The organism is Pantoea sp. UBA5923, from assembly GCF_002431095.1.
Classification (GTDB): domain Bacteria; phylum Pseudomonadota; class Gammaproteobacteria; order Enterobacterales; family Enterobacteriaceae; genus Pantoea; species Pantoea piersonii.
On sequence record NZ_DJDN01000056.1, the window covers coordinates 342 to 98156 of the forward strand.

General features: G+C 57.6%; 89 protein-coding genes, 1 other RNA gene and 3 pseudogenes. 33 read left to right on the top strand and 60 right to left on the bottom strand.

The annotated features are described in order from the left end of the window. A partial coding sequence (upp, locus tag B3797_RS13235) for a uracil phosphoribosyltransferase (protein WP_311791319.1) occupies positions 1-394 on the bottom strand: 394 nt, incomplete at its 3' end. Between the two features lie 239 nt (positions 395-633). Here upp and purM point away from each other — a divergent pair. Both purM and purN read left to right on the top strand, forming a co-directional pair. Then, positions 634-1674, top strand: coding sequence for a phosphoribosylformylglycinamidine cyclo-ligase (gene purM, locus B3797_RS13240; protein ID WP_126689532.1), 1041 nt, complete (start codon positions 634-636; stop codon positions 1672-1674). Further along, a complete protein-coding gene (purN, locus tag B3797_RS13245) occupies positions 1671-2309 on the top strand; it encodes a phosphoribosylglycinamide formyltransferase (protein ID WP_311782910.1) in 639 nt (212 codons plus the stop codon). Before purM ends, purN begins: the two co-directional genes overlap by 4 nt. 102 nt (positions 2310-2411) lie before the next feature. Here the strand turns inward: purN and pstB are convergent, their stop codons facing one another. From pstB to B3797_RS13260, 3 genes are read right to left on the bottom strand one after another with little or no spacing between them, the layout of a single operon-like run. Further along, entirely contained in the window at positions 2412-3179 is a 768-nt protein-coding gene (gene pstB, locus B3797_RS13250; protein WP_311782911.1) for a phosphate ABC transporter ATP-binding protein PstB, read from the bottom strand. Positions 3180-3191: 12 nt separating this feature from the next. Further along, positions 3192-4832 (bottom strand): phosphate ABC transporter permease PstA, encoded by a 1641-nt coding sequence (gene pstA / locus B3797_RS13255; RefSeq protein WP_311791320.1) that lies wholly within the window; start codon positions 4830-4832, stop codon positions 3192-3194. Beyond that, the gene (locus tag B3797_RS13260; protein ID WP_311791321.1) at positions 4829-6913 is read right to left on the bottom strand and encodes an ABC transporter permease subunit; all 2085 of its coding nucleotides are present in this window, start codon (positions 6911-6913) and stop codon (positions 4829-4831) included. Before B3797_RS13260 ends, pstA begins: the two co-directional genes overlap by 4 nt. A 151-nt stretch (positions 6914-7064) precedes the next feature. Between B3797_RS13260 and ppk1 the strand changes: the two genes are divergently transcribed. The 5 genes from ppk1 to mgtE all read left to right on the top strand — a co-directional run bounded on the left by ppk1 (position 7065) and on the right by mgtE (position 13163). Further along, complete coding sequence (ppk1, locus tag B3797_RS13265; protein WP_311782914.1) at positions 7065-9125, top strand: polyphosphate kinase 1; 2061 nt, start codon at positions 7065-7067, stop codon at positions 9123-9125. Positions 9126-9128: 3 nt separating this feature from the next. Continuing rightward, positions 9129-10655 (top strand): exopolyphosphatase, encoded by a 1527-nt coding sequence (ppx, locus tag B3797_RS13270; protein WP_311791322.1) that lies wholly within the window; start codon positions 9129-9131, stop codon positions 10653-10655. Positions 10656-10693: 38 nt separating this feature from the next. Continuing rightward, positions 10694-11290 carry a tellurite resistance methyltransferase TehB gene (tehB, locus tag B3797_RS13275; RefSeq protein WP_311782916.1) on the top strand — a complete coding sequence of 199 codons (597 nt, stop codon included), beginning with the start codon at positions 10694-10696 and terminating at the stop codon, positions 11288-11290. Positions 11291-11414: 124 nt separating this feature from the next. Further along, positions 11415-11606, top strand: coding sequence for a YfgG family protein (locus B3797_RS13280; RefSeq protein WP_311782917.1), 192 nt, complete (start codon positions 11415-11417; stop codon positions 11604-11606). A gap of 123 nt (positions 11607-11729) precedes the next feature. Continuing rightward, positions 11730-13163 carry a magnesium transporter gene (mgtE, locus tag B3797_RS13285; RefSeq protein ID WP_311791323.1) on the top strand — a complete coding sequence of 478 codons (1434 nt, stop codon included), beginning with the start codon at positions 11730-11732 and terminating at the stop codon, positions 13161-13163. On the opposite strand, the gene B3797_RS13290 is transcribed toward mgtE, so the two are convergent. Then, entirely contained in the window at positions 13157-13681 is a 525-nt protein-coding gene (locus B3797_RS13290; protein ID WP_311791324.1) for a DNA-binding protein, read from the bottom strand. The two genes, mgtE and B3797_RS13290, sit on opposite strands and share 7 nt — an antisense overlap. A 9-nt stretch (positions 13682-13690) precedes the next feature. Next, a complete protein-coding gene (locus B3797_RS13295) occupies positions 13691-13942 on the bottom strand; it encodes a hypothetical protein (RefSeq protein WP_311791325.1) in 252 nt (83 codons plus the stop codon). A gap of 197 nt (positions 13943-14139) precedes the next feature. On the opposite strand from B3797_RS13295, the gene B3797_RS13300 reads away from it, so the two are divergent. After that, positions 14140-14319 (top strand): DUF2158 domain-containing protein, encoded by a 180-nt coding sequence (locus B3797_RS13300; RefSeq protein WP_120457567.1) that lies wholly within the window; start codon positions 14140-14142, stop codon positions 14317-14319. Between the two features lie 16 nt (positions 14320-14335). Here the strand turns inward: B3797_RS13300 and B3797_RS13305 are convergent, their stop codons facing one another. From B3797_RS13305 to guaB, 3 genes are all read right to left on the bottom strand, one after another. After that, the gene (locus B3797_RS13305) at positions 14336-15118 is read right to left on the bottom strand and encodes a DUF3750 domain-containing protein (RefSeq protein ID WP_311791326.1); all 783 of its coding nucleotides are present in this window, start codon (positions 15116-15118) and stop codon (positions 14336-14338) included. A gap of 99 nt (positions 15119-15217) precedes the next feature. Beyond that, positions 15218-16798 (bottom strand): glutamine-hydrolyzing GMP synthase, encoded by a 1581-nt coding sequence (gene guaA / locus B3797_RS13310; protein WP_311791327.1) that lies wholly within the window; start codon positions 16796-16798, stop codon positions 15218-15220. 72 nt (positions 16799-16870) lie between these two features. Next, a complete protein-coding gene (gene guaB / locus B3797_RS13315; protein WP_120457561.1) occupies positions 16871-18337 on the bottom strand; it encodes an IMP dehydrogenase in 1467 nt (488 codons plus the stop codon). A gap of 169 nt (positions 18338-18506) precedes the next feature. Between guaB and xseA the strand changes: the two genes are divergently transcribed. Genes xseA through B3797_RS13330 form a run of 3 tightly spaced genes read left to right on the top strand, consistent with a single transcriptional unit; the run spans position 18507 to position 21279 of the window. After that, complete coding sequence (gene xseA / locus B3797_RS13320; RefSeq protein WP_311782924.1) at positions 18507-19880, top strand: exodeoxyribonuclease VII large subunit; 1374 nt, start codon at positions 18507-18509, stop codon at positions 19878-19880. A gap of 47 nt (positions 19881-19927) precedes the next feature. Then, entirely contained in the window at positions 19928-20941 is a 1014-nt protein-coding gene (locus tag B3797_RS13325; RefSeq protein WP_311791328.1) for a M4 family metallopeptidase, read from the top strand. Beyond that, the gene (locus tag B3797_RS13330; protein WP_311791329.1) at positions 20938-21279 is read left to right on the top strand and encodes a protealysin inhibitor emfourin; all 342 of its coding nucleotides are present in this window, start codon (positions 20938-20940) and stop codon (positions 21277-21279) included. The genes B3797_RS13325 and B3797_RS13330 overlap by 4 nt, the downstream gene beginning before the upstream one ends. Positions 21280-21377: 98 nt before the next feature. On the opposite strand, the gene B3797_RS13335 is transcribed toward B3797_RS13330, so the two are convergent. The 13 genes from B3797_RS13335 to B3797_RS13395 form a co-directional block, all read right to left on the bottom strand. Further along, entirely contained in the window at positions 21378-21536 is a 159-nt protein-coding gene (locus B3797_RS13335; protein ID WP_081141507.1) for a type I toxin-antitoxin system Hok family toxin, read from the bottom strand. A 321-nt stretch (positions 21537-21857) separates the two neighbouring features. Continuing rightward, positions 21858-24290, bottom strand: coding sequence for a glucose/quinate/shikimate family membrane-bound PQQ-dependent dehydrogenase (locus B3797_RS13340; RefSeq protein ID WP_311791330.1), 2433 nt, complete (start codon positions 24288-24290; stop codon positions 21858-21860). A gap of 391 nt (positions 24291-24681) precedes the next feature. Next, positions 24682-26172 (bottom strand): ribosome biogenesis GTPase Der, encoded by a 1491-nt coding sequence (der, locus tag B3797_RS13345; RefSeq protein ID WP_311782928.1) that lies wholly within the window; start codon positions 26170-26172, stop codon positions 24682-24684. A gap of 164 nt (positions 26173-26336) precedes the next feature. Further along, on the bottom strand, positions 26337-27518 hold the full coding sequence (gene bamB / locus B3797_RS13350) for an outer membrane protein assembly factor BamB (protein ID WP_311782929.1): 1182 nt from the start codon (positions 27516-27518) through the stop codon (positions 26337-26339). A gap of 19 nt (positions 27519-27537) precedes the next feature. Further along, complete coding sequence (locus tag B3797_RS13355; RefSeq protein WP_120457548.1) at positions 27538-28155, bottom strand: YfgM family protein; 618 nt, start codon at positions 28153-28155, stop codon at positions 27538-27540. A gap of 39 nt (positions 28156-28194) precedes the next feature. After that, complete coding sequence (hisS, locus tag B3797_RS13360) at positions 28195-29469, bottom strand: histidine--tRNA ligase (RefSeq protein WP_269949959.1); 1275 nt, start codon at positions 29467-29469, stop codon at positions 28195-28197. A gap of 101 nt (positions 29470-29570) precedes the next feature. Beyond that, entirely contained in the window at positions 29571-30692 is a 1122-nt protein-coding gene (ispG, locus tag B3797_RS13365; protein WP_120457544.1) for a flavodoxin-dependent (E)-4-hydroxy-3-methylbut-2-enyl-diphosphate synthase, read from the bottom strand. Positions 30693-30729: 37 nt separating this feature from the next. Beyond that, positions 30730-31740 carry a cytoskeleton protein RodZ gene (gene rodZ / locus B3797_RS13370; protein WP_311791331.1) on the bottom strand — a complete coding sequence of 337 codons (1011 nt, stop codon included), beginning with the start codon at positions 31738-31740 and terminating at the stop codon, positions 30730-30732. Further along, a complete protein-coding gene (gene pilW / locus B3797_RS13375; protein WP_311782931.1) occupies positions 31730-32461 on the bottom strand; it encodes a type IV pilus biogenesis/stability protein PilW in 732 nt (243 codons plus the stop codon). The genes rodZ and pilW overlap by 11 nt, the downstream gene beginning before the upstream one ends. Positions 32462-32543: 82 nt before the next feature. Further along, positions 32544-33713, bottom strand: coding sequence for a bifunctional tRNA (adenosine(37)-C2)-methyltransferase TrmG/ribosomal RNA large subunit methyltransferase RlmN (locus B3797_RS13380; protein WP_311782932.1), 1170 nt, complete (start codon positions 33711-33713; stop codon positions 32544-32546). 185 nt (positions 33714-33898) lie between these two features. Then, entirely contained in the window at positions 33899-34330 is a 432-nt protein-coding gene (ndk, locus tag B3797_RS13385; RefSeq protein ID WP_003848684.1) for a nucleoside-diphosphate kinase, read from the bottom strand. Positions 34331-34501: 171 nt separating this feature from the next. Further along, positions 34502-36826: a peptidoglycan glycosyltransferase PbpC gene (gene pbpC / locus B3797_RS13390; RefSeq protein ID WP_311791332.1), complete on the bottom strand. Its 2325-nt coding sequence runs from the start codon at positions 36824-36826 to the stop codon at positions 34502-34504. Positions 36827-36829: 3 nt separating this feature from the next. Next, on the bottom strand, positions 36830-41716 hold the full coding sequence (locus B3797_RS13395) for an alpha-2-macroglobulin (RefSeq protein WP_311791333.1): 4887 nt from the start codon (positions 41714-41716) through the stop codon (positions 36830-36832). A 141-nt stretch (positions 41717-41857) separates the two neighbouring features. Between B3797_RS13395 and sseA the strand changes: the two genes are divergently transcribed. After that, the gene (sseA, locus tag B3797_RS13400; protein ID WP_311791334.1) at positions 41858-42697 is read left to right on the top strand and encodes a 3-mercaptopyruvate sulfurtransferase; all 840 of its coding nucleotides are present in this window, start codon (positions 41858-41860) and stop codon (positions 42695-42697) included. A gap of 31 nt (positions 42698-42728) precedes the next feature. Here sseA and sseB read toward each other — a convergent pair whose 3' ends face one another. From sseB to trmJ, 5 genes are all read right to left on the bottom strand, one after another. Beyond that, entirely contained in the window at positions 42729-43493 is a 765-nt protein-coding gene (sseB, locus tag B3797_RS13405; RefSeq protein ID WP_311782936.1) for an enhanced serine sensitivity protein SseB, read from the bottom strand. 47 nt (positions 43494-43540) lie between these two features. Further along, positions 43541-44827, bottom strand: a complete 1287-nt coding sequence (pepB, locus tag B3797_RS13410) for an aminopeptidase PepB (RefSeq protein ID WP_311791335.1) — start codon at positions 44825-44827, stop codon at positions 43541-43543. Between the two features lie 155 nt (positions 44828-44982). Next, positions 44983-46149, bottom strand: coding sequence for an IscS subfamily cysteine desulfurase (locus tag B3797_RS13415; protein ID WP_311782938.1), 1167 nt, complete (start codon positions 46147-46149; stop codon positions 44983-44985). Positions 46150-46237: 88 nt separating this feature from the next. Then, positions 46238-46735, bottom strand: a complete 498-nt coding sequence (iscR, locus tag B3797_RS13420; protein ID WP_120457525.1) for a Fe-S cluster assembly transcriptional regulator IscR — start codon at positions 46733-46735, stop codon at positions 46238-46240. Between the two features lie 108 nt (positions 46736-46843). Next, positions 46844-47581: a tRNA (cytosine(32)/uridine(32)-2'-O)-methyltransferase TrmJ gene (gene trmJ / locus B3797_RS13425; protein ID WP_120457523.1), complete on the bottom strand. Its 738-nt coding sequence runs from the start codon at positions 47579-47581 to the stop codon at positions 46844-46846. Positions 47582-47702: 121 nt separating this feature from the next. Between trmJ and suhB the strand changes: the two genes are divergently transcribed. Next, positions 47703-48506, top strand: coding sequence for an inositol-1-monophosphatase (gene suhB, locus B3797_RS13430; protein WP_120457521.1), 804 nt, complete (start codon positions 47703-47705; stop codon positions 48504-48506). 228 nt (positions 48507-48734) lie between these two features. Here suhB and B3797_RS13435 read toward each other — a convergent pair whose 3' ends face one another. The 3 genes from B3797_RS13435 to B3797_RS13445 all read right to left on the bottom strand — a co-directional run bounded on the left by B3797_RS13435 (position 48735) and on the right by B3797_RS13445 (position 51563). Beyond that, positions 48735-49748, bottom strand: coding sequence for a hypothetical protein (locus B3797_RS13435; protein ID WP_311782940.1), 1014 nt, complete (start codon positions 49746-49748; stop codon positions 48735-48737). A gap of 214 nt (positions 49749-49962) precedes the next feature. Then, positions 49963-50946, bottom strand: a complete 984-nt coding sequence (locus B3797_RS13440) for a nickel/cobalt transporter (protein WP_311791336.1) — start codon at positions 50944-50946, stop codon at positions 49963-49965. Beyond that, entirely contained in the window at positions 50937-51563 is a 627-nt protein-coding gene (locus tag B3797_RS13445) for a DUF1007 family protein (protein ID WP_311791337.1), read from the bottom strand. The genes B3797_RS13440 and B3797_RS13445 overlap by 10 nt, the downstream gene beginning before the upstream one ends. A gap of 156 nt (positions 51564-51719) precedes the next feature. On the opposite strand from B3797_RS13445, the gene csiE reads away from it, so the two are divergent. Further along, positions 51720-52988 (top strand): stationary phase inducible protein CsiE, encoded by a 1269-nt coding sequence (csiE, locus tag B3797_RS13450; RefSeq protein WP_311782943.1) that lies wholly within the window; start codon positions 51720-51722, stop codon positions 52986-52988. Here csiE and B3797_RS13455 read toward each other — a convergent pair. Together B3797_RS13455 and glyA are read right to left on the bottom strand one after the other, a co-directional pair. After that, on the bottom strand, positions 52985-54124 hold the full coding sequence (locus B3797_RS13455; RefSeq protein WP_311782944.1) for a 3-phenylpropionate MFS transporter: 1140 nt from the start codon (positions 54122-54124) through the stop codon (positions 52985-52987). The genes csiE and B3797_RS13455 overlap by 4 nt on opposite strands. 116 nt (positions 54125-54240) lie before the next feature. After that, the gene (gene glyA, locus B3797_RS13460) at positions 54241-55494 is read right to left on the bottom strand and encodes a serine hydroxymethyltransferase (protein WP_311782945.1); all 1254 of its coding nucleotides are present in this window, start codon (positions 55492-55494) and stop codon (positions 54241-54243) included. Between the two features lie 330 nt (positions 55495-55824). Here glyA and hmpA point away from each other — a divergent pair, with 330 nt between their 5' ends. Further along, positions 55825-57009, top strand: a complete 1185-nt coding sequence (gene hmpA / locus B3797_RS13465; RefSeq protein WP_311791338.1) for an NO-inducible flavohemoprotein — start codon at positions 55825-55827, stop codon at positions 57007-57009. A 208-nt stretch (positions 57010-57217) separates the two neighbouring features. On the opposite strand, the gene glnB is transcribed toward hmpA, so the two are convergent. The 5 genes from glnB to purL form a co-directional block, all read right to left on the bottom strand. Continuing rightward, positions 57218-57556 carry a nitrogen regulatory protein P-II gene (gene glnB, locus B3797_RS13470; RefSeq protein ID WP_033753971.1) on the bottom strand — a complete coding sequence of 113 codons (339 nt, stop codon included), beginning with the start codon at positions 57554-57556 and terminating at the stop codon, positions 57218-57220. A 148-nt stretch (positions 57557-57704) separates the two neighbouring features. After that, positions 57705-59039, bottom strand: coding sequence for a two-component system response regulator GlrR (gene glrR, locus B3797_RS13475; protein WP_311782947.1), 1335 nt, complete (start codon positions 59037-59039; stop codon positions 57705-57707). Continuing rightward, complete coding sequence (gene qseG / locus B3797_RS13480; RefSeq protein ID WP_311782948.1) at positions 59039-59707, bottom strand: two-component system QseEF-associated lipoprotein QseG; 669 nt, start codon at positions 59705-59707, stop codon at positions 59039-59041. The genes glrR and qseG overlap by 1 nt, the downstream gene beginning before the upstream one ends. Before the next feature lie 3 nt (positions 59708-59710). After that, positions 59711-61138, bottom strand: a complete 1428-nt coding sequence (locus B3797_RS13485) for a HAMP domain-containing sensor histidine kinase (protein ID WP_311791339.1) — start codon at positions 61136-61138, stop codon at positions 59711-59713. A 557-nt stretch (positions 61139-61695) separates the two neighbouring features. After that, positions 61696-65586, bottom strand: coding sequence for a phosphoribosylformylglycinamidine synthase (purL, locus tag B3797_RS13490; protein ID WP_311791340.1), 3891 nt, complete (start codon positions 65584-65586; stop codon positions 61696-61698). A 265-nt stretch (positions 65587-65851) separates the two neighbouring features. Here purL and mltF point away from each other — a divergent pair, with 265 nt between their 5' ends. Then, positions 65852-67309, top strand: coding sequence for a membrane-bound lytic murein transglycosylase MltF (gene mltF, locus B3797_RS13495; RefSeq protein WP_311782951.1), 1458 nt, complete (start codon positions 65852-65854; stop codon positions 67307-67309). 34 nt (positions 67310-67343) lie between these two features. Here mltF and tadA read toward each other — a convergent pair whose 3' ends face one another. Together tadA and yfhb are read right to left on the bottom strand one after the other, a co-directional pair. Next, positions 67344-67841 carry a tRNA adenosine(34) deaminase TadA gene (tadA, locus tag B3797_RS13500; RefSeq protein ID WP_311791341.1) on the bottom strand — a complete coding sequence of 166 codons (498 nt, stop codon included), beginning with the start codon at positions 67839-67841 and terminating at the stop codon, positions 67344-67346. Between the two features lie 71 nt (positions 67842-67912). After that, the gene (gene yfhb / locus B3797_RS13505; protein ID WP_311782953.1) at positions 67913-68551 is read right to left on the bottom strand and encodes a phosphatidylglycerophosphatase C; all 639 of its coding nucleotides are present in this window, start codon (positions 68549-68551) and stop codon (positions 67913-67915) included. Positions 68552-68721: 170 nt separating this feature from the next. Here yfhb and B3797_RS13510 point away from each other — a divergent pair, with 170 nt between their 5' ends. Further along, positions 68722-69561, top strand: a complete 840-nt coding sequence (locus B3797_RS13510) for a MurR/RpiR family transcriptional regulator (protein WP_311782954.1) — start codon at positions 68722-68724, stop codon at positions 69559-69561. 50 nt (positions 69562-69611) lie between these two features. Then, the gene (locus B3797_RS13515; protein WP_311782955.1) at positions 69612-69860 is read left to right on the top strand and encodes a YfhL family 4Fe-4S dicluster ferredoxin; all 249 of its coding nucleotides are present in this window, start codon (positions 69612-69614) and stop codon (positions 69858-69860) included. Here B3797_RS13515 and acpS read toward each other — a convergent pair. The 11 genes from acpS to rpoE all read right to left on the bottom strand — a co-directional run bounded on the left by acpS (position 69857) and on the right by rpoE (position 79211). Continuing rightward, the gene (gene acpS, locus B3797_RS13520) at positions 69857-70237 is read right to left on the bottom strand and encodes a holo-ACP synthase (protein WP_120457492.1); all 381 of its coding nucleotides are present in this window, start codon (positions 70235-70237) and stop codon (positions 69857-69859) included. The genes B3797_RS13515 and acpS overlap by 4 nt on opposite strands. Beyond that, positions 70237-70968 (bottom strand): pyridoxine 5'-phosphate synthase, encoded by a 732-nt coding sequence (pdxJ, locus tag B3797_RS13525; protein WP_120457490.1) that lies wholly within the window; start codon positions 70966-70968, stop codon positions 70237-70239. The genes acpS and pdxJ overlap by 1 nt, the downstream gene beginning before the upstream one ends. A 66-nt stretch (positions 70969-71034) precedes the next feature. Then, a complete protein-coding gene (recO, locus tag B3797_RS13530; protein ID WP_311782957.1) occupies positions 71035-71763 on the bottom strand; it encodes a DNA repair protein RecO in 729 nt (242 codons plus the stop codon). A 4-nt stretch (positions 71764-71767) separates the two neighbouring features. Next, entirely contained in the window at positions 71768-72673 is a 906-nt protein-coding gene (gene era, locus B3797_RS13535; protein WP_311782958.1) for a GTPase Era, read from the bottom strand. A 45-nt stretch (positions 72674-72718) separates the two neighbouring features. Continuing rightward, complete coding sequence (gene rnc / locus B3797_RS13540) at positions 72719-73399, bottom strand: ribonuclease III (RefSeq protein ID WP_081142359.1); 681 nt, start codon at positions 73397-73399, stop codon at positions 72719-72721. A gap of 133 nt (positions 73400-73532) precedes the next feature. Beyond that, positions 73533-74507 carry a signal peptidase I gene (gene lepB / locus B3797_RS13545; protein WP_311782959.1) on the bottom strand — a complete coding sequence of 325 codons (975 nt, stop codon included), beginning with the start codon at positions 74505-74507 and terminating at the stop codon, positions 73533-73535. Positions 74508-74516: 9 nt separating this feature from the next. Beyond that, entirely contained in the window at positions 74517-76316 is a 1800-nt protein-coding gene (gene lepA / locus B3797_RS13550) for a translation elongation factor 4 (protein WP_311782960.1), read from the bottom strand. Between the two features lie 218 nt (positions 76317-76534). Beyond that, entirely contained in the window at positions 76535-76999 is a 465-nt protein-coding gene (gene rseC, locus B3797_RS13555; RefSeq protein ID WP_120457480.1) for a SoxR-reducing system protein RseC, read from the bottom strand. Beyond that, on the bottom strand, positions 76996-77952 hold the full coding sequence (gene rseB, locus B3797_RS13560; RefSeq protein WP_311782961.1) for a sigma-E factor regulatory protein RseB: 957 nt from the start codon (positions 77950-77952) through the stop codon (positions 76996-76998). Before rseB ends, rseC begins: the two co-directional genes overlap by 4 nt. After that, a complete protein-coding gene (gene rseA, locus B3797_RS13565) occupies positions 77952-78605 on the bottom strand; it encodes an anti-sigma-E factor RseA (protein WP_311791342.1) in 654 nt (217 codons plus the stop codon). The genes rseB and rseA overlap by 1 nt, the downstream gene beginning before the upstream one ends. 27 nt (positions 78606-78632) lie before the next feature. Continuing rightward, complete coding sequence (gene rpoE, locus B3797_RS13570; protein WP_010617748.1) at positions 78633-79211, bottom strand: RNA polymerase sigma factor RpoE; 579 nt, start codon at positions 79209-79211, stop codon at positions 78633-78635. A gap of 431 nt (positions 79212-79642) precedes the next feature. Between rpoE and nadB the strand changes: the two genes are divergently transcribed. Next, positions 79643-81265, top strand: a complete 1623-nt coding sequence (gene nadB / locus B3797_RS13575) for an L-aspartate oxidase (protein ID WP_311791343.1) — start codon at positions 79643-79645, stop codon at positions 81263-81265. On the opposite strand, the gene trmN is transcribed toward nadB, so the two are convergent. Next, a complete protein-coding gene (gene trmN, locus B3797_RS13580; protein WP_311782964.1) occupies positions 81250-81999 on the bottom strand; it encodes a tRNA(1)(Val) (adenine(37)-N(6))-methyltransferase TrmN in 750 nt (249 codons plus the stop codon). The genes nadB and trmN overlap by 16 nt on opposite strands. A 155-nt stretch (positions 82000-82154) precedes the next feature. On the opposite strand from trmN, the gene srmB reads away from it, so the two are divergent. After that, a complete protein-coding gene (gene srmB / locus B3797_RS13585) occupies positions 82155-83483 on the top strand; it encodes an ATP-dependent RNA helicase SrmB (RefSeq protein WP_311791344.1) in 1329 nt (442 codons plus the stop codon). A 217-nt stretch (positions 83484-83700) separates the two neighbouring features. On the opposite strand, the gene grcA is transcribed toward srmB, so the two are convergent. Beyond that, positions 83701-84084, bottom strand: coding sequence for an autonomous glycyl radical cofactor GrcA (gene grcA, locus B3797_RS13590; protein WP_311782966.1), 384 nt, complete (start codon positions 84082-84084; stop codon positions 83701-83703). A 254-nt stretch (positions 84085-84338) separates the two neighbouring features. Here grcA and ung point away from each other — a divergent pair, with 254 nt between their 5' ends. Further along, on the top strand, positions 84339-85022 hold the full coding sequence (gene ung / locus B3797_RS13595; protein WP_120457467.1) for a uracil-DNA glycosylase: 684 nt from the start codon (positions 84339-84341) through the stop codon (positions 85020-85022). A 59-nt stretch (positions 85023-85081) separates the two neighbouring features. On the opposite strand, the gene grpE is transcribed toward ung, so the two are convergent. Then, complete coding sequence (grpE, locus tag B3797_RS13600) at positions 85082-85663, bottom strand: nucleotide exchange factor GrpE (protein ID WP_120457655.1); 582 nt, start codon at positions 85661-85663, stop codon at positions 85082-85084. Positions 85664-85786: 123 nt separating this feature from the next. On the opposite strand from grpE, the gene nadK reads away from it, so the two are divergent. The 3 genes from nadK (at position 85787) to bamE (ending at position 88953) form a co-directional block, all read left to right on the top strand. Further along, positions 85787-86665, top strand: coding sequence for an NAD(+) kinase (gene nadK / locus B3797_RS13605; RefSeq protein ID WP_311782967.1), 879 nt, complete (start codon positions 85787-85789; stop codon positions 86663-86665). Between the two features lie 83 nt (positions 86666-86748). After that, positions 86749-88410: a DNA repair protein RecN gene (recN, locus tag B3797_RS13610; RefSeq protein ID WP_120457463.1), complete on the top strand. Its 1662-nt coding sequence runs from the start codon at positions 86749-86751 to the stop codon at positions 88408-88410. 195 nt (positions 88411-88605) lie between these two features. Further along, entirely contained in the window at positions 88606-88953 is a 348-nt protein-coding gene (bamE, locus tag B3797_RS13615; RefSeq protein ID WP_311791345.1) for an outer membrane protein assembly factor BamE, read from the top strand. A 68-nt stretch (positions 88954-89021) separates the two neighbouring features. On the opposite strand, the gene B3797_RS13620 is transcribed toward bamE, so the two are convergent. Both B3797_RS13620 and B3797_RS13625 read right to left on the bottom strand, forming a co-directional pair. Next, positions 89022-89315 carry an RnfH family protein gene (locus tag B3797_RS13620; RefSeq protein ID WP_120457459.1) on the bottom strand — a complete coding sequence of 98 codons (294 nt, stop codon included), beginning with the start codon at positions 89313-89315 and terminating at the stop codon, positions 89022-89024. Continuing rightward, complete coding sequence (locus B3797_RS13625; RefSeq protein ID WP_120457458.1) at positions 89308-89742, bottom strand: type II toxin-antitoxin system RatA family toxin; 435 nt, start codon at positions 89740-89742, stop codon at positions 89308-89310. The genes B3797_RS13620 and B3797_RS13625 overlap by 8 nt, the downstream gene beginning before the upstream one ends. Positions 89743-89901: 159 nt before the next feature. Here B3797_RS13625 and smpB point away from each other — a divergent pair, with 159 nt between their 5' ends. The 9 genes and pseudogenes from smpB to B3797_RS13670 all read left to right on the top strand — a co-directional run. After that, on the top strand, positions 89902-90384 hold the full coding sequence (gene smpB, locus B3797_RS13630) for an SsrA-binding protein SmpB (protein WP_033754058.1): 483 nt from the start codon (positions 89902-89904) through the stop codon (positions 90382-90384). A gap of 44 nt (positions 90385-90428) precedes the next feature. Continuing rightward, positions 90429-90792, top strand: a transfer-messenger RNA (tmRNA) gene (ssrA, locus tag B3797_RS13635). Positions 90793-90972: 180 nt separating this feature from the next. Then, positions 90973-91128 (top strand): annotated as a pseudogene (locus tag B3797_RS13640) (integrase arm-type DNA-binding domain-containing protein); the annotation flags it as partial. Next, positions 91118-91285: pseudogene (locus B3797_RS13645) on the top strand (primase-like DNA-binding domain-containing protein); the annotation flags it as partial. The pseudogenes B3797_RS13640 and B3797_RS13645, both read left to right, overlap by 11 nt. 254 nt (positions 91286-91539) lie before the next feature. After that, positions 91540-92361, top strand: coding sequence for an RNase A-like domain-containing protein (locus tag B3797_RS13650; RefSeq protein ID WP_311791346.1), 822 nt, complete (start codon positions 91540-91542; stop codon positions 92359-92361). Between the two features lie 7 nt (positions 92362-92368). Further along, on the top strand, positions 92369-92665 hold the full coding sequence (locus tag B3797_RS13655) for a contact-dependent growth inhibition system immunity protein (RefSeq protein ID WP_311791347.1): 297 nt from the start codon (positions 92369-92371) through the stop codon (positions 92663-92665). 302 nt (positions 92666-92967) lie between these two features. After that, the gene (locus B3797_RS13660) at positions 92968-93228 is read left to right on the top strand and encodes a hypothetical protein (protein WP_311791348.1); all 261 of its coding nucleotides are present in this window, start codon (positions 92968-92970) and stop codon (positions 93226-93228) included. Between the two features lie 2 nt (positions 93229-93230). Next, entirely contained in the window at positions 93231-93704 is a 474-nt protein-coding gene (locus B3797_RS13665; RefSeq protein WP_311782971.1) for a hypothetical protein, read from the top strand. A 320-nt stretch (positions 93705-94024) separates the two neighbouring features. Continuing rightward, positions 94025-94249: pseudogene (locus B3797_RS13670) on the top strand (RNA 2'-phosphotransferase); the annotation flags it as partial. Positions 94250-94255: 6 nt separating this feature from the next. Here the strand turns inward: B3797_RS13670 and B3797_RS13675 are convergent. From B3797_RS13675 to B3797_RS13695, 5 genes are all read right to left on the bottom strand, one after another. Next, positions 94256-94648 (bottom strand): SMI1/KNR4 family protein, encoded by a 393-nt coding sequence (locus tag B3797_RS13675; RefSeq protein WP_311782972.1) that lies wholly within the window; start codon positions 94646-94648, stop codon positions 94256-94258. Positions 94649-94775: 127 nt separating this feature from the next. Next, positions 94776-95039: a hypothetical protein gene (locus B3797_RS13680; RefSeq protein ID WP_311791349.1), complete on the bottom strand. Its 264-nt coding sequence runs from the start codon at positions 95037-95039 to the stop codon at positions 94776-94778. Next, on the bottom strand, positions 95023-96336 hold the full coding sequence (locus B3797_RS13685; protein WP_311791350.1) for a VENN motif pre-toxin domain-containing protein: 1314 nt from the start codon (positions 96334-96336) through the stop codon (positions 95023-95025). Before B3797_RS13685 ends, B3797_RS13680 begins: the two co-directional genes overlap by 17 nt. A 109-nt stretch (positions 96337-96445) precedes the next feature. Next, positions 96446-96829 (bottom strand): DUF6911 family protein, encoded by a 384-nt coding sequence (locus tag B3797_RS13690; RefSeq protein WP_311791351.1) that lies wholly within the window; start codon positions 96827-96829, stop codon positions 96446-96448. A gap of 1 nt (position 96830) precedes the next feature. Beyond that, the coding region (locus B3797_RS13695; RefSeq protein WP_311791352.1) for a cytidine deaminase-like fold-containing protein at positions 96831-97815 on the bottom strand (985 nt) is incomplete at its 5' end.

Sequence of the window (97815 nt, forward strand, 5' to 3'; positions counted from 1 at the left end):
TCGGATCGACCACCAGCGCCAGGCGCTCTTCGATATTGGAAACCAGCTTCTGGAAGTAAGGCACCGGCTCCAGCGTCTCTTCATCGCGGTAGACCCCGACCACGCTGATACGCGCGCTCGGCACATGCTCAAGCACCCCTTCCATCATCCCCAGACCGGCGCGCAGAATCGGCACTACGGTGATTTTTTTACCTTTGATTTGATCGATTTCCACCGGGCCGTTCCAGCCTTCGATGGTGACGCGCTCGGTTTCCAGATCGGCGGTGGCTTCGTAGGTCAGCAGACTGCCGACTTCCGACGCCAGCTCGCGGAAGCGCTTTGTACTGATATCGTGCTCACGCATCAAGCCCAGTTTATGTTTGACCAGCGGGTGTTTAACTTCCACGATCTTCATTGGTGTTCTCCCGGAATGAGTTGAGCTAAAAAAAAATCGCGGGATTATACCGCCTTTTCGCAAGCGCGCCATATGTCGTTGCGCAAAGAGGGAAACATTAGTTCCTGTATTCAAGGATTGATGAAAATCGTCCGGCGCGCAATTTGACCAGGCAATGGGGCTCGCAAACGTTTGCCTGCGCTGTTAGAATTGCCGCGCTTTTTGTTAACCACCAACCGCAATCGCGTGGGGATTCCGCAGTGACCGACAAGACCTCTCTCAGCTACAAAGACGCCGGCGTTGATATCGATGCTGGTAATGCTCTGGTTGACCGTATTAAAGGCGTAGTGAAAAAGACTCGCCGCCCGGAAGTGATGGGTGGGCTGGGCGGTTTCGGCGCACTTTGCGCGCTGCCGCAGAAATATCGCGAGCCGGTGCTGGTCTCCGGAACCGACGGCGTCGGCACCAAGCTGCGTCTGGCGATGGATCTGAAGCGCCATGACGCTATCGGCATCGATCTGGTCGCCATGTGCGTGAACGATCTGGTGGTTCAGGGCGCGGAACCGCTGTTTTTCCTCGACTATTACGCCACTGGCAAGCTGGATGTCGAGACCGCTTCTTCTGTTATCACCGGCATCGCCGAGGGCTGCCTGCAGTCCGGCTGCGCGCTGGTCGGCGGCGAAACCGCAGAAATGCCGGGCATGTACCACGGCGAAGATTATGACGTGGCCGGTTTTTGCGTCGGCGTGGTCGAAAAATCGGAAATTATCGACGGGTCAAAAGTGCAGGACGGCGACGTGCTGATCGCGCTGGGCTCCAGCGGCCCGCACTCCAACGGTTATTCGCTGGTGCGCAAAATTCTTGAAGTAAGCCAGACCGATCCGCAGACCAAACAGCTGGACGGCAAACCGCTGGCGGATCATCTGCTGGAGCCGACCCGCATCTATGTGAAAAACATTCTGAGCCTGATCGAGCAGGTCGATGTGCATGCGATTGCTCACCTGACCGGCGGCGGCTTCTGGGAAAATATTCCGCGCGTACTGCCAGATAATACCCAGGCGATTATCGACGAGAAGAGCTGGGAATGGCCTGCCGTCTTTAACTGGCTGCAGCAGGCGGGCAACGTCAGCCGTCACGAGATGTACCGCACCTTTAACTGCGGCGTAGGCATGGTGATTGCGCTAAGCGCTGCCGAAGCGGATAAAGCGGTCGAGCTGATGCGCGCCGCAGGCGAGAAAGCCTGGAAAATCGGCGTGATTAAAGCCTCAGACTCGGAAGAGCGCGTGGTTATTAACGCATGAAAAAGCTGGTTGTGCTGATTTCCGGCAACGGAAGCAATCTTCAGTCCATCCTCGACGCCTGCACCAGCGGGCGTATTAACGGCAGCGTCGCTGCCGTTTTCAGTAATAAATCGACCGCTTTCGGCCTGACGCGCGCGCGCGAGGCGGGCGTGCCGACCCATACGCTGGCGGCCAGCGATTTTCCTGACCGCGAGGCGTTTGATCGCCAGCTGATGCAGGAGATTGACGCCTACGCGCCCGATCTGGTGGTGCTGGCGGGTTATATGCGCATTCTGAGCAGCGCCTTTGTCGCTCACTATCAGGATCGCCTGCTGAATATCCATCCTTCGCTGCTGCCGAAATACCCCGGCCTGCATACCCATCGTCAGGCGCTGGAGAACGGTGACGCTGAACACGGCACCTCCGTACACTTCGTCACCGACGAACTGGACGGCGGCCCCGTCGTGCTGCAGGCCCGCGTACCGGTCTTCCCCGGCGACGACGAAGATGAGATCACCGCGCGCGTGCAGCATCAGGAGCATGCGATCTATCCGCTGGTGGTTAGCTGGTTTGTCGAGGGACGTTTAGCGATGCGCGAAGGCAAGGCCTGGCTGGATAATCAGCCACTGCCGCCGCAGGGCTATGCGTACGATTAACAGCTACCGGGCCGTTGCCAACTGACGGCTCGCAAAGTCACACGCAGGCGTCCCGCAACAGGGACGCCTTAACCCTTTTGCAATGGGTTGTATCACCCTCCGCTAGCCGTAGCGTCCGGTAATGTAATCCTCGGTGCGCCGGTTGCGCGGCGAGGTAAAAATGCGATCCGTTTCATCAAACTCCACCACCGCGCCCTGATGCATAAAGGCGGTGTAGTCGGAGACGCGCGACGCCTGCTGCATATTGTGGGTGACCAGCACCAGCGTAAAATGCTGTTTCAGCGTGGTCATCAGCTCTTCGATCACCAGCGTAGAGATGGGATCGAGCGCCGAGGTCGGCTCATCCAGCAGCAACACCTCTGGTTCGATAGCAATGGCGCGGGCGATCACCAGACGCTGCTGCTGACCGCTGGAAAGCGTCAGGGCGTTCTGCCCTAGCTGATCTTTTACTTCGCTCCACAGCGCCGCCGCGCGCAGCGCGCGTTCGCACGCCTCGTTCAGCACCCGCCGGTCGCGCACGCCCTGCAGCCGCAGGCCATAAACCACATTTTCATAAATCGATTTGGGGAACGGATTGGGCCGCTGAAACACCATGCCGATACGACGCCGCAGCGCCGACAGATCCTGCGACGGCTGCATAATGGCGTGGTCGCCCAGCAGAATTTCGCCCTCAATACGGCAGCTATCCACCACGTCGTTCATGCGATTAAAGCAGCGCAGCAGCGTCGATTTGCCGCAGCCAGACGGCCCAATCAGCGCGGTAATGCGCTTCTCAGGAATACGCAGCGAAATATCATGCAGCGCCTGACGCTCGCCATACCACAACGAAAGGTGGTTTAGCGTCAGCGCCGTTTCGGTATCGGGCATCATAGTCATCATCTTTTATTGGGTCATCAGGCGATAGCGTTCGCGCAGCCGATGGCGCAGCGCCATCGCCAGCAGGTTGAGCGACAGAATAATCAACACCAGCAACAGCGCCGTAGCGTACACCAGCGGGCGATCGGCCTCGACATTGGGGCTCTGAAAGGCGAGATCGTAAATCTGGAAGCCGAGGTGCATAAATTTGCGGTCGAGATGCAGATAAGGAAATACCGCATCGACCGGCAGCTCCGGCACCATTTTTACCACGCCCACCAGCATCAGCGGCGCGGTCTCTCCCGCCGCGCGCGCCACTGCTAAAATCAGGCCGGTCAGCATCGCGGGAAGCGCCATTGGCAGCACGACGTGCCACAGCGTTTCCGCCTGGGTCGCGCCCAGCGCCAGCGAGCCCTGACGCAGCGAGTCAGGTATACGCGACAATCCCTCTTCAGTGGCGACAATCACCACTGGCAGCGTCAGCAGCGCCAGCGTCAGCGACGCCCACAGCAGCCCAGGCGTGCCGAACGTGGGATTAGGCAACGAACGGGAAAAGAAGAGCTGATCGAGCGTGCCGCCTGCCAGCCAGACAAAAAAGCCCAGCCCAAAAACGCCATACACAATCGACGGCACGCCCGCCAGATTTACCACCGCGATGCGCACCAGCCGCGTCAATGCGTTGCGACCAGCATATTCATGCAGCCAGATGGCGGAGATGACGCCAAACGGCATGACGACCAGCGACATCAGCAGCACCATCAGTACGGTGCCGAAAATCGCTGGAAAGGCGCCGCTTTCGCTTTCGCCATCCGCGGGCGAATCGCTGACGAAATGCCAGATCTGACGCAGCGTGTGCGTTAGCTTTTGCTGCGCGTTCATGGTGTTAGGACGCCATGCCTCAACCACCTGTGCCAGCGGAATGGCATGTTCGCGATCCTGCGCGTCGCGCAGAATCAGCACGTCGCGCTGGCTCTCGCGCTGCAAGTCAGCCAGCTGGCTGCTGAGCCGGGCGAAACGGCGCTGCAACGCCGCCTGGTTGGCCTCGAACTCCGACAGCGCGCGCGTATCGAATTGCTGCTGCTGCCGTAGCCGATCGGCGCGCACGTCCAGCGCCGCCAGCTGGTCGTTGAGGCGCGTCAGATCGACATGGCGAATGCGGTTGATTTTATGCAGTAGCGCGCGCACCTGATCCAGCCGCTGGTTCAGCAGCGCATCGGGATCGCGCGCCGTCAGCGCCTCGTTATCTTCGCGCAGGCCGGCAAACCAGCCGTAGGCGTTGCCGCCGCTGCGCCGCTGCAGCACCATCACCTCTTTCGGCTGGCTGACATTCAGCGCCTCACGCGCATAGATCACGCGGAAATCGGGCGCGTCCCAGTCGCGGTTGCCGGTTTTAATCAGGTAGCGATGGACCTGGCTTACCGGCGGCAATGAATCATTCTCCGCTGCTGGCGCGGGGAAATGGGGTTGATGCTCAAGGGTTTCGCCCAGCAGCGCCGTCGGCTGGCCGCCGGGCTGCGTCATCTGGTAGAGATCGACGCGCTGCGGCCAGAAGGCGCGCACTCCCTGCCACGCCAGCAGCGCAATCATCAGGGTAAAAGCCAGCAGACAGACGCCGACCGCGCCTGCGGTCAGCCAGCGCCAGCGGTCATTTTGTCGCATCGCCTTCATGCCTGGCCCTCGTGCTGGCTGTATCGCTGGCGCAAGCGCTGACGGATCAGCTCGGCCAGCGTGTTAATAATCAGGGTAAAGACCAGCAGCATCAGCGCGCTGAGAAACAGGATTCTGTAGTGCGCGCTGCCTGCCGCCGCCTCCGGCATCTCAATGGCGATGTTAGCGGAAAGCGCGCGCAGCCCGGAAAAAAGACCGCCCTGGCTCTGCGGCGTGTTGCCGGTCGCCATCAGCACAATCATGGTTTCCCCTACTGCGCGGCCAAAGCCAATCATCAGCGCGGCGAAAATGCCAGCCGACGCGCCCGGCAGCACCACTCGCGTCAGGGTCTGCCAGGGCGTTGCGCCCAGCGCCAGCGACCCCTGCCCCAGCGCCGCAGGCACGCTGAACAGCGCATCCTCCGAGAGGGTAAAAATCAGCGGCACCAGCGCGAAGCCCATCGCCAGACCGGCAACCAGCAGGTTGCGCTGTTCATAGTGCGGCAGCCATTCCGCAGCGTCGCGCATCAGGAAGGTGGGGATAATCAGCGTAGCCAGCGTCACAATCAGCAGTAACGGCAGCAGCAGCATCACTTCGCGCCCCGGCTGACGCCAGCGCGGCGGCAGATGCCGACTGAGCGCGCCGCAGATAAGCAGCGTCGCCGCCAGCGTCAGCGGCAGCAGCAATACGCCGAGCAGCGCCTGGCTGATATGCGGCGCCAGCCACAGCCCGGTGATAAGCCCAATAACCACGCTGGGCAGCGCGCCCATCATCTCGATTGCCGGTTTAACCCAGCGTCGCAGGCCCGGCGCCATAAACCAGGCGGTATACATGGCGGCCGCCAGCGCCAGCGGCGTGGCGAACAGCAGCGACAGCGCCGCCGCTTTCAGCGTACCGGCAACCATCGGCATAAAGCTGAACTTAGCCTGATAGCTGTCTGCGGCGTTAGTAGACTGCCAGACCCAGTCCGGCGCGGGGTAATTTTCATACCAGATTTTTTGCCAGAAGCTGCGCCAGCTAACGTCTGGCCAGGGGTTGTCGAGACGCAAGACCTGCCAGCTGCCAGCGCGCTCCAGCAGCAGCGCGTCGCCGCGCGGCGAGAAGGCGGCGCTTTCTATCCCAGGCGCAAGCTGGCGTTGCAGGACGGGGCCAGGCTGCTTGCTGGCGAACAGTTTCAGCGCGCCGCCGGGCTCCAGCGTGGCGAAGACGCGGCGCTGCGTTTCTGTGACGATCTCTGCGGTCGGGCTGCTCCCGGCGAAAGTGCGAATTTCATGCAGGCGCGGCCCTTCCGCTCCGGCGATAGCGAACCACTGCGTGACGCCGCGGCCATCCTGAATCAACAGGCTTCGCCCGCCTGCCAGCAGATGCAGGCTACGCGGCGGCTGCGCCAGCGACACCGTTTCGCGCAGCGTCGCCCGGTCGTCGTCGAGCTGCCAGACGCGCAGCACGTTGCCCTCACTGGCATAGAGCAGATCGCCCTGCGGCGACAAAAGCAGATGATCAGCATGCGCCTGCGGCAGCTCGACGATGCGCGGTGCCTGCTGAGGTGCCAGCGTCAATACGCGCAGGCCCGAGTCGGTCAACACGCTGACACGCCATTTGGTTTCGTTTAGCGTCGCCAGCGCCATCGCTTTTACTGCGCCCTCCGGCAGCCGCAAAGGCGTATCGCCGAGCGGATAGTGCCATGCGCCGTCTACCGGCTGCAGCAGCGTCAGCGCGCCCTGCGCGTTAAGCAGCAGCGTGCGCTGGTCAGCGCTGCTGACCACCTGTTGCGGCGCCGGACGCAGCATCAGCGGCGTTTCCGCGGGCTGACCGTTAAGCGGAATAAAGCGCGCCGCGCCATCCTGTCCGATCCGCCAGCCCCGATCGCCCTGATTTCCCACCATCAGCGCGGGCTCGCTATCCCACAGCCGCTGCGCGGCCTGGGGATGAACGCCCGGCGCGGCGAACAGCGGCAGTACCACCCAAATCAACCAGAAAAAGAGCAGCAGCATCAGCAGTAAAATAGCGATGCCGCAGGATGTGACCAGACGCCGCGTGAAGCGGTCGATAGCGCGGCGACGGCGGTCGCTGAAGTTGACGGGAATATGCTTTAGGCTCATGCGGCTCTGAATGAGATCGGTAGTAAGCCGCTATGTTGCCCGTAGCTGGTTGATAAGACAACTATTGACGTTGGACAAGGTTGCCATACTCTCGCCATAATGATGTTGGACACTGGTTCTTTAAGTCCTGCGAACGCGATATGGAGTCAGAATGGGTCAGGAAAAGCTGTATATAGAAAAAGAATTGAGCTGGTTGTCCTTCAACGAGCGCGTTTTACAAGAAGCGGCGGACAAAACCAACCCGTTAATTGAGCGCATGCGTTTTTTGGGGATCTATTCCAATAACCTTGATGAGTTTTACAAAGTACGCTTTGCCGATCTTAAGCGGCGCATCCTGATTGGCGAGGAGCAGGGATCGCCCGGCCTGCCGCGCCATCTGCTGAAGAAAATTCAGCAGCGCGTCATGAAGTCGGAACAGGAATTCGACGGTCTCTATAACGAGCTGCTGCTGGAGCTGGCGCGCAACCAAATCTTTTTGATTAACGAGCGCCAGCTTTCGCCCAATCAGCAGGTATGGCTGCGCCACTACTTCAAACACGATTTGCGTCAGCACATCACGCCGATCCTTATTAATCACGACACCGATCTCACCGAGTTCTTAAAAGATGACTATACCTACCTGGCGGTAGAGATCATCCGCGGCGAGGAGATTCGCTATGCGCTGCTGGAGATCCCTTCCGATAAGGTTCCACGCTTCGTTAATCTGCCCGCTGAATCGCCGCGCCGCCGCAAGCCGATGATCCTGCTGGATAACATCCTGCGCTACTGTCTCGATGACATCTTTAAAGGCTTCTTTGATTACGACGCGCTGAACGCCTATTCAATGAAGATGACGCGCGATGCGGAATACGATCTGGTTACTGAGATGGAGTCGAGCCTGCTGGAGCTGATGTCCTCCAGCCTCAAGCAGCGTCTGACCGCCGAGCCGGTGCGTTTTGTTTATCAGCGCGATATGCCTGACGCCATGGTGGAGCTGCTGTGTAATAAGCTGACCATCTCCAACTACGATTCAATCGTGCCGGGCGGCCGCTACCATAACTTTAAAGATTTCATCGGCTTTCCGGACGTTGGCAAAAGCAATCTGGTCAACCGCCCGCTGCCGCAGATCCGCCATATCGGCTTCGACGGCTTCCGTAACGGCTTCGACGCCATTCGCGATCGCGACATTCTGCTCTACTATCCCTACCACACCTTTGAGCATGTGCTGGAGCTGCTGCGTCAGGCCTCCTTTGACCCGAGCGTGCTGGCGATCAAAATCAACATCTATCGCGTCGCGAAGCATTCGCGCATTATGGATGCGATGATGCACGCCGCCTATAACGGCAAAAAGGTGACCGTTGTGGTGGAGCTGCAGGCGCGTTTCGACGAAGAGGCCAATATTCTGTGGGCCAAACGCTTAACCGAAGCGGGCGTGCACGTTATTTTCTCTGCGCCGGGCCTGAAGATTCACGCCAAGCTGTTCCTGATCTCACGTAAAGAAGGCGACGAAGTGGTGCGCTACGCCCATATCGGTACCGGCAACTTTAACGAGAAAACCGCGCGTATCTATACCGACTATTCGCTGCTGACCGCCGATGCGCGCATCACCAACGAAGTGCGCCGGGTATTTAACTTTATTGAAAACCCTTATCGCCCGGTGAGCTTTGAGCACCTGATGGTGTCGCCGCAGAACTCGCGTCAGATGCTCTACCAGCTGATCGATGCGGAAATCGCCAACGCGCAGCAGGGTCGCCCCTGTGGCATTACGCTGAAAATTAATAACCTGGTGGATAACGGTCTGGTCGATCGTCTCTATGCGGCATCCGGCGCAGGCGTGAAGGTCAATCTGCTGGTGCGCGGCATGTGTTCGCTCATTCCCGATTTGCCTGGGATCAGTGAAAATATTCGCGTGATCAGTATCGTTGATCGCTATCTTGAGCACGATCGCGTCTATATTTTCGAAAACGGCGGCGACAAAAAAGTCTTTCTCTCTTCCGCTGACTGGATGACGCGTAATATCGATCATCGCATTGAGGTCGCAGTCGCGATCCTCGATCCGCGCGTGAAACAACGCATTCTGGACATTATCGCTATTCTGTTTAGTGATACGGTGAAAGCGCGTATCGTTGATAAAGAGTTGGGGAACCGCTATGTTCCGCGCGGCAATCGTCGTAAGGTCCGCTCTCAACTGGCGATTTATGATTACATCAAGAAACTGGAACAGCCTGAATAATCTATGCCCATTTCTCATAAAAGTACGCCAAGACCGCAAGAATTTGCGGCAATCGATCTTGGCTCAAACAGCTTTCATATGGTCATCGCGCGCGTGGTCGACGGCGCTATGCAGGTGCTTGGTCGTCTGAAGCAGCGCGTGCATCTGGCTGACGGTCTGGACAGCAAAAATCGCCTGAGCGAAGAGGCGATGGAGCGCGGGCTGAGCTGCCTGGCGCTGTTCGCTGAACGTTTGCAGGGTTTCAGCGCGAGCAACGTCACCATTGTTGGCACCCATACCCTGCGTCAGGCGGTAAACGCGGAAGAGTTTCTGCAGCGCGCGGCGGAGGTCATCCCCTACCCTATCGAGGTCATTTCCGGTCATGAAGAGGCGCGCCTGATTTTTATGGGCGTCGAACATACGCAGCCGGAGAAAGGACGCAAGCTGGTGATCGACATCGGCGGCGGCTCGACCGAACTGGTGATCGGCGAAAACTTCGAGCCGCAGCTGGTTGAAAGCCGCCGCATGGGCTGCGTCAGTTTCGCTCAGCTCTATTTCCCCAACGGTGAAATCAGCCGCGAAAACTTCCGCCGCGCGCGCCTTGCGGCGACGCAAAAGCTGGAGACGCTGGCGTGGCAGTATCGCCTGCATGGCTGGCAGTACGCGCTCGGCGCGTCGGGCACCATCAAGGCGGCGTGCGAAGTGCTGCAGGCGATGGGTGAAAAAGAGAAGATGATTACGCCAGAGCGGCTGGACATGCTTTATGACGAGGTTATGAAGCATAAATCATTCAACGCGCTGAGCCTGCCGGGCCTTTCTGAAGAGCGTAAATCGGTGTTCGTGCCGGGGCTGGCGATTATTTGCGGCGTGTTCGACGCGCTGGCGATTCGCGAGCTGCGCCTCTCTGACGGCGCGCTGCGCGAAGGCGTCCTCTACGAGATGGAGGGCCGTTTCCGCCATCAGGATATCCGCAGCCGTACGGCGCAGAGCCTGGCGAACCATTACGCCATCGACAACGATCAGGCGCGTCGCGTGCTGGATACCACCGATCAGCTCTATCTGCAGTGGCGCGATCAGAATCCTAAGCTGGCGAACCCGCAGCTGGCGGCGCTGTTGAAGTGGGCAGCGATGCTGCATGAAGTCGGACTGACCATTAACCACAGCGGTATGCAGCGCCACTCCGCCTATATTCTGCAAAACACTAACCTGCCCGGTTTTAACCAGGATCAGCAAACGCTGCTGGCGGCGCTGGTACGCTTCCATCGCAAAGCCGTCAAGGTCGAAGATCTGCCGCGCGTCACGCTGTTCAAGAAAAAACAGTTCCTGCCGCTGCTGTTTCTGCTGCGCCTTGGCACCTTACTCAATAATCAGCGTCAGGCGACTACGCGACCCGACTCGCTCAAGCTGACCACCGATGAGGGGCACTGGACGCTGACGTTCCCGGCGGGCTATTTCAGCCAGAACAATCTGGTGCAGCTCGATCTGGAGCGTGAACAGACCTACTGGACTGAGGTCACCGGCTGGAAACTGACGCTGGAAGAAGAAGCCTGAGGAGGTGGGCGCCTGCGCCCACGTAATAAAAGCGAACCATGATTAAAACTGAAAACTATTTTGCCGAGACTTATGGGCTGACGCCGACCCACTCTGAAGTGCTGGCGGCGCTGCCTTATCTCAATCCAGGCAAAGCGCTGGATCTTGGCTGCGGCAATGGCCGCAACAGCCTGTTTCTGAGCCAGAATGGCTTCGACGTCACCGCCTGGGATCATAATCCCGCCAGCCTGGCGCGCCTTGAGCAGATCGTCGCGCAGGAAGGGATAACCAATATTCATACCGAGCAGCGCGACCTGAATCAGACGCGCTTCAATGGCGGCTACACCTTTGTGCTCTCCACGGTAGTGATGATGTTCCTGCAGCCGGAAACCATTCCGCAGCTGATTGCCGATATGCAGGCGAGTACGGTGAGAGACGGGCATAACCTGATTGTCGCGGCAATGAGTACCGATGATTACCCCTGCCCGCTTGCTTTCCCCTTTACTTTTAAGTCGGGCGAGCTGAGCCACTACTACCGCAACTGGCATATCCTGAAATACAACGAGCACGTTGGTCAGCTACACAAGCGCGATGAACAAGGCAACCGCATCAGCTGCCGCTTCGCCACCCTGCTGGCGCAAAAAGCCAGCCTGTAAACCGGGGCTGCGCAACGCGGCCCACTCCAGCCCTGCTCTTTTTTTAATCGGCGGTTGATTTCAACGCAGCATTATGACTAAATGTTGCCATCGCCCGACAGGGTAATTACAGGAAACACCTCGCGTGAACAGCGCCATCCCTTCCCGAAGACGTCCCAAATCCGGTTCCTTTACCCGGATCGTTTTACTGATTAGCTTTATTATTCTTGTTAGCCGCCTGATCTTTATCCTGCCTGCCGCTTTTGAACATCATCAGCAGAAAAAAGCCGCGCCGCAATCTGCCCCTTTGAGCACCGCTATCCGCGACAACACTTAACCGTCTTGACCCTTTGCCGCTTGCGGCTAAACGCAGTCTGAATAACCGCGTCTTTTTTTGCGTCCTTTTGCGAGGCGAACCGCTACACTTCGTGCTGTAACTTTCAGACACAAGGGACTCGTTATGTCTGCCTCGCATACTCAACGTTTAAGTGAAATTCGTCATCGCATTCTGACGCTGCTGCTCAGTGAGCCAGATCTGGTGGACGCACTGCTGGAGAAATCCGGTGAGCGCAGCCCTGAACAGCAACGTGAAAATGCGGCTCACCAGGCTGCGCTGGAGCAGGATATCGCTCAGCTGCACGCAGCGGATTTAGCCGATATCCTTGAAGCGCTGCCGGAAGAGGAGCGCCAGGCGCTGTGGCGTCTGGTTCCTACCGCACAGCGCGGCCATGTGCTGGTCGAGGCTTCTGAAACCGTCTGGGCCAGCCTGACGGAAGAGATGAGCGACCGCGATATCCTGCGCGCCATTGAGCCGCTCGATATTGACGATCAGGTCTGGCTGGCGCGCTACCTGCCGCGCGATCTGACCGGTCGCCTGCTGGCGACGCTGGAGCCGGGTCAGCGCGCACGCGTGCTCAGCGTGGTCGATTTTGATCGCGATCGCGTCGGGCGCATTATGGATTTCAATATTCTGACGGTGCGCGCCGATGTCACGCTGGCAACGGTGCAGCGCTATCTGCGCCACAGAAAAAGCATGCCGAACGGCACAGACAAAATTTTCATTACCGATGAAAACAACCTGCTGCTGGGCGAGCTGTCGCTGACCGATATTCTGCTGAACAAACCGAAAAAACGCGTCGAGGAGGTGATGAACACCTCGCCCACCACCTTTCAGCTTAATGATAAAGCCGAGGACGCGGCAGGCGCGTTTGAACGCTATAACCTTATCTCCGCAGCGGTAATCGACGCGAAAGGCAAGCTGATTGGGCGCGTCACCATTGAGGACGTGGTCGATCTGGTTAACGAAGAGAATGAAAGCAATATTCGCCGTATGGGCGGCATCAGCCAGGAAGAGGATGTGTTCGCGCCGGTGCGCAAAGCCGTGCGCCGACGCTGGGCCTGGCTGGCGGTCAATCTCTGTACCGCCTTTATCGCGTCGCGCGTTATCGGCCTGTTTGAAGACACCATCTCCCAGTTGGTGGCGCTGGCGACGCTGATGCCAATTGTAGCCGGTATCGGCGGCAATACCGGCAACCAGACCATTACTATGATTGTGCGCGCGCTGGCGCTGCATCAGGTCGAACCGGGCAACTTCTCGTTTTTGATTGCGCGCGAACTGGGCGTCGCATTGCTTAACGGCCTGTTCTGGGGCGGCGCAATGGGGCTGATTACCTGGCTGATGTACGACAATCTCGAACTGGGCGGCGTAATGATGCTGGCGATGATGCTTAATTTGCTGCTGGCGGCGCTAATGGGCGTGTTGATCCCGCTGATCATGACCAGACTGAAACGCGACCCGGCGGTAGGCTCCAGCGTGCTGATTACGGCGATTACCGATACCGGCGGCTTCTTTATTTTCCTCGGTCTGGCGACGCTGTTTTTGCTGCATCATTGATTGTTGACGTCAGCGGCGGATGCCATACAGTGCGCGTAGCGTTGCATCGTCTGCTGCAGGTTGAGCCGCAGCGTTACCTGTGCCAGCTCGCGCACCGCGGCGGGAATAACGTAGCTGCCGCGCTGTTCCAGCCACTCCAGCACATCTGCCAGATGCCAGAGCGCGGTTTTGCCGTCATGCACCGGCAGTGGAAACTGCGGGCTATGGCTGAGCATCAGCTTACGCATATTCTGCCGGGAAACGCCGATAATGTCGGCGACATCCGTCAGGCCGACAAGGTCGGGCGCAGCCTCGGTGAGCTGCGCCCCAGGCACCGCGCTCTGCACATTCCTGATGGCGCTGAGTACCGCTCGCTGTGCACGGGATGCCTCACGGGTAAACTCAAGCGCCACTTTTCCCGGCACGCCCAGCCCCACCAGCGCATCGTCACAACCCGCCTCGATCAGCCGCTTTAACAGCTCTTCTTCCGGTAAAAAAGGTTTCGGCAGCTGAAAACGCAGCGTAAAAATATATTCCATGTTTGCTCCTTAATGCAGTTTGCGCACCGCAATACATTTATCAACCACCCGCCGCAGCGCTCGCGCGTGGTTAAAAGCGTTCCGCGGCGTACTCCAGATAACGCTGATGCAAAACTCTCCGCAGCGGCATGCCGCCAAGTGCATGGGACAATACATTTTGCCCCAGCCATGATGCCCCATTGTTACTATCTGCCACCCGTACGCTTCGGCATGACGCAGCGCCGCTTCAATCTCTTTAGCTGGATGCCGTCTTCTTTCCATCGTGATGCACCTTATCCTGAACCCCTATGGTTGTCAACTGACAACCTGGTATCGGTTTTTTTTGTCTGCTCCGCAGCATGCCCTAAGTTGCCTGGCTCAGGGGATTTCATGAAAAATCATGGAAGAGCCGCCGCAAAAAATTTTATGCAGGGGGGCGCTGTGCGCCCTACACTTCCTTAAAACCAAAGGAGAAAAGCATGTTTAAACCTGATGATTTTGTGCAGTCGAAAACCGGTGGGCCAAAAATGCTGGTGCTGCGCGTGGAAGGCGAAACGCTGTGGTGCGCGCGCGTTGATGACGCGACAAAAAAAGAGATTGAGGTGAAGGCAGACAGCGTAAACCTCTACCATGAAGACGGGGATTTCGGCGTCTGCTGACGCCTGCGCCGGGCCTTTAGCCCGGCGGATTATCCTGTTGAACGTTCTGGCTGCCGATCCCGCCGATAAAGGGCAGACGCAGACGCAGCGGGGTAAAATCCACGCCCATATTCAGACCCAGAACGTTAAGCTCAAATCCCTCTTCCGCCCCCAGCGTCACACCAGCGACGCCCAGAACGGAAATCTGAATTCCTCGGCCCGACGGCGGCAAACCAACTGGACGCCACAGCGGCCGGTAATCTTTGCCGAGCGCGTTGGCTGGCATGTCGAGCTTTAATGCCGGCACTTCGCGTCCGATATGCGCAAGAAAGGTATTGCTGTTCGGTCCTGGCCAGGCGTGGTAAGTATGTGGCCAGGGGTAAGATTTAATCGCCGCCTCAATACGCGGGATCATCGCCTCAGCCTCCGCGCCGCGGTGCTCTACCAGCAGTCGCGGCTTTGCGCCATACCAGTAGCCGTCCGACAAATTGCTGTTGCGGCGTACTTTGTCGCCACTGCCCCAGCTAATCACTTCATAACGGTTGTAATGCGTCTCGCCCGCACGCTTGAAGATAATCCAGGGGTGCACCGCTACCGCCCCTTTCCAGCCGTAGGTCGGCGCGGCATAGACCTGCACAATAGCCTGATCCGCATAGCGTTGCGGATCGGGGGCCAGACCCGCGGAGTCGCGCCGGGCTGACCACCAGCCTCCCTGACTGCCGGAAAGTTCTCCATGGCGCGTCGCCTGTGCCAGACTGGCACCCAGCGACAGCAGGATCACCAGCAGAATGCAGAGGCTAAACGCTTTAAGTGGCAGCATAGGGGTATCCTGGAGTAAGGGGCGGAAAGAAAATCGCCAGCCTGTCGGGCGACAGGCTGGCGATGGATTAATCAACGCGCTTCAGTGTAAGCGGAAAGGTTATTCCCACTCAATGGTCGCTGGCGGCTTGCCGCTGATATCGTATACCACGCGGGAGATGCCGTTGACTTCGTTGATAATGCGGTTAGAGACGCGGCCGAGGAAATCGTACGGCAGATGCGCCCAGTGCGCGGTCATAAAGTCGATGGTCTCTACCGCGCGCAGCGAAACGACCCAGTCATATTTACGACCGTCGCCCATCACGCCCACGGAACGCACCGGCAGGAACACGGTAAACGCCTGGCTCACTTTGTTATAGAGATCTGCTTTACGCAGCTCTTCAATAAAGATCGCATCGGCGCGACGCAGCAGATCGCAATACTCTTTTTTCACTGCGCCCAGTACGCGCACGCCGAGACCCGGACCCGGGAACGGATGGCGATAGAGCATATCGTAAGGCAGGCCCAGCTCCAGACCTATCTTGCGCACTTCATCTTTGAACAGCTCTTTCAGCGGCTCAACCAGGCCCAGCTTCATCTCTTTCGGCAGGCCGCCCACGTTATGGTGCGATTTAATGACGTGCGCTTTGCCGGTGGCGGAGGCGGCGGACTCGATCACGTCCGGATAGATGGTGCCCTGCGCCAGCCATTTCACGTCGGTCAGCTTGCTCGCCTCTTCGTCGAACACTTCAACGAAGACGCGGCCAATGATTTTACGCTTGGCTTCCGGATCGTTTTCGCCCGCCAGCGCGTCAAGGAAGCGCGCTTCAGCCGGTACGTGAACGATATTGAGGCCAAAGTGGTCGCCGAACATATCCATGACCTGCTCCGCCTCATTCAGACGCAGCAGACCGTTGTCAACGAATACGCAGGTCAGACGATCGCCAATAGCGCGGTGCAGCAGCATCGCGGTTACGGAGGAATCCACGCCGCCTGACAGGCCGAGGATCACTTTGTCGTTGCCGACCTGCGCACGAAGGCGCTCAACCGCGTCTTCAATGATTTTCGCCGGGGTCCACAGTGCCTCGCATTCGCAGATGTCGAGCACGAAACGCTCCAGCATGCGCAGTCCCTGACGGGTGTGCGTAACTTCCGGGTGGAACTGCACGCCGTAAAAACGCTTCTCTTCGTTGGCCATGATGGCGAACGGACAGGTTTCGGTGCTGGCGACGGTCACAAAATCGGACGGAATGGCGGTTACTTTATCGCCGTGGCTCATCCAGACGTCGAGCAGCGGCTTGCCTGCTGCGCTGATAGCGTCTTCGATGTCGCGGATCAATGCGCTTGGGGTGAGGACTTCTACCTGCGCATAGCCGAATTCACGTTCGTTAGAGCCTTCAACTTTGCCGCCCAGCTGCATCGCCATGGTCTGCATGCCGTAGCAGACGCCAAGCACCGGAACGCCTGCGTTGAAAACGTACTCCGGCGCGCGCGGGCTGTTGAGTTCGGTGGTGCTTTCCGGACCGCCGGAAAGGATGATGCCGTTCGGGTTGAACTGGCGGATCTGCTCTTCGGTGACATCCCATGCCCAGAGTTCGCAGTACACGCCCAGCTCACGGACGCGGCGCGCGACCAGTTGCGTGTATTGAGAACCAAAATCGAGAATCAGAATGCGATGCTTATGAATATTTTCCGTCGTCATTGAGGCGTTTCCAGAGCGGGTAACTTGATAATGAAAGCGCCCGGCTTATGCCGGGCGGTAAATCTTAAGGGATCAGGATCCCATACGGTAGTTCGGTGACTCTTTGGTGATGGTCACATCGTGCACGTGGCTTTCGTTGATGCCCGCGCCGCTGATGCGTACAAACTCCGCTTTGGTGCGCAGGTCGTCAATGGTCTGGCAACCGGTCAGGCCCATACAGGAGCGCAGGCCGCCCATCTGCTGGTGAACAATCTCTTTCAGGCGGCCTTTATAGGCGACGCGGCCTTCAATGCCTTCCGGCACCAGTTTATCGGCGGCGTTATCGCTCTGGAAGTAACGGTCAGAGGAGCCTTTTGACATCGCGCCCAGCGAGCCCATGCCGCGATAGGATTTAAAAGAGCGGCCCTGATAAAGTTCGATCTCGCCAGGGGACTCTTCGGTGCCAGCCAGCATAGAGCCGACCATAACGGCTGCCGCGCCGGCGGCAATAGCTTTAGCGATATCGCCAGAGAAGCGGATACCGCCGTCAGCGATAACCGGAATGCCGGTGCCTTCCAGCGCTTCAACAGCGTCAGAAACGGCAGTGATCTGCGGAACGCCTACGCCGGTCACGATACGGGTAGTACAGATAGAGCCAGGGCCGATGCCGACTTTTACCGCGCTTACGCCCGCCTTCGCCAGCGCCAGTGCGCCTGCGCCGGTCGCGACGTTGCCGCCGATAATGTCTAAATCAGGATATTTTGCGCGCGTTTCGCGGATACGCTGCAGCACGCCTTCTGAATGGCCATGGGAGGAGTCGATCAGCAGCACATCGACGCCAGCAGCGACCAGCGCATCGACGCGCTCTTCGTTGCCCGCGCCCGCGCCAACTGCCGCGCCAACGCGCAGACGTCCCTGCGCATCTTTACAGGCGTTCGGTTTACGTTCTGCTTTCTGGAAATCTTTAACGGTGATCATGCCGAGCAGATGGAAGCTGTCGTCCACCACCAGCGCTTTCTCAACGCGTTTTTCGTGCATTCTCTGCAGCACGACGTCACGCGCCTCACCCTCTTTTACCGTTACCAGACGCGCTTTCGGCGTCATCACCGCGGTAACCGGCTGAGTCAGATCGGTGACGAAGCGCACGTCGCGGCCGGTGATGATGCCGACCAGTTCGTTGCTTTCGTTCACCACAGGATAGCCGGCAAAGCCGTTGCGCTCGGTCAGCGCTTTCACTTCCGCCAGCGTCGTGGTTGGCAGTACGGTTTGCGGTTCGGTAACCACGCCGCTTTCATGTTTCTTCACCTTGCGAACTTCTTCCGCCTGGCGCTCAATCGACATATTTTTATGGATAAAGCCCAGACCGCCTTCCTGCGCCAGCGCAATAGCCAGGCCCGCTTCGGTCACAGTGTCCATAGCGGCGGAGAGCATTGGGATGTTCAGACGAATATTTTTCGTCAGTTGAGTGCTGAGATCGGCCGTGTTAGGCAGAACGGTGGAGTGAGCAGGAACGAGCAGAACGTCGTCGAAAGTAAGGGCTTCTTTAGCGATTCTTAGCATGGCAATATCTCAACCTGGGGTGAATGAGAACAGATAAAATATTGCCGCGGCATTATACAGGCCGTAATCGTTTGCCTCCAGCATTATTTTAGAAAAACTCTTGATCCTCTCTATCAGCCATGTAGTATCGGTTAATTAACCCTCTGATTTACTATTTGATCTCCATCACATGTCGCTACCGCCGATCGCTAATGTTTTTACCGTCAGCCGCCTGAACACGACGGTGCGTCAGCTCCTGGAACAGGAGATGGGATCGGTGTGGCTGAGCGCGGAGATCTCTAATTTTTCTCAGCCCGCTTCAGGCCACTGGTATTTCACGCTGAAGGATGACGGCGCGCAGGTGCGCTGCGCCATGTTCCGCAACAGCAACCGTCGCGTCACCTTCCGTCCTCAGCATGGCCAGCAGATTCTGGTACGCGCTACCATTACGCTTTATGAGCCGCGCGGCGACTACCAGTTGATCATCGAAAGTATGCATCCGGCGGGCGAAGGCGCGTTGCAGCAGCAGTTTGAATTGCTGAAAGCGAAACTGGCGAGCGAAGGCCTGTTCGACCAGCAGCACAAACAGCCCCTGCCCGAGCCAGCGAAACAGGTCGGCGTGATTACCTCGGCAACCGGCGCGGCGCTGCATGATGTGCTGCGCGTGCTGCATCGTCGCGATCCTTCACTGCCGGTCGTTATCTATCCTACGCCGGTTCAGGGCGCGGATGCGCCAGCCGCTATCGTGCGCGCAATTGAACTGGCGAACCAGCGTGCAGAGTGCGACGTGCTGATTGTCGGGCGCGGCGGCGGCTCGCTGGAAGATCTCTGGAGCTTTAATGAAGAGCGCGTGGCGCGCGCCATTTTTGCCAGCCGTATTCCTGTCGTCAGCGCGGTCGGCCATGAAACCGATGTGACTATCGCCGATTTTGTCGCCGACCTGCGCGCGCCTACCCCGTCCGCCGCTGCTGAAATAGTGAGCAGAAATCAGACGGAACTGCTGCGACAGTTGCTCTCACAGCAACAACGGCTGGAAATGGCCATGGATTATTATCTGGCGCAGCAACAACGCCGCTTTTCCCGCCTCGATCATCGCCTGCAGCAGCAGCATCCTCAGCTTCGCCTGGCACGACAGCAGACCGCCCTGTTCCGCCTGCAACAGCGGCTGAACGAGGCGATGGAAAACAAGTTGCGTCAGACGATGCGTCAGCAGGATCGCCTTGCGCAGCGTCTCGCCGCCCATCAGCCGCAGCCGCGTCTGTTTCAGGCGCAGCGCCAGCTGGAACAGATGCGCTATCGTCTGCAACAGGGCATGGAAAAGATGCTTAACCGCGACAGGCAGCGCTTTGCAACGCTTGCCGCGCAGCTGGAAGGCGTCAGTCCGCTGGCGACGCTGGCGCGCGGCTTCAGCGTAACCACCGATCTTACTGGTCAGGTGGTGAAAAAAACGGCCCAGCTACAGAGCGGCGATATGCTGCGCACTCGCCTCGATGACGGCTGGGTGGAAAGCCAGGTAACCAGTCTGCTGCCAGAAAAAAAACGACGCCGTAAGACCACTTCCTGAGCAAAGACTATACTTTTTGACACATTAATTGTGCCAAGGAGTCGGGTATGTCCTACAGCGTTATTCCTCCCTATATCTTGCGTAACATCGTGACCCACGGTTCCACCCATCAGCAGGATTATGCGCGCCGCACGCTGCTGCACGTTCAACATCTGATGGCGGAGAACTGGCAGAAGCCGGTCGCGCCGAAGACGGCGGCGGGCGGTCATGTTGAGCGTGAAATCTACGATGCGAAAAACACCCAGAACCTGCCAGGCGATCTGATACGCACCGAAGGTCAGTCAGATACGGGCGACGTCGCCGCCAGAGAAGCCTGGGATTATCTCGGCGTCACCTACGATTTTTTCTGGCAGGCCTATCAACGTAACTCGCTCGATAATCAGGGGCTGAAGCTGCTCGGCACCGTTCACTATGGTAAGGCGTATCAAAACGCCTTCTGGAACGGGCAGCAGATGGTGTTCGGCGACGGCGATGGCGAAATATTCAATCGTTTCACCATCGCTATCGACGTGGTCGCACATGAGCTGACGCATGGTGTGACCGAAACTGAAGCCGGGCTGATCTATTTCGAGCAGGCCGGCGCGCTGAATGAATCGCTTTCCGACGTATTTGGCTCGCTGGTGAAGCAGTATCACCTGAAGCAGAGCGCCGATAACGCCGACTGGATTATCGGCGAAGGGCTGCTGGCAAGCGGCATTAAAGGACGTGGGCTGCGCTCAATGGCGGAGCCGGGTACGGCCTATGACGATCCGATGCTGGGTAAAGATCCCCAGCCTGCGCATATGGATCACTATGTGCAGACCCGTGAAGATAACGGCGGCGTTCATCTTAATTCCGGCATACCTAACCGAGCCTTTTACCTGGCAGCAAAAGCGCTGGGCGGCTATGCCTGGGAGCTGGCGGGCTGGGCCTGGTACGATACGGTGTGTGACAAATCACTGCCGCAGGATGCCGATTTCAGCACCTTTGCGCGCCTGACCATTCAACATGGCGAACGTCGCTTTAACCGTTCGGTGGCGCAGTCGATTGAACAGGCATGGAAGGAGGTTGGCGTGCTATGAGTTCCTTGCCTGAACTGAGCGACGATGCGGTCATTGAGGTCGAACGCGAAGGCGGACTGGCCTTTATCCCAGGCCTGCGCGGCGCGCGGCGCTTCGCGCTGGCTCAACTGCCGCAACCGCAAAAGCAGCGCGTCTGTCAGGTTCTGGAACAGGCACTGCCGCTGGGCGAGCCTGAAGATAAAGCGCCGGAAATTGGGCGCAGCGATCAACGCTACTTCCGCATACAAATCAGCTATGCCACGCATCGTGAAGTCGGCACTATTGTATTGCTGATCCCGGAACAGATCGCACCGCCTGAACTGGAGGCGCTCTGGCGCGACGGCGAAGAGCCTGAATAGTAAAGGCCGTCACGCAAGTGACGGCCTTATGAAGGCGCTTCAGGCCTGTCCAGCCAACAGTCGGTTAAGGCGGGGATTAACTCCCCGCCTTCCGGTTGCTACTTACCAGATTCGTAAGCCATCGAAGCAGCCACCTCGCGCTGGTTGTCCCGGTAGCGGATTTCACACAGCGATTTCCGCGTTAGCCAGGTAAAGATTAAAAGTGTGAGACACACCAGTAATACGCAACATACCAGCGTTAGCTGTGGCAATTTCATGGTCACTCCTCCTTGCGCAGAGCGCGGTAAGAGGCTACCCTGCTGTTGTTCGGACAGTGGGGCAGCCTCGTGGGTTAATGAAAATTAACTACGGGGCTTTCTCTTTTCTGCCTGACAATCAGCATGCCGATCGCTTAAGGCAGAAACCTCAAGCGCCGCCGCGATTATACCCTCTTCTCTGCCCTGCCCAACCCACACGCTACTGCTTAGCGAGCCGCTTCTCAGGCGTTTATGCAATTGCCGTCACGCTTACAATTTCTTGTGCACCAAATAAAAAACCCCACGCCGGAGCGCAGGGTTTTTAGTAAAAACGCTTAGCCGTTATGGCAGCGCATAGGCAATTACATAGTCGCCGCGATCGGGCGACTGACGCGCGCCGCCTGCGGAGATCAGGATGTACTGCTTACCGTTTTTCGGTGATACGTAGCTAATTGGGCCGCCCTGGCTGCCCACCGGCAGGCGCGCTTTCCACACCTCTTTACCGGTTGAGCTGTCAAAGGCGCGCAGATAGTAATCCTGCGTACCGGCGATAAACACCAGCCCGCCCTGCGTCGCCAGCGTACCGCCCAGGGTCGGCATACCGATCGGCATCTGCGCATGCATTTTAATACCGAACGGCCCCGTATCCTGCACCGTACCTACCGGCACCTGCCAGACGATTTTACGCGTCTTCATATCGATCGCCGACAGCGTGCCAAACGGCGGTGCCTGGCATGGGATGCCCAGCGGCGACATAAAGCGGTTTTTGTTGACCGCATACGGCGTGCCTTTCAGCGGAACCGCGCCCATACCGGTATTGATCGCTTCGCCACCGTTACTGCCGCGAGCGATTTTGCTGGTATCGGTCGGGATCATCTGCACCCACAGGCCGAGACGCATATCGTTGACGAACATGTACTGGTTGTTCGGGTCAAAGGAGATGCTGCCCCAGTTCATCCCGCCGAGCGAACCCGGGAAGCTGAGCGACTTATCGGTATCCGGTACGGTGAACAACCCGTTATAACGCATCGATTTAAACGCGATGCGGCACGCAAGCTGATCAAACGGCGTCGCGCCCCACATGTCAGATTCGGTCAGCGTCTGGTTGCCGATCTGCGGCATCTCGGTCGAATGCGGCTGAGTTTTGGTGTACTGCTCGTTCGGGATATGACCCTGCGGCATCGGCAGCTCTTCGACTTTGGTCAGCGGCTTGCCGGTTTCGCGATCCAGCACGAAGATCATGCCGGTTTTCCCGCCGATAACGACCGCGGGTTTAGTGGTGCCATCCTTCATCGGGAAATCGACCAGGCTTGGCTGCATCGGCAGATCGAAGTCCCACAGATCGTTATGAACGGTCTGATAGACCCACTTTTCTTTACCGGTGGTCGCATCCAGCGCCAGTACGGAGGCGCCATATTTATGATCCAGCTCGGTACGGTTAGCGCCCCAGAGATCCACTGAGGAGCTGCCCATCGGGATAAACACCGTGTTCATCGCCGGATCGTATGACATCGGCGCCCAGGAGTTCGGGGTGCTGCGTTTGTAGTTCTGACCCGGCATCAGGACGGCGTTTGGATCGATATTGCCTGGGTCAAACGCCCAGCGCTGCTTGCCGGTGATAACATCGAAGCCGCGCAGCACGCCGCCCGGCATATCGGTCTGAACGTTATCCGCAACGCGGCCGCCGACCACTACCGTCGTGCCCGCCAGCGTCGGCGCTGAAGTCAGCTGATATTTCGGATCCTGCGCTTCGCCTAGCCCTTCTTTCAGGCTGACCACGCCGTGGTTACCAAAGTCTTCGCAGAACTCGCCGTTGTCGGCGTTGATGGCGATCAGACGCGCATCAATGGTGTTCATCAGAATACGACGCTGACAGGTATCGCCCGCCGCCAGCGTAGCGGCCGGCACCGGCGTTGAGCCAGGTTTGCTCGGCTGGGTCAGTGGTTTGGTGGCGTCAAAGTAGGCCAGACCGCGACAGCGCGGCCAGACCTCCGCCTGCGCGTTGATTTCGCGTTTCCAGATCTGCTTGCCGCTGTCCGCTTCAACCGCAATCACGTTATTGTGCGGCGTACAGAGATAGATCGTGTTGCCAATCTGCAGCGGCGTTTGCTGATCTTCCGCGCCGTTGCCGGTTGGACTAATCGGCGTATCGCCAGTATGAAAAGTCCAGGCGACCTGCAGGTCTTTCACATTGTCGCGCGTGATTTGATCCACAGCGGCAAAGCGATCGCCGCCCGGGGTGCGGCCATAGTTATTCCAGTCCTGCTGCGGTTTGCTTTTATCAACCGGGATCAGCGGCAGCTCTTTGCCGGTGAACGCCACGGTCGGATGCGGCTGGAACATCTGCACCAGCGTGCCGACCATGCCGACGGCGATTAGCACTGAGAGCGCATAAGAGACTTTCGCCAGCGAAGATTTTCCTTCGCGCTTGCGCAGCGCAGGCCAGGTAAGAAACGCCAGCAGCATCAGACCAGCCGGCACCATCAGGCGCGATACCAGCGGCCAGAACGACCAGCCCGCGTCCGCCAGTGCCCAAATCAGCGTGCCGACGAATACCAGAATAAACAGCACAACGGCAGAGGACTTACGACGGAAGAACTGGATTGCTGACAGCAGAGTCACAATACCTGCAATCAGGAAATACCAGCTACCGCCCAGCGAAACCAGCTTACCGCCGCCGATAGCAAAGAACAGGCCGATTGCCAGCAGCACCAGCCCCAGCAAGATCGACCAGATACCCAATCCTTTGCCGGATCGGGATGTTGTTTCAGCCATAACACAAACTCTCCTGAAAAAATAAAGCATCCGCGTCGCTAAGCACTGAACAACGCCGCTGAGCGTGACGTTGTCGCCGGATATAACTTTATTTTATTTCGTAACAGTACGGACCCATGTCCAGGTTGCAGGCATTGTGAGCAAGGAGGCATAACAGCTGTTTTGCCCTCGTCGCAATACGGGGCAGGATTGTACCACTTGGTACATTATGAGGTGAACATTTATAACGGGTTCTAAACGCGACAATAGCATTTTTGCTACAAACACCCGGACAGGCCGCGCTGTTTGATTGCTTCTTACAGCCAGCCCAGGATCGTTTGCAAAAGTGAGAAAAGCGTCAGAGGTTTTTTCTGCCTCTGAAACAACAAAGGGACCTTTCGGTCCCTTGGGTTTAACGCTTGTTTTTCTTCAAATGCGCAAGCAGGCGCTTACGCTTGCGCTGCTGCGTTGGCGTCAGCAGGTTGCGTTTGCCCGCAAAGGGGTTATCGCCCTCTTTGAACTGAATACGAATCGGCGTACCCATAACGTTAAGCGAACGACGGAAGTAGTTCATCAGATAGCGCTTGTAGGAATCCGGCAGGTCTTTCACCTGGTTGCCATGGATTACCACGATAGGCGGGTTATATCCCCCCGCATGCGCATACTTCAGCTTCACGCGGCGTCCGCGCACCAGCGGCGGCTGATGATCTTCGGCAGCCATATTCATAATGCGCGTCAGCATAGAAGTGTTAACGCGTTTGGTCGAACAGTCATAGGCTTCGGTGACCGATTCGAACAGGTTACCGACGCCGCTGCCGTGTAGCGCAGAAATAAAGTGTACGCGGGCAAAATCGATAAAGCCGAGACGATAATCCAGCGTCTCTTTGACCTCGTCCTTGATCTCCTGCGTCAGGCCGTCCCATTTGTTCACCACGATCACCAGCGAGCGGCCGCTGTTAAGGATGAAGCCAAGCAGCGACAGATCCTGATCGGAGATGCCTTCACGCGCGTCGATTACCAGCAACACAACGTTAGCGTCTTCAATCGCCTGCAGGGTTTTAATAACCGAGAATTTTTCGACTGTATCGGTGATCTTGCCGCGCTTACGTACGCCAGCGGTATCAATCAGGATATATTCGCGACCGTCGCGCTCCATCGGAATATAGATGCTGTCGCGCGTGGTGCCCGGCATGTCATACACCACCACGCGGTCTTCGCCGAGGATACGGTTAGTCAGCGTGGACTTGCCGACGTTGGGACGGCCGACGATAGCAAGCTTGATCGGCAGACCGGTCGGGTCAAACGCCTCTTCTTCCTCTTCTTCCAGCGTTTCACCGTTCTCTTCCGCCGCGAGCGCCGCCCAGTAGGCTTCGTTCTCGTCCTCTTCGGTTACTTCGCGCGGATCGACTTCATCCATCCACGGCAGCAAAACGGTTTCCAGCAGGCTGGTGACGCCGCGACCGTGCGATGCGGCAATAGCGTAGATATCACCCAGCCCCAGCGAGTAAAAATCGGCAACCGCTGAATCGGGATCGAGGCCGTCGGTTTTGTTCGCCACCAGGAACGTTGGCTTTTTACGCGAACGGATATGGTTAGCGATCTGCTTGTCCGCTGGCATCAGGCCGGCGCGCGCATCCACCATAAACAGCACTACATCGGCCTCTTCAATCGCCAGCAGCGACTGCTCAGCCATACGCGTTTCGACGCCCTCTTCAGAGCCGTCGATACCGCCGGTATCAATAACAATAAATTCGCGCCCTTCCACTTCGGCGCGACCATATTTGCGATCGCGAGTCAGTCCAGGAAAATCCGCCACCAGCGCATCACGAGTGCGCGTTAAGCGGTTAAACAGCGTGGATTTCCCCACATTGGGACGCCCAACCAGCGCGACCACAGGTATCATAACAATGCCTCAATAAAAAAATTAATCGCCCGAATGGCGTGATTATAACGGTTTTAACCGCCAGGTTCAGGCTGAAGGCGCTAAGAATATCATGCCTGACTAAAAACGAAACGGCTCCTGACGCGTCAGGAGCCGTTAGACGGAAGGCAAATTCCGGTAGCGGATTAACGCGTAATCGCGTAAACCTCGCCGCCTTTGGCCTGAATGATCAGCTTATCGCTGGCGACAACAGGCTCGGTCTGGAAGCCATCGCTGTCTACTTTCTGCTGCGCCACGAAACGACCGTCATCGGTATTGAGCCAGTGCAGGTAGCCTTCGCTGTCACCCACAACCAGGTAGCCGTTAAACAGCACCGGTGCCGTCAGGTTGCGGTGCAGCAGATCGCTCTGACGCCAGATGGCTACGCCGCCATCTGCATTCAGCGCGATAACGCGGTCATCCTGATCGACCAGATAGATGCGGCCGGCATCGACAATCAGATCTTTGACGCCGCCGATCTCACGCTTCCACAGGATCTGGCCGGAACGCAGATCGAGCGCGGTGAGGTTGCCGTTGTACGCCAGCGCATAGACCACGCCGTTGACGATTACCGGCGTCGTATCGACGTCGTTCAGGCGATCGATTTCGGTCGCGCCGCTCGGCTGGGAGATACGCTGCTGCCAGATTAACTGGCCCTGATTCATGATCACCGCGCTGACGCGGCCGTTATCGCCGCCAACAATCGCGCCGCCGAAGGCGGTCGCTGGCGCAGATTCGCCGCGCAGCGACAGCGCAGGCATGTCGAGGTTAACGCTCCATTTCACTACGCCGCTGTTCTGATCCAGCCCCTGCAGCATACCGTTGCTGGTATGCACCAGCACCAGACCGTCGCTCACTACCGGGCGCGATAACGCTTCGCCAGCGACTTTAGTCTGCCAGGCGAGACTGCCGTCGCTGCTGTTCAGGGCAAACAGCTGACCGCGCTCACTTCCGATGTAGAGATGATCGCCTGCAGCGGTCACGCCGCCGGAGAGCAGTGCTGAGATATTTTTCGAGAAAAAGCCGGTTTTCTCAGAGAGATCGACTTTCCATTTTTCTTTGCCGTTGGACGCATCCAGCGCTTTTACCACGCCGAAACGATCAGCCGCAAATACGGTATTGTCCTGCCATGCCGGATGCAGGTTAGAGTAGAAATCGCCAACGCCGTCACCAACCGACGTGCTCCACACTTCCTGGGGAGTAAACTGGTTTTCCACCTTTGGCAGCGGGGCCATTTTCACTACATCTTCTTCGCCGCTGAACAGCGAACAACCGCTGAGCAAAGTGACTGAAATCAGCCCTGGCAGCAGGTATTTACGTAATTCCATGCGCTCTCTCTTGACTGGCTTAGCTTAAGTTATTCATCTTCATCTGCATCATTTGCTTCAGCGCGGGAGAAGCGTCTGACTCAACGCCTTTGCTCCACGCATCGCGCGCGCCCTGCTTATCGCCTTTGCTCAGCAGCGCTTCGCCGCGAATATCCGCCACAATGGCTGTCCAGCCATCGCCCTTAACAGCGTCAAGGGTCTTAAGGGCGGCATCCGCCTGATTCTGTTGCAGTTGAATGCGCGCCAGCCGCAGGTTAATTACCGCCTGCAGATTGGCATCCTTAGTGTTCTTCAGACCGTTTTCCAGCAGGGAAGAGGCCTTGTCCAGCTGGTTGGCGTCAACATACTGTTTCGCCACGTCCATCGCCGCCAGCGCACCGTAGGTATTGCTGTTTTCGCTGACGAATTTCGCTACCGCATCCAGCGTCGCTGGCTGATCGGCTTTCATGGCGGTGGTCACTTGCTGATACTGTGCGGAAAGCGCCTTTGACGAGCCCTCTTCATGACTGGCCCAGTAGCGCCAGCCGCCCAGCGCGGCAATGCCGATAATCACGCCGACCGCCAGCGCCTTGCCGTTATTAGCAAAAAAGCGACGTAACGCGTCAACCTGTTCATTTTCATTGCTATAAACTTCCACGCGATCCCTCTCCTTTCTCTGGTTGGCGCCGTGCCACGCTTACTGTAACAGCGTGCGCAATGCAGCGGCAGCCTCTGTCTGCGCCAGCGTTTGCTGATCGCCGCTGCGCAGATCTTTGATAACGACCTGACCGGCTTTCACTTCATCTTCGCCTACCACCAGCGCGACGCGAGCGCCCCACTTGTCGGCGCGGGCAAACTGTTTCTTGAAGTTGCCGCCGCCAAAGTTGGTCATCAGCTTCAGTTCCGGCGCTTCGTCGCGCAGTTTTTCCGCCAGCTGCATAGCAGCAGACTGAACGCCCTGGCCCGAAGCGATAACATAGACATCAACAACGCGCGTCGGTTCAAATTCAGGATTGACCGCCTGAACCAGCAGCACCAGACGCTCCATGCCCATGGCGAAACCCACCGCCGGCGTGGCGCGGCCGCCCAGCTGCTCGACCAGACCGTCATAACGGCCGCCGCCGCACACTGTGCCCTGCGCGCCGAGGCTCTCGGTCACCCATTCGAAAACGGTGCGGTTGTAGTAGTCGAGGCCGCGAACCAGGCGCTGATTGACGCGATAGGCGATGCCCGCATCGTCCAGCAAGGCGCACAGCCCCTGGAAATGCTCGCGTGATTCATCATCGAGGTGATCCATCAGCTGCGGCGCGTCGTTAAGCAGCGTCTGCACCTCTGGATTTTTGCTGTCCAGCACGCGCAGCGGGTTGGTGTACATACGGCGCTTGCTGTCTTCGTCCAGCGTCTCTTTGTGCTGCTCAAGGAACGCCACCAGCGCTTCGCGATAGTTGGCGCGCGCCTCCAGCGAACCGATGGAGTTAAGCTCCAGGCGCACATGATCGGCGATGCCCAGCGCTTTCCACCAGCGTGCGGTCAGCATAATCAGCTCGGCGTCCACGTCCGGGCCCTGCAGGCCGAACACCTCGGCGCCCATCTGATGAAACTGGCGATAGCGGCCCTTCTGCGGACGCTCATAGCGGAACATCGGGCCCATATACCACAGACGCTGCTCCTGATTGTAGAGCAGGCCATGTTCGATACCGGCGCGTACGCAGCCCGCAGTCCCTTCGGGACGCAGCGTCAGGCTTTCGCCGTTGCGGTCGTCAAAGGTGTACATCTCTTTTTCAACCACGTCGGTGACTTCGCCGATGGCGCGTTTAAACAGCGGGGTCTGCTCTACGATCGGCATACGGATTTCGCTGTAGCCGTAGCTGGCCAGCACCTGCTTGAGCGTGCCTTCAATGCGCTGCCAGATAGCCGTATCCGCCGGCAGGTAGTCGTTCATACCGCGGATAGCTTGAATATTCTTCGCCACGTTAAAATCTCTTAATACAAAAAAACCTGTCCGGCATCATACCTTATGAGGATGAAACCGCACAGGTTCATTAAACAAAGTCGCGCTGCGCGCGCCGACGCTTAGTTTTCCAGCTGCTGTACGTTGATGCGGCGGTTCTCGTCCAGCATGGTCGCTTTGGCGCGGATACGCGCTTCAAGCTGATCGATCATATCGTCGTTATCGAGACGATCGCGCTGACGCACGCCATCCTCGTAGAAGCCGCTTTTCTTGTTGCCGCCGGTCACGCCCAGCGTCGACACGGTGGCTTCGCCGGGACCGTTAACCACGCAGCCGATAATTGAGACGTCCATCGGCGTGATGATATCTTCCAGCCGCTGTTCAAGCGCGTTCACCGTACCGATAACGTCAAACTCCTGACGCGAACAGGTCGGGCAGGCGATAAAGTTGATGCCGCGCGCGCGGATGCGCAGCGACTTCAGAATGTCGAAGCCGACTTTCACCTCTTCTACCGGATCGGCCGCCAGCGAAATACGCAGCGTATCGCCGATCCCTTCAGAGAGCAGCAGCCCCAGCCCGATAGCTGATTTCACCGCGCCCGCACGTGCGCCGCCCGCTTCGGTAATACCGAGGTGCAGCGGCTGATCGATCTGTTTCGCCAGCAGGCGATAGGACTCAACGGCGAGAAAAACGTCCGAAGCCTTTACGCTGACTTTGAACTGATCGAAGTTAAGGCGATCGAGATGATCGACGTGGCGCATCGCTGACTCCAGCAGCGCCTGCGGCGTCGGCTCGCCATATTTTTCCTGCAGATCTTTTTCCAGCGAACCGGCGTTCACGCCGATACGAATCGGAATATTGTGGTCGCGCGCGCAATCCACCACCTGGCGGATACGTTCGTTGTTGCCGATATTGCCTGGGTTGATACGCAGGCAATCAACGCCATACTCGGCGACTTTCAGCGCGATGCGATAGTCAAAATGGATATCCGCCACCAGCGGCACGTTTACGCGCTGCTTGATCAGCTTAAAGGCTTCGGCGGCATCCATGGTCGGCACAGAGACGCGGACGATATCCACGCCGACGCGCTCAAGCGCTTTAATCTGATTGACCGTGGCTTCTACATCGGTTGTACGGGTATTGGTCATCGACTGAACGGCGATAGGCGCGCCATCGCCGACAGGCACCTTGCCGACATAAATCCGGGTCGATTTACGACGGATGATGGGTGCTTCGTTATGCATATTCTTTCTCCACAATTGCCCGGGGCGCGATGCTGCGTTATTGCGCACCCAACGTCAGGCGAGCAACCTGGTTATTACGGATAAAACGACTTAAATCAACCGGCTGGTTCTGATATTGCACCTGCACCGCCGACGGTGCGCCGATTTTCAGACGATAGGGCGCAGTACCGGAAAGGCTGAGTTTACCACCGCTACGTTGCATTCCGCTGAACAGTTTTTTACCGGTAGCGTCGGAGACCTCAAGCCAGCAGTCGGCATTGAAGTTCATTACGACGGTATTAGGATCGGCGGCCGCTTCGCCAACGGCTGCGCCGCTGGTTGGCAGCTGGCCAGCGGTAGCTGACGGGCTGGCTGCGTTACCGACCGGCGCCTGGCTCGGCGACACGACGGCGCTGTTCGCCGAGGTTGCAGCTGGCGCGGCGCTGTTGCCGGCAGGCTGTGCCGGCGCGGTGCTGGAGGGCTGGCTGGCGGCTGGCGCCGCCGCGCTGGCGTCAGCGCTGTTGGTTTCGTCCGGCGCGGCAGGCGCAGCCGTCTCGTCGCTGGCGTCATTGCTGCCGCCGTCGAGCGGAATCGACTGGCTATTGTCGCCGCTGCTGCCGTTTTGATCGGCCATAGAGACCAGATCTTCCTGCGAAGCTTTATGGTTTTGCCACCACCACGCGCCGGTCAGGCCGATCACCACGAATAACACTAACCAGGTGAAAATCATCAGCCAGCCGTCGCGTTTTTTGCGGCGTTTGCCCAGCGAGAAGTTCTGCATCGGTTCGATTTTGGCGGCACGCACCGGCGTCTGCTTCGCCATCATCGGCAACAGTTCCTCTTCAGGAATGTGCACCAGACGCGCATAAGAGCGAATGTATCCACGCAAAAAGGTCGATGCCAGATCGGCAGGCGATTTGTCCTCTTCGATATCGCGTACGGTCGTAAGTTTCAGGCACAGGCGTTCAGCCACGTTTTGCTGAGTCAGCCCCATTTTCTCACGGGCCAGACGCAGGCGTTCACCTGTGGAATGTACTGCAGAGTTGTCTTGAGTGGCTTCAGTATTCATTAGCTAAATAACGCTGGTACTGTATCGATTGTGGAAAACTTCGCGCCAACCGGTCGCCATAACGTGTAACGTCAGCAGCGTTTCCCTGTTGCGCGGCGAAACGTATCTGTAACTCTAAGCTGCGCGCCGTAGCAGGCAGATATTGCTGATAAAGCTCTATTAACAGTAGAGCACGCGCCGGATAGAGGGGCCGTTGTTTTTCCGCCTCATCCAGTAATGCGTCGCCTTTCGCGCGGTTCGCCTCAAGCGCCCGACTCAGCGCCGCTCGCGCGGCCAGCATATCTTCCGCCTGAAGATAACAATATCCCGACAGCTCCCACGCATCGATGCGCGCTTCGCTCTCCGAGGCGCCCATCGCCCGCTTAAACTGTTGATGCGCTTCGTCATACTGCCCTAAAGCGCAGAGAAACGCACCGTAATTGTTAGCGACGTAGCCATTTGTCGGCGCCAGCCGCTGCGCCTGTTGATAGTCACGCGCCGCCTCATCGCGGCGGCCCTGTTTTTCCGCCAGACGCGCCAGCGCCAGGACCATTCGGTAGTCGCGCGGCGCGGCGGCCTGCGCCCGCTGAAAGTTGCGGCGCGCGGCGACGAAATCGTCCGCCGCCAGGTAGTGCATACCCAGCGCCAGGCGGGTCTCCGCCGCGCCCGAATAAGGGCTACGACTGACACACCCGGTTACAACAATCAGGGCCAGTAGGCTGGCCGGTAATCCCTTACCCATTTCATTCTCCTGTTCGCGACGTAATTGCGTGGCAGCAGCCTGCCACGCGTCACGACCAGGGAAAACTGCGATGTTCCCTGTTTCAGAGCGCCTTCACAGATATGGCTTCGCCCGCCATTTTTTTACGCATCGTACGCTTGGTGCGGTCAATAACGTCGCCCGCCAGCTGACCACAGGCTGCATCAATATCGTCGCCGCGCGTTTTACGCACGATAGTCGTAAATCCATATTCCATCAAGACCTTAGCGAAGCGGTCAACCCGGCTGTTAGAGCTACGGCCGTAAGGCGCGCCCGGGAAGGGGTTCCATGGAATCAGGTTGATTTTGCTCGGCGTATCTTTTAACAGCGCCGCCAGCTCATGTGCATCGTCGGTACTGTCGTTAACATGGTCCAGCATCACATATTCGATCGTGACGCGTCCCTGATTAGCGTTCGACTTCGCCAGATAGCGCTTCACCGCACCGAGGAACATCTCGATATTGTACTTTTTGTTAATCGGCACGATATCGTCGCGCAGTTTATCGTTCGGGGCGTGCAGCGAAATCGCCAGCGCGACGTCGATCATATCGCCGAGCTTGTCCAGCGCCGGTACTACGCCTGACGTGGAGAGCGTGACGCGACGCTTGGAGAGGCCGAAACCGAAATCGTCCAGCATGATTTCCATCGCCGGTACAACATTGTTGAGGTTGAGCAGCGGCTCGCCCATGCCCATCATCACTACGTTAGTGATGGGACGCTGACCGGTAACCTTCGCGGCGCCGATAATTTTTGCCGCGCGCCATACCTGGCCGATAATCTCTGAAACGCGCAGGTTACGGTTAAAGCCCTGCTGCGCCGTTGAGCAGAATTTACACTCCAGCGCACAGCCAACCTGCGAAGAGACGCAAAGCGTGGCGCGATCGTCTTCCGGGATATAAACGGTTTCCACCAGCTGATCGCCGACGCGGATCGCCCATTTGATGGTGCCGTCGCTGGAGCGCATCTCTTCCGCCACTTCCGGCGCGCGGATTTCCGCAATCTGGCTCAGCTTCCCGCGCAGCACCTTATTGATGTCGGTCATCTGCTCGAAATCATCGCAGCAGTAGTGGTACATCCACTTCATCACCTGATCGGCGCGGAACGGTTTTTCGCCCATAGAGAGAAAAAGCTCGCGCATCTGCTGGCGATTGAGATCGAGCAGGTTAATTTTTTCGCTTTTGGGGGCAACGACAACGGGGGAAGCGGACGACGGCGTCACAATCTGTTCGGACATAATGTTCTCTGGCCTCGTTATTACACGTTATGGCTCTGGTTAAGGATAGAAAAAAAAGACGCCCTTGCTGAGACAAGCTCAACAAGGGCGCGATATTGTACAACATCTGCGGTGTGATGCCAGGGTAGACGGCGCGCGTTAGCGATAAATTTGTAAAGCGCGCGGTCCGGCTGGCGTCAACGCGATTAACGCGTGCGCGGGCAGATCTCGTTTTCGCCGAAGAAGTAGGCGATTTCACGCGCGGCAGACTCAGCGGAGTCAGAACCGTGGGTCGCGTTTTCGGTGAAGCTGTCAGCGTAGTCTGCGCGCAGCGTGCCAGCCAGCGCGTTAGCCGGATTGGTCGCGCCCATCAGATCGCGGTGACGCTGAACGGCGTTTTCGCCTTCCAGCACAGACACCACAACCGGACCAGAAGTCATGAACTCAACCAGACCGTCGAAGAACGGTTTGCCCTGGTGCTCAGCGTAGAAACCTTCAGCCTGCTCTTTGCTCAGCTGCAGCATTTTAGCGCCAACGATTTTGAAGCCTGCGCTCTCAAAACGGTTGTAGATGGCGCCAATTACGTTTTTAGCAACGGCGTTTGGTTTAATGATGGAGAAGGTACGTTCGATTGCCATGTTGACCTCTGTCTTTAGCATCCTGAAGAAACCGGGAACCCGCTCCCGGTAAGAAAACGCGCCGATTATAGGGAGATCAACGGGCGTTGCCTATTAGCTATCGTATGATTTATTGAAAATTATTGATAATTGTCGATGCAGGCAGGCAAATAATGTGCATTGCGTCATTTTTCAGTCGCGGGTAAAGGAGACGGTAGTAAGCTGTCCCGCCTCATCCATCACCACCAGCTGACAGGCGCCGGCGTCGCGCAACGCCAGCTGCGCGCGATCCTTCTCTACGCCCTGCTCTACCGGCTCGCCGTTCAAAAACCACCAGCGGCGCTCGCCCTGCCCGCCCTGCACCGCTACCGGCAATATCAGCACCGCTTTGCCAGGCAGCGGCTGCACATGCTGTCCATTGATAACGCCGGTAATTACCATCGGCGCCGCATTGCCCTGATGCAGCGGCGGACAGGCTTCGTCAACCGGTGGCAAACGCTGCGCGCGCTGTTCGCTTTTCGGCAGCCAGGGCTCAAGCGGCAACGGCCACAGCAGCCGTTCGCGACTCTGGGCATCGGGGCAGTCCGCCGCCACGCGTCTTCCCTGCGGATTTTGCCAGTAGCGCAGCCGCAGGCCGTTAACGCCTTCCTGCCCTGGCGCCAGCAGCGTCGGCGGCAGGGTCTGGTTCAGCACCCAGCTTTGACGGCGCTGACGACAGTTATCATCCCCGGCGGGCAGTGGCTGACCGCCCGGCCAGCAGATGCTCTGCGCGCTGACCGTCGCGGGACGCGGATCGCGCGGCGTGCCGCCGACGGGCATATGGCCAGCCATCAGATTCGCCACCTGATGCATAACCGGCACCGCCGATGCGAAACCGAACTGACCGGCGACCGGCGTGGCGTCTGGTCTGCCAACCCAGACGCCGATGAGATAGCGCGGCGTGATGCCAATAGTCCAGGCATCGCGATAGCCGTAGCTGGTGCCGGTTTTCCACGCCAGCGGCACAATGTCGCTCACCGCGCCGCTGGCGGAGGGTTGCGCGTCGCCCGCCAGTATGCGCCGCACGATCCAGGCCGCGCCCGGCGACAGCAGACGACGCTGCTGCAGCGGCTGATCCGCCAGCAAGCGCAGCTGGGCAGCGTTGCCCTGGCGCGCAAAGGCGCTGTAGGCCGCCACCAGCTCGTCCATTCGGGTGCCGGTTCCGCCTAACGCCAGCGACAGGTTAGGCTCCGCGCCCGCCGGAAACCGCAGATTCAGGCCAGCGTTGCGCAGCCGCGCCGTCACGCTTTTCGGCCCGAGCGCGTCAAGCAGCTGTACGGCGGGAAGATTAAGCGATCGCTTTAGCGCTTCGCTCGCGCTCACCGGGCCGTGAAAACCGCTGTCGAAATTGCCGGGCCGGTAGTCACCAAAGCGGCGCGGCACATCCTGCAGCAGCGACTCGCCGTGGATCAGGCCGTCGTCCAGCGCCATGCCATAAATAAAAGGTTTCAGTACCGATCCCGGCGAGCGCACGCTGGCGATCATATCGACATGACCGAAACGCCTCTCGTCACGAAAATCCACCGAGCCGACGTAGCCGCGCACCTTCATATCGGTGTGATCGACCACCAGAATCGCCAGCGAGGTACGCGGCGGCAGCGACGGCTTAAGGGAGAGAGCCAGATTTTCCAGCTCGCGCTGCAGCGAGCTATCCAGCGTCGAGACAATTTTATCTTGCGTGGAGAGCGACAGCAGACGACGCGCCAGCAGCGGCGCGCTCTGCGGCATCTGACGCGGCGGCAGCCAGACCGGCTCCTGAAGGATTTCATCAACCTCCTGCCGCGGCCAGATATGATTCTCCGCCAGCCGCTGCAGCACCTTATTGCGCGCCGCCTCGGCGCGCTGCGGCCAGCGATCCGGACGTAAGCGGCCAGGCGCCTGCGGCAGCACCGCCAGCAGCGCGGCTTCGCCTTTAGTCAGCTGTGAAGGCGGCTTGCCGAGCCAGATCCAGCTTGCCGCACCCACCCCTTCGACCGTTCCGCCAAAGGGGGCGCGGTTAAGATAGAGAGTAAGGATCTCACGCTTCGACAGGTGCCACTCCAGCTGTAACGCCCGCCACGCCTGCACCACTTTGCCAGACAGCGTACGCGGCTGCGGATCGATCAGGCGCGCCACCTGCATGGTCAGGGTACTGCCTCCGGAAACAACGGCGCCGGCGCGCAGGTTCTGCCCTGCCGCGCGCAGGATGGCGATTGGGTTAACGCCAGGGTGATGCCAGAACCAGCGATCCTCATAGTTGAGCAGCGCGTCGAGATAGGCGGGCGCAACCTCATCCAGCGTGACCGGATAGCGCCAGACGCCCTGTTTATCGGCGAAGCGCCAGAGCGGCGTCCCATCTTCCGCCACCACCACGCGCGCCGGCTGTACCTGGCGCAGCGGCAGCGGAAACAGCCGATCCATGCCGAGCAGCGCCAGCAACAGCGCGACAAAAACAAGCGGCGGCCAGAGCCACCGCTTTTTCCAGCCTTGCAGCTTCATGCCTTAACGTACACTGATCTTCTCCGGCGTCGCGCCGACGGCGCGCCACTCCGGCACATACATCGACTCGACCTGCGGCGGCGGGAGACGGTAGCTGCCCGGCGTCACGGCGCGCGCCAGATAGAGCAGCGTCTCCGTTTTGTAGCCGCTCAGCGCCAGCGCCGCGACAAAACGATCGTCGCGGAACTCAATATGGCGGATATCCGCCTGCTGCATATCCGCCATGCTCTCCTTCAGCGCATCCGCGCCGTCGCCGAGGCTGGCGCTGCTGTCGCTGAGGTTCTGATTCTCCAGCTCCAGACCCGCAGGCAGCAGATCCACCACCAGCGCATCGCTGACGCGTTTGCTGGCGGAGACCTTCAGACGCACCACCAGCAGCTGGCCGCTGCTGAGGTTATCGAGATCCGCCGGTTCGCCGTCAAGAGTGAAATAGTCGCGAGTCACGTTCAGCACGTTGTGCATCGGCTTCGGCGCAGCGAGCGGATAGCCCGTTACGTTCAGCACGCCATAGAGCGGCGACTGGCTGTGACTCGTCAGCGTGACGCCGCGCTGCAGCTGGTCGGCGTTCAGCCCCTGCGTCAGTGCGCCTGTGCCGTTCAGCGGCTGCGCTTCGCCCTCCAGCGCCGCCTGCCAGGCTTCGCCTTTATGCTGCTGCAGCGTGCGCGCCGCCAGGAACAGGGCGTTATTCTCCTGCGTAGAGAACCAGACCTGGCCGCGCGCCGCTTTCGCCAGATCCTGCATCAGCGCGTCCTGCATCTCCGGCAACAACTGATTTTCCGCCAGCAGCGCCAGAATCAGCGCGCGGTCGCGCAGCGGGCTGCCGTAATCGCCCAGCCAGCCGTCTGATTCGCGCGTCAGCCCGACGCCCTGCGCCAGCGCCAGCTGCGCGCGCTGCGGATCGCCCATCAGCTTCAGCGCCACACCGAGCTGCGCCAGCGCCAGTCCCGATTTAGCCTTGTCGCGCTTCTCATAGAGCGCGCGCAGCGCGCCGAGCGGTGCCTGCTGCTGACGTGCCAGCACCATGCCCGCATAGGCCTGCACGCTGAAGCGCATCGCCTCTTCATTGCTGCTCCAGCGGGTTTCAATCTGCGCCGGATCCTGCAGATAGCGCAGCAGCCGTTCGTCAGCGCGCGTGATGACCTCTTGCGGCACGCTGTAGCCCGCCTCGCTGGCGCGCAGCAGGAAATCAGTGACGTAGGCGGTCAGCCAGAATTCCTCGTCGCTCTCTTTGCTCCACAGGCCAAAGCTGCCGTTGCCGCGCTGCATACCCGCCAGGCGCGCTATGCCGGTATCAATGGCGGCACGCCGCGCCTCGTCGCTGCTGGTTTTGATGCCCATTGCGGCGAGCTGCGCCTGATTAGTGAAAATGGACGGCCAGATGCCGCTGGCGGTCTGTTCCAGGCAGCCGTAGGGGTAAGCGTAAAGCGCGCTGATATAGTGGCCGATATTCAGCGGCGGCTGATTGCTGAGCGTAAACTGTCCGCTCAGCGTCTCCGGCTGCAGGCCGCTAAAGGCAGCGGCCTGCACCTGCCAGCTTTGCCCCGCCTGCATCACGCCGTCGAAGCTCAGCGTTTGCGCCGGATAAGCCGGACGCACACCAATCTTCCAGCTGCGCTGACTGTCGGCCAGCGCCTCGCCCGCGAGCGAAAGGCCGGAGACCCGCACCTGCACCGCGCCCTCGCCGAAACCGCCCTGCGCTTTCACCGGTATATGCAGCGTGGTGCGCGCCCCTTTCGCCAGCTGAACGCGGTGCGTGGCGCCGCCACTCAGCGTAATCTGGCCCTGCGTTTGCACATCCACCTTCAGCGCCTGGGGTTGGTCGGTAAGATTGGTGAGATCGAGCGCCAGCATCGCCTGATCGCCGCTCGCCATAAAGCGCGGCGTCGCCAGTTCGCTGATCAGCGGTGCGGCAACCACCACTTTTCGCTCCGCCGAGCCGAAGCTGTCGTCGCTCCACGCCTGCGCCATCAGGCGCAGCTCGCCGTTAAACTGCGGGATCGGCAACTCCAGCGTGCCTTCGCCGTTTTTATCCAGCGTGACCGGCTGAAGCTGCTGCGCCACGATATTCACCTCGGTCAGCGGCTTTTTACCGCCGCGCGACTGGGCGTCGTCGTCGCCATCGCCGCCGAAACGCAGCGTCGCCAGACGTCCGCCGCCTTCAATCAGCTGGCCGAAAACATCATACTGATCGGCGTTATAGCGCTTGCGGCCAAAGAAGCCTTCCCAGGGGTCGGGCGTTTTGTAATCGTTAATGTTCAACACCCCACTGTCCACCGCTGACAGCAGCACCTGAATTTTCTCCGGCAGTTCGCCGCCGACGCGACTGGCTTTAACTTTTACCTTCAGCGTCTGCTCAGGGCGAATTTTTAGCGGCGCATCGAGCGCCAGGTCGATACGGCGCGCGTCGATCGCTATCGGCAGATGCAGCAGGCCGATGGCACGCTTCGGCGTAGCACCGCTGACCTTATCGCCGTCGCGCACCACAATAGCGCTGAGGTAAAGGTCATGGCGCTTCCAGCTGGCATCAAGCGGCACGTTGATGGTCGCGCCGCCCGCAGGCACGTTAATCGGCTGCCACCACAGGGTGCCGCTGCTTGACTCAACCATCAGATAGCCTTTCCCCGCCGCAGGCGACTCCACCTGAACATGGGCGGTCTCGCCGGGCCGCAAAGCGGTTTTATCGAGCTTGAGCTTCACCTGGTCGGGCCTTAGCGCACCGGTGCCATTAGTGTTGTCTTCCCACCAGTAGCCGGCGCGGAACCGCACGCTGGAGATAATCTTCTCGCCGGCCTGCACTTCCAGACGATAAGATCCCCACTCCACCGGGAAACTGACCTTTTTGCTGTCGCCAGCGGCCAGCGAAATGCGCTGCGCATCCTCCTGCAGATCCTTCTCATCATTGCGCATCTGCCAGCCTTCGCTGTCGGAGAAGCTCCAGTAGTAGTCGCGCCGCTCGTGGATCAGGCGAACCTCAAGATCTTTAGCGGCCAGCTTCTCGCCTTTGCTGTTGGCGTAAACGATATCGAAGTCGGCGAGGCTGTTTTCCGGCACCGTGGGCTGCTGGGTATAACGATCGTAGCGGTAGTCATAGACCGATTCGCTCTTGAACAGCGGCCGGATGCCGGGCAGCGCGGGCGCGGGCCAGATGGCCTGGACAGCGCGGCGCGTAACCGGCCGGCCGCCCGTCTCCAGCAGGCTCGCCTGCAGGATTAAGTTAAGCGGCGAATGGATCTGCGCCCACTCGCTCTCTACCGTTAGCTGCAGCTTGCCATCATCGTCCAGGGTGTCGTCGATATCATCCAGATTGCGTTTGCTCTCCTCCATGATGTCGCCGAACTGGTAGCCCGGCAGCGCGGCGACCGCTTCACGCGCTGGCCGCAGCATCAGCTGTCCCTGCAGTTCGTTGCCCGCCGCGGGCGCGCCGTAGAGATAGCGCCCTTCAATATTGAAAACGACGTCGTCGTCAGGCGACAGCGGACTGTCGCTGTTTTGCAACGTCAGCGCCATGCGCTCCGGCAGAAAATCTTCAACGTGAAAGCGCCAGCTGCGCGGCTGGCTGTCGCCGCTGTTCAGCCGCAGCGTCCAGTCGCCGGTCATCGCCGAGGCAGGAAGCGAAAAGCGCTGCTGATAAAAACCGCTTTCCGGCTGCCAGACAAAAGTTTGCGCGACTTCGCCGTTGGGCTGCACTACTTCAGCTTTTAGCGGCTGCGCAGGCAGCGGCCTGCCGTCGGCATCGCGCAGCAGCGCGTTGACGATCACCGTTTCGCCAGGGCGATAGAGATCGCGCGGGCCGAAAACAAACAGCTGTTTGTCGTAACCCTGCGGTCCGGCGACGGGAAACTCCGCCAGGTCCAGCGCGGGCAGATTGAGGTCGATAAGCGACGTCTGCTCCTTTTGCGTGGCGATCAGCACCTTGCCTTTCGCCTGCGTCGGCAGGCGCAGATGCCCGCTACCGTCGGTGACGCCGCCGGCAAGCTTCCGTCCCTTCTCATCCAGCAGCTGCACAGTAACGTCCGCCAGCGGCGCGCCGCTGGCGAGGCTCTGCGTAAACAGCTCCATTTCGCCGGGAAAGCGGTGCAGTGACAGACCAATATCGCTGAGGGTAAACAGCGTGGCGGGCAGCGTATAGTTATAGGAGCCAGCCTGTTTCATTACCGCCAGATAAACGCCCGGCTGCTTCAGCGGCGTCACGTCCCCCAGCGGCAGCTGCAGTTTTTCGCGCGTGTTACGCGCCGGATTAAGTTCGAAGCGGCCGCTGTAGACCAGATCGGCGTTATTGAGCAGCTCGCGCGAGGACCAGTAAGAAAGGTTGTTGCCGTAGTTCCACTGCGCAAGAAAATCGTTTATCGAGGCGCTTTTAACGCGGAAGAAATCGACATCGACGCGCGACACGTTAAGCGCCAGTACGGGCAGGCCCTGAGTCAGGCGCAGCGGCAGCAGCGAGCCGCGGCTGGCGAAACCAACCATTGGCTGAATATCGCGCGTGGTCAGCGACTGGCTGAAGGGTGTCGATAAAGTGGTGCCGTTGGCGGCGCGTAATCCCGCCTCTACGCTCACCGTCAGCTTGCGCGACGGCTCAGGATGGCGAAAGCGCAGCGACTTGCCGTTCTGCGCCAGCTCCCAGCCGCCGTCTACTTTGCCGCTTTTGTCATCAATCAGCTTCACCCGCGCGGCAAAATCCTGTTTGTCGTCGAGCGGGGTATTAAAGGTGAGCACCAGCGCGGCCGCGCCGTCCAGCTGAAGCTCAGAGAAGTCGATAACGGACACGACTTTTGCCGCCTGCTGCGCTGCGGCAGGCTCTGCAGCGGGCAGCGTAAAGGTTGTTGCGCCGCCAAGCAGCGCCGCGCCCAGCACGACACCAGAGAGCAGCCGTTTTATAGCTCTTGCCATGGTAAATCCCTCACCTGTCCCCGAAGGTATAATTTCGCCGCGCAATTTCACCGCAAACCCGCCATTTTAGCAATGCCGCCCTTGAGATAGCATTCACATTCCCCGACACTGAGCTTTTACTGATGATAAGAAGAGGTTGCTATGACAGCCATATTTGTCTCCGCTGACTGGTTAAATGAACATTACGCCGAAGGTAACGTGCAGGTGCTGGACGCCCGCATGCTGCCGCCGGGCCAGGAGGCCGTACGTAATATCACAGCGGAGTATCTGGCGGGCCATCTGCCGGGCGCACCTTTCTTCGATATTGAGGCGCTTTCCGATCACAGCAGCCCTTACCCGCATATGATGCCGCGCGCCGAGCGTTTCGCCGTGGCGATGCGCGAGCTGGGCATTAACAGCGACAGTCACCTGGTGGTTTACGATGAGGGCAACCTCTTCTCCGCGCCGCGTGCCTGGTGGATGCTGCGTACGTTCGGCGTTGAGCAGGTCTCGATTCTGGCGGGCGGCCTGCAGGGCTGGAAAGCGGCTGGTCTGCCGCTGGCGACCGGACAGGTCGCGCTGCCTGAGGGCGAATTTGAGGCGACGTTCGATGAAGCACAGGTGAAGCGTCTGACCGATGTGCTGCTGATTAGCCATGAAGGCGGCGCGCAGATTGTCGATGCCCGCGCGGCGAACCGCTTTAACGCCGAGGTTGATGAGCCGCGTCCGGGTTTGCATCGCGGCCATATTCCCCGCAGCCGCAATGTGCCCTGGAACGATCTGGTGACGAACGGCGCGCTGAAGCCGGAAGCCGAACTGCGCGCTATCTTCGCCAGAGCGGGCGTGAAGCTGGATGAGCCGGTGGTGGCGAGCTGCGGTTCAGGCGTCACCGCCGCGGTGGTGATCCTGGCGCTGAACGTGCTGGGCGCGCGCAACGTCACGCTTTATGACGGGTCGTGGGGCGAATGGGGCAGCAGAGACGATTTACCGATAGAGAAGTAACAGAAAGGTGCGGCAAGACGCCGCACCCGATTCAGATAATACGCGGACTGCCTTTAAAGTCGCGCAAAAAACTGCCCCAGCGACGTTCGTAAAAGGGCGTGATGTGGGCAGTAAAAAAGTGGCTGACGCCCTTCTCGTCCGCCACCACTTCGCAGATATCAATCGGCGCGTCATCCGGCAGCGTATCGGTTGCGACGCTGCCCGCCGCCTGAATAATCGCCTCAATATCGCTTTCCGCTTCGATGCCGATCAGCAGGTTCGGCTGTTGATCCGCGCTTTCGCGAATGCTGGCGACAAAGGCGCGGCGCACCTGTTTGTATTTACTGAACAGCTGCGTCAGCGAGTCGATCATCTGCGCGGGCGGCGTTGCTATTTCTGACAGCAGCAGCGCCTGGCCGCCTTCCAGCACAGTTTGCTGACTCAGGGCGTCGCCCTCTTCACCCAGCAGGTGGGCGATCTCCGCCGGAGAGAACTCTTTGCCGGTAGGCAGTTTGGGATTGAGGAACAGCGTTTCGCCGCGCGTCATCTCAAACAGCGTGCGCACCGGCAGGCGCAAATAAGCCTGCTCGCCCGCGATCGCTTCGCTCATCGCCTCCTGCGAGGTAAAAAAGGGAATGACGCTGCGGCCATCCTCTTTTTCCCAGTGTTGCAGATCGACCGGCGTATCCGCGGCGAACTGCGTCTCGGTGCTTTCGCCTGGCACCCAGACGTCCGCGGCCAGCAACAGCTGAAAAAATTCCGGGCGGTGCGCCGGCTCGGTAGCCGCCAGCTTCAGCACCTCTTCAAGACGGTTCATGTTTTGCCTTTCTACATAAGGCGACGGCCAGGCCGCCGCCAGATCCTTTACTTAAGCAGCAGATTCGCCAGGGTACGCACGCCGATGCCGGTTGCGCCTGCCGACCACTGATCCACCGCGCTCTTGCGGTAGGTAGCCGAGCAGTCGATATGCAGCCAGCCCTCCTGATAGCGGGTCACGAAGTGCGACAGGAACGCGGCTGCGCTGCTTGCGCCCGCCGAATGCGCCGCGCTGGCGATATTATTGAGATCGGCGAAATTAGACGGCAGATGGTTGCGGTGGAACTCCGCCAGCGGCAGACGCCAGAACGGCTCGTTCTCACTGGTGGCGCTGCCCATCAGCGACTGCGCCAGCACATCGTCGAACGTAAAGAGCGCGTGGTAGTCATTGCCGAGCGCGGTTTTCGCCGCGCCGGTCAGCGTCGCGGCGTCAATCAGCAGCGTCGGATGCTGTTCGCTGGCGTCGATCAGGCCATCGGCCAGCACCAGACGCCCTTCCGCATCGGTATTCATCACTTCCACTGATTTACCGTTGCGGTAGCGGATGATATCGCCCAGGCGGAAAGCGTTGCCGCTGACCATATTGTCGGCGCAGCAGAGGAACAGCTTAACGCGCTGCTTAAGGCCGCGAGAGATTGCCAGCGCCAGCGCGCCGGTCAGGGTCGCCGCGCCGCCCATATCGGACTTCATCGAGTCCATAAAAGCGCTCTGCTTCAGGCTGTAGCCGCCGGTATCGAAGGTGATGCCCTTACCCACCAGACAGGCGAATACCGGCGCGCTGTCGTCGCCGGTCGGGTTGTAGTCCAGCGCCAGCAGCACCGGCGGGCGGCTGGAGCCGCGTCCTACGGTGTGAAGGCCGAGATAGCCCTGCTCGCGCAGGTCGTCGCCGCGCGTCACGCGATAGCTGACCGCCTCGCCGCCCACTTCGCTGATCAGGTCGATAGCGCTGTGCGCCAGATCTTCTGGCCCCAGTTCCTCCGCCGGCAGGTTAATGGTGTCGCGCACCCAGTCAATAATGCGCAGACGACGCGCAAACTCCGCCTGATCCTGTTCATTCAGCGTCGGCCAGACCACGTTGCGCTGCCCTTTCGGGCCGCGGTAGCCCTGCCAGAACGCCCAGCATGGCTCCAGATCCCAGCCTTCGCCGCTCAGCGCCACATGGCGAATACCCTGCCCGTCAATTTTGCGCGCCGCGCGCTGGATGGTGTTGAGCTGATCCGCGCCATTCAGGTGAATGGTCATGCCGTCGTCGTTGCTGGTCAGAATCGCTTTCTCGCCCCAGCGCGCATCAGCGGGCTGGTGGCTCAGCGTAATGTTCATCGGTTGTATTGTCATCGCGAAACTCCATATGCGTATAAGTATCATCCAGCCAGAAGCGCAGGCTTTAGCCGTTAAACGTCAGACCTGATAACAGATATTGCCGGGTGACGCCAGCGGATCCAGTCGGAGGCGCGCCGTTTCCGGATTTCACCGGAGAGACGGCGCAGAAATTAGCGTGAAGCGGACACCGGCGCGCGCAGGCGGGGAAGCACCTTTTGCACCAGCGCAATGGCGTAGTCGATCTCCTCTTCCGTGGTGAAGCGGCCGAGCGAAAAGCGCAGCGAACTGTGCGCCAGCGCTTCGTCAAGGCCGATGGCGCGCAGCACGTAGGAGGGTTCCATGCTGGCGGAGGTGCAGGCCGAGCCGGATGAAAGCGCCAGATCTTTTAACGCCATAATCAGCGATTCGCCGTCGACGCCAGCGAAACTGATATTCAGAATATTGGGCGCGCTCTGCGTCAGATCGCCGTTAAGCTGTACGCCTTCCAGCGCGCTTAGCCCCTGCCACAGTCGCGCGCGCAGCGCGGCCAGACGCGCCATCTCGGTTTCCCGCGCTTCACGGGCCAGCGAAAACGCCTCGCCCATGCCGACGATCTGATGCACCGGCAGGGTGCCGGAGCGCATACCGCGCTCGTGGCCGCCGCCGTGCATCTGCGCGTCGATATTCACTTTGGGTTTACGGCGCACATAGAGCGCGCCGATGCCTTTCGGGCCGTAGAGTTTGTGGGCGGAGAAGGACATCAGATCGACCTTCAGTTCGCTGAGGTCGATCGGCAGTTTGCCGACGCTTTGCGTGGCATCGACATGGAAAAGAATATCGCGCGCGCGGCACAGCTCACCGATAGCGGCGATATCCTGAATCACGCCGATTTCATTATTAACGTGCATCAGCGATACCAGTACGGTGTCGTCGCGCAGCGCGTCGCGCACCGCATCAGGCGTGATAATGCCGTTGGCGGGCGGCTTCAGATAAGTGACCGTAAAGCCTTCGCTCTCCAGCTGTTTGCAGCTGTCGAGTACCGCTTTATGTTCAGTCTGGCTGGTGATGATGTGCAGGCCGCGCCCGCGCTGGGCATGCGCGGCGCCTTTCAGGGCGAGGTTGTCCGATTCGGTCGCGCCGGAGGTAAAAATGATTTCACGCGGATCGGCATTGACCAGTTCCGCTACCTGATTGCGCGCCACGTCGACCGCTTCTTCAGCCTGCCAGCCGAAACGGTGCGAGCGCGAAGCCGGGTTACCAAAGGTGCCGTCCAGCGTCAGGAACTGCATCATTTTGCTGGCCACACGCGGATCGGCCGGCGTCGTTGCGGCATAATCCAGGTAAATCGGTAATTTCATTGCGCTAAAGCTCCGTATCGAAAATCATACGTCTTTATAGCAGATTCGGCCCTGACCGCGTTAGCAGTAAGGGCCGCACAGAAGGGGATCAGGAGGCGCGAAGATTGACGTTGATTTCCTGAACGCGATTGTTCTGGAAGCGACGATTGTCCTGTGAATTCTGGCGATCGGCCACGTCGAGGATCTCCTGGTTGTTCACCAGCTCGGCCAGCGTGATGTTATTCAGAAAATCGCTGATGCGTACGCTGAGATCGCGCCACAGCACATGCGTCAGGCAGCGTTCGCCGCCCTGACAACCCTCTTTGCCCTGGCATTTAGTGGCATCAACGGATTCATCGACGGCAGTAATCACTTCGCCGACCGCAATGGCGCTGGACGCTTTGCCCAGCAGGTAGCCGCCGCCTGGTCCGCGGACGCTGGCCACCAGGCCATGCTTGCGCAGACGCGAGAATAACTGCTCCAGATAGGAGAGCGAAATGCCCTGACGCTCGGAAATATCAGCCAGCGGAACCGGCCCTTCATGGGAATGCAGGGCAACGTCCAGCATCGCGGTAACGGCGTAACGTCCTTTGGATGTCAGTCTCATAGCGTACTACCTCAATAGCGTCCGGTTATCGGAGGATTAGCAAAAGATAGCCGAAGTCTGACATTCCCGAGTATTTTGGTCAACTATTTAACCGAGTAATTTACTCAACTACTCTTTTTCGCCTTTGCGCTTTTCAAACGAGGCGAGCATGCCGCGCAGAATATTCAGCTCGTCGCGTTCCGGACGCGCACGCGTATAGAGGCGACGCAGCTTGCTCATCACCTGTCCCGGATTGCCTTCGCGGATAAAACCACTGTTAAGCATCATCTGTTCCATGTGCTGATAGAAGCGCTCCAGATCGTCCACCAGTGGATAAGGCGATTCAGCATAGACCGGCGCAGGCTGCGCTTTTTCCTGCGCCGCCAGCCACGCCATACGCACTTCATAGGCGATAATCTGCACCGCCATCGCCAGGTTGAGCGAGCTGTACTCTGGATTAGCCTGGATGGCGACGTGGTAGTGGCACTTTTGCAGCTCTTCGTTGGTCAGACCGACGCGTTCGCGGCCAAATACCAGCGCGACAGGGGCCTGCTCGCCCTCTTCCACGCTTTTGACGCCGCATTCGCGCGCGTCCAGCATGGGCCAGGGCAGCGAACGGGAACGGGCGCTGGTGCCGACTACCAGGCTACAGCCGGCAATCGCCTCGTCGAGCGTATCGACGATTTTCGCGTCACCGATAACGTCGCTGGCGCCTGCCGCCAGGGAGATCGCCTGCGAGTCAGGTTTTACCAGCGGGTTGACGAGATAAAGATTGCTTAAGCCCATGGTTTTCATCGCGCGGGCCACGGAGCCCATATTGCCGGTGTGAGAGGTTTCCACCAGCACGATTCGAATATTCTGCAGCATAGATTGGCGTCAGTCAGGAAATGATGGGCAGCATGCTAACATAACTGGAGACATTTAAAGAACGCGCTGCTATACTTCGCGCCGTTTTTCCTCGTTCTTTAACATCCAGTGAGAGATACCGATGCATCCGATGCTCAACATCGCCGTGCGCGCTGCGCGCAAGGCCGGCAACCTGATTGCCAAGAATTATGAAACCCCGGACGCGGTCGAAGCCAGCCAGAAAGGCAGCAACGACTTTGTAACCAATGTTGACCGTGATGCAGAACGACTGATTATCGAAGTGATTCGCAAATCCTACCCGCAGCACTCTATCATTACCGAAGAGAGTGGCGAACTGGCGGGCGACGATCAGGACATTCAATGGGTTATCGATCCGCTGGATGGCACTACCAACTTTATCAAACGCCTGCCGCATTTCTCCGTCTCTATCGCCGTACGCATTAAAGGCCGTACTGAAGTCGCCGTGGTCTACGATCCTATGCGTAACGAGCTGTTTACCGCCGTACGCGGTCAGGGCGCGCAGCTTAACGGTTACCGTCTGCGCGGCAGCACCGCTCGCGATCTCGACGGCACTATTCTCGCGACCGGTTTCCCGTTCAAGACCAAGCAGCATGCGCCGGCCTTTATCAACGTAGTCGCTAAGCTGTTTACCCAGTGCGCTGATTTCCGCCGTACCGGCTCTGCCGCGCTGGATCTCGCCTATGTCGCCGCTGGCCGCGTTGATGGTTACTTTGAAATTGGCCTGAAGCCGTGGGATTTCGCCGCGGGCGAACTGCTGGTGCGCGAAGCGGGCGGTCTGGTCACGGACTTTACCGGCGGTCACGGTTATATGCACTCAGGCAACATCGTGGCGGGTAACCCGCGCGTGGTGAAATCGCTGCTCTCCAGCATGCGTGACGAGCTGAGCGAAGCGCTGAAACGTTAAAATTATAAAGGCGGCTTTATAGCCGCCTTTATGTACGCAGGTTCTGTGCCCACGCGGGTGACATAAACCGATCGCAAAGTCGCTTTTCGCATCCCTGCTCGCTCGGCCCGCGCCCTCCCTGGCGCGGGACGCTTTGCTCTTCGGTTTATGTCACCCACGTTTTAGCTTTAGTGCGGACATGCAAAAAAAAGGCGGCTTTTCAGCCGCCTTTTTTATTTCACTTACTTGTTAGCGTCGTTCGTGACTCAGAACCTGACGCGGTTGAGTGCGACGACCAATACGACCCATCACCGCTGCCAGCACAGCTTCAATCAGCAGCATAAAGAAGGCGTACCAGCTCGCTTTCGCGGTTGCCGCAGCAGCCTGGTCAGCCGCTTCGCGCGCTTTCTGTTCTGCCTGTTGCTTCAGCTGTTGATACTGCTGCATCGCTTTCTGATAGCTCTGCTCGGTCTGATTAACGATCTGATCGACTTCCTGATCGCTCTTACCGGTGCGCGCCTTAATGATATTTTTCAGCGCGTCGCGGTCAGCCGCCTGCAGGGTATCGGAATGACGACCCATGACGCCTTTAACCCAGTTGGTAATATCCGTATCGGCATTCTGCGGATTCTGCGCGGTATTCTTCGCCTGGTTCTCCGCATTATTGGCTTCGCTATTCACATCCTTCTGTAAATTCTCCGGCTGCAATTCTGGTTTGCCGGTCTGGCGCAGCGTGGTTTGCAATTCATTTTGCAAATCATCGAGGTTGATATTATTTTCCTGCAGCTTCTGTTTTGCATAATCAGTAACCGTCGGCGCTGCGGCGGAAATACCGCTGCCTACCGCCTGGAAACCTGAGCCAATAATATTGAAAGCGCCGCCGATCAGGCTGCTGGCCAGTGTTACCGCAAGCCAGATAGTAAATAAGGTACTCAGACCAAACATCAGCAGACCATGCAGAGCGCCTTCGCGCTGTGCCAGACGGCCAGCCAGATAGCTACCAACCGCCATCGCGATTAACATGCTCAGTCCGGTCCAGATTAAAGCGCCGGTGCCAAGATGCTGCAGCGGATTTTGCTCCTGTTGCGGATCTACCGAGGTAGCGCCGATCGCGGTACCCAGCAGGGTCAGTAAAATATGCACAATCAGCGCGCCAATTACGCCAGCGAATACTGCGCTCCAGGAAATACGTTTTAAGGGTAATCCCGCGTGCGTTTCAGTAATGGTTTCTGTTGTACCATTATTAATCCGGGTTTCGTGCATGGTAGTTCTCCTCGCAACAGATAACGTTAAAAAATCAATATTATTAAAGGGACACAACATCTGGTTGTTTTATTTAGCGTAGACGAGAAAACTGTTTTCACCACAATAAGCGGCAATATATTGCGATTAACGAAGCGTAAATAGAGGAGATAAACCAGGCGGAATAAAGCAAGGACGCGAAAGATTATTTTCTCCGCGTCCTCTGTCGCGGCTGTTAGCCAAAAGGACGCAGGCCGCCGCCGATACCGGGCGTCGCGCTTTGCCACAGCGCAAAACCCACCAGGATCAGCAGCGCGCTGCCGACCAGCGCTAAAAGCGGCATCGCCAGCGCCGCCGTTGAGGCCGCCCGGCTTTCGCCGCCCAGACGCAGCGCCAGCGTTCGCGAGCGCTGCACCAGCAGGCCGATGGCGGAAATGGTTAGCGCTGTGCCCAGCGCCATAACCGCCGCTGACAGAACGCCCCAGAGATAAACGCCGATAACGCGGGAAAACAGCAGCATCATTATCGCGCCCGAACAGGGACGTAATCCCATAGACGCCACCAGCAGCAGCTGGGTTTTAAGGCTGACCGCCCCGGCGACCTGCTGCGCGTCTGGCAGATGCGCATGACCACAGCCGCAGTGCGCGTCGTGCTGATGAGCGGCGCGCAGAGCATGGATTTTCATCGGCGAACGCGGCCGCAGCTGACGCCGCAGCGCTTTTAACGCGCGCACGCCAATCCATACCCCCAGCCCAATTACCAACAGATAGCTCCCCTTCTCCAGCCAGTAGCTGCTGAGATGCAGCTGGCGCGAAGAGGTTTGCAGCACCACCAGCATAAACGTAACCAGAACGATCGCCACGCTGCCCTGCAGCAGCGAGGCCAACAGCGTCAGCCTGAGCGTAGTCTTGAGACGCGCCGGATGCGTCGCGAGAAAGGTGGTGATCACTACTTTGCCGTGGCCTGGCCCCAGCGCATGCAGAACGCCATAGGCCAGACTGAAGAGCACCAGCATACCGCCAGCCTGTTCGGGCGCGGTTTTGACCTGCTGCAGCAGCTGAGTCATCTCTTGATGAAGCCCTTTCTGCCAGCGCACGCTTTGCAGCAGAATCTGCGGCCAGTATTGCCACAGCGCGCATGCCGTCGCCGCCATCACAACAGCCAGCAGCCACAGAGGCCAGACGCGACGCGCAGGAGAACGGGAAAGCATCAGTGACATGTCAGCGTGACCTTTTGTGCAAACTGTCGCCCTAAATCCATCTCCTCAGGCGGCGCATTGGCTTTATCCAGCGACAGGGCGTACTGCTTCAGGCTGTCGTCTGGTTTCGGCGTATGCAGCGCCAGTTCGCAGCGCGACTTTAACGCCGCAGGCAGGCTAAGGGCATGGGCATCGCTGTAGGTCATATCAACGAAGTAGGTCGGGTCGAAAGTCAGGATATCGAAACGCTGCCCGGCTAACGCTGGCGGCTCCGCCAGCGGCAAAATAAACTCCAGCACCGCTTTGTTGCCGCTTCGCGACAGCGCGTACTCTTTTGGCAGGTTGAGAAATTTCACGCGCTGGCCGTTGTGCCATACCTCAGAGAAGTAGTGCTGACCCAGCACATTCGCCATCACTTCCGCCGCCAGTTTTTTCCATACTTCACTGCCGGGCTTCGCATCGCCCGCATCGTAAAGCAGATCGGCGGAGGTGATCTCGTCCATTGTCCAGTTCATCTTCAGTCCAGTGAAGGTATCACCGTCGGCGAGCAGTTCGGTTTTCATGTCGATAAAGCTGTGTGGATGGGCATAGCTGGCCTGGCTCATCAGTAACAGTAAAGTAAAAAGGACGCCTCTCATAATGTTATAAAGTTACATTCCCGGTTAAAAGCGCATATAAGTAACAAAAAATTGTGACCCACGCTGAAGCATTGCAGAAAAAATCAGCAGCAGGCCGCGACCCTTTTCGCCATTGGCTATTCTTAGCGCAATACCGGACCGCTGGAATCTAGACTGATGAGTTCTGCTCCCTCTTCGGCACCACTCTTCACCCGATCACAGCGTCGTTGTCATCTGCTGCTGCTATTGTATCTGCCCACTCCCGCGCTAACGCTCGAAAAACTCTGTCAGTTAAACGGCGTTGACGCTGTCGTCGCCCGACAGGATATCGAAGATGTCGGGGATGAGATACAGCGTTATCACCAGCTGGAACTGCATCAAATGGTGGACGGCAGCTTTCGCATTCACGGCACCGAGCTGGATCGGCGACTTTGCCTGCTGCACTGGCTGCGGCGCGGGCTGCGCTTGTCGGAAAACTTCGTGCGCGACCATTTTGCCGCGCCGCTGCGCCAGCGCCTGAAAGCCATGAAAATAGAAAAAGCGCTCTACGACGAGATAAATTTGCAGGCGCTGATCCAGCACTGCAGCCTGAAGCTCTCCCGCGACTTTAGCGCGCGCGACCGCCTGTTTCTGCAAATCTTTATGAAGTATGGGCTGATGCAGCGCCAGCCGGCTCTGTTCAACGAGCGGCAGCGCGCCTGGCTTCAGCAGAAGTATGAGCGCGAGGCGGCGATGGACGTCATTCTTCACTGGCAAAAGCGCTGTCACCTGGCGCCGCATATCAGCGAAGCGGACTTCTGGACGCTGCTGTTCAGCCTGATCCATGCGCCTGGCCCTGATACGCTGCACCATCCCGGCAGCCAGCAGCTGATGCGGGAAACCAGACAACTTATCGCCAGATTCGAACAGCTGGCCGAGCTGCGCTTCGGCGAACCTCAGGAATTGACGGAGCAGCTCTATACGCATCTGGCGCAGGCGCTGGATCGCTCCCACTTCGGCATCGGCATTGATAACAGCGTGGCGCTGGACGTCACGAAGCTCTATCCGCGCCTGCTGCGCACCACGCAGCAGGCGCTGGACGGGTTTGAAACCACCTACGATCTGCGTTTCAGCCAAGAGGAGGTTAGCCTGATTGCGGTGATATTCGGCGCCTGGCTGATGCAGGAAAACGCGCTGCAGGAGAAGCAGGTTCTGCTGCTGACCGGCGACAACGCCCGTCTTGAACAGCAGCTTGAGCAGCAGATCCGCGAAATTTCCCTGCTGCCGATCAATATCAAATATCAGGATATGAGCGACTTCCAGCGCGACGGCGCACCGCGTGAAATCGCGCTGGTGATCTCCCCTTACGCCACCTCGCTACCGCTCTATTCGCCGCCGCTGATCCACGCCGAGCTGCCGCTGAGCGAACATCAGCAGCAGCGTATTCGGGCGCTGCTGGAGGCTTAAGCCGCACGCGGCCGCAAAAAGAGTGCGGGCAGCGCGACCAGCGCCATCACCCAGAAGAGATGGCCCTGCAGCGGGGTAAACAGCACGCCGCAGATCATGGTCATTACCGCGATGCCGCCGCCCATCGCCAGCGCTGAGTAGATCGACTGCAGGCGGATAACGTCTGAACCGCTGCGCGCGGCGATAAAGCGCATCGCCGCCAGATGGCAGACGGTAAAGCTGCCGCAGTGCAGGATCTGCCCTACGATAAGCCAGGGTAGTTCAACGGTCGCACCCAGCAATGTCCAGCGCACCAGCGCGCAGATGCCGGAGAGCAGCAGCAAATCGCGCGCGCGCCAGCGTCGAAACAGGCGATTGCTCAGGGCGAAAATGACAATCTCCGCCACCACGCCAAGCGACCACAGATAGCCCACCACCGAAGCGGAATAGCCGCTCTGCTGCCACCATATCGCGCTGAATCCGTAATAGGCGGCGTGCGCTCCCTGCATCAGCGTAACGCACAGCATAAAGCGCCATACGCTGTTCTCACGCAGCAGATCGCGCCACGCCTGCCAGCCGCCGCCCGTCGCGCTGTGTCGCTCCTCGCCCTGCGGTCGGGTAAGCGGTGGCAGCAGCATGCCGCCCAGCATCGCCAGCACGCCGACGGAGAGCAGCGCCAGAATCGCCTGCGATGACCAGTGGTTGACCAGCAGTCCGGTAAGCGCCGAACTGATAACAAACGCCAGCGATCCCCACAGCCGCACCGGGCCATATTTCAGTCCGATCTGCTGGGTCCAGGTGGCGGCCAGCGCATCGCTGAGCGGCACCAGCGGCGAAAAGAAGAGGTTAAAGCCTACCATAACCAAGAGTAGCCACAGCCACTGCTGCCCTATCCAGTATCCGGCGGCAAACAAGCAGGTCAGCAGCGCCAGCAGTCGCAGCGCGGCGATCAGCTGCGCTGGATGCTTCACCTGCGAAGCGATCAGCAAACTGCCCACAAAGCGCGCCACCATCCCGCAGCCGAGCAGCAGACCGATTTTCTCCGCATCAAGGCCGGTACCTTTTAGCCAGACGCCCCAAAAAGGCAGATAGATGCCGTAGCAAAAAAAGTAAGTGAAATAGCCGAGACCGAGCCATTTTGACGAGCCGATCGCCATTCTGCCTCCCGCAGTGAAGGGTCCATAGAAGATAATTGCGCGTTACTCTAACTTAAAAAAGGCAATAAAAAAGGATGGCCGAAGCCATCCTTAATCGCGGTCACACAAGCTCAGGCTTATGCGTAAACCGGCAGACGAGCGCAGACTTCCAGCACTTTCTGTTTGGTGCGTTCGATAGTCGCTTCATCGTTGATGTTGTCGAGCACGTCGGCAATCCAGCCCGCCAGCTCGCGAACTTCCGCTTCTTTAAAGCCGCGGCGAGTTACAGCAGGCGTACCGATACGCACGCCAGAGGTGACGAACGGGCTTTTCGGATCGTTCGGCACGCTGTTTTTGTTAACGGTGATGTTGGCGCGGCCCAGCGCGGCGTCCGCCTCTTTACCGGTCAGGTTTTTGCTGACCAGATCGATCAGGAACAGGTGGTTATGGGTGCCGCCTGAAACGATGTCATAGCCGCGTTCGATCAGCACTTCCACCATCGCTTTGGCGTTCTTAGCAACCTGCTGCTGATACGCTTTAAACTCCGGCTCCATCGCTTCTTTAAACGCCACCGCTTTACCGGCGATAACGTGCATCAGCGGACCGCCCTGCCCGCCAGGGAAGACGGCGGAATTGAGTTTCTTGTAGAGCTCTTCGTCGCCGCCTTTCGCCAGAATCAGGCCGCCACGCGGACCCGCCAGGGTTTTATGGGTGGTAGAGGTGACGATATGCGCGTGCGGAACCGGGTTCGGATAGACGTCAGCGGCGATCAGACCAGCCACGTGTGCCATATCGACGAACAGGTAAGCGCCGACGCTGTCAGCGATTTCACGCATTTTCGCCCAGTCGCACACGCCAGAGTAGGCAGAGAAGCCGCCGACGATCATTTTCGGCTGATGGGTTTTCGCCAGCTCTGCCAGCTCGTCATAGTCGATTTTGCCGCTCTCATCGATGCCGTAAGGCACGACGTTATAGAGTTTGCCAGAGAGGTTTACCGGCGAACCGTGAGTCAGATGACCGCCATGCGCCAGGTTCATGCCCAGAATGGTATCGCCCGGCTTCAGCAGCGCGGTATAAACGGCGAAGTTAGCCTGAGAGCCAGAGTGCGGCTGCACGTTGGCGTAGTCGGCACCAAACAGCGCTTTAGCGCGATCGATGGCCAGTTGTTCAACGATATCAACATATTCACAACCGCCGTAGTAGCGTTTCCCCGGATACCCTTCCGCGTACTTGTTGGTGAGCTGCGAACCTTGCGCCTGCATTACACGTGGGCTGGTGTAGTTTTCAGAAGCAATCAGTTCAATGTGCTCTTCCTGACGCACTTTCTCTTGCTCCATCGCCTGCCATAATTCGGCATCATAATCGGCAATGTTCATTTCACGCTTTAACATCCGCATCTCCTGACTCAGCTAACTTTTAACGGCGGTTTAGGCTCCCTTAGGGAGCAAAGGCCAACAGTGTAAACCGTTTTGCCAGGTGACGGTAGCGCCAATTCCTCATTGCACGCAAACGATTGGCTTGCCGCTGGCAAAGGATTTTTACGCTTTCTTCCCCTGCACCGACACCGCGATTTTTCCTCAGGTTGTGACGTAGATTTTTTCAATTTGTATTTAAAGCTTGCCACTAAAATAGCCCGATTTTTTTCCGGGTTATTTACAACTGCTGAGGCGCGATCATAACATGCATTTAAAATGCAACTTTAAGCAGCCTGAGGAACCACCATGCTTGACGCACAAACCATCGCTACCGTGAAATCTACCCTTCCCGCCGTCGCCGCCGTCGGGCCGAAGCTCACCGCTCACTTTTACGATCGCATGCTTTCGCAGCATCCAGAACTGAAAAACGTGTTCAATATGAACAACCAGCGCAACGGCGACCAGCGCGAGGCGCTGTTTAACGCCATCTGCGCCTACGGCGCGAATCTGGATAATCTGGCGGCTTTACTGCCTGCGGTAGAAAAAATCGCGCAGAAGCATGCCAGCCTGACGATCAAGCCGGAACAGTACGCTATCGTCGGCGAGAACCTGCTGGCGACGATTAAAGAACTGCTGAATCCAGGCGATGAGGTGCTGGCGGCATGGGGTCGCGCTTATGGCGTGCTGGCGGATGTGTTTATTAAGCGCGAAGAGGCGATTTACCAGGAAACCGAGCAGCAGGAAGGCGGCTGGCGCGGAACGCGCGCGTTCCGCATTAGCGCTATTGAGGATCAAAGTTCGGTCATCAAAAGCTTTACCCTGACGCCGGTCGATGGCGGCGCAGTCGCAGCCTTTAAGCCGGGCCAGTATATTACCGTTCGTCTGCACCCCGCCGGTTTTGAGTTTCAGCAGAATCGCCAGTACTCGCTCACGCATACCAGCAATGGCAAAACCTACCGCATTGCGGTGAAACGCGACGCCCAGGGCACCGTTTCCGGCTGGCTGCATGAAAACGCGCAGCCAGGGGATGTGCTGGAGCTGACCGCGCCGCACGGCGACGTATTTATGGACGTGACGACCGACACGCCGGTGGCGCTGATCTCTGCGGGCGTGGGCGTGACCCCGACGCTGGCGATGCTGCATGCGCTGGCCGAACAGCAGCATGCCGCGCCGGTGACCTGGCTGCACGCGACGGAAAACGGTGCGCAGCACGCCTTTGCGGATGAAGTGGCCGAGACGGGCGCTCGCCTGCGCGACTTTGAAAAGCGCGTCTGGTATCGCGTGCCGGACGCCGCCGATGCAGGCCGGTTTGATGCTGAAGGTATGATGGACCTGGCCAGCGAAGCCGCGCGCCTGCAGGATCCGCGTACGCAGTTCTGGCTGTGCGGGCCGGTAGGCTTTATGCAGTTTATTGCCGGTCAGCTACGCGATATGGGCGTTGATGCCTCTCGCATTCACTATGAAGTGTTCGGCCCGCATAAAGGGCTGTAAGGCTATATCAGGAGCAGGCTACAGGCGATACCTGAGCCTGCACGCGGGTGATATGGACCGAGGAGCAAAGCGTCCCGCACCAGGGATGGCGCGGGCCGAGCTGGCAGGGATGCCGTTTTGCGTCTTTGCGATCGGGCCATATCACCCGCGCTGGCACCCAGCCAACAGACAAAGCCCGCAAGCAGGCTTTTATCTTTCACAGGCGAAATTAGATCGCCTCTTCATCCTCTTCGCCGGTACGGATACGCACGACGCGCGAGACGTCAAAGACGAAAATCTTACCGTCGCCGATTTTGCCGGTCTGCGCGGTTTTCATAATGGTTTCCACGCAGGTATCGACAATATCGTCGCCCACCACCATTTCAATCTTCACTTTCGGCAAAAAGTCGACCATATACTCCGCGCCGCGATAAAGCTCGGTATGCCCTTTCTGGCGGCCAAAGCCTTTAACTTCAGAAACCGTCATCCCGGTGATGCCGACCTCGGCTAAGGCTTCGCGCACATCATCGAGTTTGAATGGTTTGATAATCGCATCAATCTTTTTCATGTCAGACCCTTTTCTCACTCCCTCCGTGGCCGGATGGGGTGCTGTAAGTGTATACCCGCAGCGTCAGGCTACAGGGGCGTCGCCCGCAACGCATCCCGCCCGAAGGGGCATTTATCAACGCTTTCAGACGCTTCATCGCGCCAGAAAGCTACTCTTTAAAATCGCTGGCGTCCAGTTCATGTCGGGACAGCAGCTTATAAAATTCGGTGCGATTACGCCCGGCCAGCCGGGCGGCATTAGTGACATTGCCTTTAGTCATCTGCAGCAGCTTACGCAGGTAGTTAAGCTCAAACTGGTTTCGCGCCTCGACAAAGGTTGGCAGAACGCTGTTCTCTCCGCTCAGCGCCTGCTCGACCAGCGCATCGCTGATCACCGGCGACGAGGTGAGCGCCACGCACTGCTCAATAACGTTCACCAGCTGACGCACGTTGCCCGGCCAGCTCGCCGTCATCAGACGCTTCATCGCATCCACCGAGAAGCTGCGCACAAAGGGTTTATGTCGATCCGCCGCCTGGCGCAGCAGATGGCTGGCGAGCAGCGGAATATCTTCTGTGCGCTCATGCAGCGCGGGCAGCTTCAGATTAACCACGTTAAGCCGGTAAAAGAGATCCTCGCGAAACTCTTTTTTCTCCATCGCCTTTGGCAAGTCGCGGTGCGTCGCAGAGATAATGCGCACGTTAATATCGATATCATGATTGCTGCCGAGCGGTCGGATTTTGCGCTCCTGCAGTACGCGCAGCAGTTTCACCTGCAGCGATGGCGGCATATCGCCAATCTCATCCAGGAACAGCGTGCCCCCTTCCGCCGCCTGAAACAACCCTTCACGCGCGCTTACCGCGCCGGTAAAGGCGCCTCTGGCGTGCCCGAACAGCTCTGACTCCAGCAGCTGTTCCGGCAGCGCGCCGCAGTTAATGGCGATAAAAGGTTTGTCCGCACGCGGGCTGGCGGCATGGATCGCCTGTGCCAGCACCTCTTTGCCGCTGCCACTCTGGCCGTTAATCAATACGCTGACGTCAGACTGCGCCACCATATGCGCCTGCTCCAGCAGACGCAGCATCGTCGGGCTGCGGGTGACGATCGCCTCGCGCCAGCGGTCGTCGCTGGCTGGTGCGCGCTGCGCCAGCGCATCGTCAATCGCTTTATAGAGCGCATCACGGTCCACCGGCTTGGTGAGAAAGCTGAATACGCCCTGCTGCGTGGCGGAAACGGCGTCAGGAATGGAGCCGTGTGCAGTAAGGATAATCACTGGCAGGCTGGGATTGTGCTTCTGAATTTCGCCGAACAGCGCCAGCCCGTCCATCTCATCCATACGCAAATCGCTGATCACCAGATCGATCTTCTCTTTCTGCAACAGGCGCAGCGCTTCCGGCCCGCTGGCAGCGGTGGTCACCTGATAGCCTTCGCTAGTGAGACGCATGCCCAGCAGCTTCAGCAGGCTGGGATCGTCATCTACCAGCAGCAAACGTGCGGATTGTCTGGCCATTAAGGCTCCTCATGTTGCGAGGCTTCCGGCGCATGGCCGCCCTCTGTAACGTCCGGCGCTTTGCGTGAAGAGAGCTGGCGCTCAATATCGGTCAGGCGCTCCAGCTTATGCTGCGTGTCATTAAGGGTTTTACGCATCTGCGCATCCTGCTGGCGCAGCGCATCAAGCTGTGCATCGCTGCTTTGCTGTAAATGCGCGAAGCGCGAACGCGTTTCGCTGAGATCGAGCTGAGCAACCTGGTTGCTGCGCCACAGCTGGATCAGCGGACGCACCGCGCCAGGGAAACGGCTGCTGTATTCGTCCAGCGCCTCGACATAATCGCGTCGCTCCAGCGGCGTGACGTTGCCGTTAGCCATCAGAATGCCGTTTTTAAACGCGCGCGCCCAGCCTTCAACCGGCCAGCGATGCGCTTCGGCGCGCGCCTCTGCGGGCGACAGGCGCTCGGCGCAGTCGATGGCGCGCATCCAGTAAAGCGGATTGCCCGTCGCCGCCGCGCTTTCGTTGCGCCAGACGCTGGCGCAGTCAGTCGCCAGATAATCGGGAAGCCTGACCTCCGGCTCGGCGACGATGGCGTCGCGATGCGCGGACGAAGCGGCCGGGGAGGCGTTACAGCCGCTGAGAGAAAGGCTCAGCAGCGCTGTAAAAAGTGAGGCGAAGACGATGTTCATCTGTCAGAGTTTCCCGGCTGTGTGATTCAGTACGATACGAAAACAAACGTCGGCATCTTTGCTGTCAACCAGCTGCAGATCCCCCTGCATGCGACGCAGACAATCTTTAGCGATGCTCAGTCCCAGCCCGCTGCCTTTAACCGGCCCTTTGCGCTGCAGACTGCCCTGAAAAAAGGGCTCGAATATCATTTCCCGTTCTTTCGCGGGAATCGGCGTGCCGCTGTTAGCCACCTCTATCCATACTTTATCGCCCTGTAGCTGGCTGCGCAGCCAGATGCTACCGGATTCGCCGCCATAGTTCACGGCGTTAGAGTATAAGTTGTCAATCACGCGCATCAGCAGCACAGGTTCGGCGAGGCAGCGCTTCGCCTGTAGATCGCAATGCACATGCATCTGCTTGGCGCGCGCCGGCAGCGCATGGGCGCTCACCACCATATCCACCAGGTCAGCAATATCCACCGCTTCCAGCGTCGTAGGGCCTTCTGACTGTTTACGGTTGTAGTCGAGCAGCTGTTCAATCAGGCGCTGCAGATGACGGCTGCTGGTATCCAGGATCGCCACTACCTCTTTCTGGTCACTGTTCAGCGCGCCGACCACTTCGTCCGCCAGCAGTTCGGTGCCTTCACGCAGGCTGGCGAGCGGCGTTTTCAGCTCGTGGGAGAGATGGCGCAAAAATTCATGGCGCTGCGTCTCCAGCCACGCCAGCCGCTCGCTAAGCCAGACGATGCGCTGACCAAGCGAGCGCAGTTCGCGCGGTCCGCGAAAGGCCACGCTCGCGCCCAGTTCGCGCCCTTCGCCGAGCCGGTTAATCATGCGCTCGACGCTTTTGACCGGTCCGATAATCATACGGGTGAAAAGCAGCACCAGCGCCAGGCTGACGATAAACAGAATAAGCGCCTGCCAGCCGAAAAACTGGCCGCGATCGGCGATTTCACGCTGCAGCTGCAGCCCGCGCGCGAAGACTACTTCCCGCGTCTCCTGCACCAGCTGCGCATTAGCGGCGGAAAAGCGCTCCAGCGCCTGCGAGGCAGCAGCGACCGGATTACCGTTATCGCACTGCAAATCGGTTAACTGCGGCAGCGTTGCGCGCAGCGTCTGGAACACCGCCAGCGCAGGCAGGCTGGAAGCGTGAGAATCGAGTATCTGGCTGTATCGTGCGCGCTGGGTTTGATAGAGGCGCGACAGGGTGGCGTCGCCCAGTACGCAATACTGGCGATAGCTGCGCTCCAGCTCCAGCGCGGTACGCGCCATCGCCTCGCTGCGCCGCACGTCGGTAAAGGTATTGCGATTGGTATCGACAGCCTGATCGCTTAAGGCTGACAGACTTTCCCAGGCCTGCCATGCCAGCACCAGCAGCGGCAACAGCACCAGTAAAAACGCCATCAGCACCAGCTGGCGCAACGATCGGGGAAATAAACGCCATCTTCTCACGCGGTCGCTTCCTTTAATAAACGCTGTAAGGATGCTAGCGAAGTCCGCCGGTGGAAGATAGAGCGGAAATGAAAACGGCAGGCCTTCTGGCCTGCCGTGAGAGCGACGCCGCAGCATCGCCGAAAAAGAGGTGGAGCCTAACTCAACGTTTCGCCCGATGCTTGATAACGTTGCAAAGCAAGCGATTATCGGCTGGTGGACGGCAGGCTCCGTTTGGTGCGTCATTCAGTTTTTATGAGCTCTGCCGCAGTGCGGGGCAATCATAAACAGGAGAATGAGCCACGTAGTGATATTAGCAAACTTCGTGCCAGAAAATAAATAGCATTTTTTTTCAGACGGTTGCCCGCGTTAGCGGCTATTGCCGCCGTGATGCGCGAAAGCTGAAGCGCATATCTGTCGCCAAATACCAACACATCTGCCCAGCACGCGATTATGGGTTATTTATCAGTAAGATATATGTCTCCTTTTAGAGACAGCCTAAAGGGGAAATGTCGCTGTTTCCCAACACTTATAAAAAAAGGAGACATCGCTGTCTCCTTTTTGCCTGCTTACCAGATTTATCCTAGCTGCTTACGCGCATTGCGGAAGATGCGCATCCACGGGCTATCCTCGCCCCACTCAGCCGGATGCCAGGAGTTGCTCACCGTACGGAATACGCGCTCCGGGTGCGGCATCATAATCGTGACGCGCCCGCTTTCGTTCGTTACCGCCGTAATGCCGTGAGGCGAGCCGTTCGGGTTAGCCGGGTAAGATTCGGTGACTTTACCGTAGTTATCGATAAAGCGCAGCGCGACCAGACCTTTCGACTCCAGCGCGGCCAGATGCGCGCCGTCACGCACTTCCACAAAGCCCTCGCCGTGAGAGACCGCAATCGGCATATGCGAGCCTGCCATGCCGTCCAGCAGCAGAGACGGGCTGACGGCCACTTCAACCAGGCTGAAGCGCGCTTCGAAACGCTCAGACTGGTTGCGCACAAAGCGCGGCCAGAGGTCACTGCCCGGGATCAGCTCGCGCAGATTCGACATCATCTGGCAGCCGTTGCACACGCCAAGCGCCAGCGTCTGCGGACGATGGAAGAAGTTCTCGAACTCATCGCGCACGCGGTTGTTGAACAGAATAGATTTTGCCCAGCCCTCGCCAGCGCCCAGCACGTCGCCATAAGAGAAACCGCCGCAGGCCACCAGTGCCTGGAACTCTTCCAGCCCGCGACGTCCCGCGAGCAGATCGCTCATATGCACGTCAACCGCCGTGAAGCCAGCGCGGTGGAAAGCAGCCGCCATCTCAACATGGGAGTTAACGCCCTGCTCACGCAGCACTGCGACGCGCGGACGCGCGCCGGTAGCAATCATCGGCGCAGCGATATCCTCTTCCGGTTTAAAGGTCAGGTGAACGTTCAGGCCGGGATCGTTATCGTCTTTACGCGCCTCATGCTCCTGGTCGGCGCAGAGAGGGTTATCGCGCAGACGCTGCATCTGCCAGCTGGTTTCGCCCCACCAGGTGCGCAGCGTGGTGCGGCTTTCGCTGTAGATCGCGCTGTCGCCGGAACGAATAACAAAACGATCGCCGCGCTGCGCGCTGCCCAGAACGTGACTGCAGCCTGCCAGTCCCTGCTCCGCCAGTACCTTCTCAACCGCATCGCGATCTTCCGCTTTAATCTGAATAACCGCGCCCAGCTCTTCGGTAAAGAGCGCCGCCAGCGCGTCGCTGCCCAGCGCGGCGATATCGACATCGATGCCGCAGTGGCCGGTAAAGGCCATTTCCGCCAGCGTCACCAGCAGGCCGCCGTCTGCGCGGTCGTGGTAAGCCAGCAGTTTCTGCTGCGCCACCAGCGCCTGCATCGCATTGAAAAAGCCAGCCAGCTGCTGCGCATCGCGCACGTCGGCCGGTTTGTCGCCCAGCTGACGATAAACCTGCGACAACGCGGTCGCGCCCAGCGTATTCGCGCCGTTGCCGAGATCGATCAGCAGCAGCAGGTTTTCACCCTCTGCCTGCAGCTGCGGCGTCACGGTGCGGCGCACATCTTCCACGCGGGCGAAGGCGGTGATCACCAGCGACAGCGGCGCGGTCATTTCGCGCTGCTCGACGCCTTCCTGCCAGCGGGTTTTCATCGACATAGAGTCTTTGCCCACCGGGATAGTGATGCCGAGCGCAGGACAAAGCTCCTCGCCTACCGCCTTGACCGCTTCGTACAGGCCTGCATCTTCGCCCGGATGACCTGCGGCGGCCATCCAGTTAGCGGAGAGTTTCACGCGCTTGAGATCGCCAATCTGCGTCGCCGCAAGGTTGGTCAGCGCTTCGCCCACCGCCAGACGGCCCGAAGCGGCGAAATCGAGCAGCGCGATCGGGGCGCGTTCGCCCAACGCAAAGGCTTCGCCGTGATAGCTGTCGAGGCTGGCGGTAGTAACCGCGCAGTTCGCGACCGGGATCTGCCACGGGCCGACCATCTGGTCGCGCGCCACCATACCGGTCACGGTACGGTCGCCGATAGTAATGAGAAAGGTCTTCTCCGCCACGGCTGGCAGATGCAGCACGCGGTTTACCGCATCGCTGAGGGTAATGCCGTCGCGCAGCAGCGGCTCCCCTTTTGCCTGCTGCGTCACTACGTCACGCGTCATCTTCGGCGTTTTGCCCAGCAGTACGTCAAGCGGCATGTCGATAGGCGTGTTGTCGAAATGACTGTCGCTCAGGCTCAGGTGCTGCTCTTCGGTCGCTTCGCCGATAACGGCGTAAGGGGCGCGCTCGCGCTGACACAGCGCGTCGAATTCAGCCAGCTTCTCTGGCGCCACCGCCAGCACGTAGCGCTCCTGCGACTCGTTACACCACACTTCCAGCGGGCTCATGCCCGGCTCATCGTTAAGGATATCGCGCAGGTTAAAACGGCCGCCGCGACCGCCGTCGCTCACCAGCTCCGGCATGGCGTTGGAGAGACCGCCCGCGCCTACGTCGTGGATAAAGAGAATCGGGTTCTCTTCGCCCATCTGCCAGCAGCGGTCAATCACCTCCTGACAGCGGCGTTCCATTTCCGGGTTATCGCGCTGCACCGAGGCGAAATCGAGATCGGCGTCTGACTGGCCGGAGGCCATAGATGAGGCCGCCCCGCCGCCCAGGCCGATATTCATCGCCGGGCCGCCCAGTACGATCAGCTTCGCGCCGACGGTAATTTCACCTTTCTGCACGTGGTCGGCGCGGATATTGCCGATGCCGCCCGCCAGCATAATCGGCTTGTGATAGCCGCGCAGCTCAACGCCGTTATGGCTGCTGACCTGCTCTTCATAGGTGCGGAAATAGCCGTTCAGCGCCGGACGCCCAAATTCGTTATTGAACGCCGCGCCGCCCAGCGGGCCTTCGGTCATGATGTCCAGCGCGCTGACGATGCGGTCCGGCTTGCCGAAATCCTCTTCCCAGGGCTGCTCAAAGCCTGGGATACGCAGGTTCGACACCGAGAAACCGACCAGACCGGCTTTCGGCTTCGCGCCGCGCCCGGTGGCGCCTTCGTCGCGGATTTCACCGCCGGAGCCGGTCGCCGCACCTGGCCACGGCGAGATCGCCGTCGGGTGGTTATGGGTTTCTACCTTCATCAGGATATGTGCTGCTTCCTGATGGTATTCATATTCGCCTTTGCGCGCGTCGGCGAAGAAGCGCCCTACCTCTGAGCCTTCCATAACCGCTGCGTTGTCTTTATAGGCTGACAGCACATGATCCGGCGTGGTCTCAAAGGTATTTTTAATCATTTTAAACAGCGACTTCGGCTGTTTTTCGCCGTCGATAATCCAGTCGGCGTTGAAGATTTTATGACGGCAGTGCTCAGAGTTGGCCTGCGCGAACATATAGAGCTCGATGTCGTTCGGGTTGCGTCCGAGGCGCTGGAAAGCCTCCAGCAGGTAGTCGATTTCATCGTCCGCCAGCGCCAGACCCAGCGTACGGTTAGCCTCTTCCAGCGCCTGACGGCCGTTATTCAGCACGTCTACGCTCTTCAGCGGCTGCGGCTCATGATGGGCGAAAAGCGCCTCTGCCTGCGAAAAATCGCTGTAGACGGTCTCCATCATGCGGTCGTGCAGCAGCGACTGAAGCGCCTGCCACTGCGTTTCCGTCAGCTGCGGCGCCTGCACATAGAAAGCCAGGCCGCGCTCCAGGCGTCGCACCTGCGGCAGATCGCAGTTGTGCGCGATATCTGTCGCTTTGGAAGACCAGGGCGAAATGGTGCCGGGACGCGGCGTGACCAGCAGCAGACGGCCTTGCGGCGCATGTTCGGCGAGAGAAGGACCGTATTTCAGCAGGCGCTGCAGGCGCGCTTTTTCATCAGCGTTCAGCGGTGCGCTGACATCGGCAAAATGGACGTACTCGGCGTAAATGTCACTCACCGGCAGGTGAGCGTCCTGAAAGCGGGTCAGCAGTTTGTTTACACGAAATGCCGACAGGGCGGGCGAACCACGCAGAATTTCCATCATTTAATCTCTCGTCAGAGCGCCGTGCGACGCTTCAAGGGGCACAACAGCAGAAAACGGGCGGTATTATAGAGAAACACCCCGCCCGACGAAACCGTTTGCGCATAATTTCTCTGACCACGGAATTGCCTGAAATTTGCGCAAAACCTGCTTTATAAGTTGCTCTGCGCTGCTGAGTTGCGCAAAATGCCCCTCGCTCTGAGAGTTTAAAAAAGATCAATACTGCCTTTAAAAGACAGAGGCCTTAGAGCCAGCGAGAGACAACTATTTGAAACGCCTAAAATTAAACTATCTGTTTATCGGTCTTGTTACCTTGCTGCTGGCGATGGCTTTGTGGCCATCTGTCCCGTGGTACGGCAACGGACAGGATGCGATTTCACAGATAAAATCACGGGGAGTGCTGCGTATCAGTACCATCAATTCCCCGTTGACTTACTACACCGTTAATAAATCTCCAGCCGGTATGGATTATGAGCTGGCGAAACGTTTTGCCGACTACCTGGGCGTTAAGCTCAAGGTTACGGTGCGCCCAAACCTCAGCGATCTGTTTGACGATCTTGACGACGGCAAGGCGGATTTGCTGGCGGCGGGCCTGATTTACAACGATGAGAGGCTGACGCGCTACAAAACCGGGCCGAGCTACTACTCTGTGTCCCAGCAGCTGGTCTATCGCGTTGATAAGCCGCGCCCGAAGAATCTCGGCGATCTGAAAGGCGAGCTTAGAGTCGCTTCCGGCTCAGCCTATCTTTCGTCGCTGAAAGCGGCGCGCGATAAGCAGTATCCCGATCTTAACTGGGTTATCTCCACCGACCAGGCGCCTAAAGCCCTGCTGGAAGCGGTAGCCGACGGCAAGCTCGACTACACCATCGGTGACTCCGTTACCATCGCCCTGCTGCAGCGCATCCATCCGCAGCTGGCGGTGGCGTTCGACGTCACCGATGAGGAGCCGGTCACCTGGTATGTGCCGCACAGCGACGACAGCAGCCTGGATGCCGCCATGCTCGACTTCTTCAACTCTATGGGCGAAGAAGGGGCGATGGCGCGTCTGGAGGAGAAGTATCTTGGCCACGTCGGCACCTTCGACTACGTTGATACCCGCACCTTTTTACGCGCTATTGACGTGACGCTGCCGGAGATCAAGCCGCTGTTTGAGAAGTATGCGGCCAGCATCGACTGGCGACTGCTGGCGGCGATCTCTTATCAGGAGTCGCACTGGAATCCGCTGGCGACCTCCCCTACCGGCGTACGCGGCATGATGATGCTGACGCGCAACACCGCCGATAGCGTGAACGTTGAGGATCGCACCGATATCGAACAGAGCATTCGCGGCGGCAGCCTCTATCTGCAACGCATGATGGAGAAGGTGCCCGACACCATTCCTGAGGAGGAGCGCATCTGGTTCGCGCTGGCGGCGTATAACATGGGTTATGCCCATATGCTGGACGCGCGCAAGCTCACCGCGAAACAGGGCGGTAATGCCGACAGCTGGGCGGATGTAAAGCTGCGGCTGCCGATGCTGAGCCAGAAGCGCTATTACGCGCAGACCACTTACGGCTACGCGCGCGGTCAGGAAGCCTACAACTACGTGGAAAATATCCGTAAGTATCAGTTGAGCCTGGTGGGGTATCTGCAGGAGCAGGAGAAACGCCTTGCCCAGCGCTCCGCGCAGGAAGCGGAGCTGGGCAGCGGTTATCCGGCGGTCGCGCCGGAAATTGCGATGAACTGAGACCAGGGGATTTGCTCAGGCGCGTCGCGCACCATCATTCCGTTCCGCGCTGCGCCTGACGCAGCGCTTTTTTCTGCTCGCGCCGCATGCGGAAAAAGTCGCTCAGCATTGCCGCGCATTCCTCCGCCAGTATGCCGCTCTGCAGCGTGATCTGATGATTCATACCGGGATGGCCGAGCACGTCCATAAGCGAGCCAGCCGCGCCGGTCTTCTCATCGCTGGCGCCGTAAACCAGCCGCCCGATGCGGCTGTGCACCATCGCGCCGGCGCACATCACGCAGGGCTCCAGCGTCACGTAGAGCGTGGTATCAAGCAGGCGATAATTTTCCAGCACCTTGCCGCCCTGACGCAGCGCCATAATTTCAGCGTGCGCGGTAGGATCGTGCTGGCCGATGGGCCGGTTCCAGCCTTCGCCGATAACGCGATCGCCCTGCACCAGCACCGCACCGACCGGCACCTCGCCCTGCTCCCAGGCCATGCGCGCCAGCCGCAGCGCATGGCGCATCCAGTATTCGTCTTGAGATTGATTCACGCAGGCCCACTCCCGGCAGCAGCAAAGCGGCGCATTATAGCGATCCCGCGCGCAGATTCGAAGATGAAACCCTACTCCAGCTGCTGAAGTTCGCCGCGCGGCGTTACGCGCCAGCGATGCTGGCAGAAAAAGAGCAGCGGGTTATCCTGCTTACTGTCGCTGTAGCCGCTGTAGAGCTGAAGCGGCGTGCCGATCTGCTCCTCAAGCTGAACCACTTTCTCATGGCCGAGACAGCGCATAGCGAGCACGCGGCCGCCCACTCCACGCTGCATCTGGCTGGCGATCAGCTTCACGCGAGGCAGGAACGCCGAATCGTAGTAAACCTGCTCCACCAGCGACTGCGGCGAACCGGTAATCAGCCATACGTCGGCATCGTCGCTGCTCAGATAGTCAGTCAGACGCTGCTGCACCACCGGAAAGGCGGTCACGCGCTGACGGAACCACTGCGCAAACTCCGCTTCGCGCCGCTGCAGAGTACGCTCTGAACGGCCAAAGGTGATCGACCAGAGTAACAGGCTCATCGGCCAGCGCGCCGCGCGCCCTTTAATCAGCAAGCCAAGCCCCACCACCGGCAGCAGCGGCACCACCAGCAGTAAGTTAAGCGGCTGGCGCCACAGCAGGTAGCGCATAAAAGTGCCAAACATATCCTGCTGATGTAGCGTGCCGTCCAGATCGAAAAACACGACGCGACGTTGTGTACCTTTGGTCAAAAAACGCTCCTTTCAGTTTTGTTCTCCACCCTGCTCCTTATTGTAGCCATCAACCGCCACAGCGGCGACGGCGGCTATTTTTAATTCCAGCTACTACAATGCCAGATGAATAGTTTATTCTTCAGCGGATATACGCATCTTGCGGCAGGATATTTAAACGAGGACCAGGCATGAGCTCATTGCTGCGCATTCGTCAGCTCTATCCGCGTCTGGCGCTAAACGAGCGTCGGCTGGCGGACTTTCTGTTGTCACAGCCGGATCGGGCGCGCCATCTCAGCTCGCAAAAACTGGCTGAAGAGGCGGGAGTCAGCCAGTCGAGCGTGGTGAAATTCGCGCAAAAGCTGGGCTATAAGGGGTTTCCCGCGCTTAAGCTGGCGCTGAGCGAATCTCTGGCGGATCGCGATGCCATTACTGTGCATAACCATATTCTTAGCGATGATTCGCTAAAAACCGTGGGCGAGAAGCTGCTGACCGAAAAGCTTTCCGCTATTCGCGCCACGCTTGATATCAACAGCGAAGAGAAGCTGACCGAGACGCTGCACCTGCTGAAAAACGCCCAGCGCATCGTACTGGTGGGCATCGGCGCCTCCGGGCTGGTGGCGAAAGATTTTTCCTGGAAGCTGATGAAGATCGGCATCAATGCGGTAGCGGAGCAGGATATGCACGCGCTGCTGGCAAGCGTGCAGGCGATGCGTCCCGGCGACGTACTGCTGGCGATCTCCTACACCGGCGAGCGGAAAGAGATTAATCTGGCGGCGCAGGAAGCTGCACAGATCGGCGCCTACGTGCTGGCGTTTACCGGCTTTACGCCCAACAGCCTGCAGCAGACCGCGACCCACTGTCTCTATACCGTGGCGGAGGAGCAAAGCACGCGCAGCGCCGCTATCTCCTCAACCACGGCGCAGCTGGCGTTGACCGATTTGCTGTTTATGGCGCTGGTGCAGAACGATCCAGAACGCGCCGCCAGCCATATCCGCCATAGCGAAGCGCTGGTGAAAAAGCTGAACTAAGCGGCGAACGCGAGTATAATGGCGCCGTTTTTAGCTGATCAGGTGAAATGATGGCGCTGCTGATTACCGCCAGATGCATTAATTGCGATATGTGCGAACCCGAATGTCCCAACCAGGCGATCACTCTCGGCGCGGAGATCTATGAGATTGACGCCAGCCGCTGTACCGAGTGCGTCGGACATTACGACGTGCCGACCTGTCAGAGCGTCTGCCCTATCGACAACACCATTATTATCGATCCACAGCACATCGAATCGCGCGATGCGCTGTGGGAGAAGTTCGTAGTGCTGCACCACTAGTTTTCGATAATCACCGTTGCGCAGGCGTAGTGGCGCTCATCCGCCAGCGTGACGTGTACCTGTCTGACGCCCAGCTTTTCCGCCACTTCGCTGGCGTGGTTGAAAAAGCGCAGTCCGGGCTTGCCCAGCGCATCGTTGTAAACTTCAAACTGATTAAAAGCCAGCCCGCCGCGAATGCCGGTGCCAAAGGCTTTGGCCGCGGCTTCCTTGACGGCGAAGCGCTTAGCCAGAAAGCGCACCGGCTGCTGATGCTGCTGATATTGCTGCCACTCGGCTTCGCTCAGCACGCGTCGCGCCAGGCGATCGCCGGAACGTTCAATCACGCCGGCGATGCGCTCAATTTCGACGATATCGGTGCCCAGTCCGAGAATAGCCATTAGCGACGCGCTTCCCGCATCAGTAGCTTCATCTCTTTTACCGCATCGGCCAGACCGCTGAACAGCGCGCGCCCGATAATGGCGTGGCCGATATTCAGCTCGTGCATCTCCGGCAGCGCGGCGATCGGCTGTACGTTGTGGTAGGTCAGCCCGTGACCGGCATTAACCCGCAGCCCCAGGCTGGCGGCAAAGGTGGCGGCGTGACGGATGCGCGCCAGTTCAGCCTCGCGCGGCAGGCCTTCCGCCGCCTCGGCGTAGGCGCCGGTGTGAATTTCGATATAGGGCGCGCCGCTGGCGACCGCCGCCTCAATCTGGCGATGATCCGGGTCGATAAACAGCGAAACCTGAATGCCCGCCTCGCTCAGCTGTTTAACCGCCGCATTGATTTTGTCCTGCTGGCCCGCCACGTCGAGGCCGCCTTCAGTCGTTACCTCTTCGCGCTTTTCCGGCACCAGGCAGACGAAATGCGGTTTAATATCGCAGGCGATACCGACCATCTCATCAGTGACCGCCATCTCCAGGTTCATGCGCGTCTGGATGGTGTCGCGCAGAATACGCACGTCGCGATCGGTAATGTGGCGGCGATCCTCACGCAGGTGTACGGTAATGCCTTCCGCGCCCGCCTGCTCGGCGACAAAGGCCGCCTGCACCGGATCGGGATAGTGGGTGCCGCGCGCGTTACGTACCGTGGCGATATGATCGATGTTGACCCCTAACAGCAACTCAGCCATGACAATCCTCAGCTTAACTATGTCGTAAAATCAGAGTGTACCGCGGCGCGCGGCACAGGCACAGCGCTACGGGCTTGCCGCATCCGGCCGCTTTTTCGGCACGAACTGGCGAAACAGCTCGGTGCTCTTTAAGGGTTTGCCGCCCAGGTAGGGCTTCAGCGCCATACGGGTGAAACGCTTGGCGGCGCGCAGCGTGTCAGCGTCAGGGAAATCGCGTTCCCACAGCGCGCGTAGCTGGCGGCCGGTAAAGCTGCGCTGGTTCGCGACCAGACTGGCGATAAAGCCCTTCTCTTCGCGGTAGTTGTAGGTCATCGCGTCGGCGACAGGTTCACCGCTGCCGGCGCAGTGCAAAAAGTCAACGCCGTAACCGAGATGGCCGAGCAGCGCCAGCTCAAAACGGCGCAGCGCCGGTTCAGGCGAGCTTTCGCCCGACGCCAGCGTCTGCAAACAGTTCAGATAGTCGAAAAAGAGTTCTGAGAAGGGAAATTCCTGCTCCAGCACGCGCGACAGCAGTTCGTTAACGTAGAGGCCGCAGTAAAGCGTGATGCCGCTGAGCGGCAGCGCCAGCGAGACCGCTTCGGCTTTGGTCAGGGTTTTGACTTCGCCGCGCCCGGTCCAGCGCACCAGCAGCGGCGTAAAGGGTTGCAGCGTGCCTTTCAGCTGCGAGCGACGCGCGCGCGCCCCTTTCGCCAGCACCCTGACCCGCCCATGGCTTTCGCTGAAGAGATCGAGCAGCAGGCTGGTTTCGCTGTAGGGGCGACTATGCAGCACAAAGGCGCGTTGCCAGCCTTCCATAGGATCAGAGGTCGTCTACATAGCCCAGGCTGCGCAGCGCACGTTCGTCGTCGGCCCAGCCCGATTTAACTTTGACCCACAGTTCGAGATGCACTTTCGCTTCAAACATCTCTTCCATATCTTTGCGTGCTTCAATGCCGATGGTCTTGATTTTGGCGCCTTTGTTGCCAATCACCATCTTCTTCTGCCCTTCGCGCTCAACCAGGATCAGGCCATTGATATCGTAGCCGCCGCGCTCGTTAGAGACGAACTGCTCGATTTCGACCGTTACCGAGTAAGGCAGCTCGGCGCCGAGGAAACGCATCAGCTTCTCACGGATAATCTCTGACGCCATAAAGCGCTGCGAGCGATCGGTGATGTAATCTTCCGGGAAGTGGTGCTCCGCCTGCGGCAGGCGCTTGCGCACGATCGCGGCGATGGTATCGACATTTTTCCCGCTCTCTGCGGAAATCGGCACGATATCAAGGAAATCCATCTGCTGGCTGAGGAACTGCAGGTGCGGCAGCAGAATGCTCTTATCCTGAATATTGTCCACTTTGTTAATAGCCAGCACGACCGGCACTTTATTGTCGCGCAGCTTGTTGAGCACCATCTCATCGTCCGGCGTCCAGCGCGTGCCTTCAACCACGAAGATCACCAGCTCGACATCGCCGATAGAGCTGCTGGCCGCGCGGTTCATCAGGCGGTTGATGGCGCGCTTCTCTTCCATATGCAGCCCGGGCGTATCCACGTAGATGGCCTGATATGCGCCTTCGGTGTGAATGCCCATAATGCGGTGACGCGTGGTTTGCGGCTTACGCGAGGTGATCGACACCTTCTGCCCCAGTAGCTGGTTCAGTAAGGTGGATTTGCCGACGTTGGGTCGGCCGACAATCGCGACAAAGCCGCAATAGGTGTTCTGTTCGCTCATTCGAGTCCTGACTTATTCAGCGCCTGTTCAGGCGCCGGGATGTTGCTATTCGAGACCAAGCTTGATTAACGCCTGTTCGGCAGCAGCCTGTTCTGCTTTACGGCGGCTTGAGCCTACGCCCACCACCGGTTCAGCCATGCCACTCACCTGACAGTGAATGGTGAATTCCTGATCGTGGGCTTCGCCACGCACCTGCACCACCAGATAGGACGGCAGCGGCAGGTGACGCCCCTGCAGATACTCCTGCAGGCGGGTTTTCGGATCTTTTTGCTTGTCGCCCGGGCTAATCTGCTCAAGGCGCGTCTGATACCAGTCCAGGATCAGCTTCTCCACCGTCTGGATATTGCTGTCGAGAAAGATACCGCCAATCAGCGCTTCCACCGTATCCGCCAGGATCGATTCACGGCGGAATCCGCCGCTCTTCAGTTCGCCCGGTCCCAGGCGCAGGCATTCACCGAGGTCAAACTCTCGCGCCATCTCCGCCAGCGTGTTGCCACGCACCAGCGTCGCGCGCATGCGGCTCATATCGCCCTCGTCAACGCGAGGAAAGCGATGATAGAGCGCATTGGCGATCACATAGCTGAGAATGGAATCGCCGAGAAATTCAAGACGCTCGTTGTGCTTACTGCTGGCGCTGCGGTGCGTTAACGCCTGTTGCAAGAGTTCCGGATGAGTAAAAGTGTAGCCCAGTTTGCGCTGAAGCTTATTAATGAGGATGGGGTTCATGCGATTCCAGTTCTTTTGTGCGTCTGTGACTCTGCATACGAAACAGGGCTGGCTTTCCAACGCAATCTGTTTAGTGTGCAGTGGCCCCCCGAAGGAGGCCAACCGTTTTGCCCATTAATCGGGGCCAGATTTATCAATGAATGCCGCCAATACGGCTCAGGCGAACGCCTGTCGGCCATTGGCCTTCCTGCTTATCGAAGCTCATCCAGATGGCGACCGCTTTGCCGACCAGATTACGTTCCGGGACAAAGCCCCAGTAGCGGCTGTCGGCGCTGTTGTCGCGGTTATCGCCCATCATGAAATATTGCCCCTGCGGCACGATCCAGGTCGCCTGCGGCTGGCCCGGCTGCTGATAATACATGCTTGCCTGACTCTGCGCTTCGTTTACCAGCAGAATATCGTGCGTTACGTTGCCCAGCGTCTCTTTGCGCGTGCCGAGACGCAGCCCGCCGCGCATGGTTTCGCCCTGCGGCACCTGATAGAAGCCATTGCCGGTCTCGTTGCCATCAAACCCGCTGAAGGTCTGAATAAAGTTGCTCGGCTCGACGTTGGTATAGGTGATCGGCAGCGCGCTGGCGCAACGCTGGCCAGCGGCGCAGTTCGGGCTGACGGTCAGCGTTTTGCTGTAGGGGTCAAAGACCACTTTGTCGCCCGGCAGGCCGATAACGCGCTTAATATAGTCCAGGCTCGGATCTTTCGGGTATTTAAATACCGCGATGTCGCCGCGCTGCGGATGACCGGTCGGGATCAGCGTCGTCTGGGTAATAGGATCTTTAATGCCGTAGGCAAATTTCTCGACCAGAATGAAATCGCCAATCAGCAGCGTGGGCATCATGGAGCCGGACGGGATCTGGAACGGCTCATAAATAAACGAGCGCACCACAAATACCACCAGCAGCACCGGGAAGACCGACGCGGCGGTCTCAATCCAGCCTGGCTGCCCGCTGACTTTCGCCAGCGTTTTGTCATCGAGGGTGTTGCCTGCCGCAGCCTGCGCTTCCGCTCGTTTGGCCCGGCGCGCCGGCGCCCACTTAACGCGATCGATACACCAGATAACGCCGGTAACCAGCGTCGCTATCGCCAGAACCAGGGCGAACATATTAGCCATTGGGGATCCTTATTTGCTGTCCTTACCGACATGCAGAATGGCGAGGAAGGCTTCCTGCGGCAGCTCAACGTTACCGACCTGCTTCATGCGTTTCTTGCCTTCTTTCTGCTTCTGCAACAGTTTCTTCTTACGGCTGACGTCGCCGCCATAGCACTTGGCGAGTACGTTTTTACGCAGCTGCTTCACGGTTGAGCGAGCAATGATGTGGTTGCCGATCGCCGCCTGAATCGCAATGTCGAACTGCTGACGCGGGATCAGATCTTTCATCTTCTCCACCAGCTCGCGGCCGCGATATTGCGAGTTGTCGCGGTGGGTAATCAGCGCCAGCGCATCGACGCGCTCGGCGTTGATCAGCACGTCGACGCGCACCATGTCAGAGGCCTGGAAACGTTTAAAGTTGTAGTCCAGCGAGGCGTAGCCGCGCGAGGTCGATTTCAGGCGGTCGAAGAAGTCGAGAACCACTTCCGCCATCGGAATCTCATAGGTCAGCGCGACCTGGTTGCCGTGGTAAACCATGTTGGTCTGCACGCCGCGCTTCTCAACGCAGAGCGTGATGACGTTGCCGAGATACTCCTGCGGCAGCAGCATGTGACACTCGGCGATCGGTTCGCGCAGCTCTTCGATATTATTCAGCGGCGGCAGCTTAGACGGGCTGTCGACGTAGATAATTTCTCCGCCGGTGGTTTCCACTTCATACACAACCGTCGGCGCCGTAGTGATCAGATCGAGATCGTATTCGCGCTCCAGGCGCTCCTGAATGATCTCCATATGCAGCAGACCGAGGAAGCCGCAGCGGAAGCCGAAGCCGAGCGCAGTAGAGCTTTCCGGCTCATAAAACAGCGAGGCGTCGTTCAGGCTCAGCTTGCCGAGCGCGTCGCGGAAGGCTTCATAGTCGTCAGAGCTTACCGGGAACAAGCCAGCATAAACCTGCGGCTTCACTTTCTTAAAGCCGGGCAGCGCTTTATCCGCCGGGTTACGCGACAGAGTCAGGGTATCGCCCACCGGCGCGCCCAGGATATCTTTGATGGCGCAAACCAGCCAGCCTACCTCGCCGCAGTTCAGCTGCGTACGGTCAACCTGCTTCGGCGTAAAGATGCCGAGGCGGTCGGCGTTGTACACCTGACCGGTGCTCATTACTTTAACCTTGTCGCCTTTGCGCAGCGTGCCGTTTTTAACGCGGATCAGCGAGACGACGCCCAGGTAGTTATCAAACCAGGAGTCGATAATCAGCGCCTGCAGCGGGCCTTCCGGATCGCCTTCCGGCGGCGGAATATCACGCACCAGACGCTCCAGCACTTCAGGCACGCCGACGCCAGTTTTCGCCGAGCAGCGCACCGCATCGGTCGCGTCGATGCCGACGATATCTTCAATTTCCTGCGCCGCGCGTTCCGGATCGGCGGCAGGCAGATCGATTTTATTCAGTACCGGCACAACTTCCAGATCCATCTCGATCGCGGTATAGCAGTTCGCCAGGGTCTGCGCTTCTACGCCCTGTCCTGCATCCACCACCAGCAGCGCGCCTTCGCAGGCCGCCAGCGAGCGTGATACTTCATAGGAGAAGTCAACGTGCCCTGGGGTATCGATGAAATTGAGCTGGTAAGTTTCGCCGTTCAGCGCTTTGTAATCGAGCGTTACGCTCTGCGCTTTGATGGTAATGCCGCGTTCGCGCTCCAGGTCCATAGAGTCAAGTACCTGTGCCGCCATCTCGCGATCGGTTAAGCCGCCACAGATTTGAATCAGGCGGTCAGAGAGCGTCGATTTACCGTGGTCGATGTGCGCGATGATGGAGAAGTTTCTTATGTGCTTCATTTATATGAATATCTTCACGTAGAAAAACAGTTGAGAACCTGAGCACAGACACATTCAGGAAGATCGCTCTTTACCTACAATCCTGTCAGCCTCATTAATGACGACGCATATTACACTGTTAAGGCCGCGCATAAAAGAATGGAACGTTGCGGAATCACAACACTTTTTGGCGAGAAACAGGCGCTAAAAGGCCGCGATATACGCGGCCTGGCAGAGGATCACGCTTCGCTTTCCACCCGCAGGGCGTCGGGCGGAAGCGCAACGTTCAGGATGATGGGCTGAAAAGCGGCGCGATCGCCTACCTTCAGCGAGACGCCTTTCGCGACGATAAAACCGCCGATGCCGCCGAGCAGCGCGCCGCAGGCTGCCGCCAGATCGCTGTGGAACAGCGCCTGGAACAGACCCGCCAGCAGAAACAGTCCAAACAGCGGCGTCATATAAACCAGCAGCGCCGAACCGAGCAGGCTGCTCTCTTTAATGCCCAGCTCAACGCGCTGACCGGGCTGTAACGGCGTCGCGCTGACGATTTCCATCACGTGAGCGTCTTTCGGCCCCAGCTTATTGAGCATATGGCTGCCGCAGCCCTTACGCGCTGAACAGCTGTTGCAGGAGGTTTTCGCCTCTGTATGCAGCGTAGCGATGCCGTCACGCCATGCCACTACCGTGGCCCACTCTCTCATCATCGTTGCGACCCCAAATCAATACTGTCCGCTATGCGTTTTGCCGTCGCGGGCGGCAGTTCGCCCACCACGGTGATTTCGCTATTATTGCGCACTTCGGTCTGGACCGTTCGACGTCCTGTGCGCAATGTCTGCGTGACGCTGCTTTTATCGGCCGGGGTAATATTGATGGCGAAGCTGAACAGGCCGTCGCTGTAAAGCTGCGACTCTACGGTTTTGTTCATGGCCGGAATGTCGCGGCGGCTCTGCGAAATAAGCTTCATACCCGCCGGCACCCAGCCAGGCTGCCAGCTGAGTTTGACCTTCTCCCCTTCCGGCACCGAAAGCGACGGCGGCAGATTAGCCTTTTGCAGCCCCTGCATAAGATTGCGCACGCCTTCATCGACCGCGAAGCTGATCACCCGGAACTGCTCCAGGGTTTCGCCATCGCGATCCAGCAGATCGATTCGCAGCGGCAGTTTGGTATCCACATCCAGCCATACCACATAGCTGTAGCGCGTGCCGTCGCGCGAGACGATGCGAATCACCTCGCACAGCTGATCGGCGATGCGCGAGCGGCCTACCGGAATAAAATCCCAGGCGTTAGCGAGCTGAGAGAAATCTGCGAAGATCAGCGACGGCAAGGCATCAATGATATGTTTGCCCGGCAGAGAGAAAGGATCGAGGCCGGGTTCGAAGTAGCTGATATCGTTCCCGCGCTGGATCACTTCCCGGCGCGGGCCATCCATCTGCAACAGCTGCGCATAGATGCGGTTATCGATGACTGCATGACGATAACGCAGCGATTCAATCCCTATACGCGAGACGTTGATATAAGCGAATTCGTAATTGAGGGTCTGGCTTGCCTGCTCCATCTGCTGTAACAACGCCCCGGACGCAGAGGTCTGCGCCGGGGCGGGAGATGAACAAAGCAGGCTGCCTGCCAGCAGGCTAACGGCGCACCAAAGCTGCTTCATTACTGCTGTTGCGTACCTAAAGACTGATTGCCGGGAACGTTCGCCTGCGCCTGCTGCGGCGCATTGGTTTCAAACTGCAGACGATCGGAATGCAGACGACGCTGCAGTTCGTAGTCCTGCAGCATGGCATTGACGCGACGGCGCTGCTCCTGAACCTGCTGAGTGGCGCCGCTGGTGTCGAAGGCGTCAGACGGCACGCCGAGGCTAACCGGCGAAGCTTTGCCCATCATCGGCAGCGTATTGAACACCGGCGATTCAGACGGCTCTGCGGTGGTGCCGCTCGGCTGGTTGTAGTGCTGTACGCCCACGATAACCGCCAGCGATACGCACGCCGCTACGCCGACCTGCGTCAGCTGAGCCGCCCAGGGACGCATTTTGCGCCAGAAAGGCATCTTCGCAACGCTGGCCGGTTCAGGCTGTGATTCGACAATCAGCGGCGTAACTTTGCGGGCGGGCTCCTGCTCGAGGGCCGCCGCGACGCGTGCGGAGATATCGAAGTGCAGCACTTCGCCTACATCGCCGCGCATGGTGTCGCGGATCAGATGATAGCTTGTCCAGCGCCGTTGCAGCTCTGCATCCTGAGATAGTGCTGACAGCAGCGCGTTATCGAGCGCCTCGCCATCCATCAAAGCGGAAAGTTGTTCTTTCTGCATGCCTAAGTACCCTTCCAGTAGCCGTTATCACTGACGTTGGATAAGCGGTTGAACTTTATTATCAATGGCCTCTCGCGCACGGAAGATACGTGAACGCACTGTACCGACCGGGCAATCCATAATGGCGGCGATCTCTTCGTAGCTCAGTCCGTCCAGCTCCCTGAGCGTGATTGCCATACGCAGATCTTCAGGGAGTGCCTCAATGGTACGAAAGACGATTTGTTTCAGTTCATCTGACAACATTAAGTTCTCAGGGTTCGAAATTTCTTTTAGCGCGCCCGCACTTTCGAAATTTTCTGCATCGATCGCATCCACATCGCTGGATGGCGGACGACGCCCCTGAGCAACCAGGTAATTTTTTGCGGTATTGACCGCAATACGATAAAGCCAGGTATAAAACGCGCTGTCGCCGCGGAAGGATTCCAGCGCGCGATACGCTTTAATAAAGGACTCCTGCACGACATCAGGCACGTCTCCCGACGGAACATAGCGGGAAACCAGGCTCGCCACTTTATGCTGGTAACGAATGACCAGTAGGTTAAATGACTTCTGATCTCCCTTCTGCACCCGTTCTACGAGTACCTGATCCGTTAACTGCTCGCTCATCCGAGGTAATGTCTCCCCAAATTCTTTTAAATGCGTAAAAGGAACTGCCAGCACATCTTCATGGTTCTGAGCAAGCATGCGCTTAGAGTCGTGGTGCGGCAAAAAGTTCGCTTAACGCGCTAATGATGACTATTCCAGATACGCTGTCATTTGTTTTTCATTCTCTAGACAGTGTAATCCAGACTGCGGCTATCAACGCAGAATCGCAGGCAGAGTACCTTATGACGGAGGCTTTTTCATCTTTAAATCCTTTACGGTCGCTACGTTTTATATAAAAAACAAGCTTTAAATAAGCGTTTTTGTAATTAGTTGATTTTACGTATAACTGCCTGTTAATTAATCTGCGTCAGCGCCCGCCTGGTTTAAAATACTTCACAAGGACAGGGGAAACGCTTATTCTCAAACCACCCTTGTTTAGTAAATTAAACACTATGGCACATAGAGACTCTGCGGATTACCAGTGCGATGTTTTGATTATCGGCAGCGGCGCGGCGGGTTTATCGCTGGCGCTGCGGCTGGCGGCGCACTATGACGTGCTGGTGCTGAGCAAAGCGCAGGTCAGCGAAGGCTCGACGTTTTATGCGCAAGGCGGCATCGCCGCGGTGTTCGATGAGACCGACAGCATTGAGTCGCATGTGGAAGATACCCTGATCGCCGGCGCTGGCTTATGCGATCGCGAAGCGGTCTCTTTTGTCGCCAGTAATGCGCGTCACTGCGTGCAGTGGCTGATTGACCACGGCGTCGCTTTTGATCGCGATCCGCTGGCGGCGGGCGATATGCCCTATCACTTGACGCGCGAAGGCGGCCACAGCCACCGGCGTATTCTGCACAGCGCGGACGTGACCGGGCGCGCCGTCGAGACGACGCTGGTGAGCCAGGCGTTGAGTCATCCCCGTATCCGCATTCTTGAGCGCGCCAATGCGGTAGACCTGATCCTTTCAGACAAGCTGGGCCTTGCGGGTTCGCGCCGCGTGGTCGGCGCCTGGATCTGGAACCGCAATCGCGAACGGGTCGAAACCTGCAGCGCGCGTGCAGTAGTGCTGGCAACCGGCGGCGCGGCAAAAGTCTACCAGTACACCACCAATCCCGATGTCGCCTCTGGCGACGGTATTGCGATGGCGTGGCGCGCTGGCTGCCGCGTCGGCAATCTTGAATTTAACCAGTTCCATCCTACGTCGCTGTTTCATCCTGACGCGCACAGCTTTCTGCTGACCGAAGCGCTGCGTGGCGAAGGTGCCTGGCTGCTGCGGCCCGACGGCACGCGATTTATGCCGGACTTCGATGAGCGCGCCGAACTGGCGCCGCGCGATATCGTGGCGCGCGCAATTGACCATGAAATGAAACGGCTCGGCGTTGACTGCCTTTATCTTGATATCAGCCACCAGCCGCCGGAATTCGTGCGCGCCCACTTCCCGACCATTTATGAAAAGCTGCTGGGCTTTGGCCTCGACCTGACGCGGGATCGCATCCCCATCGTGCCTGCCGCGCACTACACCTGCGGCGGCGTCATGGTGGACGCGCGCGGACGCACCGATGTCGACGCGCTCTACGCCATCGGCGAAGTAAGCTGCACCGGGCTGCACGGCGCCAACCGCATGGCGTCCAACTCGCTGCTGGAGTGTCTGGTGTACGGCTGGTCGGCGGCGGAGGATCTGCTTCAGACGCTGCCGCAAAGGGAAACGCTCCACGCCCTGCCGCCCTGGGATGAAAGTCGCGTAGACGATGCGGACGAGCGCGTGGTTATCCAGCACAACTGGCACGAGCTGCGGCTGTTTATGTGGGATTACGTTGGGATAGTGCGTACCACGCGGCGGCTGGAGCGCGCGCTGCGTCGCATTAACCTGTTACAGCAGGAGATCGACGAGTATTACGCACATTTCCGGCTCTCCAGCGATCTGCTGGAGCTGCGCAATCTGACGCAGGTTGCCGAACTGATGGTGCGCTGTGCGATGGCGCGTAAAGAGAGCCGCGGGCTTCATTTTACCCGCGACTATCCTGATATGCTGCCTGAAGCGAAGCCGACGGTTTTAACGCCCTCTTACATAAAGAGATAAAAATCGCGCGTCAGGCTGCACCAGACTTCTGAATAGTGCGTATCCTGATTGCGGATCGCCATTCTTTCCAGCAGGGTTTCGCCCGCGCTGGGGGAGAAGCCGAGCAGCACGCGATGCGGCGGCCGATGCGCATACTCCGCCACGTCGATGCGGAAACGCAGATGCCAGCCCTCTTTCTGCGCCAGCGCGATCATCGTTTGCCCAACGGCTTCCGGCAGCACGACGCAGAAGAAGCCCTCTTCCTCGATCAGACGCGCGGCACAGCGCAGCAGGCTTGCGTGATCCAGCGTCGCCGTCGAGCGGGCCACGTCGCGCTCCGGCGTCGCGCAGGCGACATCGGGCGGATAATAGGGTGGATTGCTGACAATTAATGAATAGCGTTGGCCGCAGCTGTCGGCAAAGGCGACAATATCCTGCTGATGGACGTGCACGCGCGCTGGCCAGGGCGACTGCGCGACATTTTCCTGCGCCTGCTGCGCGGCGGCGACATCCAGCTCCACCGCGTCGATGATCACTGAATCCGGCGTGCGCTGCGCCAGCATCAGGGCAATTAGCCCGCTGCCGCAGCCGATATCCAGCACGCGGCGCACGTTTGCTACCGGCGCCCATGCGCCCAGCAAAATAGCGTCAGTGCCCACTTTCATGGCGCAGCGGTCGTGCGCCACAAAAAATTGTTTGAAGGTAAAACCGTTTCTTTTTAACAATGGCCGCACATGCGGCTTTTCCTGCGTCATACTCTGCAACCATTACCTTTTTTCCTGCCGTACGGCAGCGCTTCAGTGTAACGTGACAGCCTGAGGAATACACGTAGTGGGCTGGCCGCTGCGGATTAACAGATGAAGATTGCGTTTGATCTGTCTATAATCAGCGCCCCAAACTGAGGTAGACCATGACCGTAACCACATTTTCCGAACTCGAACTCGACGAAAGCCTGCTGGAAACCCTGCAGGAAAAAGGCTTCACGCGCCCGACAGCAATTCAGGCCGAGGCGATCCCGCCCGCGCTGGAGGGCCGCGACGTTCTGGGTTCGGCGCCTACCGGAACCGGGAAAACCGCCGCTTATCTAGTGCCGGTACTGCAGCATCTGCTCGACTTCCCGCGTAAAAAGTCAGGCCCGCCGCGCATCCTGATCCTGACCCCCACGCGCGAGCTGGCGATGCAGGTCGCCGACCATGCGCGTGAACTGGCGAAACACACTCACCTGGATATCGCGACCATCACCGGCGGCGTGGCGTATATGAACCATGCGGAAGTGTTCAGCGAGAACCAGGATGTGGTGGTGGCGACTACCGGTCGTCTGCTTCAGTACATCAAAGAAGAGAACTTCGATTGCCGCGCCGTTGAGACCTTAATTCTTGACGAGGCCGACCGCATGCTGGATTTGGGCTTCGCGCAGGATATCGAAACCATCGCAGGCGAAACCCGCTGGCGTAAGCAGACCATGCTCTTCTCCGCCACGCTGGAAGGCAATGCGATCAAAGATTTCGCTGAGCGTCTGCTTAACGATCCGGTAGAAGTTGAAGCCGATCCGAGCCGTCGCGAACGCAAAAAGATCCAGCAGTGGTACTACCGCGCTGACGATCTGGAACATAAAACCAAACTGCTGATCCACCTGTTGAAGCAGCCGGACGTCACGCGTTCGATCGTCTTCGTGCGCAAGCGTGAGCGTCTGCATGAGCTGGTGAAGTGGCTGCACGATGCGGGGATCCGCAGCTGCTATCTGGAAGGTGAAATGGTGCAGGCCAAGCGCACCGAAGCGATCAAACGCATCACCGACGGCCGCGTCAACGTGCTGGTGGCGACCGACGTTGCCGCGCGCGGTATTGATATCGAAGATGTCAGCCACGTCTTTAACTTTGATATGCCGCGCACCGCCGATACCTATCTGCACCGTATCGGCCGCACCGCGCGCGCCGGCCGTAAAGGCACCGCGCTGTCGCTGGTGGAAGCGCACGATCATCTGCTGCTGGGTAAAATCAGCCGCTACCTGAACGAACCGCTGAAGCCGCGCGTCGTTGATGAGCTGCGTCCGGTCACGCGCGCGCCAAGCGCCAAGACCACCGGAAAACCGTCGAAAAAAGCGCTTGCGAAACGGAAAGAGAAAAAAGAGAGCGAAGCGGAAAAACCGCGCGTGAAGAAGCGTCACCGCGACGCCAAAAACGTAGGCAAACGCCGCAAGCCAAGCGCTGCCGCGCCAGCCAGCGGCGATGCGGAATAAATCAGCACCGCTATAAAAAAATCGCCTCAACTGAGGCGATTTTTTTTAGTTAAGCTGGTAAAACAGCCGTTATCCCCTTTAGCCAAAGGCTCTGGGCTGCGGGATGCAGTTCCGGCAACGCTGTTAAGGTTAAAAAAAGGAGATTTGTTGCTTTATCAGCAACATATATTTAACAACGAAGTGGATGCTTTTTCTGCAGCCCTCTAAAGTTCTACCGTTACAGGCTTTCTGTAAAGGTACGGGTAATCACGTCACGCTGTTGTTCCGGCGTCAGCGCGTTAAAACGCACCGCGTAACCTGAAACGCGGATCGTCAGCTGCGGATATTTTTCCGGGTGCTTAACCGCATCTTCCAGCGTTTCGCGACGCAGCACGTTAACGTTCAGATGCTGACCGCCCTCAATACGCACCTGCGGTTTCATCTCCATTGGCACTTCGCGGTAAGCGAATTCGCCCAGCTCGCTGACAGCCACTACCTGATCTTCTTCGTAGCCCGCTTTAGCGCACAGGCAGCGCGCTTCCGCTTTTTCGTCGTCGATCAGCCAGAAAGAGTTTATTAAGTCGGGATTGTTGGTTTGGGTAATTTGAATGCCTGTGATCATAGTCAGTTCTCCACAACGAGGCGCTATCCTGCTCAGCGCGGTAAGTATTAATGTCCTGATATAACACCTGCCCTCTGGAGTGACTTTGACCTCAGTCAATTTCCACAGCCACGTATTTCACTGCTAATTTCAATTATTTGATTCAGATACTCTTTTTAGTTAAAAAATATTTTGTAAATTTCAAATATTTTTTACCTTCTACCTGACGCGGTGAAACGTTAAGCTTAAGAGACCGATCTTTAAGGGAGCAAATCATGACGGATAAACTGACCTGGCACGACGTGCTGGCCGAAGAGAAAGAGAAGCCCTACTTTAATGAAACGCTAAAACTGGTGGCTAACGAACGGGCGGCTGGCGTAACGGTTTATCCGCCGCAGAAAGATGTCTTCAATGCGTTTCGCCTGACCGAGCTTGGTGATGTGAAGGTCGTTATTCTGGGTCAGGATCCCTACCACGGCCCGAATCAGGCGCATGGCCTGGCCTTCTCCGTCCTGCCGGGCGTGCCGGTGCCGCCCTCTTTACAGAATATGTATAAAGAGCTGGAGCAGGAGTTTCCCGACTTTAAACGTCCGCAACACGGCTTTCTGGAGAGCTGGGCAAAACAGGGCGTGATGCTACTGAATACGGTGCTGACCGTCGAGGCGGGCAAGGCGCATTCCCATGCGCGCTTCGGCTGGGAGACCTTTACCGACAACGTGATCGCTGCGATCAACGAGCATCGCGAAGGCGTAGTGTTCCTGCTCTGGGGATCGCACGCGCAGAAGAAAGGCAGCATTATCGATCGACAGCGCCATCATGTGTTACAGGCACCGCATCCCTCACCGCTTTCCGCGCATCGTGGCTTCTTTGGCTGCGGACACTTCGCGCAGGCGAATGCGCTGCTGAAGCAGGCGGGCGAAACGCCCATCGACTGGATGCCGCAGCTGCCCGCCAGCTGAGCCGCAAATAAAAACGGCCGCGTCACTGCGCGGCCGTCTGATTCTCTTTGCTTTCGTGCTTAGCTTTTGGCTTTCGCGACCGCAACCATCGCCGGACGCAGCAGGCGACCGTTCAGGGTATAGCCGCGCTGCATCACCATCATCACATGGTTAGGCGCCACGTCGTCCGATTCCATCATCGACATAGCCTGATGAATTTCCGGGTTAAACGGCACGTTGGTGTCGCCGACAACTTCAACGCCGAACTTACGCACCGCGCCAAGCAGCGATTTCAGGGTCAGCTCGATACCTTCAATCATCGAAGCCAGCTCAGGGTTCTCTTTGTCCGCCACTTCCAGCGCGCGCTCAAGGCTGTCGATAACCGGCAGCAGCTCGTTGGCGAATTTTTCCAGCGCGAATTTGTGCGCTTTTTCAACGTCGATTTCGGTGCGGCGACGGATGTTTTCGATTTCCGCCTGCGCGCGCAGCTGGGCGTCGCGTACGCCGGACTGAGACTGCGCCAGTTCAGCTTCCAGCTGAGCAATACGCTCATCACGCGGATCCACCTCTACTGCCGTCTCCGCTTCCTGAGGTTGTTGCTGATCCTGTTGAATTTCGTCTGAGACTTGCTCGTTTGGGGTGTTCTGTTCTTTACTACTCATGAATTTCTCCGCGTTTTGCACATTCATCTCGCCAGTCCGCTTATTATGGGGATCGGTTTGACGGTTTCAAGGGAACCCATCACATTGCCTTGCCGTTTTGGCTTATGAGGAAAGACCCACCAAATGAACAAACACTTTAACTGTATTGGTATTGTAGGCCATCCGCGTCACCCTACCGCTCTCACGACGCATGAGATGCTGTGGCGCTGGCTGACGTCCAGAGGTTATCAAGTGATTATTGAGCAGCAGATCGCGCAGGAACTCAATCTGCAGGATGCGCAGACCGGCACGCTGGCGGAGATTGGACAGCAGGCGGACCTTGCGGTAGTGGTCGGCGGCGACGGCAATATGCTGGGCGCGGCGCGCGTGCTGGCGCGCTACGACATCAAGGTGATCGGCATTAACCGCGGCAATCTGGGCTTTCTTACCGACCTTGACCCCGACAATGCGCAGCAGCAGCTGGATGAGGTGTTGCAGGGAAACTATTTCGTTGAAAGCCGCTTTCTGCTGGAAGCGCGCGTATGCAAAGACGAATGCTCGCCGCGCCTTGGCCTGGCGATCAATGAGGTGGTGCTGCATCCTGGCAAAGTGGCGCACATGATCGAGTTTGAAGTTTATATCGACGAGGTATTCGCCTTTTCGCAGCGCTCCGACGGCCTGATTATCTCTACGCCGACCGGCTCGACCGCTTATTCGCTGTCGGCGGGCGGACCGATTTTAACCCCGTCGCTCGACGCTATCGCGCTGGTGCCGATGTTTCCCCATACCCTGTCGGCGCGCCCGCTGGTGATCAACAGCAGCAGCACCATCCGACTGCGTTTTTCCTCACGTCGCAGCGATTTAGAGATCAGCTGCGACAGCCAGATCGCCCTGCCAATTCAGGAAGGAGAGGATGTCCTGATCCGCCGCAGCGAGAACCACCTGAATCTTATCCACCCTAAAAACTACAGTTATTTCAATACCCTGAGTTCAAAGCTGGGCTGGTCGAAAAAATTGTTTTAATTTAAGCGCGCCCTCTTTACTGGATAAAAAACCAGTTTATACTGTACGAAAAACCATATCTGTTTTTCCATACAGGTGATTCTATGCTGGCACAGCTGACCATCAGTAATTTCGCTATCGTTCGTGAGCTCGACATTGATTTCCAACGCGGTATGACGGCGATTACCGGTGAGACCGGCGCGGGTAAGTCTATTGCTATTGACGCGCTCGGCCTGTGCCTTGGCGGCCGCGCTGAAGCGGACATGGTGCGTCAGGGCGCCGCGCGCGCCGACCTCTGCGCCCGCTTCAACCTCAAGTCCTCGCCTTCCGCGCAGCGCTGGCTGGAGGAGAATCAGCTGGATGACGGCAATGAGTGTCTGCTGCGCCGCGTTATCAGCGCTGACGGCCGCTCACGCGGCTTTATCAACGGCACCGCGGTGCCGCTGTCGCAGCTGCGCGATCTGGGTCAGTTGCTGATTCAGATCCACGGCCAGCACGCCCATCAGCTTCTGCTGAAGGCTGACCATCAGAAACACCTGCTTGACGCCTACGCCGGCCATGACGATTTGCTGCTGCAGATGCGCAACGATTATCAGGCCTGGCATCAGAGCTGCCGTAACCTGGCGCAGCATCAGCAGCTGTCGCAGGAGCGCGAGGCGCGCCGCGAACTGCTGCAGTATCAGCTGAAAGAACTCAACGACTTCGCCCCACAGGCGAACGAGTATGAGCAGATTGATGAAGAGTACAAACGTCTCGCTAACAGCGGACAGTTGCTCTCCACCAGCCAGCAGGCGCTGCAGCTGCTCGCCGACGGCGACGACAGCAACCTCAACAGCCTGCTTTACACCGCGCGCCAGATGGTGACGGAAGTGGTGACGCTCGATGACAAGCTGAGCGGCGTGCTGAATATGCTGGAAGAAGCGGCGATTCAGCTCAGCGAAGCGAGCGACGAACTGCGCCACTACGTTGACCGTCTCGACCTCGACCCAAATCGTCTGTATGAGCTGGAACAGCGTATCTCCCGCTATATCGCGCTGGCACGTAAGCACCACGTTGCGCCGGAAGGCCTGGCGGAGCTGCATCAGCAATTGCTGGCGGAAGCGGAACTGCTTTCGCAGCAGGAGAGCGACCAGGAGAGTCTGCAGGCGTTAGTTAGCGAACACTATCAGGCTGCGCTGCATAGCGCTGAGCGTCTGCACCAGCAACGCCAGCAGTATGGCGCCGAGCTGGAGCAGTTGATTACTCAGAGCATGCATCAGCTCTCTATGCCGCATGGCCGTTTCACCATCGCGCTGGCGTTCAATCCCGATCATCTGACCGCCGACGGCGCGACGCGTATCGACTTCCAGGTTACCACTAACCCAGGCCAGCCTCTGCAGCCGCTGGGTAAAGTGGCCTCCGGCGGTGAGCTGTCGCGTATTGCGCTGGCGATCCAGGTGATTACCGCGAAGAAGATGGAAACCCCGGCGATGATCTTCGACGAAGTGGACGTCGGCATTAGCGGCCCGACCGCCGCCGTGGTGGGCCGTCTGCTGCGCCAGCTGGGCGAATCGACCCAGGTAATGTGCGTTACCCACCTGCCGCAGGTAGCTGGCTGTGGCCATCAGCACTTCTTTGTCAGCAAAGAGACCGACGGCGCCATGACCGAAACCCATATGCAGGCGCTGGACAAGCGTGCGCGTCTGCAGGAGCTGGCGCGTCTGCTGGGCGGCAGCGAAGTCACGCGTAATACCCTTGCGAACGCGAAAGAACTTTTAGCGGCGTAAGGGTCGCACTTTCTTCCCGCTGCGTGGTCATATGCTTGCTCTGTCGATGTAGAGGTTTCCAATAGCGAAAAGGTTTATTATCATCGGCAACTTATGTCGCCTGAATAATAAAGCCTGCCGCAGGCAGAGTTCAGAATTTGATGGCAAAAAAACAGCCTGAGAAAAGGCGTTTGGCCCCAGAAAAGGAATGTAGAGATGCGCTGTAAAACGCTGACTGCCGCGGCAGTGGTAATGTTGATGATGACCGCCGGATGCTCCACCCTTGAGCGCGTGGTTTACCGCCCAGATATCAACCAGGGCAACTACCTGGTTGCCAACGATGTGGCGAAAATCCACAACGGCATGACGCAGCAGCAGGTTGCCTATACGCTCGGTACGCCGATGATGCGTGACCCGTTTGGCAGCAACGTCTGGTATTACGTGTTCCGTCAGGAGCCAGGCCATGAAAGCGTGAAGCAGCAGACGCTGACACTTACCTTCGACAGCAACGGCATACTGACCAATATCGACAATAAACCGAATCTGACAAAGTCGGGTGACTGATCGAACACGCAACAAAAAAGGCGCCGCTGGCGCCTTTTGTATTTCTGGCCTGTCTGTTCTGACTGGCGCTATTTTTTGCCGCTGGCTGAGCGCTCTGCGCGCTGACGACGCAGCTCTTTGGGGTCGGCAATCAGCGGGCGATAAATCTCTACCCTGTCGCCTTCCTGCAGCGTGTCGCCCAGCTTAACCGGCCGGCTAAAGACGCCAACCTTATTGCGGCTGAGATCGATATCGCGGCGCAGCTCAAGCAGGCCCGATGCGACAATTGCCTGCTCGACAGTGCTTCCCTCTTCCAGCGTGACCACGCGCTGATACTGTTTTTCCGGCAGCGCGTAAACCACCTCAACGGAGATCTCAGGCACTGTAGACCTCTTTGGCGCGCTGGGTAAAAGCCTGCACCATGCTGTTTGCCAGCTCTTTGAAGATGCGACCGAATGCCATCTCTACCAGCATATTGGTGAACTCAAAATCCAGGCTGAGTTCTACCTTGCAGGCGTCATCGCCCAGCGAGATAAAGTGCCATCCGCCGGTGAGCTTGCGGAATGGGCCATCCACCAGTTGCATCTGGATACGTTGATTGTCGGTTAGGGTGTTACGTGTAGTAAATGTCTTACTGATGCCCGCTTTTGAGACGTCTACGGAGGCCGTCATCTGATTTTCAGACGATTCCAGCACGCGACTGCCAGTGCATCCTGGCAAAAACTGTGGATAGGCATCCACATCGTTGACCAGCTGGTACATTTGCTCAGCGCTGAAGGGCACCAGCGCCGAACGACTAATCTGAGCCATAATGGTTCCTGTTCATCACAAAACCGCTGAATTGTAGCATTTCCAGCGATCAAACAAAAATTCCCCGCTTTCAGAGGTGTGCTAGAATATCCCGTTTCCCGGTGCCCCGCTGGACAAGGGGTGCGATGGCCGCTTAAGTGATGTAAAATACGCCGCACTATGACAAAGAAAAAAGTACATAAACCCGGTTCTGCCACTATTGCCCTTAACAAACGCGCCCGTCATGAATACTTCATTGAAGAAGAGTTCGAAGCGGGATTGTCGCTACAAGGATGGGAAGTCAAATCGCTCCGTGCGGGTAAAGCCAACATCAGCGACAGCTATATTTTGCTGCGCGATGGCGAAGCTTATCTGTTCGGCTCTACCTTCCAGCCGCTGGCGGTCGCCTCGACGCATGTCGTCTGCGATCCCACGCGCAACCGTAAGCTGCTGCTGAACCAGCGCGAACTCGACTCGCTTTATGGCCGCGTTAACCGCGAAGGCTATACCGTCGTTGCGCTGTCGCTTTACTGGAAAAACGCCTGGTGCAAGCTGAAAATTGGTGTAGCGCGCGGTAAGAAAGAGCATGACAAGCGCGACGACATCAAAGAGCGCGAGTGGAAGCTCGATAAAGCGCGCATCATGAAAAATCGCAACCGCTAATCGCTGGATAGTTTTAAAGTTTTTTGCTAGAGTAGTTGGTTCCTGGGGCTGATTCTGGATTCGACGGGATTTGCGAAACCCAAGGTGCATGCCGAGGTGCGGTAGGCCTCGCTAAAAAACCGCAAAAAAATAGTCGCAAACGACGAAAACTACGCACTAGCAGCTTAATAACCTGCTTAGAGCCCTCTCTCCCTAGCCTCCGCTCTTAGGACGGGGATCAAGAGAGGTCAAACCCAAAAGAGATCGCGTGGATGCCTTGCCTGGGGTTGAAGCGTTAAATCTAATCAGGATAGTCTGTCAGTGGCGTGTCTGTCCGCAGCTGCCAGGCGAATGTAAAGACTGACTAAGCATGTAGTACTGAGGATGTAGGAATTTCGGACGCGGGTTCAACTCCCGCCAGCTCCACCAAATTCTTGATCGATGGCTACCAGAACCATCCGATGAAGTCCTAAGAGCCCGCATGGCGCAAGCCCTGCGGGCTTTTTTGTATCTGTAATCTTCCAAGACTATCCGCCTGAATCCAGAGATAATTGGTACACGCTATAATGTGGGCCAAAAACGTGTACCAATTATGGACGGAAATCAGTCATGGCGCGGATGACACGTCCCCTCACCAATAATGAAATCCTCAAAGCTAAGCCTCAAGAGAAAGACTTTACGCTGCATGATGGCGATGGGCTTTTCCTGCTCATCAAAACGTCCGGTAAAAAGTTATGGCGTTTCCGCTATCAGCGGCCATCAGCACCCGCTGAGCCTGACTGCATTCGGCCAGGCAGTGCCACAGACGCTGAAAGAGTATGAGCGCATTCTGCTGAAGCGCCGGACGAATAACGGCGTCCAGACCAATCTCACGTTACATGAGGACAGCGAGGCCGACTGGCTGCCAGCATGTAGCCAGTAAACCCCGCAGCAAACAAACCGGCTCAGGCCGGTTTGTTTACGTTTAAGCCCGGAGTGATCACACCATATGAACACAAGTGTACACGCAGCCCTTAATCCTTCACCACCTAACCAACTGATTTAAAATACTTAAAATCCACAGTGAACAGTGTGAACACTTTTTACTAAAATCATTTATGCCTCTGATATGATTGGTCAAGTCAGAAAAGGGGTTAGAATCGACCTGTGTATCTTTCAAACACATGAGGTTTCATTATGGATGATGACATAAAGATAGCGATGTCCCCTGTTCAGCTTGCTGCCGCGCTCTCTGATAAGACAGTCACAGAGGCGGAAACGATGAGTAACCGCCTCCTCGGGGGGCTGGGGCTTATCATGGGTTCACTTGAGCTGGCAGGCGCCACTGCTCTGTGTATCGCACCTGAACCTACCGGATTAACAAAAGCAGGATGTGTAGTTGTCGGAGCACATAGTCTCGATAGCATTCACTCTGCTGCAAACCAGCTCATTGTGGGCAGAGACACCCGCACGGCAACTTACGAGGCAGCAACAGCAATTGCCAAATCCTTTGGAGCAGATGACGATACAGCGATGAAAATCGGCCTGACTGTCGATATCGCTGTTCCATTAGGATTTGCACTTGGCATCGGCGCAAGCCGGGTAGCAGCAGTAAGAGCTGGCCGCATAAAACTCAGTGAACATGAGTCAATGACGGGTTTTAAACCCGGCGGGCATACGCTTTCCACACATGTTGGCAAAAGCGATGCAGAGTTGTTAGCCCGCTTTGATGCGAATAAGCGTTTGCAGTATTCCACCACCTTTACCAACGCGCAGGTAGCAGAAGAAGCCATATCGAGAGCGCTCTTTGCTAACCGGGGCATTATAAAATCCGTTCTTGGCGGAGGCAGGCAGGGAGCCAGGCTGACTATTCGTAATGCATCAGGTAAAGCGATTGGCTACGGTTTCCGGCGCGGGAGTAACCAGCGGATAGTCATGACAAATGTGAGAATTGTTATTGAGTTTCAGCAATATAACGGCAAACCCTATTACATTCTCACCGCGTTCCCGGATCTATAGGTACAAAATGCACAACTTCCACTTTCTTGACCAATTGATTTTCGGTTATTTCAACCAGGACGCCGACATCATCAATGATGGCGAGGATACGATTGAAGGCATAGTACGGCTATTCAAAAAGTCAGCACCAGACTGGATGCTCAAAGATCTTGTCGAAGAAGTTGATGATTTTATCTCCGCATATGGTAACGGTGTCGAAGAGGAGTTCAGGAGACGATACGGGTTTGATTTTTCGCCTGAACTTTGGGAAACCACTGCTCATGAATTCCTGATGACAGTACGTCAGATCTCGTCAGAACCATGAGGTTTTCAGGAGTACATTTCCTGATGAGAAAAAATAATTGGTACACGTTTAGGTACACGGAAGAAAACTGAATTAAACAAAAAACCTTTAAAACAATAAGTTGGGATATTTATTCAGACTCCGCCAGCCCACCAAAATTCTTCAAAGATGATTACCAGAGTCATATGTAGAAGTCTTGAAAGCCCGCACGGCGCAAGCCTGGCGGGCTTTTTTGTGTCTATATCCTTCCGAGACGATCCGCCTGAACCCTGTGATAATTTGTAGAGTCAGCAGGCAAATCGAACCCTCAGGTTAACCTGAGAATGATGAAATTATCCCGTGCAGCTAAGGGCTTAATAGTTCTTTCTATCGGGGTATCAGTGTATGAAATATACACGTCAGACAATAAAACTTCAGAAACCGGCAGGCAGGTTGCTATTCACGGAGCAGGTATTGCGGGCGGTTGGGCTGGCGGTGCTATTGCTGGTTTAATGTGTGAGCCTGGCGCCCCCGTGTGCGTGCTATTAGGCGGATTTGTCGGCGGTGCTTTAGCGGCATGGGAAATGGGCAACTGGTGGAAATAGAGATGGAAGAAGTTACGACACTATCGTTATCGGAAGTAAATAAAGCAACAGATACCGCCCAGGCCCGGTCTGAAGTGCTGCTAGACGGCAGATTAACAGGGATTACCATTCCCGGAAAAGTGCTTGAAGCTGCGATAAAAGTCGATGCGCGTCGCTATCTTTTATTCGTGACGGATGACGTCATCTTTGAAGAAATGCTGACGATCCTGCTGTTGGATCTTTCTCAAGGCCTAGTAGAAGAACTGACTATCGGGGGCGCTTATACTTCAGGTCACTTTGAAGATTTAAAGGTTTCGCCCCGCTCTGCAAGCTTCAGCTTTATTGGCGATACTACATGGACAGTAAAAGTATCGAAATCCCCCACGCTTAAACTGCCGTTTTCCGATCCTCGCGGCGTAAGCCGCCCAGCAGGATTAAGGAAATACATTGATATCTCCGCTAACCCAGCTCCGACCAGGGCTGACGGTAGCCGATAAGCCAGCCTACCTCCTTTTTACTTTATCGCCAGAACAGGCGATAACGCGGTGAGACGAAACGGCATTGGTATATCAGTCAAAGTTGAACTGATAAAAATCAAATAAAAACAATAAATTGTCTAGAAAACTCAGATTCCGCCAGCCCAAAATGCTTGAAAGATGATTACCAGAGTCATCTGTAGAAGTCCTGAAAGCCCGCACGACGCAAGCCTGGCGGGCTTTTTTATGTCTTCAATTTTTCCTGCGAAGTCGGAAGTTAACTAGCTAAAACCGAACCTTTGAGACACATGGTTAACCGCCCCGTCCAGCTGCGACACAATTTTTTAGCATCCATACAAAAACAAGGATTGCTTTCAAAAACACGTCATCATGTTCATTTGTCTTCTGATAAAGCCACTGCTATTCAGGTTGGCCAACGACATGGCAGGCCAGTAGTGCTAAAAATAAATGCCCTGGCAATGTATGAACAGGGCTTTAAATTCTATCAGGCTGATAATGGTGTCTGGTTAACAGAGCAAGTACCTTATCAGTTTATTCAGGAATAATGACTACTAATCATCAGCCAGATCTGCTTTATGGCGGACTGACTCGAGGCGAGCCATTTTCAGCCATTCATCAAAGTTATCTGTATAACCTCTGTCTTCCCAACCAGCAGATGCAAAGGCATGAACATAATATACTTTTGGATCAGTTGATGTGTCTTCGCCATCGAAACATACGATATCATCCGAATAACGCCAATTAGCAAAAGGTATAAGTTTACGCTTTGGATATAATTTTCTGATCTTCTCACACCAAAAATCAACATAATTTTGTGCACAACAAAACAACCACCATGGCTCTATATCATCCAGTTTGTCATTTGAGACATAATCAATAAAGCTATTAGGCAATGAAAAGCCTGGATATAAATAATTTTCATACATATAGGATCTATCAATCATTTATTTACCCTTTCCTGTTATTCTTAGGGAATCGTATGATCCATGTTGAGCATGGGCAACTGTTCATCCAACCGCTAGCTGGGTGACTGGTAAAAAACCCGGTTTTTTAAGTCGGGATTTTTTGAGGTTATTCTGGATTAGAAGGTGGACATTTGCGGGATTTACGTTCATCTATTTTTGCAAAAAGCCATGATCTAAAAGCTGCGGCTGTTCCTGCAATGACACTTGCTATCAAAACATATTTAATATCTAACTTTTCAATATCAACCCTATGACTAATTATTAGCTGTACAGCTATCAGCGCAAAAGAGAAGAAAAATAAGCAGCAAACAACCATATATATAATACTTACCAGCAATAGCCATATTGCAGTCTTATTTTTTCTTATCATTTTTCTTAACCTCATCCTTAACAACGTTACTTATAAACTCTCCACTTACTGCACCAATAATATCACCAACAGGAGCTGAACCTGCACCTAATATAGGGTCAAATACAGGCGTCGCAACTATACCAACCGTTGTACCAAATACCCATCCTGAACCAGTGCCTGCTAAAGAGCTTTTATCCAACCCATCATTAAATATGGATGCACCTACGGCAATCGCAGCATTCTGCCAAACATCCCGGCCCGGAGCCAACATTCCACTAATACCTGCGGAGACACTACCCTTATAATCCCAAGTTTTGTTTTCATTACCCGACTTGTTCAAATCAAACCATTGATAAGTGCCGTTAGCGATTTCCGCTATTACTCCACCACTCAATACTTTACCAAGCGATGCGACTGGACCTAAATACATGGATCCTGCGATCAATACGCCATCCTTATATCCATCTACGATAGCCTTGGTGATATTTGCACTGTCAGGTAATTCACCCGTAACCAGCTTATCAGAAGCATACTTAATCTCTTCTGGTGTTGCCGGATTCAGCACTTTGCCCGTTTCATCAGTAAGATTCGTATTATTCACTAGCGATCCTTGGGCCTGAACATTATTCCAGAAGCCGGTGCCGAACCCGTCCAGACCACTCAACGAGTTATTCTCAACCGCATTCTTCCCGGCCTGCGCCCCGGCCACCGCACCCGCCGTACTGTCCCCGGTCACCCCGCCTGCCAGCCCTGCCGCCAGCGTCCCCAGCGTGCTTATCGTCTGACGCTGCTCCTCCGTCAGGTCCTCGCATTTCACCCCCGGATACATCTGCTGCGCGATATACTCGCCAATCGCCGCGCCAGACGCGCCCGCGACCGCGCTGTTGCCCGCCGCGTAGGCCGTCACCGCGCCTACTACCGCGTGGGCCATCAGGTTCGCCTGGACGTTCACCACGTCATTGCCGTTCGCGTCCTTCGTGGTGGTCATGGCGTGAATAACTTCCGTCAGGTAAGGCGCTGCCGCCCCGCTGGCTGCCTGCGCCAGGTTGCCGCCCGCCAGACCCTGTACCGCCGCCGTGGCCGCCTGAATGCCCTGCTGGATGGTGCTGCCGGTTCCCCACTGCTGCTGGGCCGCCTTATAGCTGTCCGTTGCCGTCAGCTTCTCGTTGTACTTCGCCCACTTCTCTTTCGACGCACCTTTGGCGGGCTCTTTGATATCGTGCGCGGCCAGCTCCGCCTTACCGGCACTGGTGGCCCGTATCTGCCCCTCCGTTCGCGCGATACCCGCTGTCTGGTTGCCGATTTCGGCGATCATCTGTAAAGTAATGCTCCCGGCTCATTAGCCGGAAGCTTTTCTCTGTTATCAGGAAGAAAATATCAAAAACAGGCAATTACCCAATTAAAGTTACAGCCTCGGGATTTATTTACTGAAGATACTTTTTCGATACATTGCCAGTGCAGGTAAACTCTTCAAACACTTTGACAACGATATCGAAATTTTCTGTTATTTGACGAATAGGCCAACAATCACCAAGTATCATTACTTCATCATCATTCCCAGAAGGATCCCAGTAAGTTCTTACCTGATATTCATCCTCAAAGATTTCACCTAGAGTCATTAGGTAATAACCGTTTTCTGTTCTTACCTGTAGCATTTCCGCTCCACTTTCTGAACTCATCAACATATCAAGTGTAAGAGTACCTTCTCTTCCCTGAAGTTGCTCTAATTGATTTAATATATCACTCCAGGTTGAGACCTGTTTATTCCCACCATATCCGTTCAATGTCCAACTCATTTTAAATTTCATTTTAATCCCGCGCCTTAATAGATTTCATACCGGGTTGCCAATAGAGGACGGTTCCTGTAGCTTCTTCATAGATTGTCAATGATTTTAACCCGGCTTTATCAGCCATAGCGGCTATATCACCTCGGCAATAACCACATACAGGTTCTTTAGTTACGCTCATCGTCATTTCACGTCCTTGAGACATACCTTTTTCAAAAGCTTGCTGGATAACTCCTACTTCAGCATGAGCTGTAGCCATATTTCCATTCGAAAGAGGTTTGTTTTGCTTATCTATTTTGACCTGGATACGTCCATTAATTAGTGTTGGCTTATTTACATCGGCCAAGTAAGAAGGTCGTGCGCCCTGATTGGTATCTGAGAACTTAACCCCATCGACATAACCTTTCGCAACTACCTTAAGATTAGCATCAACAATTTTGCTGAGTTGTTTTGCTGCTGCCGAACCCAATACTGGCGTCACCGAAGCAACAATGATATCCATTCCCTGCTTCGTTTCGGCATAACTCTGTGCGGTCTGGCGATCAACACCCAGCACATCCATTGCATATTGCGTCAGTGCATCCTTCACCTGCTGCTGATTTTGTGCATCAACGCTGGTGATGTTCAGCAGGTTCACTATCTGCCCGTAGGCATCCGGGTACATGTCACTGACTTTGTTATTGTAATTACCGGTTTCATACTCACTTTTGGCCGAGTAAGCCTCAAGCCTTGCCGCAGCGCATCCCGCACTGGCAGCCTTTCCGTTGCCACAGGCATCTGTCACCTTCTGGTCACGGCTGATACTTTTCTCCAGCAGGTCGTTTATCTTTTGCTGTGCCTGCTCACGCTCTGCGGGGTCTTTGCTCTTGAGCTTCTGTTTCGCTACCTCAAGTTCTGTCTTTTCGTTTACATGCAGCCAGTTATTCTCAATCGCAGTCTTCCCGGCCTGCGCGCCCGCCACCGCACCCGCCGTACTGTCCCCGGTTACCCCGCCTGCCAGCCCTGCC

Bases quoted from the DNA above. Each gene is read 5' to 3' on its own strand.
- purN (WP_311782910.1), top strand. From the start codon at position 1,671: ATGAAAAAGCTGGTTGTGCTGATTTCCGGCAACGGAAGCAATCTTCAG.
- pstB (WP_311782911.1), bottom strand. From the start codon at position 3,179: ATGATGCCCGATACCGAAACGGCGCTGACGCTAAACCACCTTTCGTTG.
- pstA (WP_311791320.1), bottom strand. From the start codon at position 4,832: ATGAAGGCGATGCGACAAAATGACCGCTGGCGCTGGCTGACCGCAGGC.
- B3797_RS13260 (WP_311791321.1), bottom strand. From the start codon at position 6,913: ATGAGCCTAAAGCATATTCCCGTCAACTTCAGCGACCGCCGTCGCCGC.
- ppk1 (WP_311782914.1), top strand. From the start codon at position 7,065: ATGGGTCAGGAAAAGCTGTATATAGAAAAAGAATTGAGCTGGTTGTCC.
- ppx (WP_311791322.1), top strand. From the start codon at position 9,129: ATGCCCATTTCTCATAAAAGTACGCCAAGACCGCAAGAATTTGCGGCA.
- tehB (WP_311782916.1), top strand. From the start codon at position 10,694: ATGATTAAAACTGAAAACTATTTTGCCGAGACTTATGGGCTGACGCCG.
- mgtE (WP_311791323.1), top strand. From the start codon at position 11,730: ATGTCTGCCTCGCATACTCAACGTTTAAGTGAAATTCGTCATCGCATT.
- B3797_RS13290 (WP_311791324.1), bottom strand. From the start codon at position 13,681: ATGGAATATATTTTTACGCTGCGTTTTCAGCTGCCGAAACCTTTTTTA.
- B3797_RS13295 (WP_311791325.1), bottom strand. From the start codon at position 13,942: ATGGAAAGAAGACGGCATCCAGCTAAAGAGATTGAAGCGGCGCTGCGT.
- B3797_RS13300 (WP_120457567.1), top strand. From the start codon at position 14,140: ATGTTTAAACCTGATGATTTTGTGCAGTCGAAAACCGGTGGGCCAAAA.
- B3797_RS13305 (WP_311791326.1), bottom strand. From the start codon at position 15,118: ATGCTGCCACTTAAAGCGTTTAGCCTCTGCATTCTGCTGGTGATCCTG.
- guaA (WP_311791327.1), bottom strand. From the start codon at position 16,798: ATGACGACGGAAAATATTCATAAGCATCGCATTCTGATTCTCGATTTT.
- guaB (WP_120457561.1), bottom strand. From the start codon at position 18,337: ATGCTAAGAATCGCTAAAGAAGCCCTTACTTTCGACGACGTTCTGCTC.
- xseA (WP_311782924.1), top strand. From the start codon at position 18,507: ATGTCGCTACCGCCGATCGCTAATGTTTTTACCGTCAGCCGCCTGAAC.
- B3797_RS13325 (WP_311791328.1), top strand. From the start codon at position 19,928: ATGTCCTACAGCGTTATTCCTCCCTATATCTTGCGTAACATCGTGACC.
- B3797_RS13330 (WP_311791329.1), top strand. From the start codon at position 20,938: ATGAGTTCCTTGCCTGAACTGAGCGACGATGCGGTCATTGAGGTCGAA.
- B3797_RS13335 (WP_081141507.1), bottom strand. From the start codon at position 21,536: ATGAAATTGCCACAGCTAACGCTGGTATGTTGCGTATTACTGGTGTGT.
- B3797_RS13340 (WP_311791330.1), bottom strand. From the start codon at position 24,290: ATGGCTGAAACAACATCCCGATCCGGCAAAGGATTGGGTATCTGGTCG.
- der (WP_311782928.1), bottom strand. From the start codon at position 26,172: ATGATACCTGTGGTCGCGCTGGTTGGGCGTCCCAATGTGGGGAAATCC.
- bamB (WP_311782929.1), bottom strand. From the start codon at position 27,518: ATGGAATTACGTAAATACCTGCTGCCAGGGCTGATTTCAGTCACTTTG.
- ispG (WP_120457544.1), bottom strand. From the start codon at position 30,692: ATGCATAACGAAGCACCCATCATCCGTCGTAAATCGACCCGGATTTAT.
- rodZ (WP_311791331.1), bottom strand. From the start codon at position 31,740: ATGAATACTGAAGCCACTCAAGACAACTCTGCAGTACATTCCACAGGT.
- pilW (WP_311782931.1), bottom strand. From the start codon at position 32,461: ATGGGTAAGGGATTACCGGCCAGCCTACTGGCCCTGATTGTTGTAACC.
- B3797_RS13380 (WP_311782932.1), bottom strand. From the start codon at position 33,713: ATGTCCGAACAGATTGTGACGCCGTCGTCCGCTTCCCCCGTTGTCGTT.
- ndk (WP_003848684.1), bottom strand. From the start codon at position 34,330: ATGGCAATCGAACGTACCTTCTCCATCATTAAACCAAACGCCGTTGCT.
- pbpC (WP_311791332.1), bottom strand. From the start codon at position 36,826: ATGAAGCTGCAAGGCTGGAAAAAGCGGTGGCTCTGGCCGCCGCTTGTT.
- B3797_RS13395 (WP_311791333.1), bottom strand. From the start codon at position 41,716: ATGGCAAGAGCTATAAAACGGCTGCTCTCTGGTGTCGTGCTGGGCGCG.
- sseA (WP_311791334.1), top strand. From the start codon at position 41,858: ATGACAGCCATATTTGTCTCCGCTGACTGGTTAAATGAACATTACGCC.
- sseB (WP_311782936.1), bottom strand. From the start codon at position 43,493: ATGAACCGTCTTGAAGAGGTGCTGAAGCTGGCGGCTACCGAGCCGGCG.
- pepB (WP_311791335.1), bottom strand. From the start codon at position 44,827: ATGACAATACAACCGATGAACATTACGCTGAGCCACCAGCCCGCTGAT.
- B3797_RS13415 (WP_311782938.1), bottom strand. From the start codon at position 46,149: ATGAAATTACCGATTTACCTGGATTATGCCGCAACGACGCCGGCCGAT.
- iscR (WP_120457525.1), bottom strand. From the start codon at position 46,735: ATGAGACTGACATCCAAAGGACGTTACGCCGTTACCGCGATGCTGGAC.
- trmJ (WP_120457523.1), bottom strand. From the start codon at position 47,581: ATGCTGCAGAATATTCGAATCGTGCTGGTGGAAACCTCTCACACCGGC.
- suhB (WP_120457521.1), top strand. From the start codon at position 47,703: ATGCATCCGATGCTCAACATCGCCGTGCGCGCTGCGCGCAAGGCCGGC.
- B3797_RS13435 (WP_311782940.1), bottom strand. From the start codon at position 49,748: ATGCACGAAACCCGGATTAATAATGGTACAACAGAAACCATTACTGAA.
- B3797_RS13440 (WP_311791336.1), bottom strand. From the start codon at position 50,946: ATGTCACTGATGCTTTCCCGTTCTCCTGCGCGTCGCGTCTGGCCTCTG.
- B3797_RS13445 (WP_311791337.1), bottom strand. From the start codon at position 51,563: ATGAGAGGCGTCCTTTTTACTTTACTGTTACTGATGAGCCAGGCCAGC.
- csiE (WP_311782943.1), top strand. From the start codon at position 51,720: ATGAGTTCTGCTCCCTCTTCGGCACCACTCTTCACCCGATCACAGCGT.
- B3797_RS13455 (WP_311782944.1), bottom strand. From the start codon at position 54,124: ATGGCGATCGGCTCGTCAAAATGGCTCGGTCTCGGCTATTTCACTTAC.
- glyA (WP_311782945.1), bottom strand. From the start codon at position 55,494: ATGTTAAAGCGTGAAATGAACATTGCCGATTATGATGCCGAATTATGG.
- hmpA (WP_311791338.1), top strand. From the start codon at position 55,825: ATGCTTGACGCACAAACCATCGCTACCGTGAAATCTACCCTTCCCGCC.
- glnB (WP_033753971.1), bottom strand. From the start codon at position 57,556: ATGAAAAAGATTGATGCGATTATCAAACCATTCAAACTCGATGATGTG.
- glrR (WP_311782947.1), bottom strand. From the start codon at position 59,039: ATGGCCAGACAATCCGCACGTTTGCTGCTGGTAGATGACGATCCCAGC.
- qseG (WP_311782948.1), bottom strand. From the start codon at position 59,707: ATGAACATCGTCTTCGCCTCACTTTTTACAGCGCTGCTGAGCCTTTCT.
- purL (WP_311791340.1), bottom strand. From the start codon at position 65,586: ATGATGGAAATTCTGCGTGGTTCGCCCGCCCTGTCGGCATTTCGTGTA.
- B3797_RS13510 (WP_311782954.1), top strand. From the start codon at position 68,722: ATGAGCTCATTGCTGCGCATTCGTCAGCTCTATCCGCGTCTGGCGCTA.
- B3797_RS13515 (WP_311782955.1), top strand. From the start codon at position 69,612: ATGGCGCTGCTGATTACCGCCAGATGCATTAATTGCGATATGTGCGAA.
- acpS (WP_120457492.1), bottom strand. From the start codon at position 70,237: ATGGCTATTCTCGGACTGGGCACCGATATCGTCGAAATTGAGCGCATC.
- pdxJ (WP_120457490.1), bottom strand. From the start codon at position 70,968: ATGGCTGAGTTGCTGTTAGGGGTCAACATCGATCATATCGCCACGGTA.
- recO (WP_311782957.1), bottom strand. From the start codon at position 71,763: ATGGAAGGCTGGCAACGCGCCTTTGTGCTGCATAGTCGCCCCTACAGC.
- era (WP_311782958.1), bottom strand. From the start codon at position 72,673: ATGAGCGAACAGAACACCTATTGCGGCTTTGTCGCGATTGTCGGCCGA.
- rnc (WP_081142359.1), bottom strand. From the start codon at position 73,399: ATGAACCCCATCCTCATTAATAAGCTTCAGCGCAAACTGGGCTACACT.
- lepB (WP_311782959.1), bottom strand. From the start codon at position 74,507: ATGGCTAATATGTTCGCCCTGGTTCTGGCGATAGCGACGCTGGTTACC.
- lepA (WP_311782960.1), bottom strand. From the start codon at position 76,316: ATGAAGCACATAAGAAACTTCTCCATCATCGCGCACATCGACCACGGT.
- rseC (WP_120457480.1), bottom strand. From the start codon at position 76,999: ATGATGAGAGAGTGGGCCACGGTAGTGGCATGGCGTGACGGCATCGCT.
- rseB (WP_311782961.1), bottom strand. From the start codon at position 77,952: ATGAAGCAGCTTTGGTGCGCCGTTAGCCTGCTGGCAGGCAGCCTGCTT.
- rseA (WP_311791342.1), bottom strand. From the start codon at position 78,605: ATGCAGAAAGAACAACTTTCCGCTTTGATGGATGGCGAGGCGCTCGAT.
- rpoE (WP_010617748.1), bottom strand. From the start codon at position 79,211: ATGAGCGAGCAGTTAACGGATCAGGTACTCGTAGAACGGGTGCAGAAG.
- nadB (WP_311791343.1), top strand. From the start codon at position 79,643: ATGGCACATAGAGACTCTGCGGATTACCAGTGCGATGTTTTGATTATC.
- trmN (WP_311782964.1), bottom strand. From the start codon at position 81,999: ATGACGCAGGAAAAGCCGCATGTGCGGCCATTGTTAAAAAGAAACGGT.
- srmB (WP_311791344.1), top strand. From the start codon at position 82,155: ATGACCGTAACCACATTTTCCGAACTCGAACTCGACGAAAGCCTGCTG.
- grcA (WP_311782966.1), bottom strand. From the start codon at position 84,084: ATGATCACAGGCATTCAAATTACCCAAACCAACAATCCCGACTTAATA.
- ung (WP_120457467.1), top strand. From the start codon at position 84,339: ATGACGGATAAACTGACCTGGCACGACGTGCTGGCCGAAGAGAAAGAG.
- grpE (WP_120457655.1), bottom strand. From the start codon at position 85,663: ATGAGTAGTAAAGAACAGAACACCCCAAACGAGCAAGTCTCAGACGAA.
- nadK (WP_311782967.1), top strand. From the start codon at position 85,787: ATGAACAAACACTTTAACTGTATTGGTATTGTAGGCCATCCGCGTCAC.
- recN (WP_120457463.1), top strand. From the start codon at position 86,749: ATGCTGGCACAGCTGACCATCAGTAATTTCGCTATCGTTCGTGAGCTC.
- bamE (WP_311791345.1), top strand. From the start codon at position 88,606: ATGCGCTGTAAAACGCTGACTGCCGCGGCAGTGGTAATGTTGATGATG.
- B3797_RS13625 (WP_120457458.1), bottom strand. From the start codon at position 89,742: ATGGCTCAGATTAGTCGTTCGGCGCTGGTGCCCTTCAGCGCTGAGCAA.
- smpB (WP_033754058.1), top strand. From the start codon at position 89,902: ATGACAAAGAAAAAAGTACATAAACCCGGTTCTGCCACTATTGCCCTT.
- B3797_RS13650 (WP_311791346.1), top strand. From the start codon at position 91,540: ATGGATGATGACATAAAGATAGCGATGTCCCCTGTTCAGCTTGCTGCC.
- B3797_RS13655 (WP_311791347.1), top strand. From the start codon at position 92,369: ATGCACAACTTCCACTTTCTTGACCAATTGATTTTCGGTTATTTCAAC.
- B3797_RS13660 (WP_311791348.1), top strand. From the start codon at position 92,968: ATGATGAAATTATCCCGTGCAGCTAAGGGCTTAATAGTTCTTTCTATC.
- B3797_RS13665 (WP_311782971.1), top strand. From the start codon at position 93,231: ATGGAAGAAGTTACGACACTATCGTTATCGGAAGTAAATAAAGCAACA.
- B3797_RS13675 (WP_311782972.1), bottom strand. From the start codon at position 94,648: ATGATTGATAGATCCTATATGTATGAAAATTATTTATATCCAGGCTTT.
- B3797_RS13680 (WP_311791349.1), bottom strand. From the start codon at position 95,039: ATGATAAGAAAAAATAAGACTGCAATATGGCTATTGCTGGTAAGTATT.
- B3797_RS13685 (WP_311791350.1), bottom strand. From the start codon at position 96,336: ATGATCGCCGAAATCGGCAACCAGACAGCGGGTATCGCGCGAACGGAG.
- B3797_RS13690 (WP_311791351.1), bottom strand. From the start codon at position 96,829: ATGAAATTTAAAATGAGTTGGACATTGAACGGATATGGTGGGAATAAA.